At 65.4% G+C, this 115,002-nt stretch carries 98 protein-coding genes, 1 tRNA gene, 1 other RNA gene and 1 pseudogene (1 of these 101 only partly in view); 58 read left to right on the plus strand and 43 right to left on the minus strand.

Going from position 1 to position 115,002, the window contains the following annotated elements:
- The first annotated feature begins 75 nt into the window (after positions 1-75).
- The 6 genes and pseudogenes from B597_RS31715 to B597_RS31740 all read left to right on the plus strand — a co-directional run bounded on the left by B597_RS31715 (position 76) and on the right by B597_RS31740 (position 7,783).
- The gene (locus B597_RS31715; RefSeq protein ID WP_003297147.1) at positions 76-1,272 is read left to right on the plus strand and encodes a class I SAM-dependent rRNA methyltransferase; all 1,197 of its coding nucleotides are present in this window, start codon (positions 76-78) and stop codon (positions 1,270-1,272) included.
- Positions 1,273-1,365: 93 nt separating this feature from the next.
- Positions 1,366-1,799, plus strand: a pseudogene (locus tag B597_RS31720) (chemotaxis protein CheB); the annotation flags it as partial.
- Between the two features lie 100 nt (positions 1,800-1,899).
- Complete coding sequence (locus B597_RS31725) at positions 1,900-3,240, plus strand: methyl-accepting chemotaxis protein (protein WP_003297143.1); 1,341 nt, start codon at positions 1,900-1,902, stop codon at positions 3,238-3,240.
- Positions 3,241-3,499: 259 nt separating this feature from the next.
- Entirely contained in the window at positions 3,500-5,338 is a 1,839-nt protein-coding gene (ilvD, locus tag B597_RS31730; protein WP_003297141.1) for a dihydroxy-acid dehydratase, read from the plus strand.
- A 288-nt stretch (positions 5,339-5,626) separates the two neighbouring features.
- Positions 5,627-7,171 carry a nucleobase:cation symporter-2 family protein gene (locus B597_RS31735; protein WP_003297140.1) on the plus strand — a complete coding sequence of 515 codons (1,545 nt, stop codon included), beginning with the start codon at positions 5,627-5,629 and terminating at the stop codon, positions 7,169-7,171.
- 156 nt (positions 7,172-7,327) lie between these two features.
- The gene (locus tag B597_RS31740; protein ID WP_024161860.1) at positions 7,328-7,783 is read left to right on the plus strand and encodes a metallophosphoesterase family protein; all 456 of its coding nucleotides are present in this window, start codon (positions 7,328-7,330) and stop codon (positions 7,781-7,783) included.
- On the opposite strand, the gene B597_RS31745 is transcribed toward B597_RS31740, so the two are convergent.
- Together B597_RS31745 and B597_RS31750 are read right to left on the minus strand one after the other, a co-directional pair.
- Positions 7,776-8,423, minus strand: coding sequence for a YitT family protein (locus B597_RS31745; RefSeq protein WP_003297137.1), 648 nt, complete (start codon positions 8,421-8,423; stop codon positions 7,776-7,778). The genes B597_RS31740 and B597_RS31745 overlap by 8 nt on opposite strands.
- An 84-nt stretch (positions 8,424-8,507) precedes the next feature.
- Positions 8,508-9,026, minus strand: a complete 519-nt coding sequence (locus B597_RS31750; RefSeq protein ID WP_024161861.1) for a dihydrofolate reductase — start codon at positions 9,024-9,026, stop codon at positions 8,508-8,510.
- Positions 9,027-9,174: 148 nt separating this feature from the next.
- On the opposite strand from B597_RS31750, the gene B597_RS31755 reads away from it, so the two are divergent.
- The 3 genes from B597_RS31755 (at position 9,175) to B597_RS31765 (ending at position 13,144) form a co-directional block, all read left to right on the plus strand.
- Entirely contained in the window at positions 9,175-10,290 is a 1,116-nt protein-coding gene (locus B597_RS31755) for a glycerophosphodiester phosphodiesterase (RefSeq protein ID WP_003297135.1), read from the plus strand.
- 93 nt (positions 10,291-10,383) lie between these two features.
- On the plus strand, positions 10,384-11,778 hold the full coding sequence (locus tag B597_RS31760) for a DUF2868 domain-containing protein (protein WP_024161862.1): 1,395 nt from the start codon (positions 10,384-10,386) through the stop codon (positions 11,776-11,778).
- Complete coding sequence (locus B597_RS31765) at positions 11,771-13,144, plus strand: DUF3482 domain-containing protein (protein WP_024161863.1); 1,374 nt, start codon at positions 11,771-11,773, stop codon at positions 13,142-13,144. Before B597_RS31760 ends, B597_RS31765 begins: the two co-directional genes overlap by 8 nt.
- A gap of 135 nt (positions 13,145-13,279) precedes the next feature.
- On the opposite strand, the gene B597_RS31770 is transcribed toward B597_RS31765, so the two are convergent.
- Positions 13,280-14,203, minus strand: coding sequence for a DMT family transporter (locus B597_RS31770; protein WP_024161864.1), 924 nt, complete (start codon positions 14,201-14,203; stop codon positions 13,280-13,282).
- A gap of 88 nt (positions 14,204-14,291) precedes the next feature.
- Between B597_RS31770 and B597_RS31775 the strand changes: the two genes are divergently transcribed.
- Positions 14,292-15,206 carry a LysR family transcriptional regulator gene (locus B597_RS31775; protein ID WP_003295276.1) on the plus strand — a complete coding sequence of 305 codons (915 nt, stop codon included), beginning with the start codon at positions 14,292-14,294 and terminating at the stop codon, positions 15,204-15,206.
- Positions 15,207-15,448: 242 nt separating this feature from the next.
- On the opposite strand, the gene phoU is transcribed toward B597_RS31775, so the two are convergent.
- From phoU to B597_RS31800, 5 genes are all read right to left on the minus strand, one after another.
- On the minus strand, positions 15,449-16,177 hold the full coding sequence (gene phoU / locus B597_RS31780; protein ID WP_003295275.1) for a phosphate signaling complex protein PhoU: 729 nt from the start codon (positions 16,175-16,177) through the stop codon (positions 15,449-15,451).
- Between the two features lie 240 nt (positions 16,178-16,417).
- On the minus strand, positions 16,418-17,248 hold the full coding sequence (pstB, locus tag B597_RS31785; protein ID WP_003295273.1) for a phosphate ABC transporter ATP-binding protein PstB: 831 nt from the start codon (positions 17,246-17,248) through the stop codon (positions 16,418-16,420).
- Between the two features lie 97 nt (positions 17,249-17,345).
- Positions 17,346-19,016, minus strand: coding sequence for a phosphate ABC transporter permease PstA (pstA, locus tag B597_RS31790; protein ID WP_003295272.1), 1,671 nt, complete (start codon positions 19,014-19,016; stop codon positions 17,346-17,348).
- Positions 19,017-19,043: 27 nt separating this feature from the next.
- Positions 19,044-21,320 carry an ABC transporter permease subunit gene (locus B597_RS31795; RefSeq protein ID WP_003295268.1) on the minus strand — a complete coding sequence of 759 codons (2,277 nt, stop codon included), beginning with the start codon at positions 21,318-21,320 and terminating at the stop codon, positions 19,044-19,046.
- Positions 21,321-21,484: 164 nt separating this feature from the next.
- Positions 21,485-22,450, minus strand: a complete 966-nt coding sequence (locus B597_RS31800; protein WP_003295267.1) for a PstS family phosphate ABC transporter substrate-binding protein — start codon at positions 22,448-22,450, stop codon at positions 21,485-21,487.
- Positions 22,451-22,675: 225 nt separating this feature from the next.
- Between B597_RS31800 and B597_RS31805 the strand changes: the two genes are divergently transcribed.
- Together B597_RS31805 and B597_RS31810 are read left to right on the plus strand one after the other, a co-directional pair.
- Entirely contained in the window at positions 22,676-23,077 is a 402-nt protein-coding gene (locus B597_RS31805; RefSeq protein ID WP_003295266.1) for an acyl-CoA thioesterase, read from the plus strand.
- Between the two features lie 240 nt (positions 23,078-23,317).
- Entirely contained in the window at positions 23,318-24,226 is a 909-nt protein-coding gene (locus tag B597_RS31810) for an AEC family transporter (protein ID WP_003295264.1), read from the plus strand.
- Between the two features lie 113 nt (positions 24,227-24,339).
- Here B597_RS31810 and recD read toward each other — a convergent pair whose 3' ends face one another.
- From recD to recC, 3 genes are all read right to left on the minus strand, one after another.
- Positions 24,340-26,190, minus strand: a complete 1,851-nt coding sequence (recD, locus tag B597_RS31815; RefSeq protein ID WP_003295262.1) for an exodeoxyribonuclease V subunit alpha — start codon at positions 26,188-26,190, stop codon at positions 24,340-24,342.
- A gap of 130 nt (positions 26,191-26,320) precedes the next feature.
- Positions 26,321-29,869: an exodeoxyribonuclease V subunit beta gene (gene recB, locus B597_RS31820; protein WP_003295261.1), complete on the minus strand. Its 3,549-nt coding sequence runs from the start codon at positions 29,867-29,869 to the stop codon at positions 26,321-26,323.
- Positions 29,866-33,159 carry an exodeoxyribonuclease V subunit gamma gene (gene recC, locus B597_RS31825; RefSeq protein WP_003295259.1) on the minus strand — a complete coding sequence of 1,098 codons (3,294 nt, stop codon included), beginning with the start codon at positions 33,157-33,159 and terminating at the stop codon, positions 29,866-29,868. Before recC ends, recB begins: the two co-directional genes overlap by 4 nt.
- Positions 33,160-33,394: 235 nt before the next feature.
- Here recC and B597_RS31830 point away from each other — a divergent pair, with 235 nt between their 5' ends.
- Together B597_RS31830 and B597_RS31835 are read left to right on the plus strand one after the other, a co-directional pair.
- Positions 33,395-34,291, plus strand: a complete 897-nt coding sequence (locus B597_RS31830; RefSeq protein ID WP_003295258.1) for a cache domain-containing protein — start codon at positions 33,395-33,397, stop codon at positions 34,289-34,291.
- 140 nt (positions 34,292-34,431) lie between these two features.
- Positions 34,432-36,117, plus strand: a complete 1,686-nt coding sequence (locus B597_RS31835; protein WP_003295256.1) for a Na/Pi cotransporter family protein — start codon at positions 34,432-34,434, stop codon at positions 36,115-36,117.
- Positions 36,118-36,244: 127 nt separating this feature from the next.
- Here the strand turns inward: B597_RS31835 and B597_RS31840 are convergent, their stop codons facing one another.
- Positions 36,245-38,797: a TRAP transporter permease gene (locus B597_RS31840; RefSeq protein WP_003295255.1), complete on the minus strand. Its 2,553-nt coding sequence runs from the start codon at positions 38,795-38,797 to the stop codon at positions 36,245-36,247.
- 118 nt (positions 38,798-38,915) lie between these two features.
- Entirely contained in the window at positions 38,916-39,881 is a 966-nt protein-coding gene (locus tag B597_RS31845; RefSeq protein ID WP_003295254.1) for a TAXI family TRAP transporter solute-binding subunit, read from the minus strand.
- A gap of 638 nt (positions 39,882-40,519) precedes the next feature.
- On the opposite strand from B597_RS31845, the gene B597_RS31850 reads away from it, so the two are divergent.
- Positions 40,520-42,106, plus strand: coding sequence for a methyl-accepting chemotaxis protein (locus tag B597_RS31850; protein WP_024161866.1), 1,587 nt, complete (start codon positions 40,520-40,522; stop codon positions 42,104-42,106).
- A gap of 137 nt (positions 42,107-42,243) precedes the next feature.
- Positions 42,244-44,169 carry a sensor domain-containing diguanylate cyclase gene (locus B597_RS31855; protein ID WP_003293748.1) on the plus strand — a complete coding sequence of 642 codons (1,926 nt, stop codon included), beginning with the start codon at positions 42,244-42,246 and terminating at the stop codon, positions 44,167-44,169.
- On the opposite strand, the gene B597_RS31860 is transcribed toward B597_RS31855, so the two are convergent.
- A complete protein-coding gene (locus tag B597_RS31860) occupies positions 44,150-45,550 on the minus strand; it encodes a sensor histidine kinase (RefSeq protein ID WP_003293749.1) in 1,401 nt (466 codons plus the stop codon). The genes B597_RS31855 and B597_RS31860 overlap by 20 nt on opposite strands.
- Positions 45,543-46,214: a response regulator gene (locus B597_RS31865; RefSeq protein ID WP_003293751.1), complete on the minus strand. Its 672-nt coding sequence runs from the start codon at positions 46,212-46,214 to the stop codon at positions 45,543-45,545. Before B597_RS31865 ends, B597_RS31860 begins: the two co-directional genes overlap by 8 nt.
- Positions 46,215-46,396: 182 nt before the next feature.
- On the opposite strand from B597_RS31865, the gene B597_RS31870 reads away from it, so the two are divergent.
- From B597_RS31870 to B597_RS31890, 5 genes are all read left to right on the plus strand, one after another.
- The gene (locus B597_RS31870) at positions 46,397-47,659 is read left to right on the plus strand and encodes an OprD family porin (RefSeq protein WP_003293753.1); all 1,263 of its coding nucleotides are present in this window, start codon (positions 46,397-46,399) and stop codon (positions 47,657-47,659) included.
- Between the two features lie 28 nt (positions 47,660-47,687).
- Positions 47,688-48,662, plus strand: coding sequence for a tripartite tricarboxylate transporter substrate binding protein (locus B597_RS31875; RefSeq protein ID WP_003293755.1), 975 nt, complete (start codon positions 47,688-47,690; stop codon positions 48,660-48,662).
- A gap of 97 nt (positions 48,663-48,759) precedes the next feature.
- The gene (locus B597_RS31880) at positions 48,760-49,203 is read left to right on the plus strand and encodes a tripartite tricarboxylate transporter TctB family protein (RefSeq protein WP_003293757.1); all 444 of its coding nucleotides are present in this window, start codon (positions 48,760-48,762) and stop codon (positions 49,201-49,203) included.
- 1 nt (position 49,204) lies between these two features.
- Positions 49,205-50,719, plus strand: coding sequence for a tripartite tricarboxylate transporter permease (locus B597_RS31885; protein ID WP_003293759.1), 1,515 nt, complete (start codon positions 49,205-49,207; stop codon positions 50,717-50,719).
- A 1-nt stretch (position 50,720) separates the two neighbouring features.
- Entirely contained in the window at positions 50,721-51,743 is a 1,023-nt protein-coding gene (locus B597_RS31890; RefSeq protein ID WP_024161867.1) for an AbrB family transcriptional regulator, read from the plus strand.
- Between the two features lie 77 nt (positions 51,744-51,820).
- On the opposite strand, the gene B597_RS31895 is transcribed toward B597_RS31890, so the two are convergent.
- From B597_RS31895 to B597_RS31910, 4 genes are all read right to left on the minus strand, one after another.
- Positions 51,821-53,050, minus strand: coding sequence for a nucleoside recognition domain-containing protein (locus B597_RS31895; RefSeq protein ID WP_003293762.1), 1,230 nt, complete (start codon positions 53,048-53,050; stop codon positions 51,821-51,823).
- A 398-nt stretch (positions 53,051-53,448) separates the two neighbouring features.
- The gene (locus B597_RS46315) at positions 53,449-53,619 is read right to left on the minus strand and encodes a DUF1328 domain-containing protein (RefSeq protein WP_003282841.1); all 171 of its coding nucleotides are present in this window, start codon (positions 53,617-53,619) and stop codon (positions 53,449-53,451) included.
- A 109-nt stretch (positions 53,620-53,728) separates the two neighbouring features.
- Positions 53,729-53,965 carry a hypothetical protein gene (locus tag B597_RS31905; RefSeq protein ID WP_003293763.1) on the minus strand — a complete coding sequence of 79 codons (237 nt, stop codon included), beginning with the start codon at positions 53,963-53,965 and terminating at the stop codon, positions 53,729-53,731.
- A 182-nt stretch (positions 53,966-54,147) separates the two neighbouring features.
- A complete protein-coding gene (locus B597_RS31910; RefSeq protein ID WP_003293764.1) occupies positions 54,148-54,579 on the minus strand; it encodes a ferritin-like domain-containing protein in 432 nt (143 codons plus the stop codon).
- A gap of 305 nt (positions 54,580-54,884) precedes the next feature.
- Between B597_RS31910 and algB the strand changes: the two genes are divergently transcribed.
- Genes algB through B597_RS31925 form a run of 3 tightly spaced genes read left to right on the plus strand, consistent with a single transcriptional unit; the run spans position 54,885 to position 58,443 of the window.
- Positions 54,885-56,231, plus strand: a complete 1,347-nt coding sequence (algB, locus tag B597_RS31915; protein WP_003293765.1) for a sigma-54-dependent response regulator transcription factor AlgB — start codon at positions 54,885-54,887, stop codon at positions 56,229-56,231.
- Positions 56,228-58,015 (plus strand): KinB sensor domain-containing domain, encoded by a 1,788-nt coding sequence (locus tag B597_RS31920; RefSeq protein WP_003293766.1) that lies wholly within the window; start codon positions 56,228-56,230, stop codon positions 58,013-58,015. Before algB ends, B597_RS31920 begins: the two co-directional genes overlap by 4 nt.
- Before the next feature lie 23 nt (positions 58,016-58,038).
- A complete protein-coding gene (locus B597_RS31925) occupies positions 58,039-58,443 on the plus strand; it encodes a DUF1330 domain-containing protein (protein WP_003293767.1) in 405 nt (134 codons plus the stop codon).
- 2 nt (positions 58,444-58,445) lie between these two features.
- Here the strand turns inward: B597_RS31925 and B597_RS31930 are convergent, their stop codons facing one another.
- The 5 genes from B597_RS31930 to B597_RS31950 form a co-directional block, all read right to left on the minus strand.
- Positions 58,446-59,234, minus strand: a complete 789-nt coding sequence (locus B597_RS31930) for an N-acetylmuramoyl-L-alanine amidase (protein ID WP_024161868.1) — start codon at positions 59,232-59,234, stop codon at positions 58,446-58,448.
- A 136-nt stretch (positions 59,235-59,370) separates the two neighbouring features.
- Positions 59,371-61,182, minus strand: coding sequence for a GGDEF domain-containing protein (locus tag B597_RS31935; RefSeq protein ID WP_003293769.1), 1,812 nt, complete (start codon positions 61,180-61,182; stop codon positions 59,371-59,373).
- Between the two features lie 7 nt (positions 61,183-61,189).
- Positions 61,190-62,047 (minus strand): endonuclease/exonuclease/phosphatase family protein, encoded by an 858-nt coding sequence (locus B597_RS31940; protein WP_003293770.1) that lies wholly within the window; start codon positions 62,045-62,047, stop codon positions 61,190-61,192.
- Between the two features lie 6 nt (positions 62,048-62,053).
- Positions 62,054-62,683 carry a thiol:disulfide interchange protein DsbA/DsbL gene (locus B597_RS31945; protein ID WP_003293772.1) on the minus strand — a complete coding sequence of 210 codons (630 nt, stop codon included), beginning with the start codon at positions 62,681-62,683 and terminating at the stop codon, positions 62,054-62,056.
- Between the two features lie 183 nt (positions 62,684-62,866).
- A complete protein-coding gene (locus tag B597_RS31950; protein ID WP_003293773.1) occupies positions 62,867-63,499 on the minus strand; it encodes a c-type cytochrome in 633 nt (210 codons plus the stop codon).
- A 267-nt stretch (positions 63,500-63,766) separates the two neighbouring features.
- Between B597_RS31950 and yihA the strand changes: the two genes are divergently transcribed.
- Entirely contained in the window at positions 63,767-64,420 is a 654-nt protein-coding gene (yihA, locus tag B597_RS31955; RefSeq protein WP_003293776.1) for a ribosome biogenesis GTP-binding protein YihA/YsxC, read from the plus strand.
- A gap of 255 nt (positions 64,421-64,675) precedes the next feature.
- Here yihA and gcvP read toward each other — a convergent pair whose 3' ends face one another.
- From gcvP to B597_RS32000, 9 genes are all read right to left on the minus strand, one after another.
- Positions 64,676-67,552: an aminomethyl-transferring glycine dehydrogenase gene (gene gcvP / locus B597_RS31960; RefSeq protein ID WP_024161870.1), complete on the minus strand. Its 2,877-nt coding sequence runs from the start codon at positions 67,550-67,552 to the stop codon at positions 64,676-64,678.
- Between the two features lie 58 nt (positions 67,553-67,610).
- A complete protein-coding gene (gene gcvH / locus B597_RS31965) occupies positions 67,611-68,000 on the minus strand; it encodes a glycine cleavage system protein GcvH (protein ID WP_024161871.1) in 390 nt (129 codons plus the stop codon).
- Positions 68,001-68,052: 52 nt separating this feature from the next.
- Positions 68,053-69,135: a glycine cleavage system aminomethyltransferase GcvT gene (gene gcvT, locus B597_RS31970; protein WP_003293779.1), complete on the minus strand. Its 1,083-nt coding sequence runs from the start codon at positions 69,133-69,135 to the stop codon at positions 68,053-68,055.
- 204 nt (positions 69,136-69,339) lie between these two features.
- Positions 69,340-70,956, minus strand: a complete 1,617-nt coding sequence (locus B597_RS31975) for an ABC transporter permease (RefSeq protein WP_024161872.1) — start codon at positions 70,954-70,956, stop codon at positions 69,340-69,342.
- A 116-nt stretch (positions 70,957-71,072) separates the two neighbouring features.
- Complete coding sequence (locus B597_RS31980) at positions 71,073-72,074, minus strand: extracellular solute-binding protein (RefSeq protein WP_003296220.1); 1,002 nt, start codon at positions 72,072-72,074, stop codon at positions 71,073-71,075.
- Positions 72,075-72,172: 98 nt separating this feature from the next.
- A complete protein-coding gene (locus B597_RS31985; protein WP_003296221.1) occupies positions 72,173-73,405 on the minus strand; it encodes a 2-octaprenyl-3-methyl-6-methoxy-1,4-benzoquinol hydroxylase in 1,233 nt (410 codons plus the stop codon).
- 226 nt (positions 73,406-73,631) lie between these two features.
- The gene (ubiH, locus tag B597_RS31990; protein WP_003296223.1) at positions 73,632-74,810 is read right to left on the minus strand and encodes a 2-octaprenyl-6-methoxyphenyl hydroxylase; all 1,179 of its coding nucleotides are present in this window, start codon (positions 74,808-74,810) and stop codon (positions 73,632-73,634) included.
- A 1-nt stretch (position 74,811) separates the two neighbouring features.
- The gene (gene pepP / locus B597_RS31995; RefSeq protein ID WP_003296224.1) at positions 74,812-76,146 is read right to left on the minus strand and encodes a Xaa-Pro aminopeptidase; all 1,335 of its coding nucleotides are present in this window, start codon (positions 76,144-76,146) and stop codon (positions 74,812-74,814) included.
- A 16-nt stretch (positions 76,147-76,162) separates the two neighbouring features.
- The gene (locus B597_RS32000; RefSeq protein WP_003296226.1) at positions 76,163-76,717 is read right to left on the minus strand and encodes a YecA/YgfB family protein; all 555 of its coding nucleotides are present in this window, start codon (positions 76,715-76,717) and stop codon (positions 76,163-76,165) included.
- A 130-nt stretch (positions 76,718-76,847) separates the two neighbouring features.
- Here B597_RS32000 and B597_RS32005 point away from each other — a divergent pair, with 130 nt between their 5' ends.
- The 4 genes from B597_RS32005 to B597_RS32015 all read left to right on the plus strand — a co-directional run bounded on the left by B597_RS32005 (position 76,848) and on the right by B597_RS32015 (position 78,297).
- Positions 76,848-77,057: a TIGR02449 family protein gene (locus tag B597_RS32005; protein ID WP_003296227.1), complete on the plus strand. Its 210-nt coding sequence runs from the start codon at positions 76,848-76,850 to the stop codon at positions 77,055-77,057.
- Positions 77,054-77,368, plus strand: a complete 315-nt coding sequence (locus B597_RS32010; RefSeq protein WP_003296229.1) for a cell division protein ZapA — start codon at positions 77,054-77,056, stop codon at positions 77,366-77,368. The genes B597_RS32005 and B597_RS32010 overlap by 4 nt, the downstream gene beginning before the upstream one ends.
- A 141-nt stretch (positions 77,369-77,509) precedes the next feature.
- Positions 77,510-77,688: non-coding RNA, 6S RNA (gene ssrS, locus B597_RS46320), on the plus strand.
- 6 nt (positions 77,689-77,694) lie between these two features.
- Complete coding sequence (locus B597_RS32015; protein ID WP_024161873.1) at positions 77,695-78,297, plus strand: 5-formyltetrahydrofolate cyclo-ligase; 603 nt, start codon at positions 77,695-77,697, stop codon at positions 78,295-78,297.
- A 34-nt stretch (positions 78,298-78,331) separates the two neighbouring features.
- On the opposite strand, the gene B597_RS47305 is transcribed toward B597_RS32015, so the two are convergent.
- The gene (locus tag B597_RS47305; protein WP_003296232.1) at positions 78,332-78,481 is read right to left on the minus strand and encodes a hypothetical protein; all 150 of its coding nucleotides are present in this window, start codon (positions 78,479-78,481) and stop codon (positions 78,332-78,334) included.
- 196 nt (positions 78,482-78,677) lie between these two features.
- Between B597_RS47305 and B597_RS32020 the strand changes: the two genes are divergently transcribed.
- Positions 78,678-79,127, plus strand: coding sequence for an EVE domain-containing protein (locus tag B597_RS32020; RefSeq protein ID WP_003296233.1), 450 nt, complete (start codon positions 78,678-78,680; stop codon positions 79,125-79,127).
- A 1-nt stretch (position 79,128) separates the two neighbouring features.
- Here B597_RS32020 and B597_RS32025 read toward each other — a convergent pair whose 3' ends face one another.
- On the minus strand, positions 79,129-79,515 hold the full coding sequence (locus tag B597_RS32025) for a flagellar basal body-associated FliL family protein (RefSeq protein ID WP_031323328.1): 387 nt from the start codon (positions 79,513-79,515) through the stop codon (positions 79,129-79,131).
- A 231-nt stretch (positions 79,516-79,746) separates the two neighbouring features.
- Here B597_RS32025 and B597_RS32030 point away from each other — a divergent pair, with 231 nt between their 5' ends.
- Positions 79,747-80,727 carry an NADPH:quinone oxidoreductase family protein gene (locus tag B597_RS32030; protein WP_003296236.1) on the plus strand — a complete coding sequence of 327 codons (981 nt, stop codon included), beginning with the start codon at positions 79,747-79,749 and terminating at the stop codon, positions 80,725-80,727.
- A gap of 176 nt (positions 80,728-80,903) precedes the next feature.
- Here B597_RS32030 and secB read toward each other — a convergent pair whose 3' ends face one another.
- The 3 genes from secB to B597_RS32045 form a co-directional block, all read right to left on the minus strand.
- A complete protein-coding gene (gene secB, locus B597_RS32035; RefSeq protein ID WP_003296238.1) occupies positions 80,904-81,401 on the minus strand; it encodes a protein-export chaperone SecB in 498 nt (165 codons plus the stop codon).
- A gap of 64 nt (positions 81,402-81,465) precedes the next feature.
- Positions 81,466-81,720 carry a glutaredoxin 3 gene (gene grxC, locus B597_RS32040; RefSeq protein WP_003296241.1) on the minus strand — a complete coding sequence of 85 codons (255 nt, stop codon included), beginning with the start codon at positions 81,718-81,720 and terminating at the stop codon, positions 81,466-81,468.
- A gap of 2 nt (positions 81,721-81,722) precedes the next feature.
- On the minus strand, positions 81,723-82,136 hold the full coding sequence (locus B597_RS32045) for a rhodanese-like domain-containing protein (protein WP_003296243.1): 414 nt from the start codon (positions 82,134-82,136) through the stop codon (positions 81,723-81,725).
- 139 nt (positions 82,137-82,275) lie between these two features.
- Between B597_RS32045 and gpmI the strand changes: the two genes are divergently transcribed.
- From gpmI to B597_RS32065, 4 genes are all read left to right on the plus strand, one after another.
- Positions 82,276-83,823 carry a 2,3-bisphosphoglycerate-independent phosphoglycerate mutase gene (gpmI, locus tag B597_RS32050; RefSeq protein WP_003296245.1) on the plus strand — a complete coding sequence of 516 codons (1,548 nt, stop codon included), beginning with the start codon at positions 82,276-82,278 and terminating at the stop codon, positions 83,821-83,823.
- Positions 83,824-83,939: 116 nt separating this feature from the next.
- Positions 83,940-85,187: a murein hydrolase activator EnvC family protein gene (locus B597_RS32055; RefSeq protein WP_003296247.1), complete on the plus strand. Its 1,248-nt coding sequence runs from the start codon at positions 83,940-83,942 to the stop codon at positions 85,185-85,187.
- A gap of 71 nt (positions 85,188-85,258) precedes the next feature.
- Positions 85,259-86,578: a S41 family peptidase gene (locus B597_RS32060; protein ID WP_003296249.1), complete on the plus strand. Its 1,320-nt coding sequence runs from the start codon at positions 85,259-85,261 to the stop codon at positions 86,576-86,578.
- Positions 86,575-87,366 carry a divergent polysaccharide deacetylase family protein gene (locus tag B597_RS32065; protein WP_024161875.1) on the plus strand — a complete coding sequence of 264 codons (792 nt, stop codon included), beginning with the start codon at positions 86,575-86,577 and terminating at the stop codon, positions 87,364-87,366. The genes B597_RS32060 and B597_RS32065 overlap by 4 nt, the downstream gene beginning before the upstream one ends.
- 38 nt (positions 87,367-87,404) lie before the next feature.
- On the opposite strand, the gene hisF is transcribed toward B597_RS32065, so the two are convergent.
- The 5 genes from hisF to hisB form a co-directional block, all read right to left on the minus strand.
- Complete coding sequence (gene hisF, locus B597_RS32070) at positions 87,405-88,175, minus strand: imidazole glycerol phosphate synthase subunit HisF (RefSeq protein ID WP_003296251.1); 771 nt, start codon at positions 88,173-88,175, stop codon at positions 87,405-87,407.
- Between the two features lie 162 nt (positions 88,176-88,337).
- Complete coding sequence (hisA, locus tag B597_RS32075) at positions 88,338-89,081, minus strand: 1-(5-phosphoribosyl)-5-[(5-phosphoribosylamino)methylideneamino]imidazole-4-carboxamide isomerase (protein ID WP_003296252.1); 744 nt, start codon at positions 89,079-89,081, stop codon at positions 88,338-88,340.
- Between the two features lie 36 nt (positions 89,082-89,117).
- Complete coding sequence (locus B597_RS32080) at positions 89,118-89,378, minus strand: DUF2164 domain-containing protein (protein ID WP_003296254.1); 261 nt, start codon at positions 89,376-89,378, stop codon at positions 89,118-89,120.
- The gene (gene hisH, locus B597_RS32085) at positions 89,379-90,017 is read right to left on the minus strand and encodes an imidazole glycerol phosphate synthase subunit HisH (protein WP_003296255.1); all 639 of its coding nucleotides are present in this window, start codon (positions 90,015-90,017) and stop codon (positions 89,379-89,381) included.
- Positions 90,017-90,610, minus strand: a complete 594-nt coding sequence (gene hisB, locus B597_RS32090; RefSeq protein ID WP_003296257.1) for an imidazoleglycerol-phosphate dehydratase HisB — start codon at positions 90,608-90,610, stop codon at positions 90,017-90,019. The genes hisH and hisB overlap by 1 nt, the downstream gene beginning before the upstream one ends.
- Positions 90,611-90,739: 129 nt before the next feature.
- Here hisB and B597_RS32095 point away from each other — a divergent pair, with 129 nt between their 5' ends.
- From B597_RS32095 to tssH, 23 genes are all read left to right on the plus strand, one after another.
- Entirely contained in the window at positions 90,740-92,053 is a 1,314-nt protein-coding gene (locus B597_RS32095; RefSeq protein ID WP_024161876.1) for a nitrate regulatory protein, read from the plus strand.
- Between the two features lie 354 nt (positions 92,054-92,407).
- On the plus strand, positions 92,408-93,739 hold the full coding sequence (locus tag B597_RS32100) for a CmpA/NrtA family ABC transporter substrate-binding protein (protein WP_003296260.1): 1,332 nt from the start codon (positions 92,408-92,410) through the stop codon (positions 93,737-93,739).
- A gap of 26 nt (positions 93,740-93,765) precedes the next feature.
- Positions 93,766-94,635: a nitrate ABC transporter permease gene (gene ntrB / locus B597_RS32105; RefSeq protein WP_003296261.1), complete on the plus strand. Its 870-nt coding sequence runs from the start codon at positions 93,766-93,768 to the stop codon at positions 94,633-94,635.
- Between the two features lie 11 nt (positions 94,636-94,646).
- Entirely contained in the window at positions 94,647-95,429 is a 783-nt protein-coding gene (locus B597_RS32110; RefSeq protein WP_003296263.1) for an ABC transporter ATP-binding protein, read from the plus strand.
- Between the two features lie 88 nt (positions 95,430-95,517).
- Complete coding sequence (gene panM, locus B597_RS32115; RefSeq protein ID WP_003296265.1) at positions 95,518-95,916, plus strand: aspartate 1-decarboxylase autocleavage activator PanM; 399 nt, start codon at positions 95,518-95,520, stop codon at positions 95,914-95,916.
- A 223-nt stretch (positions 95,917-96,139) separates the two neighbouring features.
- Entirely contained in the window at positions 96,140-98,362 is a 2,223-nt protein-coding gene (locus tag B597_RS32120) for an AsmA family protein (RefSeq protein WP_003296267.1), read from the plus strand.
- Positions 98,359-99,426: an A/G-specific adenine glycosylase gene (gene mutY, locus B597_RS32125; RefSeq protein ID WP_003296268.1), complete on the plus strand. Its 1,068-nt coding sequence runs from the start codon at positions 98,359-98,361 to the stop codon at positions 99,424-99,426. Before B597_RS32120 ends, mutY begins: the two co-directional genes overlap by 4 nt.
- Complete coding sequence (locus B597_RS32130; protein ID WP_003296270.1) at positions 99,423-99,695, plus strand: oxidative damage protection protein; 273 nt, start codon at positions 99,423-99,425, stop codon at positions 99,693-99,695. Before mutY ends, B597_RS32130 begins: the two co-directional genes overlap by 4 nt.
- Positions 99,696-99,785: 90 nt before the next feature.
- Positions 99,786-99,861: transfer RNA gene (locus B597_RS32135), tRNA-Phe, on the plus strand.
- 426 nt (positions 99,862-100,287) lie between these two features.
- Positions 100,288-102,345: a BCCT family transporter gene (locus tag B597_RS32140; protein ID WP_003296272.1), complete on the plus strand. Its 2,058-nt coding sequence runs from the start codon at positions 100,288-100,290 to the stop codon at positions 102,343-102,345.
- A gap of 241 nt (positions 102,346-102,586) precedes the next feature.
- On the plus strand, positions 102,587-103,360 hold the full coding sequence (locus B597_RS32145) for an ABC transporter ATP-binding protein (protein WP_003296275.1): 774 nt from the start codon (positions 102,587-102,589) through the stop codon (positions 103,358-103,360).
- Between the two features lie 14 nt (positions 103,361-103,374).
- Positions 103,375-104,130 (plus strand): ABC transporter substrate-binding protein, encoded by a 756-nt coding sequence (locus tag B597_RS32150; RefSeq protein ID WP_003296277.1) that lies wholly within the window; start codon positions 103,375-103,377, stop codon positions 104,128-104,130.
- Positions 104,131-104,194: 64 nt separating this feature from the next.
- Positions 104,195-104,890 carry an ABC transporter permease gene (locus tag B597_RS32155; protein WP_003296279.1) on the plus strand — a complete coding sequence of 232 codons (696 nt, stop codon included), beginning with the start codon at positions 104,195-104,197 and terminating at the stop codon, positions 104,888-104,890.
- Positions 104,887-105,576 carry an ABC transporter permease gene (locus B597_RS32160; RefSeq protein ID WP_003296281.1) on the plus strand — a complete coding sequence of 230 codons (690 nt, stop codon included), beginning with the start codon at positions 104,887-104,889 and terminating at the stop codon, positions 105,574-105,576. Before B597_RS32155 ends, B597_RS32160 begins: the two co-directional genes overlap by 4 nt.
- Before the next feature lie 170 nt (positions 105,577-105,746).
- A complete protein-coding gene (locus B597_RS32165; protein ID WP_003296282.1) occupies positions 105,747-106,649 on the plus strand; it encodes a D-hexose-6-phosphate mutarotase in 903 nt (300 codons plus the stop codon).
- 359 nt (positions 106,650-107,008) lie between these two features.
- Positions 107,009-108,571, plus strand: coding sequence for a type VI secretion system protein TssA (gene tssA / locus B597_RS32170; RefSeq protein WP_003296284.1), 1,563 nt, complete (start codon positions 107,009-107,011; stop codon positions 108,569-108,571).
- A 17-nt stretch (positions 108,572-108,588) separates the two neighbouring features.
- Positions 108,589-109,095 carry a type VI secretion system contractile sheath small subunit gene (tssB, locus tag B597_RS32175; RefSeq protein ID WP_003296285.1) on the plus strand — a complete coding sequence of 169 codons (507 nt, stop codon included), beginning with the start codon at positions 108,589-108,591 and terminating at the stop codon, positions 109,093-109,095.
- Positions 109,096-109,121: 26 nt separating this feature from the next.
- A complete protein-coding gene (gene tssC / locus B597_RS32180) occupies positions 109,122-110,600 on the plus strand; it encodes a type VI secretion system contractile sheath large subunit (RefSeq protein ID WP_003296287.1) in 1,479 nt (492 codons plus the stop codon).
- Between the two features lie 4 nt (positions 110,601-110,604).
- Positions 110,605-111,012 carry a type VI secretion system baseplate subunit TssE gene (gene tssE / locus B597_RS32185; RefSeq protein WP_003296289.1) on the plus strand — a complete coding sequence of 136 codons (408 nt, stop codon included), beginning with the start codon at positions 110,605-110,607 and terminating at the stop codon, positions 111,010-111,012.
- A gap of 11 nt (positions 111,013-111,023) precedes the next feature.
- Positions 111,024-111,314, plus strand: coding sequence for a hypothetical protein (locus B597_RS0223245; protein WP_003296291.1), 291 nt, complete (start codon positions 111,024-111,026; stop codon positions 111,312-111,314).
- Positions 111,314-113,104, plus strand: a complete 1,791-nt coding sequence (tssF, locus tag B597_RS32190; protein ID WP_003296292.1) for a type VI secretion system baseplate subunit TssF — start codon at positions 111,314-111,316, stop codon at positions 113,102-113,104. The genes B597_RS0223245 and tssF overlap by 1 nt, the downstream gene beginning before the upstream one ends.
- Complete coding sequence (tssG, locus tag B597_RS32195; RefSeq protein ID WP_003296293.1) at positions 113,068-114,087, plus strand: type VI secretion system baseplate subunit TssG; 1,020 nt, start codon at positions 113,068-113,070, stop codon at positions 114,085-114,087. Before tssF ends, tssG begins: the two co-directional genes overlap by 37 nt.
- Before the next feature lie 11 nt (positions 114,088-114,098).
- A protein-coding gene (gene tssH / locus B597_RS32200; protein ID WP_024161877.1) for a type VI secretion system ATPase TssH crosses the window boundary here: on the plus strand, positions 114,099-115,002 show its 5' portion. Its footprint extends 1,688 nt past the window's final position; the window shows 904 of its 2,592 coding nt (coding positions 1-904); it begins with the start codon at positions 114,099-114,101; its stop codon lies beyond the right edge, outside the window.

Raw genomic sequence — 115,002 nt, forward strand, 5'->3', positions numbered from 1 at the left:
TTTTTTCTTGCCGCTTGCAGCTTGCAGCGAGCCGCTCTCGTTTAGAATGCCCGTCTTTTTCCGGGAGCCCTGCCGATGACCCTGCCCAGCCTGCGCCTAAAAGCCAATGCCGATCGCCGCCTGCGCGCCGGACATCTGTGGGTCTACAGCAACGAGGTGGATACCGCGGCCACACCGCTGTCAGGCTTCGCCGCCGGCGACCAGGCAATCCTCGAAGCCGCCGGCGGCAAGCCGCTGGGCATCGTCGGCGTGTCGCCGAACAACCTGATCTGCGCGCGCCTGCTGTCACGCGATCTCAAGCACAGCCTGGACAAGTCGCTGCTGGTGCACCGCATCAAGGTCGCCCTGAGCCTGCGCGAACGGCTGTTCGAGCAGCCCTGTTACCGCCTGGTCTACGGCGATTCCGATCTGTTGCCCGGACTGGTGGTGGACCGTTTCTTCGACATCCTCGTCGTGCAGCTCGCCTCGGCGACCATGGAGCGCAACAGGGATGCCGTGCTCGAGGCTTTGGTACAGGTGCTCAAGCCCCGCGGCGTGCTGTGGAAGAACGATTCCAGCGCCCGCGATGCCGAGGGCCTGGAGCGCTACGTCGATACCGCCTTCGGTGTGGTCCCCGAATGGGTGGCGCTGGAGGAGAACGGCGTGAAGTTCGAAGCCCCGGTCATGCAGGGCCAGAAAACCGGCTGGTTCTACGATCACCGCATGAACCGCGCGCGCCTGGCACCCTACGTCAACAGCAAGCGCGTGCTCGACCTGTTCAGCTACATCGGCGGCTGGGGCGTGCAGGCCGCCGCCTTCGGTGCCAGCGAAGTGTTCTGCGTCGATGCTTCCGCGTTCGCCCTGGACGGCGTCGAGCGCAACGCCGCGCTCAATGGCGTCGCAGAGAAGATGACCTGTGTCGAGGGCGATGCCTTCGAAGCGATGAAGGAACTGAAGAACGCCGAAGAGCGCTTCGACGTGGTCATCACCGACCCGCCTGCCTTCATCAAGCGCAAGAAGGACCTGAAGAACGGCGAGGCCGCCTACCGCCGCCTCAACGAAGCCGCCATGCGTCTGCTCAACAAGGATGGCATCCTGGTCAGCGCATCCTGCTCGATGCATCTGCCCGAAGACGATCTGCAGAACATTCTGCTCGGCAGCGCCCGGCATCTGGACCGCAACATCCAGCTGCTCGAACGCGGCGCGCAAGGGCCGGATCATCCGGTGCATCCGGCGATTCCCGAGACGCGCTATATCAAGAGCATCACCTGCCGCATCCTGCCCAACAGCTAAGCGATACAGCGCCGACGGGTCAGGCCGCATCCGGACCGGAGAAGCAGTTTTTCGTCCCCATGAGGTCGGCCAAGCCGCCAGCGCCCGTAGCTCGCCACCCGTCTCAACGGCCTGTGCCAGATCGAAGTGCGGGAGGCTCGTCACGATGACCGCGTGATACCGGGCCGAGCTTTGATTGCTCCCGGCGGGAGGCATATGCTACTCAAGCGCAGCGGGGCTCAATACCTTGTCGATATCATCGACGGCCCGCCGGTGTGCCGGCACAAGCCCTCCGTGGACGTACTGTTTCGCTCAACTGCTCGTGCCGCAGGCGCAAATGCCACCGGCATTATCATGACCGGCATGGGCGACGACGGAGCACGCGGGTTGCGTGAGATGTGCGATGCGGGCGCCACCACCTATGGCCAGGATGAAGCCAGTTGCGTGGTTTACGGTATGCCAAAGGAAGCCAAGAAACTCGGTGCATCGGTCGTGAAATCGCTCTTGAGCACATTCCGGCTTACATACTCAGGAGCGAGCGTCCCTGAACGCCTGAACCACCGGGCCCCATGCACCGGCGCGTAGTCGTGAATACAACTGCACTACCCAGTGCGAACAAGTAACCAGCGCCCCCCTGGAGCTCTCGACATGATTCTGTTCAGCGCGGCATTAAAAAATGAGCTGGCTCGTTGCAAGAAAGAGCTGACTGATGCGCTTGCACTACGCGAGACGCTCGATCGCTCGCAAGCCATCATCGAATTTCTTCCCAACGGCACCATTCTGCACGCCAACGCTAACTTCTTGCAGACCATGGGCTACCGCTTGGAAGAAATAGTCGGGCAGCACCACCGCCTCTTCTGCGAAGCAGCGCTGACCAACAGCAGTGAATACCAACAATTCTGGGCGCGCCTGGCCAAAGGCGAATTTATTCGCGAACGCTTTCTAAGGCTGGATAGCCAGCGGCGAGATGTCTGGCTCGAAGCGACCTATAACCCCATCCACGATGCCAACGGCCAGGTTGCCAAGGTCATCAAGCTCGCCACGAACATCACTACCAGCCTCGTTAAACAGCATGAACAGGATGCGATGATTGCGGCACTCAGCCGCTCAATGGCCGTGATCGAGTTCAATCCGGCTGGTGAGGTGCTCGCCGCCAATGAGAACTTTCTAAGCGTGATGGGTTACAGCAAGCAGGAAATCATGGGGCAACACCACCGCAAGTTCTGTGCGAAGGGGGAAGCAGACAGCCATCGATATCAACAGTTCTGGCAACAACTCAACAGTGGCCAATATGTCAGCGGCCGCTTTGAACGACGCAACCGCCATGGCCAAGTAGTCTGGCTTGAAGCGAGCTACAACCCCGTATTCGACACACGGGGGAAACTCTACAAGATCGTCAAATTCGCCGCCGACATTACCGCCAATGTGCTGGCACAAAAGGCAGAGTCCGAGTCAGCCTACCTCGCTTATGAAACCGCGCAAAAGACGGATGCCGAAGCCCGCGCCGGTGCCGGAATTGTCAATAGCACCGTCGATGTGGTCCAAGGCATAGCCATTGAGCTGAATCAGGCAGCAGAACGTATTGCGGCGGTGAGCCAGCAGTCCGATGCCATTAAGACCATTGTCCAGTCCATTCGCGGCATCGCCGACCAGACCAACCTGCTCGCCCTCAACGCCGCCATCGAAGCCGCTCGCGCCGGCGAACAGGGGCGAGGGTTCGCCGTAGTCGCTGACGAAGTTCGCAATCTCGCCGTTCGCACGACACTCGCCACCGAGGAAATAGTCAAGGTCGTCACACACAACCACGAGCTAGCCCAGGATGCTGTCGCCAGCATGCGTGACAGCTGCGCGAAAGTGGATCAGGGCGTGCTCTTGGCTCACGAGGCGGGGCAGGCCATCGAGGGTATCCGCGCCGGCGCCCAGCGTGTCGTCACCGCCATCCAGAACCTCGCGCACAAAGACAGAAGCGACCTGACGCACAGCAGCTGAAACCAGCTTGACTCGCGTCACATGGTCCATCTGCCTCCTGCAGGTATCCGCCATAACCGCACACATGCCAGGCAGCCTTTCGCCTCCCCCCTACCGGGCGTAGAATCGGCCATCTCCTCGCCAGGCATCCCCGGCGTAACCTTGAGCCCATGCTGCACCGACGGCGATCCCGTCAGGCATGCAGTCAATACCGAGCGGCGATCCGCCCTCTGAAGACGCTCGCCGTACCCCATAACCGAATTTAGCCGCAGGAACCGTCATGCCCGATTACCGTTCGAAAACCTCCACGCATGGCCGCAACATGGCCGGTGCCCGCGCGCTGTGGCGTGCCACCGGGATGAAGGACGAAGACTTCAAGAAGCCGATCATCGCCATCGCCAACTCCTTCACCCAGTTCGTGCCCGGCCACGTGCACCTGAAGGATCTGGGCCAGCTGGTCGCCCGCGAGATCGAAAAGCACGGCGGCGTGGCCAAGGAATTCAACACCATCGCGGTCGACGATGGCATCGCCATGGGCCACGACGGCATGCTCTATTCGCTGCCGAGCCGCGAGATCATCGCCGACTCGGTCGAATACATGGTCAACGCCCACTGCGCCGACGCCATCGTCTGCATCTCCAACTGCGACAAGATCACCCCCGGCATGCTGATGGCCGCGTTGCGCCTGAACATTCCGGTGGTGTTCGTCTCCGGCGGTCCGATGGAAGCCGGCAAAACCAAGCTGGCCAGCCACGGCCTGGACCTGGTCGACGCCATGGTCATCGCCGCCGATGAAAGCGCCTCGGACGAGAAGGTCGCCGAATACGAGCGCAGCGCCTGCCCGACCTGCGGTAGCTGCTCCGGCATGTTCACCGCAAACTCCATGAACTGCCTGGCCGAAGCACTGGGCCTGGCGCTGCCCGGCAACGGTTCGACCCTGGCCACCCACAGCGACCGTGAGCAGCTGTTCCTGCGCGCCGGCCGCACCATCGTCGAGCTGTGCCAGCGTTATTACGGCGAAGGCGACGAGTCGGTGCTGCCGCGCAACATCGCCAGCCGTCGTGCGTTCGAGAACGCCATGACGCTCGATATCGCCATGGGCGGTTCCACCAACACCATCCTGCACCTGCTGGCCGCTGCCCAGGAAGCCGAGGTGGACTTCGATCTGCGCGCCATCGACGCCCTGTCGCGCAAGGTGCCGCAGCTGTGCAAGGTCGCGCCGAACATCCAGAAGTACCACATGGAAGACGTGCACCGTGCCGGCGGCATTTTCTCCATCCTCGGAGAACTGGCCCGTGGCGGCCTGCTGCACACCGACGTACCGACCGTGCACAGCCGGACCATGGCAGAGGGCATTGCCCAGTGGGACATCACCCAGACCCAGGATGAAGCGGTGCACACCTTCTTCAAGGCCGGCCCGGCCGGTATCCCGACGCAGACGGCATTCAGCCAGTCGACCCGCTGGGACACCCTGGACCTGGACCGTGCCGAAGGCTGCATCCGCAGCGTTGAGCACGCCTACTCGCAGGAAGGTGGTCTGGCGGTGCTCTACGGCAACATCGCCCTCGACGGCTGCGTGGTGAAAACCGCGGGCGTGGATGAGTCCATCCATGTGTTCGAAGGCACGGCGAAGATCTTCGAAAGCCAGGACAGCGCCGTTAAGGGCATCCTCAACGACGAAGTGAAGGCTGGCGACATCGTCATCATTCGCTACGAAGGCCCGAAGGGCGGCCCGGGCATGCAGGAAATGCTCTACCCGACCTCGTATCTCAAGTCCAAGGGCCTGGGCAAGGATTGCGCCCTGCTCACCGACGGCCGCTTCTCCGGCGGCACCTCGGGCCTGTCCATCGGCCATGCCTCGCCGGAAGCGGCCGCAGGCGGCGCGATTGGTCTGGTCCAGGACGGCGACAAGGTGCTGATCGACATCCCCAACCGCAGCATCCAACTGCAGGTCAGTGATGAAGAGCTGTCCCATCGCCGCATCGAGCAGGACAAGAAGGGCTGGAAGCCCGCTGCACCACGTGCGCGCAAGGTGACCACGGCACTGAAGGCCTACGCCCTGCTTGCCACCAGCGCCGACAAGGGCGCGGTGCGCAACAAGGCGTTGCTGGACGGCTGAAGGCAGGCCTGCCTCTCCCGATACGAGCCCGGCAAAAGCCGGGCTCGTCGTTTCAAAGCAAAGGCGGATATAAGCGTTTCGGTGGCCCGTCCGGCCTACCATTCGTCGAGCGAATCTAATCCAGAAACAGGATTTTCGCCTCCAAAGCTGCGCGATCGCGCACTATCCCTCCAATATTCGACCCATTCCCCGCACACTTCTTTCGGTTAAATTTGTATACAAATTGCTGGTAAATCTACCAACTCTTTGTCTACATTGTTCGTACAAGAACAATGCGAGAACTCCAGCATGACAGTCCCATCCGCAAGCACCCCTTCGGAGAAGCGTCCGGAAGACGAGAACCTCGGTACCGTCGCCAACCTGGCCTACGGCCTGCAACACGTCCTGACCATGTATGGAGGCATCGTCGCGGTGCCGCTGATCGTCGGTCAGGCGGCTGGCCTGTCGTCCGCCGACATCGGCCTGCTGATCGCCGCCTCGCTGTTCGCCGGCGGTCTGGCCACATTGCTGCAAACCATCGGCCTGCCCTTCTTCGGTTGCCAGCTGCCGCTGGTACAGGGCGTGTCCTTCGCCGGCGTGGCGACCATGATCGCGATCATCGGCAGCGACGGTGCCGGGGGCATCCCCGCGGTACTCGGTGCGGTGATCGGCGCCTCGCTGATCGGCCTGCTGATCACCCCGGTGTTCTCACGGATCACCAAGTTCTTCCCACCGCTGGTCACCGGCATCGTCATCACCACCATCGGCCTGACGCTGATGCCAGTCGCAGCGCGCTGGGCGATGGGCGGCAACAGCCAGGCGCCGGACTTCGGCAGCATGGCCAACATCGGCCTGGCCGCCTTCACCCTGGCCACCGTGTTACTGCTGAGCAAGCTCGGCAGCGCCAGCATCTCGCGGCTGTCGATCCTGCTGGCGATGGTGATCGGCACCCTGGTCGCAGTGTTCTGCGGCATGGCCGACTTCTCCGGCGTGCTCGATGGCCCGCTGATGGCGATGCCGTCGCCGCTGCATTTCGGCATGCCGGAATTCCACGTGGCGGCGATCCTGTCGATGCTGATCGTGATCATCGTCACCCTGGTGGAAACCTCGGCGGACATTCTCGCGGTCGGTGAGATCATCGGCACCAAGGTCGACTCCAAGCGCCTGGGCAACGGCCTGCGCGCGGACATGATCTCCAGCAGCCTGGCACCGATCTTCGGCTCCTTCACCCAGAGCGCCTTCGCCCAGAACGTCGGCCTGGTGGCAGTGACCGGGGTGAGGAGCCGCTACGTGGTGGCCACCGCCGGGTTGATCCTGGTCACCCTAGGCCTGCTGCCGGTAATGGGCCGGCTGATCGCCGCGGTGCCGACCGCGGTGCTCGGCGGCGCCGGCATCGTGTTGTTCGGTACCGTGGCAGCCGCGGGCATCCGCACCCTGGCGCAGGTCGACTATCGCAACAACATGAACCTGATCATCGTCGCCACCTCGATCGGCTTCGGCATGATCCCGATCGCCGCGCCGAGCTTCTATCACCACTTCCCGGCCTGGTTCGAGACCATCTTCCACTCCGGCATCAGCTCGGCGGCGATCATGGCGATCCTGCTGAACCTGATCTTCAATCACCTGAAGGCCGGCAACTCGGACCAGCAGTCGGTATTCGCCGCCGCCAGCGAACGCACCCTGCGCTATCAGGACATCGCCGCGCTGCACGATGGCGACCACTTCCACGACGGCAAGCTGTTCGATGCCCAGGGCCAGGAGGTGCCAGTGCTCGGTGCCGACGACCATGGCGCGCCGCCTGCGCCGCGCAGCAACGCCAGCAAGATGGCGGCGGCCAGCACCACCAGCGGTTGATCGCGCCGCACCTTCGGAACCGAACACGGCCCGCCGCTTGCGCTGCGGGCCGTGTCGTCCCGGTGGCCATCACGCGCAGCATTGCGGCTACCGCGGCGCGCGGCCGCAGGTCGAATGGCCTATGCTGGCTGGCTCGACCAAGAGGAATACACCCGCATGCGCATCGGCCTGATCTCCGACACCCATGGCCTGCTCCGCCCCGAGGCGCTGGCGGCGCTGCGCGGTTGCCAGCGGATCATTCACGCCGGTGACATCGGCAAGCCGGCGGTACTCGACGGACTGCGCGCCATCGCGCCGCTGGAAGCCATCCGCGGCAATATCGACGGCGATGACTGGGCCCTGCCTCTGCCGGAACGGCTGGACCTGCACATCGGCGGCCTCACCCTGCACGTGCTGCACAACCTCAAGCAACTGGATATCGATCCGCGTGTGGCCGGCATCGACGTCGTGATCGCCGGCCACTCGCACAAGCCGAAGGTAGAGCGGCGCGACGGCGTGCTCTACATCAACCCGGGCAGCGCCGGTCCGCGGCGTTTCAGCCTGCCGATCAGCCTCGCGCTGCTGGAGTTGAACGACGGCGACGCACAGGTCGAACTGATCAGCCTCAGCTGACGCCCATGTAGCGATCGGCGCGGTGGTTGATCGCCAGCACCAGGTTCAGCGCCACCGCGCCAACCACCGAAAGCAGCACCTTGTCGGCCGGCACGACGAACACCGCCGCCAGCACGATCAGCGCGTCGATGCCCATCTGGACGGTACCGGCACGCAGACCGAAGCGTTCCTGCAAAAACAGCGCGAGAATGTTCACCCCACCGAGGCTGGCACGGTGACGGAACAGAATCAGCAGGCCGATGCCGATGGCGAAGCCGCCGAACACCGCTGCGTAGACCACGTTCAGCTCGGCGAAGCGCACCCATTGCGGGGTCAGCTCGGCGAACAGCGACACCAGCCCAACCGCGCAGACCGTGCGCAGGGTGAACCTCCAGCCCATGCGCCAGATCGCCAGCGCATAGAACGGCAGGTTGAGCAGGAAGAACGCCGGGCCGAACGACCAGCCGGCCAGGTACTTGAGCAGGAAGGCCAACCCCACGGTGCCACCGGTGAGCAGTCCGGCATGGCTGTAGAAGGCGATGCCGAGGGCGACCAGCGCCGTGCCTATGAGCAGCGCCAGAGCGTCCTCCCACAGCGGATGACGGACGAAGATCGCGGCCACGCGCTCGGCGCCCGCAGTGTCGGATGTATCAGGTTGCATGGAATTTCTCGTTACGACAGCGACGGGTCAGCATAGAAGCTGCGGCCCGCGAAGGATTTGGCGCCGATCAAGCGAAGAGGATGGTCAGCTATGTTTTTGCCAGGTCTCGAAACGATACGCCGGGGCATCGCCCTCGGCCGGATGGGGCTGGCTGTCGATACAGCGCCATTCGTTCTCATCGAAGGCAGGGAAGAACGCATCGCCTTCTGGAGCCGCATCGATTCGCGTGAGGTAGAGCCGCTGCGCCTGGCTCAACGCCTGAGCGTACAGCTGCGCGCCGCCGATCAGCATCAGCTCGGCGACGCCCTGCTCGTGCGCCCATTGCTCGGCTCGCACCAGCGCAGCGTCCATATCGCTGAAGGTTTCCGCGCCTTCGAGCTGCAGATCAGGCTGGCGGCTGACCACCAGATTGAGTCGGCCCGGCAAAGGGCGGCCGAGCGAATCCCAGGTCTTGCGACCCATGATGATGGGCTTGCCGAGGGTCATGGCCTTGAAGTGCTTGAGATCTGCCGGCAGGTGCCAGGGCATGCGGTTGTCGAGGCCGATCACGCGATTCTGCGCGAGGGCGGCGATCATGGCGAGGGGAAGACGGGGCTGGTTCATGGCGGCGAGAATAACAGAGCGTCGCACCTTCCCGAAGCGCCGGCCGTTCGTCGGCTTCATCGCACTGCAACGCAGGTGGCAGCGCAGCGTCAACGTCCGGTCATGCAACGGGCCCAGGCTGTGGATTCCAACCCGAGGAGATGCCGACATGGCCCGCAAGAGCACCGCTTCCCTTCGCCGCTGGCTGGCCGCCTGCAGCCTGCTGCTTCCACTGGCCGGCTTCGCTACGGTGGATGAACACGCCGCGAAAGACCAGGCTGCGCGCGGCGAGCCGACCCCCTTGGTGATCGCTCACCGTGGCGCCAGTGGCTACCTGCCGGAACACACCCTGGCCGCCTATGCACTGGCCGTGCTCCAGGGTGCCGACTATATCGAGCCGGACCTGGTGATGACCCGCGACGGGCAGCTCGTCGCCCGTCACGACAACGAGCTGGGCCTGACCACCGACGTCTCGCAGCGCCCCGAGTTCGCCGAGCGCCAGCGCACCCAGCAGGTCGATGGCGTCACCCTCAGCGGTTGGTTCAGCGAGGATTTCACCCTCGCCGAACTGAAGACCCTGCGCGCCATCGAGCGCATCCCGGATATCCGCCCGGGCAATGCCCGCCTCGACGGCAGCCTGGAGATTCCGACCCTGCAGCAGATCATCGACCTGGTGAAAACCCTGCAGCTCAGCCAGGGCCGGCGCATCGGCCTGTATCTGGAAACCAAGCATCCGACGCATTTCCAGCAGCTCGGCCTGGCCATGGAGAAGCCGCTGCTGCGCATCCTCACCCGCAACGGCTATGCCGGCCGACAGGCACCGGTGTACATCCAGTCGTTCGAGGTGGACAACCTCAAGACACTCAGCCGCCTGACCCTGCTGCGCCTGGTCCAGCTGTTCGGCTCCGGCCAGCCCTACGACCAGCAGGTCCGCGGCAGCCAGTTGAGCTACGCGCAGATGGCCACGCCAGCCGGGCTCGAGGCGATTTCCAGCTACGCTGCGGGGGTCGGTCCGGAGAAGAGCTACATCATCCCGCGCGATGCCAACGGCAACCTCGGCACGCCGACCGGTTTCGTCGCCGCCGCCCACGCCGTCGGGCTCGCGGTCCACCCTTACACTTTCCGTGCGGAGAACGCCTTCCTCCCGGCCGACCTGCGCAGCAGCGACCAGCCGGCCGAGCGTGGCAGGATCGAAACGGAAATCCGCGCCTTCCTCGACGCCGGCGTCGACGGGCTGTTCATCGATCAGCCGGACATCGCCGTGCGCCTTCGCAACGCCGACTGACGAGCACTGCGGGGAAGCCACAACGGCTCCCCGTTTTCCCGTTCGCCGCGACAGCGGTTATTCTCAGGGCTCGACCCGCCTGCGAGAAGCCGTGTGATAGCCCGCCCCAGCCCCGATCTCAGTATGCTCGACCGCCTCTGGCTGACCGAAGCCGTGCGCCTGCGCGAAGAACATGCCGGGCCGCTGGAGGACGAAGAAGCCAATCGCCAGGCCCGCGCCCAGGGCGGTGGCCTGGCGGCGCTGATCGAACAGCGCGCACTCTGGCTGGCACGCCGTGACGGGCTGATCGAAGCGCTACAGCACTGGCGTCAGGGCGCACGCCTGGGTGGGTTCGTACTGGCATTGCTCGCGGTCTTCACTGGCGCCGGCCTGGCCTTCGCTGCACTGGGCGACGGGCAGCGACCGGTCAATGTGTTCTGGGCGCTCGGCAGCCTGCTCGGGCTGAACCTGCTGACCCTGCTCGGCTGGCTGCTCGGCCTGCTCTTCGCTGGCGACAGCGGCGGTGCGCTGGGACGGCTGTGGCTCTGGCTCAGCGAAAAACTCGCCCGCGACGCCCGCGCCGCGCAGCTGGCGCCAGCGCTGCTGTGCGTATTGCACCAGCGCCGACTCGGTCGCTGGCTGCTGGGGACAGGCGTGCACTCCCTATGGCTGCTGGCAATGGTCAGCGCCCTGCTCAGCCTCCTCGCGCTGCTGGCGACCCGTCGCTACGGCTTCGTCTGGGAAACCACCATCCTCGGCGAAAGCGCCTTCGTCGGCCTGACCCAGGCCCTCGGCGCGCTGCCGGCCCTGCTCGGCTTCAGCGTGCCGGATATCGAGCAGATCCGCGCCAGCGGCGCGCTCGCTGGCGACCTGGAGGGTGCCCGGCAGCGCTGGGCTGGCTGGTTGGTCGGCGTACTGCTGGTCTACGGCCTGCTGCCACGACTGCTGCTGGCCGGATTCAGCCTGTGGCGCTGGCGCCACGGCCGTGCTGCGTTGCAGCTCGACCTGAACCTGCCGGCTTACCGCCTGCTGCGCGAACGCCTGCAACCGCCCAGCGAGCGCCTCGGCATCCGTGATGCGGCGCCCGCCCAACTGCACGCGCCCAGCGCTGGCGCTCAGCTCGACGGCAGCGAGGGCGCCGTGCTGGTGGCCATCGAACTGGATGGCAACCGCCCATGGCCGCCGGCCCTGCCCAAAAGCATCGCCGATGCCGGCATCCTCGACGATCGCGAAGGGCGCCGACGCCTGCTCGATCAGCTCACCCGCTTTCCCCCGGCACGCCTGGCCATTGCCTGTGATCCGCGGCGCTCGCCGGACCGCGGCACGCTGGCGCTGCTCGGCGAACTGTCACGCTGCGCCGCCGCCACACGGGTCTGGCTGCTGCAGGCGCCGCCGGGCGAAGCGCTGGACAGCGCGCGCCTGGATGACTGGCACCAGGCGCTGGACACCCTGGGCCTGCGCCATTCCAACACGACGCCACTGGGCTGGCTGGAGAGCGGACATGACTGAAGCCCTGAAGCTCGCCGTGGTCGGCCACACCAACGTTGGCAAGACCTCGCTGCTGCGCACCCTGACCCGTGATGCGGGCTTCGGCGAGGTTTCGCACCGCCCCAGCACCACCCGCCATGTCGAAGGCGCACGGCTGTCGGTGGACGGCGAAGCGCTGCTGGAGCTGTACGACACACCCGGCCTGGAAGATGCCATCGCCCTGCTCGACTGCCTCGAGCGCGTCGAACGCCCCGGCGAACGCCTCGACGGCCCGGCGCGCACCGCGCGCTTCCTCGACGGCAGCGAGGCGCGCCAGCGCTTCGAGCAGGAAGCCAAGGTGCTGCGCCAGCTGCTCGCCAGCGATGCCGGGCTCTACGTGATCGATGCCCGCGAGCCGGTGCTGGCCAAGTACAAGGACGAACTGACGGTACTGGCTGGCTGCGGCAAGCCGTTGTTGCCGGTGCTCAACTTCGTCGCCCAGCCGGGACATCGCGAGGAAGAGTGGCGCCAGGCGCTGGCCCGCCTCGGCCTGCATGCGCTGGTGCGCTTCGACAGCGTGGCGCCACCCGTGGATGGTGAGCGCCGGCTGTACGAAAGCCTGGCGCTGCTGCTGGAACAGGCACGGCCCAAGCTGCAGCGGCTGATCGAGGACCATGAAGCCCAGGCCGCGGCGCGCCTGGTCAGCGGCCAGCGGCTGATCGCCGAGCTGCTGGTGGACGTCGCCGCCTGCCGGCGCAGCGTGGCCGCACAGCCCGAGCTGGAGCGCGGCGCCATACGTGAACTGCATGACGCCGTGCGTGGCCGCGAACAGCGCTGCGTCGAGGCCCTGCTGCGCCTGTACGCCTTCCGCAAGGAGCAGGCGGCAGCCAGCGATCTGCCGCTGCTCGACGGCCGCTGGGGCGACGACCTGTTCAATCCGGAAACCCTCAAGCAGCTGGGCGTGAAGATCGGCAGCGGCATGGCCGCAGGCGCCGCCGCCGGTGCCGGGGTCGACCTGATGGTCGGCGGCATCACCCTCGGCGCCGCGGCGCTGCTCGGCGCCATCGCCGGCGGCGGCGCGCAGACCGCGCGACACTATGGCAACCGCCTGCTCGGCAAGCTCAAGGGCCAGCGCGAGCTGAGCGTCGATGACGCCGTGCTGCGCCTGCTCGCCCTGCGCCAGCGCCAGTTGCTGGCCGCACTCGCCAGCCGAGGACACGCCGCCACCGAGGCCATTCGCCTGGCCACGCCGCAGGATCAGGGCTGGCGCGAAGGCAAGCTGCCCGAAGCCCTGCATCGCTGCCGCGCCCATCCGGATTGGTCCTCGCTAAACCCCGGCGCCCGCCTGCAGGATGGCGAGCGTCAGGCGGCGCTGGACGAGCTGGAAACTCAACTGCAGGAAAACTGAGCCGATCAGGTGGAGCGTAGGGTGGGCTTCAGCCCACCAGCGGGTGGCGTGCGCGGGGTTGTCGGTGGGCTGAAGCCCACCCTACCCCGGTGGTGTCTGCCGCATGATCGGTGGCGAGATCGGCAAAGGCAGGGACTAACCGAGCATTTCCCCGTGCATCCGCGTGCATCGCGCTTTGGCGGCCGGCATCGGCGCACGTGCGGCCCGCAAGGTGCACAGCATTGCCAGCATGATCAGCAAACCACCCGCCCAACCCATCGGCCCCAACCGTTCACCCAGCCAGAGACCGGCGATGATCGCGCCGAACAGCGGTTCGGAGCCCATCAGCAACGACACCCGCGTCGCGCTGCTGCGCCCCAACGCGAGGTTCTGCGCGTACATGGCGAACAGCGTGGCGAACAGCACCAGATACAGCGCCGCGAACCAGAACGCCGGCTCCCCTGGCAGCGCCGGCAGTCCGCCCGGCAAAGACAAGCCGAGCAGGATACAGCCGCTCGCAACGACCCCGCTCTGCACCGCAGTCAGCGCCAGCGCGGGAATCGCCTGACCGGCGGTCAGGCGCCGGGTCAGGCAGACCAGCACCGCGCGCAGCAACGCGGCAGCGAGCATCAGCGCATCGCCGAGATTGAGCGACAGCTGCGGGCCGCCGGTCAGCAGCCAGACGCCCACCAGCGACATCGCGCAGGCTAGGAACAGCGTGTTGTGCGGCCGCTGGCGCAGCAGCAGCCACTCCATGAACGGCGTGATCACCACGCACAGGCTGATCAGGAAGGCGGCATTGCTAGCGCTGGTCAGCATCACGCCCCAGGTCTCGCAGAGAAAGATCGCCAGCATCACCAGCCCCAGCGGCAGACCGGGGCGCAGCGCCTGGCGACCGGCGCCGCGCAGTTGCGGCAGCAACAGGACGAAGGTCAGGCCGAAGCGAATCGCCAGGAAACCCAGCACCGGATAGAACAGCAGCGCCTGCTTGGCCACCGCATAGCTGCTGCCCCAGATCAGCGCCACCATCAGCAGCATGCCATCGGCCAGCCACAGCCCCTGTCTCAACGTACCTTTCATGTTCGAATCCCCGCACCAATCAGGCGCTGATTGTCGGGCCTGCCGCCACGGTCGATAATCCAGCGAAACAGCACAGGACCTGTTCCACATGGGAACGAATGACAGCGCAGCCCTGCTGCCCTACATGGCCGTGTTCGTGCGGGTGGTCGAGGCCGGCAGCTTCTCCGGCGCCGCGCGGCGGCTGGGCAGCACACCGTCGGCGGTAAGCCGCCAGGTGGCCCGGCTGGAGCAGGCCCTGGCACTGCGCCTGCTGGAACGCACGACGCGCCAGCTGCGGCTGAACGAGGCCGGGGCGGAGTTCTACCAGCATTGCAGGGATATGCTCGATGCGGCCGACGCAGCCGTCGCCATCGGCGAACGGCTGATGCGCAGCCCACGCGGGCTGGTGCGCCTGAGCGTGCCGAAGGCGTATGGCAAGTTCGTCGTAGGACCGTTGATGCCGGCCTTTCTGCAGCGCTACCCCGAGGTCGATGTGCAGCTGCGGATCAGCGACCAGAGCCCGGACCTGATCGAGGACGGCTTCGACCTGCTGGTGCAGGTCACCGACAACCCACCCGAAGGCCTGGCCGGCAAGCCGCTCGGGCCGGTGCGCCAGCTGCTCTGCGCCAGCCCCGACTACCTGCAACGCCACGGCGAGCCGCAGCATCCGCAGGACCTGCTGCGCCATAGCTGCCTGTATCTGGGGGAAACGGCCGGAGACAATCGCTGGCACCTGCGCCGCGGCGAGCAGCAGGAAACGGTGACGGTGCGCGGTCGCTACATCAGCAACCACAGCGAGGCGCGGCTGCTGGGGGCGCAGGAACACCTGGGAATCACCTGCCTGCCGTATTTCACCGCCGCCGCCGCGCTGGCCGACGGCCGTCTGCGCGAGGTGTTGCCCGAATGGCGCTACACCGGCTCGTACCAGGGCGCGGCCTGGCTGCTGTGGCGACAGAATCACCACCTGCCGCCGAAACTGCGCGTGCTGATCGACTACCTGAGCGAGGCGCTGGCGCCAGCTTGAGCGGCAATCGAAACGGTTCGGAAGGCTCGGCCTATGCGGGCGTGCCTATTGCTGCTCCGGTGGGCACCCGCTGCCTTTGTGGAAGACCCGGCCCGGGGCGATGCTCTTTAAGCGGTAGGGTGGGCTTCAGCCCACCGCGCGGGGTGGCATGCTCCAAAAGGGCGGCTGGTGGGCTGAAGCCCACCCTACATGCTGATAGCCGCCTGAGCGCAACGCACTTCCGCAGACAGTGGGCTCGCCTATCAGCGCTCCTTCGAGCCTTCCACTTCCTCGGCCATGCGTGCCAGGCCGAGATGGCGCACGTCGGTGCCGCGTACCAGGTAGATCACCAGTTCGGCGATGTTGCGTGCGTGGTCGCCGATGCGTTCCAGCGAGCGCAGCGCCCAGATGACGCTGAGCACGCGGGAGATCGAACGCGGGTCTTCCATCATGTAGGTAACCAGTTCACGCAGCGCGGTCTTGTATTCGCGGTCGACGGTCTTGTCGTACTGTGCCACCGACAGCGCGAGGTCCGCATCGAAGCGGGCGAAGGCGTCCAGCGCCTCCTGCACCATCCGGCGCACCTGGTCGCCGATGTGGCGTACCTCGACGTAGCCCTTGGGCGACTCGCCTTCCTCGCACAACTGGATGGCGCGGCGGGCGATCTTGGTCGCCTCGTCACCGATGCGCTCGAGGTCGATCACCGACTTGGAAATGCTGATGATCAGGCGCAGGTCGGAGGCCGCCGGCTGGCGACGGGCGAGGATGCGCACGCACTCCTCGTCGATGTTGCGCTCCATCTGGTTGATCTGGTCGTCTACCTCGCGCACCTGCTGGGCGAGCCCCGAATCGGCCTCGATCAGCGCGGTCACCGCGTCGTTGACCTGCTTTTCCACCAGCCCGCCCATGGCCAGCAGGTGGCTGCGGACCTCCTCGAGCTCGGCGTTGAACTGCTGGGAGATGTGTTGGGTGTGGCTGTCTTTGCTGATCATGTGCGAACCCTTGCGAAACTGTTGTTCTCTCGCCGGACGGTCCGGCCTTTGGCAAATCGTGGGCGGGCCTTGCCTCGGACGCGATCCTGGTGGGCTGAAGCCCATCCTACGTCGTTGCCTCGTACCCGACCGAACTGCATGGCCCTTGGCAGAGTGTGCCGGACAAGTCGGCGAGGCGCAGGCAGTACGAGTAGTACGGCAAGCTTCGCCAACGCCGCCCGGCGCGCTATGGCATGGCCATCAACCGTAGCGGCCGGTTATGTAGTCTTCGGTCTGCTTCTTGGCCGGATTGGTGAACAGCGTATCGGTGTCGCCGTATTCGATCAGTTTTCCCATGTACATGAACGCCGTGTAGTCGGAAACACGCGCGGCCTGCTGCATGTTGTGGGTCACGATGACGATGGTGTACTTGGCCTTCAGCTCGTAGATCAGTTCTTCGACCTTGAGCGAGGAGATCGGATCGAGCGCCGAACTCGGTTCGTCGAGCAGCAACACTTCCGGCTGCACGGCGATGGTCCGGGCGATCACCAGACGCTGCTGCTGACCACCGGACAGGCCGAGTGCCGACTCATGCAGACGGTCCTTGACCTCGTCCCACAGTGCCGCGCCCTTGAGCGCCCACTCGACGGTCTCGTCGAGCACGCGCTTCTGCTTGATGCCCTGGATACGCAGGCCGTAGACCACGTTCTCGTAGATGCTCTTGGGGAACGGGTTGGGCTTCTGGAACACCATGCCGACGCGGCGACGCAGGTCGGCCACGTCTTCGCCCTTGCGGTAGATGTTAGTGCCGTCGAGGTTGATGGCGCCTTCGATGCGGCAGCCATCGACCAGGTCGTTCATGCGGTTGAAGCAGCGCAGCAGGGTCGACTTGCCGCAGCCGGACGGGCCGATGAAGGCGGTCACGCGCTGGCGTGGGATGTTCATGCTGACATTGAACAGCGCCTGCTTCTGGCCATAGAACAGGCTCAGATCGGGCACTTCGATGGCAATCGGCTCGTTGGCCAGGTCCAGGCTGCGCTTGTCGCGCCCCAGGGCCGAGATATCGATGGAATGGGTCTGCGTCGCTGACATGGATGTCTCCGTGATCGCTGGTGGCCGAGGCCGGGGCTGGACGCGGTCGGTGCCGCTTGTTCGTCCAGCCTCGGGCCTGCAGCGCTTTTATCGGTTGTTAGTGGTCAAGCGCCTTGTACTTCTCGCGCAGGTGGTTGCGAATGTAGATCGCGCTGAAGTTGAGCGTGGCGATCACCAGCACCAGCAGCAGTGCCGTAGCGTATACCAGCGGGCGCGCCGCCTCGACGTTGGGGCTCTGGAAGCCGACGTCGTAGATATGGAAGCCCAGGTGCATGATCTTCTGGTCCAGATGCAGGTAAGGATAGTTGCCGTTGAGCGGCAGGTTCGGCGCCAGCTTGACCACGCCGACCAGCATCAGCGGCGCCACTTCGCCGGCCGCACGGGCCACGGCGAGGATCAGGCCGGTCATCATCGCCGGACTGGCCATTGGCAGTACCACCTTCCACAGCGTCTCGGACTTGGTCGCGCCGAGCGCCAGCGAACCTTCGCGGATCATTCGCGGGATCCGCGCCAGGCCTTCCTCGGTAGCGACGATCACCACCGGCAGGGTGAGGATCGCCAGGGTCAGCGAGGCCCACATCAGGCCCGGCGTGCCGAACACCGGCGCAGGCGCGGCCTCTGGATAGAACAGCCGATCCAGCGAGCCGCCCAGCACGTAGACGAAGAAGCCCAGGCCGAACACGCCATAGACGATCGAAGGCACACCGGCCAGGTTGTTCACCGCGATGCGGATGATGCGGGTGAGCACGCCCTGCTTGGCGTACTCGCGCAGGTAGACCGCAGCGATCACACCGAACGGGGTGACGATCACCGCCATGATCAGGGTCATCAGCACGGTACCGAAGATCGCCGGGAACACGCCGCCTTCGGTGTTGGCCTCGCGCGGCTCGTCGCTGACGAATTCCCACAGCTTGGCGAAATAGAACAGCAGCTTGTCCGGAGTCGACATGGCGTTGGGCCGGAACGCCCGCACCACCTTGCCCAGAGTGATTTCCTGCTCGCGGCCATCAGCGGTACGCACGGTGATGCTGTCGCGGTTGAACTGCTGCTGCAGGGCGACCAGCTTTTCTTCCAGCACGCGGTACTCGGCGTCCCACTGCGCGCGCTCGGCATCCAGATCGGCCTGTGCCGCCGTGTCCAGAAGATCGTCCAGCTCCAACTGACGGGTCTTCAGACGCAGACGCTCGAGGCCGTGGTTGATGCGACCGATCTCGACCTTTTCGATGTGCGAGATCTGCGTGTGCAACTCATCGACGCGGTCGATGCGTGCCTGCAGCTCGTTCCAGGCGCCCTCACCCTCTGCGACCAGCTGGCCGGCTTCCTTGACGTTGAGCAGGTAGCCATAGAAATTGCCCCACTCACGGCGCTCCAGCACCATCAGCTCGGCCGGTGTGCGCTGGTTGCTCAGCCACTCACCGACCACCCAGGAGAAGTCCGCGCCATAGACTTCGCGGTTGCCCACCTTGAGCAGCTCGCGGGTCATGAACTCACCGCCTTCGGCGTTCACCGGCAGCCCGCTGGCTGCCAGGCGCGCACGCGGCACTTGTTCGGCCTGCACCACCTCGCCGGCCAGCACGCGCATCTCGGCAGCCGGCACGCTGTAGTCGGCAACGATGACATCGGCCGGCCAGAAATGGGCCAGACCGCGCACGGCGATGATCGCCAGCAGGCCCAGGGTCATGATCACCGCGATGGACACCGCGCCGGCGTTCATCCAGATCCAGGGTGTGCCGCTCTTGACCCAGGTGTTCAGCGAATCCTTTTTCACGGATCGATACCTTTTGCGAAGTCTGGTTTACAGGCTGGCGTACTTGCCGCGCAGCCGCTGGCGAATCAGTTCGGCCAGGGTATTCATCACGAAGGTGAACATCAGCAGCACCAGCGCGGCGAGGAACAGCACGCGGTAATGGGTGCCGCCCACCTCGGATTCCGGCATCTCCACCGCGACGTTGGCGGCCAGGGTGCGCATGCCTTCGAAGATGTTGGCCTCCATGATCGGCGTGTTGCCGGTGGCCATCAGCACGATCATGGTCTCGCCCACGGCGCGGCCCATGCCGATCATCAGCGCCGAGAAGATGCCCGGGCTGGCGGTCAGAAGGACCACGCGGGTGAGCGTCTGCCAGGGCGTCGCGCCGAGTGCCAGCGAGCCCAGGGTGAGGCTCTTGGGCACGCTGAACACGGCGTCCTCGGCAATCGAGTAGATCGTCGGGATAACCGCGAAGCCCATCGCCAGGCCGATCACCAGCGCGTTGCGCTGATCGAACGGAATGCCCATGTCGTTGGACAGCCACAGGCGCATGTCACCGCCGAAGAACCAGTTCTCCAGGTGGCCGCTGATCTCCAGCGAGCCGAAACCGATCAGCAGGATCACCGGAATCAGCAGCACCGCTTCCCAGCCATCCGGAACGGCCAGGCGCACGCGCTGTGGCAGGCGGCTCCAGGTCCAGGCAGCGAAGAGAATGCCCACCGGCATCAGCAGCAGCAGGCTGAATATGCCTGGCAGGTGGTTCTCCAGGAACGGCGCGAGAAACAGACCGGCGAAGAAACCAAGGATCACCGTCGGCAGCGCTTCCATCAGCTCGATGATCGGCTTGACCTGGCTGCGCAGCGAAGGCGCCATGAAGTAGGCGGTGTAGAACGCCGCACAGATGGCCAGCGGCGCAGCCAGCAGCATCGCGTAGAACGCCGCCTTGAGCGTGCCGAAGGCGAGCGGCGCGAGGCTAAGCTTGGGTTCGAAGTCGGTATTGGCCGAAGTGGACTGCCAGATATAGTCCGGTTCCGGGTAGCTCTCGTACCAGACCTTGCCCCACAGCGCGCTCCAGGAGATTTCCGGGTGCGGGTTGTCGATCACGAAGCGCTGCAGGCCCTGGTCGGACTCCACCAGCAGGCGGGTCGCACGCGGCGACATGGCGGCCAGTGCCGCGCCGTCGGCGACCTGCTCCTTGAGCAGGGTGCGATGCGCGGTGCTATGGAAAACGCCGAGGCTGCCACTGTCATCCAGCACGAGGAAACCCTTGCGGCGCTCTTCCGGAAGGATCTGGCGAATCGGGCTGCTGCCCAGCTGGAAGTTGCGCACGTTCTTCAGCTCGGCCTGGCCATCGGCGGCACGCACCATGAACCACTGGCCGACGGTACCCTTGGAGTCGCCGACCATCAGTGAAATACCGCCCAGCAACGGACTGATCGTGGTGATCTCGCTAGCGTCGCCCACCAGCTTGTAGCGCCCGTTGAGCTGCTTGCGGCGCAGATCGAAGACGTCCGCACTGGCTTTGCCGCTGACCGCATAGAGCCACATGTGGCGCGGGTCGAGCAGCAACTGACGGATCGGCTCGGCCAGCTGCGGCAGGTCCAGGCGCTCCTGCTCGAGCGTGACCTCGCCGGTCATCAGGTTTTCGCTGCTGGCGATGCGCTGGGCGTGCAACGCGGCGCCGGTGGCACCGGCGACCAGCAATGTGTTGCCGTTCAGGCTGATCGCCGCATGATCGATCGGACGACCTTCGGGATCGAGCTGCAGCGGCTCCTCGCCGAACGGATAGGCCAGGTCGGGAGTGATGGTCTTCTGGTTGTTCGGGTAGGTGATCTTGTAGTTGTGCTCGACCACCAGCGCCTGGCCGTTATCCAGACCCAACACCAGTCGACGGGTACCCGGCGTGTCCTGCCCCACCGAGACGATGCGGCTGCCCGCCGGCAACGGCAAGGCCTTGCTGGACAGCAGCGCGCCGTCGCGCAGGGCGAAGAAGCGCGCCTGACCATCGGAGCCCAGGCGCATCGCGACCTGGTTCTGCTCCTCGACGGCCAGCAGCAGCGGCTCGCCGGCTTCGGCCAGCCAGGCGGGCTGTTGCACCGCGCGGCTTTCCATTTCGGCGCCCTGGAACATGGGCAGCACGACCTGCGCAAGGTAGAAGAAGATCAGGGTGATAGCACCCAATACCGCCAGACCGCCGATGGAGACGTACCAGCGCGCCAGGTGGTCTTTCAGCGCACGTATGCGGCGCTTGCGCTGCAGCGCCGGCGTATTGAAGTCCAGTCGCTGCACGTCGGAATTCGCGGTCATGTTTTCCATGTCGTTCATGCCAAGGCTCCTGGGCCTGAGCGGCCCTTCGGGGCGCCTAATCTAATGAAGCTGTGTGACAGAAAAATTACAGCCAGGTGACGCGACGAAGCCCGCCAGCGCGTATCGCGTAGCGGGCATCTGCGCAGAGCCGGCGTACAGGCCGCCGGCTCCCCGCCCAGGTCTTACAGACCCAGATCCTGAATGGTCTTGTCGACCACTTTCTTCGGCAGCGGGATGTAGCCATCCTTGACCACGACTTCCTGGCCCTGCTTGGAAAGCACCAGCTTCAGGAATTCGGCGTCGATCGGGCTCAGCGGCTTGTTCGGCGCCTTGTTGACGTAGACGTAGAAGAAGCGTGCCAGCGGGAACTTGCCGGCCAGGGCGTTCTCTTCGTTGGCCTCGAAGGCCTCGCCACCCTTAGACAGGGGAACGGCGCGAACGCTGGAGGTCTTGTAGCCGATGCCCGAGTAGCCGATGGCATTCAGGGTGCTGGAGATCGACTGCACCACCGAGGCCGAACCCGGCTGCTCGTTGACGTTCGACTTGAAGTCACCCTTGCACAGGGCTTCTTCCTTGAAGTAGCCGTAGGTGCCGGATACCGAGTTGCGACCGAACAGCTGGATCGGCTTGGCAGCCCATTCGCCGGTCATGCCCAGGTCACCCCAGGTGGTGATGTCCTTCTCGCCACCGCACAGGCGGGTGCTGGAGAAGATGGCATCGACCTGCTCGATGTCCAGCGACTTGATCGGGTTGTCCTTGTGCACGAACACCGCCAGGGCGTCGATGGCCACCGGTACGGCAGTCGGCTTGTAGCCGTACTTCTCTTCGAAGGCCTGGATCTCGTTGTCCTTCATGGGGCGGCTCATCGGGCCCATGTTGGAAGTGCCTTCGGTCAGCGCGGGCGGTGCAGTGGAGGAACCGGCGGCCTGGATCTGGATGTTGACGTTCGGATAGCTGCGCTTGAACTCTTCGGCCCACAGGGTCATCAGGTTGGCCAGGGAGTCGGAACCGACGCTGGACAGGTTGCCGGAAACGCCGGAGGTCTTCTGGTAGCTCGGCAGAGCCGGGTCTACAGCAGCGACTGCGCTCGCGGCGCCAACGCCAGCGGCAACGAAAGTCAGGGCCGCCATCAAACGATTCAGTTTCATACCTTGCTCCTAGCAGGTGTGTGCTCGAGTGTGTTGGAACGGGGGCCAGTATCTGCAGGCCGTGTGAACACTCTATGAACCAAGTGTGACAATCTCGTTACCGAGCGGACCATTGGAGCGGTTCGGTCGCTGTCGCCGATCACAGCCGTTATACTCGGCGCCGTCGCCTGCGCGCTAGCGCGGGCATTTCGCGCCAGAACAGCAAACGCGCCGCGAGTCCGACCGATGAAAGAATACGAACAGGAAGATCCGATACCGCAGGGCGACCTGGCTTTACAACTCACCGCATTGCCGCGGGAAACCAACGGTTTCGGCGATATCTATGGCGGCTGGCTGGTGTCGCAGATGGACCTGGCCGGCACCGCGATGGCCAGCCGCGTAGCCGCCGGGCGGGTCGCGACGGTGTCCATCGACCGCATGGCGTTCATGGTGCCGGTGGCGGTCGGCGCGCAGCTTTCGTTCTATACCCAGGCGCTCGAGGTCGGACGCAGCTCGATCCGCATGCTGGTGGAAGTCTGGAGCGACGATCCGCTGTCCAGCGAATGGCGCAAGGTCACCGAGGCGGTCTTCGTCTTCGTCGCCATCGACGGCAGCGGCCGCACGCGACCGGTATCGCCGCGCCGCTGAGACGCGGCTGGTGGACATGGTCGGCCCTGGCGCTTTCCAAGCGCTACAGCGGCTGCGAGCTGAAACAGGGCACTGCCTGAGCGGCGTATCGAGCGGCGCGCAATATCCCACGCCGAGCCGCCATCGAAGCACGAGCGTCCGGCCGGCATCGCGCCATGTGGCTGCCCGTTGGACGGAATGCTTGCACGGGACGTTTCAAGCATCGAAGATCGTGCCACATGCATTGCTGGATGTATCCGCGTGACCACCCTTCTACTTGCCCTCTGGCCGCTGTTCGCGCTGATCGTAGCCGGCTATTTCCTGCGCCTGCGCGCCTTCCCCAGCGCAGAGTTCTGGCCTGGCGCCGAGCGCATCAACTACTTCCTCCTCTTTCCGGCACTGCTGTTCAGCAGCCTGGCGACCGCGCCACTGGACAACCCCGCCCTGCCCCAACTGGCGGCAGCGGTCATGCTCGGCCTTGGCCTTGCCTGGATCGCCTTGCTGATAGCCAAGCGGCTGCGCGGCTGGTCCGCCGGGCGCTTCGGCGCCATCACCCAGGGTGTGCTTAGGTTCAATACCTATCTGGGACTGGCGGCGGTGGGCAGCCTGTTCGGCCAGGAAGGCCTGGCGCTGGCGGCGCTGATGCTGGCCCTGATGGTGCCGACGGTCAACGTCATGTCGGTCTGGGCGCTGACCGCAGAACGCGGCGTCAGCGTGCGCGGCCTGCTGTTGCCCATCGCGAAGAATCCGCTGATTCTCGCCTGCGTAGCCGGCGCGCTGGTGAATCTGTCGGGCCTGGGTCTGCCCGGCGGCACCGATCGCCTGTTGAGCCTGCTGGCCGCCGCCAGCCTGCCGCTGGGCCTGCTCTGCGTCGGCGCGGCACTCAAGCCGCAGGAGCTCGGCGGGGAAATCCCGGCGCTGGGCTGGAACTGCGTGGTACGCCTGCTGGGCGTTCCGCTGCTGGCCTATGGCGTGGCCGTGCTCCTCGGGTTGCCGGACATGGAGACCGCGATCCTGGTGCTGTTCTTCGCCCTGCCCACCGCACCCACCGCCTATGTGTTGACCCGCCAGCTGGGTGGTGACAGCCACCTGATGGCCGGCATCATCACCCTGCAGACCCTGCTGGCCGCCGCCAGCCTGCCCCTGGTGCTGACCCTGCTCGATGGCTGACCAGCACACGGCCTGCAGTATCGACCCCGGCAGGACCCGGCATCGGAGCGGCAGGCTTCGGCAAAGGCGTGCCATTTGCGGCAATCAGGCCGGCTTCCTCGAACCGATAGGTGTCAGAACAAACTGAGCTGATCGCCGGTTGGCTCGCCCGGTGACTGTCGCGGCGGCGGTTCTGCCGCCACACCCGGCGCCTGCTCCACCGCCAGCCGCTCGGCAAGTCCGGCGGCACGCTCGGCGCGCGTGGCAACCGCCTCGCTCAGGCGCGCCGGCAATGCCCAGATTTCCACTTTGCGCTTGGCGCGGGTGATGCCGGTGTAGAACAACGCACGCGTCAGCAGCGGGCTGGGCTGGTCCGGCAGCGCCAGCAACACTTCGGCGAACTCCGAGCCCTGGCTCTTGTGCACGGTCATGGCGAAGGCGCTGTCGTGGCTCGGCAACCGCGCCGGGGCGAAGCCACGGTAGCCTTCGTCCCCCTCGAAGAACACCCGCAGGCCCTGTTCGGTTTTCAGGCACAACCCGATATCGCCATTGAACAGGCCCAGCGCGTAGTCGTTCTGCCGGACCATCACCGCGCGTCCGGGATACCAGCGCTCGCGCGTCGGCACGCCGAGACGGCGCTTGAAGCGCGCCTCCAGCGCCTCGTTGATGCCGGTCACGCCAAAGGGCCCCTCGCGCTGGGCGGTCAGGGCACGAAAGCCGTTGAAAGCATCGAACGCAGCAGCCGGGTCCGCTAGGCGGGCAGCCTGCAGGTACGGCGCATAGCCCTGCTCCAGACGTTCGATCAGTGCCGCCGGGCCGGGTGTGGCGTTCCAGGCAAGATCGGCGCGGCGCTCCTGCAACAGCGCCACGGTGCCCTTGGCATCGCCTGAATTGATGCGCCGCGCCAACTCGCCGATGCCGCTGTCGCCGGCAAAACGATGGCTGTGGGTCAGCAGGACCACCGCATCCCCCAGGCGCGAACGGGGCGTTTCGCTGGTTACGGGCTGGCCGGTGATGCGTTCAAGCTCGCTCGCGGCCCGGGCATCGAAGCCGCGGCCTTCGCAGAGTTCGGCGAACACCGCGCCGGCTTCCACCGCGGCCAGCTGATCCTTGTCGCCGAGCAGGATCAGGCGCGCCTTGGGCGGCAGCGCGGCGACCAGCTTGGCCATCAGCGCCAGGTCGACCATCGACGCCTCGTCCACCACCAGCACGTCCAGCGCCAGCGGGTTGGCCGCGTCGTGGCGTACCCGAGGGCTGTCGCCGCGGCTGCCGAGCAGGCGATGCAGGGTACGCGCCTCGTCCGGCAGCGCGGCCTTGATCGTGTCGCTGACCGGCAGGTTGGCCTTGGCATTGCGGATCGCTTCGGCCATGCGCGCCGCCGCCTTGCCGGTGGGCGCCGCCAGACCGATCGCCAGGCGCTCGCCGCCGGGCTGTTCCAGCAGCGCCGCCAGCAGCCGCACCACCGTGGTGGTCTTGCCGGTGCCGGGTCCGCCGGAGATCACCGCCAGTCGGCGCCGCACCGCCTGCGCCGCGGCCAGGCGCTGCCAGTCCGGCGTCTGCCGGTTGAAGGTGAACAGTCGCGCCAGGCTGTCGCCGAGCCGTGCCTCATCCACCCCGGGCACATCCGCCGCACGCGCCAGCAGTTGCCAGGCCAGTTGCTGCTCATAGGCCTGGTAGCGGGACAGGTAGAGCCGATTGCCGACCAGCGTCAGCGGCGCGTAGTCGTCTGGCGTCCCGATCAGCGTGGAAGCCTCGAGCTGAGCGCGCCAAACGGGTAGTGACGGCATGCTGAGATCGACATCGGGCCAGGGCCGCCTGCCAGCCAGGCGTTCCAGCGGCAGACAGACATCGCCGGCCGACAGCGCCTCACAGCACAGCGCGGCGGCGAGCAGCACCGGCTCGGACGCGTCCGGCTCAAGGCGTTGCAGGCTGGCAACGAAGGCGCGCTCCAACGGGCCGAGGGGTAGCTCTGCAGGCAGGGTCATCGGGTAAGCCTCGATACAGGAGGTATAGGGTGGCGGTCGCAACGGTGGGCTGAAGCCCACCCTACAGGCATCGACGAAGGCCGTAGGGTGGGCTTCAGCCCGCCAGCGATGGCACCGGAACGGGCCTGCATCACCGTCCCTCCTCGAACAGTCGATCCAACGCATCGAGCAGCGCATCGTCCGGACGGGCGAAATAAACGCCGGCCCCGGGCATGCCACGCAGGAACAGGTAGAACGCGCCGCCCAACTGCTCGTCGCGGAAATCCGCCAGCCGCTGGCGCAGGAAGCGGCGCAACGCCACCAGGTAGATCAGGTACTGCAGGTAGTAGTGTTCGGCAGCCAGCGCCTGCAGCAGCCGTTCGCCACCGTAATAGCCGGCATCCGGGCCGAGCCAGTTGGACTTGTAGTCGGCGATGTACCAGCGGCCATCGTGTTCGAAGGTCAGGTCGATGAAGCCCTTGAGAAAGCCGCGCAGCGTATCGAACTCGAGCCGCGCCGCCGCCTCGCGCAACGGCACGGCCAGGCCGCTGGCCGGATCGCTCAGCAGGGTGCGCAGGCGCGCCACGTCGAGCTGGCGTACCGGGAAGGTGAAGCCCAGCTCCGGCAGGCGCCGTGCGGCTTTCAGCTTGGCCAGGCTCAGGCCGGCGCCATCCAGATCGGTCGCCAGTACCTGTTGCAGCTGCGCCGTGGCGATCTCCGTCCACTCCAGCGGCAGCCCGTGCGCTTGCAAGGCCGGCTCGACCAGTTCGTCCAGCGCGGCCTTGCCGCGCGCCCAGTCTTCGAGGATCGCGTGCAGGCAGGTACCGGCCCGCGCACCACGCGGGAAAGCAAAGAAACCACTACCCGGCTCGCCGGCATCCGGCATGGCCAGGGCGTCGCGGTCCGGCGCCTCCATGTGCATGCCGGCCGCAAGCCCGGAGAAGCTGCCGATGCGCCAGGCACTGTGCAGGCTGCGCTCGAGTTGCGCGAGCTGCTGCGGCGCGCTGGCGCGGGCGCTGCCACCAGTGCTCGCCTCGCGGGTTTCCAGTGGCAGGCAGGCCGTGGTCCCGCCACTGGCGGTTGCCAGCCGCTCGACGGCTGCGCGCAGGCCCGCGCCATCCAGTTCGGCCAGATGACGCCCGAGCTCGCCCAATGCGTCCTCTCCGGGCAGTTCGCGACCGTGCAGCAGCCAGGCCAGGGCGCTGCTGTGCAGCCCTTCATCCGCCAGGCTGCCGTCCTTCTTCGGCTTGCACAGGCTGACCGGCCCCCAGTGCAGCCAGAGCCGGTCGCGGGCGCGGGTCAGCGCGACATAGGCCAGGCGCAGCTGCTCGGCGAAGATTTCCCGCCGCGAGCACTCCAGGTTGTCGTCGAGATCGGCACTGCCCAGATCCAGCAGCGGCTGGCCGTTGGCGTCATGACAGCGAGCGCTGTCGCGATTCTTGCCCAAGAGCTTGCCGTCCCAGAGGAACGGGCAGTACACCAGCGGGTATTCCAGGCCCTTGCTGGTATGGATGGTGACGATCTGCACCCGCTCGGCATCGCTTTCCAGCCGCAGCAACGCCTCCTCGCCGGCGCCTTCGCTGCCACGCTGGGCATTGAACCAGGCCAGCAGCGGTTCCAACCCCGGACGCAGCAGGCTTTCGGCCTGCAGCAGTTCGCCCAGGTGCAGCAGATTGGTCAGCCGGCGCTCGCCGTCGATCCGCGCCAGCAGCCGTTCGGCCACCGCCTGCTCGTCGAGCCACGCTCGAAACACACGCATGAAGCCCTGTTGCTGCCAGAGCTGATGGTAGCGCTCGGCGGCTTCACGTTCGGCGTCCCACTGCTGCTGGTTGTCCTGGCAACGCGCCAGCTCGGCGGCGCTGCGACCCAGCAGGCGCGTGGCCAGGGCGTAGCGCAACAGCCCCTCGCGCCCCGGCTCGGCATAGGCGGCAAGCACCGCCGCCAGTTCTCCGGCTTCCTCGCTGCGCCAGACGCTGTCGCGCCCGCGGCGCACGCTGGGCACGCCACGGGCGGCCAGTTGCTCGGCGACCATCGCTGCCTGGCGGTGGTTGGCCACCAGCACGGCGATATCGCCGCCCTTGAGCGGGATGAAGGTGCCGTCCTGCTCGAAGCCGGCGCGCCCTTCGGCGGCGGCCGCCAGCTGCAGCGCGATACGCCGGGCGCTATCGCTGGCCGCCAGCTCGGCAGCCTCGGCCTTGCCCAGCGGATCGTCGCCGAGCCAGACCAGCGACAGCGGCGCCGGCTCGTCCGCCTCGGCGAGTTGCAGCCGCGCACGCGGGCGGTCGGCGGCCTCGACCCGCGGGTAGTCCAGACCGGCTTCGGAGAAGGGCCGCGGGCGGTCGAACAGGCGGTTGAGCGCGTCGATCAGGCCTGGCGTCGAACGGTGGTTGACCGGCAGGTTGTAGGGCGGACGATCAACCTGCTGCTTGGCCTTCATGTAGGTCGCCAGATCGGCGCCGCGGAAGGCATAGATCGCCTGCTTGGGATCGCCGACGAAGCACAGCGAAGCCCCGCTGCCGCTGGCGTAGATTCGCTCGAAGATGGCGTACTGGATCGGGTCGGTGTCCTGGAACTCGTCGATCAGCGCCAGCGGATAGGTAGCGCGCAGCGAGGCGGCCAAGCCCTCGCCCACCGGCCCGCGCAAGGCCTGATCGAGGCGGTTGAGCAGATCGTCGAAGGCCAGCAACCGCTGTGCCGCCTTACGCTCGGGCAGCTCGCGGTTGAGCCGCTCCAGCAATGCCACCTGCAGCGCGATCAGGCGCTGCCGGCCGGCTGGTAGTGCCATGGCGAGGGCGTCGGCCAGCTCATCGAGCGCATGCGCCAGCTCGCAGGATGGCGCATCGAAACCTTTCTTGCAGGCCTTGCCCAAGGCCCGCGCACCGAACTTGAGCAGGCCATCTGGAGCGTCGTAGATCGCCGCAGGATCGGCGAAATAGGCTTCCAGCTCGCTTTGCCAGAGGGCAAATTTCACCGCCTTGTGGGTGCTCTGGCTAAGCCCGCGATGAACACCGAGCTCCTCGACCCAGGCACTGCCGGACTGCCGCCAGAGCGCGGCGGCGCGCTGCCAGGCGGGCTCGACGGCGGACAGATCGACCGGTGCCGACAGCCCGCTCGGCTCGACCCGCAGATAGGGCTTGCCCAGATGGCTGCGCAGGCGCTGGCGCAGCCACACCGGCGTAATCTTCTGCTTGGCGAGGAAACGCGCCCAGGCCGGGTCGGCGACGGCCAGTTCACTGCGCCAGGCATCGGCCAGCAGTGCATCGATGATCTCCCGGTCATCGGCGGTCAGTTCGCTGTCGAAATCGCCGCCGGCCTCGAACGCGGCGTCCTGCAGGGCGCGCTGGCAGAAGCCGTGGATGGTGAACACCGCGGCCTCGTCGAAGCCGTGCACGGCCAGCAGCAGGCGCCGCCGCGAGGCGTCGTCCGGGTAGCGCGCATGCAGCCGATTGAGGAAATCGTCCGCGCTGGGAGTGCCTTCGTACACCGCCAGCAGTTCGGCCAGGCGCGCGCGGATACGCTCGCGCAGCTCGGCGGTGGCCGCGGTGGTGTAGGTGACCACCAGGATCTGCCCCACCGACAGTTGCCGCTCCAGCAGCAGGCGGGCGTACAGCGCAGTCAGCGTCCAGGTCTTGCCGGTGCCGGCGCTGGCCTCGATCAGCGAGCGGCCGTCGAAGGCCGAATCGAGCAGGTCCAGGCTCATGCGTCTTGCTCCTCGTCCGGGGCCAGGGCATCCAGGGCCGGGCCGATCAGCTGTTCGGCGAGCGCCTCGAAACGCTCATCCAGTGGGTCGCGGTCGCGGAAGGCCAGGGCATTCCAGGGGTCTTCGCACTCCGCGGCGATGGGGCTGAATTCCGCGCCCAGCCAGGCCTCGCGGGCACGCTTGCGCGCGCTGGCGAGCGGCTCGCTGCCGCGGCTGGGGTTGCGGTAACCCCTGGCGAAGGCATGGCTGCTGCGCGGCAACAGCGGCAGCGGCTCGCGGATGGCACTGCGATAGGCAGCAAGCCAGGGTTCCAGCAGTTGCGCCGCGTTCGCCAGCGGTCCCAACTGCCAGTCACCGGCAGGCGAGAGCATCAGGCTGTTGCGCTCGATGCCCGCCGTGGCCGACAGGTTCAGCAGCAGGTGGCGCAGCCAGAACGGCGCCAGGTCCCATTCGCCGAGACGGCCAAGCTTCCAGCCGAACAGCCCGCTCGGTGTGACGCCATCCAGCCAGCCGTGAATGCGTACCCCCGCCAGGCTGATGTCGATCGGCAGCGGCTCCGGGACCGCCTCGGGGCGCAGCTCGAACAGCCGCGGGGCGAAGGCGCGCACCGGTCCGCGCAGCTTGCCCCACAGCGCCTGGCCCAGCTCGCCGGGCGGCAGCCAACCGGCCGCGCAGGCCATGCGCCGCTCGTCCTCATCGCTCCAGCCATGCTCCAGCGCCTGCAGCGACAAACGCCGCAGGCCGTTCCAGGCCGGCATTTCCAGTTCGAACGGCTCGTCGCTGGCCAGCGCCTGCTCGGCTTCGGCCAGGCGCAGACCCAGACGCTGCTCGAGGAGGAAGCGCGGCGGATGGCGGAAGCATTGCAACAGCTGCGATGGTTCGAGGGTCAGCCAGGCCTCGTCGGGCTCGGCCAGCAGGCTGGCGAACGGCGCCGGTGCCTGTTCCGGCGCGGCGGCCAGACGCCGCGCCGCGCGGAACCAGGGCGCGGAAAAGCCCGCGCAGGGCGGCCCGGCGAAGTTGCCGGCGGCGAAGGGCTGCAATGGATGGGCGACGACGATCAGCTGGCTGGCCTTGCCGCCCTCGGTCGACGGCACGGCCGTCAGGTCCACGGCTTCCAGCACTTCGCTGAGCAGCACCGAGGGCGGCAGTTCGGCGTTGTCGCGCGGGTCGCGGCCGACGTAGGACAGGTACAGCGCCTCGCGCGCCGAGAGCAGCGTCTCCAGCAGCAGGTAGCGGTCGTCCAGTCGCCGTGCGCGGTCGCCGCGACGCGGATGACGGGCGATCAGATCGAAGCCGGCCGGCGGGTTGCGCCGCGGGAAGGCGCCATCGTCGAGGCCGAGCAGGCAGACCAGGCGAAACGGCAGGCTGCGCATCGGCACCATGGTGCAGAAGGTCACCGCGCCGGTGAGAAAACCCGAGGCGCCGCCGCCCTGCTGCAACGAGGCACTGAACTGCTGGTGCACCAGTTCCAGCTCGATGGGGCGCGCGAGGTCAGCCGCCTGCGCCTGCTCGCGCAGCGATGCGCAGGCCTGGGACAACAGCAGCAGGGTGTCGCCGGCTTCGCGCTCGTCGAACAGGCTGTCGATCAGGCCCTGCAGGTCATCGGCCCATTGCGCCAGCGGCCGCGGCCGGGCGAGCTGGTCGGCGAGCGAACCCAACTGCTCGACGAAGGCCACCAGCCGTCCGAGCAACTGCGCACGGGCGCCTTCCAGGGCATCCAGCGGCCAGTGTTCGCCGAGCAGCGGTGCCGCCGCTCCAGCCAGCTGTGGCGGTGCGGCAAAGCCCAGCAGCAGGCGATCCAGCCCCTGGCGCCAGGTGAAGGCGGACTCGTCGGGCAGGCCGAGGGCGGCGCGCTGAGTGCCGTCACGGCCCCAGCGCACCCCGGCATCGCGCAGCCAGTCGCGCAGCAACGGCAGGTCCTCGGCTTCGATACCGGCACGCCGGGCGATGGCCGGCTGCTCCAGCCAGGCGAGGACTTCCTCGGCGGCGAAGCGGCTCTGCGCCAGCAACAGCAATTGCAGGAAGGCCTCGATCAGCGGCACTTCGGCGCGCAGACTGCGGTCGGCCAGGCTGTAGGGAATCCGCGGGACCCCTTCACGAACGGCGAACACCGCCTCGATGAAGGGTGCATAGCGCTCGATGTCGGGCGTGAGCACCACCACCTGATCGGGGCTCAGCGCCGGGTCGGCGGCAAAGCGCGCCAGCAGTTGGTCGTGAAGGATCTCCACCTCGCGCAGCGGCGAATGGGCGATGTGCACTTCCAGCGAGCGGTCATCCTCGGCCAATGCCATGCGCTCGTCCGGCAGTCGCGTGCGCAGACGCAGGATGTCATGCTGCAGGGCATGCAGCAGGCTGTCGTCGCGCAGGTCCTGGTCCTCGGAATACAAGCCGATCTCCTGGCCGCCGAGGCCGAACAGCGCATCGAAGAAATCGCGGCCCTGCTTGCCGAGGCTGGCCAGCAGCGGATGGCCGACGTCGAGATACCACTCATCCGGCCCGGACGCCTCAGGCGCTGCGTTCGCGGTGGCGACGCTGGCGGACTGTCGCGCCAGTTCGCGAATATCGCGAATCTCGCCCCATGCCTCGCGGCTCGGGTTGAGCGCGCAGACCACCACGTCGATGTGCCGCGCCAGACCGTCGAGCACCCGCAGGTGATGCGGCGGCAGGCTGCTGATGCCGAACACCAGCAGCCGCTCGGGCAGCCCGCTGAGCGGCTCGTCGCGATACAGCCGCTGCAGCAGGTCGCCGAGCAGCCGGGCGCGGTGCGGGTGGCCGTCCTTGGTCAGTTCACCCCAGAGCAGCATCTGCCAGGGCTCGTCCGGACCGAGGTCGAGCGCCTCGCCGCGCTCCCAGGCCGCCAGCCAGTCGTCGCGGTAAAGCAGGTATTGGTCGAAGGTATCGGCGATCTTCGCCGCCAGGGACAGGCGCCGGCGCTCATCGCCGCCGTCCAGGTACTGCGCCAGGCGCGGCGCCAGTTCGAGGTTGCTCGGTTCGCACAGCCAGCCGTACAGCCGCCAGGTCAGGGTATCGGGGGAGAACGCCGACTGCTCCGGCAGGCTGCCGAGCACCGTGCGACTCAGGTCCCAGACGAACCTGGCCGGCAGCTGGATCTCCAGCTGCATGGCGATACCCTGCTTGCGCGCCAGCTCCAGCGTCAGCCAACGACCCATGCCCTGGCTCGGCACCACCACCAGCGCCGGCGCGAAGGGATCGGCAAGCGGCTGGGCAAGCAGCGTGGTGGCCAGTTCGCCGAGGGTTTCGAGGTCTGGGGCGTGATAGAGGCTGAGCATGGGCGCACCGCTTGAGCAGAAGTAGCTAGGTTACAGGCCGCCCGTTGCAGGAGCGAGCCACGCTGGCAGTCTGGACCCGGCGTGCGACAGGCTGTGTCGCGCTGGCGCGGCCATTTCTCCTCCTTTCGCCCTGCCCTTTTGCTCCTCTCGACCAATATCAATTCCATCGCTGCTGCCTAGCATGGGATCGAGGGGCGACCGCCCCGCCGCCCGCTATCAGGTCAAGGAGTCGTTCATGAACCGGAATCGCAAGAAGCTGCTCGTCGTATCCCTGTGCGCCACCCTGGGCGCCGCACCGCTGGCGCTGCACGCCGAGGAGCCGAGCCGCGAACGGACGCTCGGCTCGGTGGAGCGCAGCCATGCCAGCCAGGCCCGCACGCTGCTGGACCAGGCCGTGCTGACCTTCCAGGCCAAGGGGCCGGAGCAGGCATTGGCCGCCTTCAATGACCGCAACGGCGAGTTCGTTCGCGGCCAGTACTACATTTTCGTGCTCGGAGAGGACGGCAGCATGCAGGCCAGCAGCGGCCCGTCGGCCAGCCTGGTGGGGCTGAACGTAGGCGACCTGAAGGACGCCGCCGGCAAACCGTTCATGCGCGAGATCCTCGACAAGTCGGCCAGCCAGGCCAACGGCGAGGTCGAGTACCGCTGGCTGAACCCGGCCGACAACAAGGTGGAAGACAAGGTCAGCCTGTTCCGCAAGGTCGGCGACCACGTGCTCTGCGTCGGCTACTACATCCCGCGCGCCACGGCCGAAAGCGCCCGGGCGCTGCTCGATCGCGCGGTACGGCAGGTCAAGGACAAGGGCGCGGCGGCGGCCTTCCGCAGCTTCAACGATCCACGTGGCGATTTCGTTTTCAACGACGAATACGTCTTCGCCATCGGCCTCGACGACGGGCGCTACCGCGCCAGCGGCAGTTCGCCGAACCTGGTGGGCGTCGACGTGCGCAACGTGACCGACGCCGCGGGCAATCCACTGTTCCAGGAGATGATCGAGCTGGCGCGCAAACAGGGCTCCGGCACCGTCGACTACGTCTGGCGCAATCCGGCGACCAATGCCGTCGAGCAGAAGCATTCGCTGATCCAGCGGGTCGATGACGTGCTGCTGGGCGTGGGCTACTACACGCGCCCCTGAGCGGCAGGCGGCAGGGCTTTGTGACGTTTTGGTGAACGTGGCCGGCGGGCCAGGGTCAATCGGATATCCCCGGTTCAGCTTTGCGTCCTTGTGACGCAGGCTTTCGTCGTTGCCGCTCGCCGGGGCAAGGAGCCCGAACGATGCTGACCCTGCTTCACCTGTTGTCGTCCATCGCTCTGCTGGTCTGGGGTACGCATATCGTGCGTACCGGGATCATGCGGGTGTATGGCTCGCATCTGCGGCGGCTGCTGGGCCAGAGCATGGGCAATGCACCACTGGCCTTCGGTGCCGGGATTGGCGTCACTGCCTTGGTGCAGAGCAGTAACGCCACCGCACTGCTGGCCACCTCCTTCGTCGCCCAGGGCCTGATGGCCCTGCCCACCGCCCTGGCGATCATGCTCGGCGCGGATGTCGGCACCGCGTTGATGGCCCGCGTGCTGACTCTCGATCTGTCCTGGCTGTCGCCATTGCTGACGCTGGGCGGCGTGTGCCTGTTCCTGTCGCGCAAGCAGACTCGCGTCGGACAGCTGGGCCGGGTGCTGATCGGCCTGGGACTGATCATTCTCGCCCTGCAGTTGATCGTCCATGCGGGCGAGCCGATCACCGAGGCGCGCGGCATGCAGGTGCTGTTCTCCTCGCTGGCCGGCGACACGCTGCTGGCCGTCCTGGTGGGCGCACTGTTCGCGGTGCTGTCGTACTCCAGCCTGGCCGCCGTGCTGCTGACCTCGACGCTGGCCGGTGCCGGCCTGATCAGCCTGCCGGTGGCGCTCGGCCTGGTAATCGGCGCCAACATCGGCAGCGGTCTGCTCGCCTGGCTGAATGCCGGCACGCAGCCCGCCTCGGCGCGGCGAGTGGCGCTGGGCAACCTGCTCTACAAGCTCGCCGGCCTGGTCGTGCTGCCCTTCTTCGGCCTGCTGGTGAGCTGGATGGACAGCCTGGGCTACAGTGCACAGACCCAGGTGATCGGCTTTCATCTGGCCTACAACTGCCTGCGCTGCCTGATCCTGCTACCCACCGTGAGGCCCATGGCGCGGCTGTGCGAACGCCTGCTGCCGGAACGCGCGCTGGACAATGGCGTCGCACAGCCACGCCATCTCGACCCTGCTGCGCTGGACATGCCCAGCCTGGCGCTGGCCAACGCGGTTCGCGAAACCCTGCGCATCGGCGACATGGTGGAGCTGATGCTGGCACGGCTGCTGGAGGTGCTGCGCGAAGAACGACCCGAGTCCGGCGACGAGATCCACCGCCTGGACGATGACGTCGATGCCCTCTACAGCGGCGTCAAGCTCTACCTGGCGCGCATGCCGCGCGAGGACCTGGCCGAACAGGAAGGCCGCCGCTGGGCGGAGATCATCGAGCTGGCGATCAACCTCGAACAGGCCGGTGACATCATCGAACACATGGTCAGCAAGGTGCAGAACCTCAAGACATCCAAGCGCCGGTCGTTCTCCGACAGCGGCCTGGAAGAACTCGGCCAGTTGCATGCTCAGCTCAGCGCCAACCTGCGGCTGGGGCTGTCGGTATTCATTTCCGGCGATTCCCACAGTGCCCGACAGCTGCTGCAGCACAAGCGCCAGTTCCGCAAACTGGAGCGCGAGCTGGCCCATTCGCACGTGCATCGCCTGCATCGGCAGGTGGTCGAGAGCATCGAGACCAGCGCCGCGCATCTGGAGCTGATCGCCGACATGAAACGCCTCAATTCGCTGTTCTGCAGCGCCGCCTACCCGGCGCTGGAGGGCTCTCTGCCACAGCGCACGCGCGCATCCGCCGAGTCGACACGCAACCTGATCGCCGCGGACCATCCGCTGCCAGGCAGGCCGGCGTAGATAGATTGCGCCATGGCGGCGCTCAAGGTCGCTCCGCCGCCCGCCCGATCCTGTTCGCTTCAAATGAAAAAGCCCCGGCCGCGCTCGCGCGTGACCGGGGCTTGCAGGCACCGATGCCTGACGCGGCTTACGACGTTCTACGCCGCCGCTGCAGCCAGACGATCAGGCCGAACAGCAGGAATCCCGGAACCCACATGAGCTCCTTCGGCCAGCGATCGGTCGGCGCGCGCACGCGCAGTATCTGCTGGTCGAATTCCAGACCCGCTTCGGCGGCAGGGCTGCCGAAGGTCACGCTGTCGACCAGAACCTTGCCGTCCTGTTCGTAGGTCAGCAGGCCGATCTTCTCGAGCTTCTCCGCGCCGCTTTCGCCGTCGGGGATGGCCAGCAGCACGACGAACTCGCGCGGATCGCCGACATCGTCCTCGCCGAGCACGCGCAAGCGCAGCTGACTGTCCTCCTCCACCCGCTCCAGCGCCTGCACCAGTTCGGTCGGCGCGATGTCCCGATAGGGATCGTGGAGGATGTCCATCCAGAAGCCCGGACGGAACAGCGTGAAGGCCACCAGCAACAGCAGCAGGTTCTCGTACCAGCGGCTGCGGACCAGGAAATAGCCCTGGGTCCCGGCGGCGAAAATCAGCATGGCGATGGTCGCCACGAAGAAGATCAGCACGCCGTGCCAGAAGTCGACGTCGATCAGCAGCAGGTCGGTGTTGAAGATGAACAGGAACGGCAGGGCCGCCGTGCGCAGGCTGTAGTAGAAGGCCGTGATGCCGGTCTTGATCGGATCGCCCTTGGACACCGCCGCGGCAGCGAACGAGGCCAGGCCCACCGGCGGCGTCACATCGGCCATGATGCCGAAGTAGAAGACGAACAGGTGCACCGCGATCAGCGGCACGATCAGGCCGTTCTGCTGGCCCAGCGCGACGATCACCGGTGCCAGCAGGCTGGACACGACGATGTAGTTGGCAGTGGTCGGCAGGCCCATGCCGAGGATCAGACTGAGGAAGGCGGTGAGCAGCAGCATGAGCAGCAGGTTGCCCATCGACAGCAGCTCGACCAGATCGGCCAGCACCAGGCCGACCCCGGTCTGCGAAACGGCGCCGACGATGATGCCGGCTGCGGCAGTCGCGATGCCGATGCCGATCATGTTGCGCGCACCGGCGATCATGCCTTCGCGCAGGTCGACGACGCCATCCATGAAGGTGCCGTGCTCGTGCGCACCGTCCTTGCGCAGCATCGACAGCAGCGGGCGCTGGGTGAGCAGGATGATCACCAGCATCACCGAACCCCAGAATGCCGAAAGGCCGGGCGACAGGCGCTCGACCATCAGGCACCAGACCAGCACCACCACCGGCAGCAGGAAATGCAGGCCGGAGAGCAGCACCGGCCGCGTCTCGGGCAACTGCTCGAGCGGGGCGTCGGGGTCTTCATGGGGCAGCGGCGGATTGCTTGCGGCGATCTTCAACAGGCCCAGATAGACCACGGTCAGCAGCGCGCCGATGACCCACAGGGCAGAATCGCCCAGGGCCGGCTTGAGCCAGCCGAGGCCGTAGTAGACGCCCAGTGACAGGCCGGAGATCAGCGCAGCACCGAAGGCGAAGCCGATCAGGCGCTGCATCCACGGCTTGGCCACGTTGGCCCGCGGCAAAGCGGTCAGACCCAGCTTGAGCGATTCCAGATGGACGATGTAGACCAGCGCGATGTAGGAAATCAGCGCCGGCAGAAACGCATGCTTGATGACTTCCACGTAGGGTATGCCGACGTACTCGACCATCAGGAACGCGGCGGCGCCCATCACCGGCGGCATGATCTGCCCGTTCACCGAAGACGCCACCTCCACCGCACCGGCCTTTTCCGCCGAGAACCCGGTGCGCTTCATCATCGGGATGGTGAAGGTTCCGGTGGTCACTACGTTGGCGATGGACGAGCCGGAAATCAGCCCGGTCATGCCGGAGGCGACCACTGCGGCCTTGGCCGGGCCGCCACGGAAATGACCGAGCATGCTGAAGGCCAGCTGGATGAAGTAATGCCCGGCCCCGGCTCTTTCGAGCAAGGCGCCGAACAACACGAAAAGGAAGACGAAGCTGGTGGAAACACCCAGCGCGATACCGAACACGCCTTCGGTGGTGATCCACTGGTGGTTGGCCAGGGCGGTGAAACTCACACCACGGTGAGCCAACAGTCCCGGCATCCAGGGGCCGGCGACGCTGTAGGCGAGAAATACCAGGGCGATGATCGCCAACGGAGGGCCAAGGGCGCGGCGGGTGGCCTCCAGCAGCAGCGGAATGCCGATGCAGGCGGTGATCAGGTCCAGGGTGGTCAGATTGCCCGGACGCTGCGCCAGTTGTTCATAAGCGATGAACAGATAGGCCGCGGCAGAGGCAGCGACGAGCCCCAGGGCGATATCGAACAGTGGCACGCGGTCTCTGGGCGACGTCTTGAAGGCCGGGTAGGCCAGGAACGCCAGCAGCAGTGCGAAGGCCAGGTGGATCGAACGGGTCTCGGTGTCGTTCAGTACGCCGAAGCCGAGCACGAAGGGCAGCGGCGAAGCGATCCACAGCTGGAACAGCGACCAGAGCAGCGCGAGCCCGGCGATCACCGCAGCCATCGGCCCCGCGGGAAGGCGCGCACCGACATCCTGGGCGATCAGTTCCTCGGTGGACAGTTGTTTGTCTTGCATGAAGTGAGGCCTGTTTTTCAGGTAACGGAACCGCGAAAACCCGTGGCCACAGGGCGCACGGGTTTTCGACCAAGGCATCGACGATCAGGGCCGCATCGCGACGCAGCCCTGGCGAGCCTTACAGCCAGCCGCGTTCCTTGTAGTAGCGCTCGGCACCTTCATGCAGCGGCGCGCTCAGGCCGACCTTGATCATCTCTTCCGGCTTGAGATCCTTGAATGCCGGGTGCAGACGCTGGAAGCGCTCGATGTTCTCGAACACCGACTTGACCAGCTGGTAGACCACTTCGGCATCGACCTTGGCGGTGGTGGACAGCACGGCCTTGCCGCCGATGGACTGCGTCGGCTGGTCGTTGCCCTTGTACAGGCCGCCGGGGATCTCGGCCTTGGTGTAGTAGCTCTTGGCAGCCAGCAGCTTGTCGATCTCCGGGCCGGTGATCGGCACCAGAACCGCATCGACGGTGGTGGTGGCTTCCTGGATGGCGCCATTCGGATGACCGACGAAGTAGGTCATGGCATCGATGTTGTTGTCGCCCAGCGCACTGGCCTGTTCGGCCGGCTTCAGTTCGGCGGCGAGGGAAAAGGCCGACTTGTCCCAGCCCTTTTCCTTCATGATTTCTTCGAGGGTGTCGCGCTGGCCGGAACCGGGGTTACCGATGTTGACGCGCTTGCCCTTCAGATCGTCGAGGCTCTTGATGTTGGCGTCACGACGCGCCAGCACGGTGAAGACCTCGCTCTGCAGCGAGAAGACGGCACGGATGTCGTCCATCTTGCCTTCCTTCTCGAACGGCGCCACGCCTTCCATCGCCTTGTACTGATGGTCCGACTGCATGATGCCGAAGTTGAATTCGCCGCTGCGCAATCCGTTGACGTTGGCCACGCCGCCGCCGCTGGCCGGGGCGTTGCACTTGAGGTTTTCCGCATTGCGATTGACGAAACGGCAGATCGATTGTCCTGCGACGTAGTAGACGCCGGTCTGGCCGCCAGTACCGATGGTGACGAACTTCTCTTGCGCCTGCGCAACACCGCTCAGGCCGGTTCCCGCCAGTGCAGCGGTAAAGATCCATGCCAAGGATTTGCCTTTCATGGATGCTCTCCTTTTTGGTTGTTTTCGGATTCCCGGCATCCCTTGTAAGTCTGCGCGGAACTTGAGTCTAGCAGGCACAGGCGCGGGCAACAGCCCGGAATATCCCGAGCGGCCATGACGGGCAGATGACACTACCGTGACCTGAACGACAGAAAAGGGTCGCGCCCAGTCATGTACGCTATCTGTACATACGTCGCTATCTGTACAATAGGCGACATTCGTCGCTTATCGGATCACCCGCCAACGTGGGCGCTGAAGACACGTATCGAACGCAACACGATCGCAAGATTTGTTACGTTGCCAACCTGAAGTCAAAATGCCATCATCCGCGCATGTTGCGAAGCATCTTGACCGCTCAGGACAACCGGGCCTGATAGCTGGGCGCCCGCCGTCACTATCCGCAGGGATGGCGCCTTTTTTGCTTTGCTTCAGCCGAGACGGGCCTGGACCCGGAGAATCGGCACACGGGCATGTGGTTGCAGAAATCGACGATGACCGGAGAGCGAGGATCGATCGCTGATTCGTAACCCGTCCCCCGTACAAAGGATGCCCGGCCGCATCCGATCAGAGCGTCGCCAGCAGAAGCAGCGCCATACAGCCTTGCGTATTCAGACCCATTTCCCTAGGAAGATCTGTTTATGCGCGTCAACCTGCCCGTCAGCGGCCGTGAAGTCATCGTCGGCGACACGTCAAACATCCTGTCGACTACCGACCTGAACGGCACCATCACCTATGCCAATCCGGACTTCGTGGCGATCTCCGGCTTCAGCGAGCAAGAGTTGCTCGGCGAGCCACACAATATGGTGCGCCATCCGGACATGCCCGAAGCCGCCTTCGCCGATCTCTGGCAGACACTGAAGGCCAACCGTTCCTGGATGGGCCTGGTGAAGAACCGCTGCAAGAACGGCGACCACTACTGGGTCAGCGCCTTCGTCACGCCGGTCAGCCGTGACGGCAAAGTGGTGGAATACCAGTCCGTTAGAACCCGGCCGCAGCCCGAGCAGATCCGGATGGCCGAGACGCTCTACGCCCGCATGCGCGAGGGCCGAGCGGCGACTGCGCTACGCCCGCCGCTGCTCGGCATGAGCGCTCGAGTGGCATTGCTCGCCGGCCTCGGCAGTGCGGCAGGCAGCGCGCTCGGCGCTCTGCTGGGCGGGGCCCCGCTGGCGGCAGCCGCGACTGCCGTCGTACTGGGTGGCGCGGCTGCCGCCGGCCTGGCCGCACTGGCGCTCGCGCCGCTGCGGCAGCTGGCGCGGCAGGCACGGCGGGTCGGGCATAACCCCGCCAGCCAACTGGTCTATACGGGGCGCCGGGACGAGATCGGCGAAATCGCCTTCGCCATGAAGATGCTGGAAACCGAAGCCGGTGCCATGGTCGGGCGCATCGCCGACTGCAGCCGTCAGCTGAGCAGCCATGCCCGCGACCTGCTCGGCGCGGTGCACGGCAGCACCCAGAGCGCGTCGCGCCAGCAACGGGAGACCGATCTGATCGCCACGGCGATACAGCAGATGGCAGCCAGCGTGCAGGAGGTGGCCCTCAACGCCCAGCGCACCGCCGAAGTGGCCGCGCGCGCCGACAGCGAAGCAGCCAGCGGGCGGGAAATCGTCGGCCTCACGGGCAACAGCATCACCCGCCTGGCCAACGACATCCAGCAGGCCGCCGAGGTCATTCAGCAGCTCGACAACCACAGCCAGGAAATCAGCCGGGTGCTAGAAGTCATCCACGGCATCGCCGAACAGACCAACCTGCTGGCCCTCAACGCCGCCATCGAAGCGGCGCGTGCCGGCGACCAGGGTCGCGGCTTCGCAGTGGTGGCCGACGAAGTACGCCAGTTGGCGTCGCGTACCTCCATGGCGACGGCCGACATCCAGGCCATGATCGGCGCACTGCAGGACGGCACGCGGCAGGCCGTCGACGTCATGCAGCGCAGCCGCGACCAGGCGCAGCACAGCGTCAGCCATGCCGGCCAGGCCGAGCACTCGCTGTGCGGCATCAACAGCCGGGTCAACGAGATCAGCGAGATGAGCAACCAGATTGCCGCTGCCGTCGATCAGCAGAGTTCGGTCGGCGAGGAGATCAGCCAGACCATCGTCAGCATCCGCGGCAGCTCGGACGAGCATGTCACGACCGGTCTGCACAGCCAGCGTAGCGCCTCTGGCGTCGCCCATCTGGCCGACGGCATGCTCGAACTGGTGCAGCAGTTCTGGTCACGTCGCCGCGCTTGACTGCGACATTCCGTCAGCTGCGCAGGACAGTCTGATAGCAGGATGGCATCATGTATGGCAATCGGCGCGGGTTGAGTGGCGCCGGTTGACTGGCAGCTCGACTGTCGGTTGTCGCGGCATCTCAGAGGCAAGCCACCATGATCCGCCCCCTGCTGCTGTTGGTCTGCCTGGCGCTAACGTCTTGGGCGGCCGGTGCGATGGCGGCCGATCCGTCATCGGCGCTGCAGATGCGCGGCACGCCGACGCTGCAGCTCGGCCCAGTGCAATATGTGTTCGGCATGCCTACGGCGAGCTTCGGTGAAGCCGCCACTGCGGCCTGGACCTGGCGACCACTGAGCAAGCCCAATCTGGGCAAGCAGCGCGACGGCGCCTGGCTGCGCTTCACCCTGCGCAACAGTGGCGCCGAGGCCAAGCGCTGGTATCTGCTGTTGAAATGGCCGGTGCTCGACCGCGTGGCGGTCCGCCTGCATTATCCGGATACCGATCGCTGGGGCGCGCCCATGCTCGCCGGTGATGCGCTGGCCGTGAGCAGCCGGCCGCTGGCGGACCATCACTTCGTCTATCCGCTGGAGCTCCCGCCCTTCGAGCGCGCCGTGGTCTACCTGCACGTGCAAGCCAGAGAAACCCTCGCCTTGCCGCTGGAGCTGATCGATGAGAAGCAGTTCATCGAGATCAAGATTCGCGATGTCACGCTGGTCAGCCTGTTCTTCGGCGGCATGCTGGTGATCGTGCTGTACAACTGCAGCCTGCTGATCTTCACCCGCGATCGTAGCTATTGCCTCTACGTGCTCTACCTACTGAGTGCGGTCTTCTACGTGCTGACCATCACCGGCTTCGGCCAGCTGTACCTCTGGCCGGAAATCCCCGAGCTGTCGGCGCGCTTCTACGGACTCTCCGCCGCACTGTGCTTCTTCACGCCCATGCTTTTCGCGCTGCGCTTCCTCGGCCTGCGTCACGACGACGGCTGGGCCTGGACGGTTTCCATCATGCTGACGCTCTATTGGGGCGCCGCCGTGCTCACCATCCTGCTGGCACCAGCGCTGTCCGGCTACCTGTTCATGGACACCGTCGCACTGCTGCACTGCGTACTGACCCTGGCGATCACGCTCAGCCTCTGGGCACGCGGCAACAGCTCCGCCCGGCTGTTCAGCATCGCCTGGACCGCCCTGCTGGTCTTCACGGTGGTGAACCTGCTGGCCCTGGACGGCAGGTTGCCGATGAACGCCTGGACACTGAACGGTCAACTGATCGGCATGTTCGCCGAGTTCGTGCTGCTGTCCATGGCCCTGGCCGAGCGCATCAATCTCGAGCGCAACCAGCGCATTGCCGCGCAAAATCTGGCGTTGCAGACCTCGGAGTCGCTCGCCGAAGAACGCGCGCTGTATCTGCAGGCCAAGCAGGAGGCGCTGGATCTGCAATTGCGCGCCAACGAAGCACTGGAGACCCGGGTCTACGAGCGTACCCGGGCGCTGGAGGAGGTCCGTCAGGGCCTCGAGGCGGCCAATGTCGAATTGACTCGCCTGAGTACCACCGATGGCCTGACCCAATTGGCTAACCGCCGGCACCTCGACCGCCTGCTCGACGAGGAGATCCGCCGCGCCATGCGCAGCGGCAGCCCGCTGTCGGTCGTGCTGTCCGATATCGACCACTTCAAGCGGGTCAACGACACCTATGGCCACCCTTTCGGCGACGAATGCCTGCGCCAGGTGGCGACAGTACTCGCAGCACACTGTCAGCGCGCCGGCGATGTCGCGGCGCGCTATGGCGGCGAGGAGTTCCTCATGCTGCTGCCGGGCAGCGGCCCCGAGCAGGCCGCCGAGCTGGCCGAGCGGGTCCGCTGCGATATCCAGCGACTGCAGATCAAGTCGGGCGAGCACCCGGTGCCCCTGACCATCAGCCTCGGTGTGGCGACACTGAAACCGCCCTTCGTCTCGGCCGACGAGTTGCTGGCCGCCGCGGATGCAGCGCTTTATCAAGCCAAGCATCAGGGCCGCAATCGGGTGGTGCTCGCGCCTGACCGACCTGCTACCCGCCCGGACAGTTTCAGTCCTCGGCCGGCATGAAGCGCACCCGCACCAGCAGGCCACCGAGCCGGCCCTGATCCAGGCTGATCTCGGCGCGATGGGCGCGGACGATCTCGCCGACGATGGCCAACCCGAGGCCGGCACCATGGCCGCCCGTATCACGCCGGTAGAAACGCGCGAAGACCCGTTCATGCTCGGCGGCGGGGATGCCGGGGCCGTCGTCCTCCACTTCCAGCACGGCACCATCGAGCACCCGCAGCACCACGTTGCCACCGCTCAGGGTGTGCGCCAGCGCATTGTCCAGCAGGTTGTTCAGCAGCTCGCTGATCAGCGTGGGCTCGCCGTCGATCCACACCGGCGCCTCGGCCTCCAGCGCCAGGGCGACGCCGCGCTTGTGCGCCAGCGCCGCCATCGCCAGGCCCAGCTCACGAGCGAGCTGCGACAGGTCCAGGCGCTGCGCACCACCTTCGGCGATGGACTGGGCACCACTTTCGATGCGCGCCAGAGAGAGCAGCTGGTTGGCCAGATGGATCACCTTGTCGGTGCTTTGCGCGGCGTCCTCCAGGGTGCTGCGCCAGGCCGCCGGCTCCGCCTCGCGCAGGCCCAGTTCGATCCGTGCCTTGAGCGCCGCCAGCGGCGTGCGCAGCTCGTGAGAGGCATCGGCGATGAAGCGCGCCTGGCGCTCGAACTGCCCACGCAGGCGTTCGGTGAACTGGTTGAGCGCAGCCACCAGCGGTTTCAGCTCGCGCTGCACGCTGACCAGCGGCAGCGGCCGCAGATCGTCCGGAGCACGTTCCTGCACGGCCTCGCTGAGCCGGCCCAGCGGGCGTAGCGCGGCGCTGACCGCCAGCCACACCAGCGCCAGCGCGGCCATTGCCAGCAGGCCGACCCGCCACAGGGTGTCGGTCAGCAGGCTGCGCGCCATGCGTTCGCGGGCACCGAGGGTCTCGGCCACGCGAATCTCGGCGATGCCATTGAGCTCAGGCTCGCTGACCGGCTGCAGCAGGCTGACCAGGCGTACGCCCTGGCCCTGGAACTCGCCGTCGTAGAAGCGCGCCAGTGCCGGATAGTCATCGGTACGCGGAATCCTGGCACCGGGTGCCGGCAGATGCTCGTAGCCGCTGACCAGGCGCCCCTCGGTATCCAGCACCTGGTAGTAGATGCGCCCGGCACTGTCGTAGGCGAAGGTGTCCAGCGCCACGTAGGGCACGTTCGCGCGCAGCACACCCTCGCGGGTCACCAGGCCGTCGGCGATCGCCCGGGCCGAGGCGAGCAGCGTGCGATCGTAGGCGATGTCGGCGGCGGCGCGACCGTTCCAGTAGGCACTCCAGCCGCTGAACAGCAACAGCAGCGCCAACAGGATCGCCAGCCGGCACAACAGCCGGGCACGCAGGCTGCCGGCCACCTCCGGTTCAGCCATCGAGGGCCTCGAGCAGGTAGCCCAGGCCGCGGAAGGTGACGATGCGCACCGGCTGGCCTTCCAGCTTCTTGCGCAGGCGGTGGATGTAGATCTCGATGGCATCGGCGCTGGCGTCCTCGTCCAGGCCGAATACCTGGGCGGCCAGCTGGTCCTTGCTCATCACCCGACCGGGGCGGGCGATCAGCGCTTCCAGCACGCTCTGCTCGCGGGAGGTCAGTGTCAGCGGCTCGTCGGCCAGGGAAAAGCGCCGCGCATCCAGGTCGTAGACCAGTGCGCCGCAGCGCTGCTGGCGTTCACCGCCACCGACACTGCGCCGCAGCAGCGCCTTGACCCGCGCTTCCAGCTCGGACAGTTCGAACGGCTTGGCCAGGTAGTCGTCGGCACCCAGATTGAGCCCGTGCACGCGATCGCTGACCTCGCCGCGAGCGGTGAGCATCAGCACCGGCAGCGTCTTGCCGCGCTGGCGCAGGCGCGCCAGTACCTGGAAACCGTCCAGCCGTGGCAGGCCGACGTCGAGGATCGCCAGCGCATAGTCCTCGCTGGCCAGCGCCAGGTCGGCGGCGACGCCATCGTGCAGCAGGTCCACGGTCCAGCCGGCGGCGCGCATTGCCTGCGCCACGCTTTCGGCCAGCTGGGGGTGGTCCTCGACCAGAAGAATTCGCATTGCCTGTCCTCTGCCACTGCGACGGAGCGCCAGTGTAGCGGCAGAACACCTACGCCGCTGCTGGCTTTCAGCGTTGAAAGGCTGGCGAAAGCTTGACCGCCTAGGATCGCTGTCAGGTGGCTCGATCCACCCCGCACGGCGCATGCGCCGGCACAACAAAAACAATAGTGGAGATACGCTCGATGCTGACTGCCGTCAGACGTTCACCCGCACCTGCCCGTCTCGCCCTGGCCGTAGCCGCCGCCAGCCTGGCGCCCCTTGCCCAGGCCGCGTTCATCGAAGACAGCAGCGCGACACTGCAAACCCACAACATCTACCTCAACCGCGACTTTCGCGAAGGCACCAACCAGTCCAAGCGCGAGGAGTGGAGCCAGGGCTTCATTCTCGATATCCAGTCCGGCTTCACCGAAGGCACCGTCGGCCTCGGCCTCGATGCGCTGGGCATGCTCGGCGTCAAGCTGGACTCCGGCGGCGGCCGCGCCGGTACCGACCTGCTGCCGGTACAGGACGATGGCGGCACCCCGGACGAGTTCAGCCGCCTGGGCCTGACCGCCAAGGCGAAGATCGGCGACAGCGAACTGCGCTACGGCTCGCACATCCCGGAGATGCCGGTGGTCAAGGCCAGCGACAGCCGCACGCTGCCGCAGGTGTTCGAAGGTGCCAGCGTGACCTCGACCGATATCGACGGTCTGACCCTGACCGGCGGGCGCCTGGACAAGGTGATCGACCGCGCCTCGACCAATTCCCAGGACCTGCAGCTGAACAACAAGAACAGCCGCTTCGCCAGCGCCGCCCAGGCCGATCACCTGACCTTCGCCGGCGCCGAATACGCCTTCGATGAGAACCTCACCGGACGCTACTACTACGGTGAACTGGACGATGTGTATCGCCAGCACTTCTTCGGCCTGCTGGCGGTCCAGCCGCTGAGCGAGGACTCCTCGCTGAGTGCCGACCTGCGCGTGATGCTCAGCGACGACAGCGGTGCGGCCAACGCCGGCAAGATCGACAACCAGGCCTGGAACGGCATGCTCGGCTACAGCCTGGGCGGCCACAAGGTCAGCGTCGGCTACCAGCAGATGCGCGGCGACACCGGCTACGCCTACATCGACGGCGGCGACCCGTTCCTGGTCAACTTCGTGCAGATCAACGACTTCGCCAACGCCGACGAGCGCTCCTGGCAGGCCCGCTACGACTACAACTTCGCCGCCATGGGCATCCCCGGGCTGACCTTCCTGACCCGCTACATCACCGGCGACAACGCCGAGTACAGCGGCGGCAGCAATGGCAGCGAGTGGGAGCGCGACTTCGAGTTCAAGTACGTGGTGCAGAACGGTCCGCTGAAGAACGTCGCGCTGCGCTGGCGCAACGCGATGTTCCGTTCCGATTTCTCCCGTGACGCCGATGAAAACCGCCTGATCGTCAGCTACAGCCTGCCAATCTGGTAAACAGAACAAGAACGCGAGGAATAACCCGATGAAAAACCGACTCAGCCGTTTCGCCCTGCTGTCGTCCTGCCTGCTGCTGTCGAGCCAGTTGCTGGCCGAACCCAAGCGCCCCGAGTGCATCGCGCCGGCCAAACCCGGCGGCGGCTTCGACCTGACCTGCAAGCTGGCCCAGAGCGGCCTGAAGAACGCTGGCCTGCTCGAGGCACCGATGCGTGTCACCTACATGCCCGGCGGCGTCGGCGCAGTGGCCTACAACGCGGTGGTGGCCCAGCGCGCGGCCGAAGCCGGCACCATCACGGCATTTTCCAGCGGCTCGCTGCTCAATCTGGCCCAGGGCAAGTTCGGCCGCTACGACGAAAACGCAGTGCGCTGGCTGGCCGCGGTCGGCACCGACTATGGCGCCATCTCGGTACGCGCCGATGCGCCCTACCAGAACCTCGACGAGCTGATCGCCGCGGTGAAGAAGGACCCGGGCAGCGTGGTGTTCGGTGCCGGTGCCACCATCGGCGGCCAGGACTGGATGCAGACCGCGCTGATCGCCCGCGCCGCCGGGGTCGATCCGAAGAAGCTGCGCTACGTCGCCTTCGAAGGCGGCGGCGAAACGCTCACCGCCATGCTCGGCGGCCACGTGCAGGTCACCTCCAGCGGCCTCGGTGAAGTCACCCCGCAGCTCGATGCCGGCAAGATCCGCATCCTCGCGGTGCTGTCGGACGAGCGCCTGCCGGGCAAGCTGGCCGACATTCCCACCGCCAAGGAGCAGGGCTACGACATCAGCTGGCCGGTGATCCGCGGCTTCTACATGGGACCGGAAGTGTCCGATGAGGAATTCAACTGGTGGAAGACGCAGTTCGACACCCTGCTCGGCAAGGAGGAATTCGCCAAGCTGCGCGAGCAGCGTGACCTGTTCCCGCTGTCGATGACCGGCGATGAGCTCAAGGCCTTCGTCGACAAGCAGGTGCAGGACTACAAGGCACTGGCCGGCGAGTTCGGTCTGGTCAAGTAACCGAAAAGCCCGGCCCGTCTCCTGCGGCGCCGGGCAGCAGACACCCGGTATGCCGGCATCACCGCTGCCGGGTCGTCGAATCCTGAGGTATCCCGTCATGTACGTACGTGTCTTCGCCGCGGTGTGGCTGCTCGCCTGCGCCGGCCTCGCCCTGCTCGCCTGGGGTTTCGAGGCACCCTTCGCCTACGACCCGGTCGGGCCACGCGCCTACCCGCTGCTGCTGCTGTTGCTGATGGCCTGTGGAGCGGCATGGCTGCTGTTCAAGCGCAACGGCGAGCCGACGCCCGCCTTCGATCAGCCCAAGGCCCAGCGTGCAGTGCTGTGCGTGCTGGCACTGCTGGCTTACGCACTGCTGTTCGAAACGCTCGGCTTCGTCATCAGCACCGCCCTGGCCGGTTTCGTCCTCGGCCTGCTGTTCAACGGTCGCCTGTGGCCCAGCTTGATCAGCGGTGTGCTGCTCGGCGTGCTGCTCTACGGGCTGTTCGATTACCTGCTGGACGTGCCGCTGCCGCTCGGCCTGCTGCGTCTGCTGGAGAGCTGAAATGGAAACACTGAATTTCTTGATGCAGGGCTTCGATGTCGCCACGCGACCGACCAACCTGCTGGTGGCGCTGTTCGGCGCCTTTGTCGGCACCGTCGTCGGCCTGCTGCCGGGCCTCGGCCCGATCAACGGCGTGGCGCTGCTGCTGCCGCTGGCCTTCGCCCTCGGCCTGCCGCCGGAAACCGCGCTGATCCTGCTCGCCGCGGTGTACCTGGGCTGCGAGTATGGCGGGCGCATCTCGGCGATCCTGCTCAACGTACCGGGCGACGCCGCCGCGGTGATGACCACCCTCGACGGCTACCCGCTGGCGCGCCAGGGCAAGGCCGGCATCGCCCTGTCGCTGTCCGCGGTCAGTTCCTTCATTGGCAGCACCATCGCCACCTGCGGCGTGGTGCTGTTCGCCCCGCTGCTGGCCAAGTGGGCGGTGGCCTTCGGCCCGGCGGAATATTTCGTACTGATGATCTTCGCCATCGCCTGCCTCGGCGGCATGGTCGGCGACAAGCCGGTGAAGACGCTGCTGGCCGCGCTGATGGGCCTGGCCCTGGCCACCGTCGGTGTCGACTCGACCACCGGCGTCTACCGTTTCACCTTCGGCAGCGTCAGCCTGTCCGACGGCATCCAGTTCGTCATCGTGGTGATCGGCTTCTTCAGCGTCAGCGAAATCCTGCTGATGCTCGAGAAGACCCACAGCGGGCAGAAGGCGGTGAAGGCCAGCGGCCGGTTGCTGTTCAACTTCAAGGAGTTCTGCCTGACCTTCTGGACCATGGTGCGCAGCGCCATAGCCGGCTTCGTCATCGGCACCCTGCCGGGCGCCGGGGCGACCATCGCCAGCGCCATGACCTACATGAGCGAGAAGCGCATGGCCGGCGACAAGGGCCGCTTCGGTGATGGCGACCTGCGCGGTCTGGCGGCGCCGGAGGCGGCCAACAATGCCTCGGCCTGCGGCTCGCTGATCCCCATGCTGACCCTCGGCGTCCCGGGCTCGGGCACCACAGCGGTGATGATCGGCGCACTGACGCTGTACAACATCACTCCCGGCCCGCTGCTTTTCGAACAGCAGCCGGACGTGGTCTGGGGCCTGATCGCCTCGCTGTTCATCGGCAACGTGATCCTGCTGGTGATGAATATCCCGCTGGTCGGCCTGTTCTCGCGCATGCTCGCCGTGCCGAACTGGGTGCTGGTGCCGACGATCACGGTGATCAGCATGGTCGGCGTCTACTCGGTGCACAGCACCACCTTCGACCTGGTGCTGATGGTCGGCCTCGGCGTGTTCGGCTATCTCTTGCGCAAGCTGGACTTCCCACTCTCGGCGCTGATCCTCGGCTTCGTCCTCGGCGAGATGATGGAAGACAACCTGCGCCGCGCGCTGTCGATCTCCAATGGCGAGCTGGGCATTCTCTGGGGCAGCCCGATCACCCTGGCACTGTGGGCGCTGACCGTGGCCATGCTGGGCATGCCGGCGCTGCGCTGGTATCTCAAGCGCCGCCGCGGCAAGGTGGCCGAGGCGCATGCCTGACATGCGCCAACGGCTGCCGGCCTGGTGGGCGACGCCGCTGGTCGGCGCGCTCGGCGGCTGGCTGGCGAGCCTGGCGAACTGGCCTCTGCCGTGGATGGTCGGTTCGCTGCTGGCGGTGATCGCGGTGCGGTGCAGCGGCTGGCTGGTGTCGGAGTTGCCTCACGGTCGCCAGACCGGACAGTGGATCATCGCCAGTGCCATCGGCCTGCACTTCACCGGCGAGGTGATGCAAGAGGTGCTGGCGCACTTTGGCGTGATTCTCGCCGGTGCCATCGGCACCCTGCTGCTCGGTCTGATCGGCATCTTCATCCTGCTGCGTAGCGGCGCGGACCGCGCCACCGCGTTCTTCGCCAGCATGCCGGGTGGCGCCAGCGAAATGGTCAACCTGGCCAACCGGCATCAGGCCGAGGCGGCCAGTGTCGCCGCGGCGCACAGCCTGCGTCTGTTGCTGGTGGTGCTGATCGTGCCGGCGCTGTTCACCTGGGGCCTGCCCCCGATGGATGCACCGCCAGCAGCGCCGGTGAGCTGGCCGTGGCTCGCCGTGCTGCTGCCGGCCGGTGGCCTGCTGGCGCTGCTCTGGCGTCGGCTCGGTCAGCCCAATCCATGGATGCTCGGCCCACTGACCGCCTGTGCGCTGGCCAGCGTGGCGTTCGACCTGCACATCGGGCTGCCGGGCTGGGCCGGAGCGCTGGGTCAGTGGCTGATCGGCTGTTCGCTGGCCTGCCATTTCGACCGACCGTTCTTCCGCCGGGCGCCGGCCTTCCTGCTGAATGTCCTGACGTTCACGCTGCTGGCGATGCTCGCCGCCGCCGGGCTGGCGAGCGGATTGGGTTGGCTGACGGCGCTGGACGGGATTTCGCTGATGCTCGGCATGATGCCTGGCGGCATCACCGAACTGTGCCTGACCGCCGAGGCACTGCAGCTGTCGGTGGCGCTGGTGACCGCCCTGCAGGTGCTGCGCCTGTTCCTCGTCATGTTTCTCGCCGAGCCGCTGTTCCGGCTCTGGCAACGCTCCACGCCTTAGCCCACCGCCCGGCGGGCTTTTTTTTCAGAACGCGCTGCCAGCGCGGATGCGCGACAGGCTCGAGGGCGAAGCGCTGTTCAGCCGAAGAACCAGTAGCAAACCGCAATTGCCGCCACGATTCCGGCGAAATCCGCCACCAGCGCGCAACCCACCGCATGCCGCGCGCGCTGGATACCCACCGCGCCGAAATATACCGCCAGCACGTAGAAGGTCGTCTCGGTACTGCCCTGCACGGTTGCCGCCACCAGCGCCGGAAAGGAGTCGACCCCCTGGTTCTGCATGGTTTCGATCAGCATCGCTCGCGCGGCGCTGCCGGAGAACGGCTTGACCAGGGCGGTCGGCAGCGCATCGACGAAGCGGGTGTCCCAGCCCAGGACCTCCACCAGCCAGCGAATCCCTTCCAGACCGAAGTCCAACGCGCCGGATGCGCGCAAGGCACCGACGGCGCAGAGCATCGCGACCAGATAGGGCAACAGGCTCCTGGCCACGTCGAAGCCTTCCTTCGCCCCCTCGACGAAGGCTTCATACACCGGCACCTTGCGCAAGGCACCGACGATCAGAAAGGCAATGATCAGGCCGAACAGCGTGAGATTTCCCAGCAGCGACGAAAGCGAAGCCAGGGCAGTGGCCGACAGCCCCGCCAGCAGCGCCATGAAAGCACCCAGCAGCAGCGCCCCGGGGATGAAATACGCCAGGACCACCGGGTCCCACAGGCGCAGCCGCTGCACCAGCGCAACCGCCAGCAGGCCGGCCAGTGACGAGGCACTGGTGGCCAGCAGGATCGGCAGGAACACCAGCGTCGGGTCTTCGGCGCCCTGCTGCACGCGGTACATGAAGATTGATACCGGCAGCAGCGTCAGCGACGAGGTGTTGAGCACCAGAAACAGGATCTGCGCATTGCTGGCCACATTCGGCAGCGGATTGAGCTCCTGCAGCGCGCGCATGGCCTTCAGGCCTATCGGAGTGGCTGCGTTGTCCAGCCCCAGACCATTGGCGGCGAAGTTCAGGGTGATCAGGCCCAGGGCCGGATGGCCGGCCGGTACTTCAGGCATCAGTCGGCGGAACAGCGGGCCGAGCAGACGCGCCAGATGCTCGATCAGCCCGGCCTTTTCCGCGATGCGCAGAAAGCCCAGCCACAGCGTCAGGGTGCCGAACAGCACGATCATCACTTCCACGGCCAGTTTGGCCATGGCGAACAGGCTTTCCACCAGAGCGGCGAACACCGCGGGGTCGCCACCGATCAACCAGCGCCCCAGCGCCGCCACGGCGGCGATCAGAAAAAAGCCCAGCCAGAGGCCGTTGAGCATGTCGTTCTCCCGTCAAAGCAGGTCGCGATGATAGCGGTGCCGGTGCCCGGGGGTCACCCGAGGCATGACGCCCGACAGGCAGGAGTGCGTGCGAAACGGTATTCGAAAGAGGATTTGAGGCGAGGATTGATATTGCTGCATGGCCGGGATGGCGTTCTAGCCAGCACCGGCCGCAGCGTCACAGAACCCGGTCCGACGACGGAGGCACTCCCTGTACCCCTAGGTCACTCCGCCAGGCAGAACGACCCGACCCCATGGTTCTCCCCTTTGCGGGGGATGAATGCGCATCGCCGTATTGGCCTATGCACGCTCTGGATCACTCCCGACAGGCGAATGCGATCCAATAAACTCGAAACTCGGCGCTTCGTGCAGCCGCCCTTGCGGGCGGCAGGCATCGGTCAAACGCGCGGCCCACGTCCACGGCCGAAGATCAGCGATGCCACGAACAGTACCAGGAAGACCACGAACAGGATCTTGGCGATACCGGTGGCGGTGCCTGCGATACCACCGAAGCCCAGGACCGCGGCGATGATGGCGATGATCAGGAAGGTAATGGCCCAACTCAGCATGGTGTAACTCCTCTCGTTTCAGGAACGGTTCTCAGCGGATCAGAGCAGTCCGACCGGCATCGATGTGGTTGCGCATCCGTGCTGGCTCGCTTGCACGTCCCCTTCTTGCTCAGAACACCCAGCGCTGTTCGGTTTGCGCCTGGCGATAATCGATGGTTTGCGGCGCCTGCCCGGTGCGCGTCAGCTCAATAGGTTGAGCGTCATACATACGGATTCGTTCCGCGGAATTCTGTTGCGCCTGGCCGAGCGGTTGCGACATCGGCCGTTCGGCACCCATGATGAGCATGACAACCGCAGCAGAGAGAAACCCCTTGCTGGCTAATGAAAGGCTGGCCTGGCGATTCATCCTCAACTCCTTCTAAGTGTGGCGAACATGATGGTGCGTTGAGTAAGTCATTGCAGGCGTCGTGCCAGCCTGGATGAACTAAAATAATCCATATATTTCAATTAGTTAGGATTATGCACGGACAGCTTGTGCAACTTAATTTGCACGAGCCGCCCAGGCATCCCGTGCGTTTTGCACGACATTCAATGGCGCGCGGCCTTCAGCTGCCGGATGCGCTCGTGGCAGGCGCGCAGCTTCGGCAGTTCGATGGCCAGCAAGGCCCTGACATCCGGCTCGGCATCGCCCAGCGCATCCTCGAAGGCCTGCAGGATGTGCGCCTCGCTCTGTTCGAGCTGATCGACATAAGCGCTATCGTGGTCGCCGACCCTGGATCGTGCATCAGCGTAGAATTCACGCATGCGCCCCATCAACGTACCGCCCTGTGACGGCTGCTCATGGCTGGCGGCGATCTTCACGGTCAGAGCCTGGATGACTTGCGTCTTGGCCTGCGCAAGGTCGCGGAACAGATGCTGCAATTCCACGTCCTTTACTTCGTCGGCGGCATGCTGATAGAAACGCTGCCCGTCGCGGGTGATCTCGATGAGCTCGTTGAGCTGCTGCATGGACTGATTCATGACTCCTCCTGCGTGGGGTGAAGATGGAGCCGCACCCACCGAGCGGAAGCGGCGTACCCTGTCACTCTCTTCGGTCGCAAGCGCCATGCCAGCCGGCTTTATCTACCCACTCCTGTAAAATCAGCCACTTGCACAGGGCCTCCGGCATGCATGGACTGCAGCATGCAGGAAAGCGCCGTCGGCACCGTGCAACTTGCAAGGCGTTTCATAGACTAAAGCACTCGCCACAACGCAACGACGTCCTGAAGGGCGCCGACAGGCATGACGAACTAACCTTTCAGACTGGAATCACGATGGGAGCATCCATGGACCAAGCGACGGAAAACGGCGGACGCATCCTTCTGGTGGATGACGAAGCGGCGATCCTGCGTACCTTCCGCTACTGTCTGGAGGACCGCGGCTACACCGTGATGACGGCAGCCAGCGCGGCGCAGGCCGAAGCGATACTCCAGAGGCAGGTGTTCGATCTCTGCTTCCTGGATCTGCGCCTGGGCGAGGACAACGGCCTGGACGTGCTGCAACAGATGCGCGTGCTCGCACCCTGGATGCGCGTAGTGATCGTAACCGCCCATTCAGCCGTGGATACCGCGGTGGATGCCATGCAGGCGGGCGCTGCGGATTACCTGCTCAAGCCCTGCAGTCCCGAACAGCTCAGGTTGTCCGCCGCGAAACAGCTGGAAGTACGCCAGATGGCTGCTCGCCTGGAAGCACTGGAAGGCGAGATGAAGCAGCGCAGCGACGCGCTGGGCTCGCACAGCCCGGCCATGATGGCCGTGCTGGAGACCGCGCGACAGGTGGCGGACACCGATGCCAACATCCTCATTCTCGGCGAATCTGGCACCGGCAAGGGCGAACTGGCGCGGGCCATCCATACCTGGAGCCGCCGCTCGAAGAAGGCCTTCGTCACCATCAACTGCCCGTCGCTGTCCGCCGACCTGATGGAAAGCGAGCTGTTCGGGCATAACCGCGGCGCATTCACCGGGGCGACCGAGAGCACACTGGGCCGCGTCAATCAGGCCGATGGCGGCACCCTGTTCCTCGATGAGATCGGTGACTTCCCGCTGGCGCTGCAACCCAAGCTGCTGCGCTTCATCCAGGACAAGGAGTACGAGCGGGTCGGCGACCCGGTCACTCGCCGCGCCGACGTGCGCATCCTCGCGGCGACCAACCTCAACCTCGAGGAGATGGTCCGCGAAGGCAAGTTCCGCGAGGACCTGCTGTATCGCCTCAACGTCATCACCCTCAACCTGCCGCCGATGCGCGAACGGCCCGAAGACGTCCTGACCCTGGCCGAGCGCTTTCTCGCCTTCTTCGTGAAGAACTACGGGCGCCCGGCACGCGGCTTCAGCGATACGGCGGTGTCGGCACTGAAGACCTATCGCTGGCCGGGCAACGTGCGCGAGCTGCGCAACGTGGTGGAACGCGCCAGCATCATCTGTCCGCAGCAGATGATCGAAGTCAGCCACCTCGGGCTTGGTGAGCAGGTCGGCAGCAATGCACCGCGCATCGGCGAGCCGCTGAGCCTGGAGGCCCTCGAGAAAGCCCACATCGCCGGAGTGCTGAGCACCAGCGATACCCTCGAACAAGCCGCACGCATCCTCGGGATCGATGCATCGACCCTCTATAGAAAGCGCAAGCAGTACGGCCTATGAAACTGCAGATGAAGTTGCGGACCCGGCTGTTTCTCGGGTTCTCGGCACTGATGACAGTCGCCTTGCTGGGCCTGCTGCTGGCGCTGGTCAGCGTGATGCAGATGGCGAAAAGCCAGGAACAGCTCATCCGCAACAATTTCGGCATCATCGAGATCAACCAGCAACTGCGCCAGGCATTGGGCAATCATCTGGTCGTCATGCTGACCGACCAGGGCCGCAGCGAGGCGCTCGATCCGTTGCGCCAGACGTTCCAGCAGACGCTCGAACGCGGCATCGCCGAAGCCAGCGACGATGCCGACCGGCAGGCATTCCAGGCTATCGCCAACGCCTACGCCATTTTCCTGCAGCAGGTCGACGCCTCCGGGCAACAGAACCTGACGCTGCTGGGAGATAACCCGCTGAGCCAGGCCTTCCACCAGGTGCGCGGCCTGATGACCGACATGCAGCGCACGGCGTACGACAAGATCCGTGACACTGAGCTGCGCAGCCGCGACCGCGCATCACTGCTGGCCGGGCTGCTGGGCCTGACCGCGATCGCCGTGTTGCTGATCGGCTTCATCACCGCGCACAGTTTCGCGCGGCGCTTCGGCGAGCCGATCGAACGCCTGTCCGCGGCTGCCGACCAGATCGGCCGCGGCGATTTCAATATCGCGCTGCCAGCCCCGCCGATCGCCGAGCTGTCATCGCTCAGTCGCCGTTTCGGCCTCATGGCCCAGGCACTGCACCAGTTCAAACAGACCAACGTCGAGGCGCTGGTCAACGGCCAGCAACGGCTGCAGGCGCTGCTCGACAGCATCGACGATGGCTTGTTGATCATCGACCGCGACGGGCGCCTGGAACATGCCAACCCGGTGGCGCAGCGGCAACTCGCCTGGGAGAACGAGCATCTGGGCTCGACCCTCGGCGAAGCGCTCGGCTACCCGACCCTGGACAACGCAGCGCGGCAGGTGCTGGACGACAAGCCATTGTCCGACCCACCCGAGGACCTGGTGATCGAAGCCGATGGCGAGCGACGGCTGCTGGCGTGGCGAATCAGCCCGGTGAGCCACCATGACGGCAGCATCAGCGGCGCCGTCATGGTCCTGCACGACGTGACGGATCAGCGCACCTTCGAGCGGGTCCGAAACGAGTTCGTGCTGCGCGCCTCCCACGAGTTGCGCACGCCGGTCACCGGCATGCAGATGGCCTTCAGCCTGCTGCGCGAGCGCCTGCGCTACCCCGCCGACAGCCGCGAGTCGGACCTGTTCAATACCGTGCACGAGGAAATGCAGCGCCTGGTCCGGCTGATCAACGATCTGCTCAACTTCTCGCGCTACCAGAGCGGCCAGCAGAAGCTGGAGCTGGAGCAGTGCGACATTCCGCAGCTGCTCGAAGCGGCGCGCCAGCGCTTCGAAGTCGCTGCCGCCGAGCAGGACGTGCAACTCAAACTGGAGCTGCAGCAGCCGCTGCCCATCCTCATGCTGGATCGCCAGCAGATCGAACGCGTGATGGACAACCTGCTGAGCAACGCACTGCGCCACACGCCCAGAGGCGGCGAGGTGCGCCTGCTGGCCCGGCACCACGGCGAGCGGATGATTCTCAGCGTCGAGGACAATGGCGAGGGCATTCCCTACAGCCAGCAGGCCCGCATCTTCGAGCCCTTCGTGCAGATCGGCCGGCGTCGCGGCGGTGCCGGACTGGGGCTTGCCTTATGCAAGGAAATCGCTCAGCTGCATGGTGGGCGTATTGGCGTGCATTCACGGATCGGCCACGGCACCATCTTCTACGTCGCACTGCCGATCTGACGGCACCAGCACGAGGAACCGCCATGCCAAGCCTCAACCCCAGTCCGGAACAGCTCGCCGAATACGTGGCGGCGATGCCTTCGGGCGTACCGATCCTGATGCTCAATCTGCTGCGTTACAACGACCAGGCGACCTATCCGCCAGGCAGTCCGCACAGCCCCTGCAGCGGCCGCGAAGCCTATGCCCGCTACAGCCGCGTGGCGCTGGCCAAGGTGCAAGCCAGCGGCGGCGCGGTGGAGGTTCGGGCCAAGGCTCATGCCGCGCTGATCGCCCCGCCCGACGAACAGTGGGACGACCTGCTGCTGGTCAGCTACCCGTCCAAGGAAGCCTTCCTGGCGATGATCGGCGACCGCGAATACCAGGCGGCCGCCGAACACCGTACCGCGGCCCTCGCCGACTCGAGGCTGATCGGCAATACCCGCTACTGAAGTCAGCGATTCGCCTGCTCGGCGAGCACCTGCAGCAGCGCCGCGGTCTCGGCGTCCGGCTCACCGTCGAAGCGGGCCGGACGGTATTTCATCTGGAATGCGGCGATCACATTGCGCGTCTCGTCATCCAGATGGCCGTGTCGCGGTACGCGGTAGCCCTGCGCCGCCAACGCATTCTGGAACCAGGCGATCGCCGGCAGGCCGGCGGCTGCATAGCGCATTCGCTGCACCTCCACCGCGCCGGCCTCGGGCCAGGGCAGCAGCCCCTCGTCGGCCAGCCGCTTCCACGGGAACAGTGGCCCCGGATCGACCTTGCGCTGCGGAGCGATGTCGCTGTGGCCGATGATCGCCCCCGCCTCGAGACCGTGACGCCGCATGATGTCCTTGAGCAGCACGACCAGCGCGTCGATCTGTGCCTCGGAGTAGGGATACCAGAGGCGGCGCCCATCCGGGCTTTCGACATAGCCGCGATTGACCAGCTCGATGCCGATCGAACTGGAGTTCAGCCACGTGCGGCCGTTCCATTCGCTTTCGCCGGCGTGCCAGGCCCGGCGATCCTCGTCCACCAGCCGGTAGATGGTCGCCGGTGACTCGCCGATCAGGTAATGGCTGCTGACGTCTCGCCCGCTGAGCAGCTCCAGCGAGCGAGACAGGTCGGTCGAGGTGTAGTGCAGCACGATGAGCTGGGCACGGCTGTCGTGGCCGACGGAGCTGTGACTGGTGTCGATACGTGGCCCGCTGGCGCAGCCGGCCAGCAGCAGGAGCAACAAGGTAGCGGTAATGGCTTTCATCGGGACGATTCTCTGTGTCGACGGCGAAATGACGCAGATGGCAGATACCAGTGGCGAACGCAGAGCCGTCGACGCGGCAACGCTCGGCAGCTGGCGCGATTATACCGGCCGCGCCACTACGCGCGATGCCAGCCGATCAGGCCAGCTCGACGCGATTGCGTCCGGCCTCCTTGGCTCGATAGAGCGCGCCGTCAGCGCGGGCGAAGGCACGCTCGGTGGTATCGCCTGCAGCAAAGGCGGTCAGGCCGGCCGAGAGCGTGATCGCGATGCGCTCGCCCTTGAAGTGGAACGGGCAATTGCCGATGGACTCACGCAATGCATCCAACAGCTGGCGCCCTGATTCATAGGGCGTACCCGGCAGCAGCACGACGAACTCCTCGCCACCGAAACGGGAGATGAAGTCGGTCTGGCGCAGGCGTTTACGCAGCTCGGAACCGATGATCTTGAGCACCCGGTCGCCGGCCAGGTGACCATAACCGTCATTGACCCGCTTGAAGTGATCGACATCCAGCACCGCCAGCAGCAGGTCGCCGCCGTAGCGCTGCCAGCGCGCGAACTCCATATCCAGACGCTCGTTCCACGCCGCACGGTTGGGCAGCCCGGTCAGCGGGTCCTGCAAGGCTTTCTGCCGTTGCGCCTCGAGATGGCCACGCAACCCGCGCGCGGCCTGCTCGAGGCTGCCGACACGGCTGACCAGCTGCTGCAAGCGCTCACCCAGCTTGTGCTCCCGTGCGCTGCGTTGTCGCCGGTAGGCATCGACGGTGCCCAGCAGACCGTCGAGGCGCGCCTCGACTACCCGTTTCAGGCTCGCCAGGTCGGATGCCTCGCGCATGCTGTCCTGCAAGCCACCGAGCTGTTCGCGTATTTGCGCATCCAGCGCCAGGGCGGCATCCCGTCCTTCGTTATGGCCCTGGTGGGCGGCGAGCAGGTTCTCCTGCATCGCCGTGAGACGCTCGTTGAGTGTCTGCAGGTAGTTCTCGAAATCCCGCTGCCCATGGTCGCTGAAGGCGATCATCAGCATTGCCAGGTCGTCCAGCACCGGCACCAGCTCGTACCAGTTCAGACCGTGGTCGACGCGTGCACGCAGCGTCTGCAGCTGTGGCTGGTGCTGTTCGGGCAGTTGCAGGCTGTCGAGCAGGCTGCCCAGCGTCGCCTCCACACGCTCGGCGACGACGCTGTAGGCAGGCTCTGGCGAATCCGGCAGGGCAAAGTCCGCAGGGTCTTGGACCTGCTCGTCCGACGGCTCCGCCCGGGTCACAGGCGGCAACTCCGGCAGCTCGCCCTGCGCCGCCATCTCGAGCACGACGGGCTCGGGGCGGACAGCGGCCGTCTGTCCGCCCGGCTGCTGCGACGGGAGGTCGCCGGCGCTTTCGATGACATCGGGCGCCGCAACCGGTTCGTCCTCCACGACTGACTGCCGGGTCCGGTCACGGCCACCGAACAGGCGCTTGAGGAAGCCGCCGTGCGGCGGCAGAGTGCTCTCGCGCAGGTGCAACACCTGTCCCTGCAGAAGGCTCAGTTCGCTGAGCAGCGCCGGCAGCTCGCGCAGCTGTGCCGCGCGCTGGTCCAGCTGTCTGGCGAAGCGTTTGAGCGGTTTGCGCAGTTCACCCGGCACCGACAGCTCGAGCAATTGCGAAACCAGCCGATGCAACGCTTCGGTCAGCTGGATGGCGCGCTCCTGGCGATGGCGCTCGGAATCCAGTACGGCCCTTTCCAGCCGGGGCACAAGGTCGCCTAGCCCGTCGTCCAGATCGCCTTCGCGCAGTACGTCGCGCATTTCCCGCAGGCAGCGTTCCAGCGCCGGATCCGCACCTTCCGCCGCGAGACTGCTACGCACCAGACTGCGCCGCAGCAGATCGACGCGCTGCTCCCAGCGTGCCTCCTGCTGGTCCTGTCGCTCGGCCAGCTGGAGATACTTTTCCTTCCAGCGTTGGGCTTCTTCGCTCAATTGCTTCTCACACCTGTAGCGGAAGGGCATCGGCCTGCAGCGAAGCAGGCAATCTGATCTCTACGGCCACCGGCAGATGATCGGAGATCGGCAACGCCAGCACATCGACACGCTCCAGCGTCAGGCTCGGACTCAGCAGAATGTGATCCAGACAACGCTGCGGCCGCCAGCTCGGAAAGGTGGCCTGGACCTGCGGCGCCAGCAACCCGAGATCGCGCAGCGGCGAATTCTCCAGCAGGTCGTTGGCGTGGGTGTTCATGTCGCCCATCAGCACCTGATGCCGATAGCCACCGATCAGCTCGCGGATGTAGGCGAGCTGCCGCGTCCGCGCACCGCCGCCGAGAGCGAGGTGCATCATCACCACCACCAGTGCGTCCGGCCCCTCGCCGAAACGCAGCAGGATCGCACCACGCCCCGACGGCCCGGGCAACGGATGATCCTCCAGCCCCTGGGGCTCCAGCCGGCTGAGCACACCATTGCTGTGCTGAGCGAACCGCCCGAGGTTGCGGTTGAGTTGCTGATACCAGTAGGGGAAAGCCCCCAACTGGGCGAGGTGCTCGATCTGGTTGACATAGCCGGAGCGCAGGCTGCCCCCATCGGCCTCCTGCAACGCGACCAGATCATAGTTGCCGAGCAACTCGCCTATTCGCTGCAGATTCCCCGCGCGCCCGGGATGCGGCAACAGATGCTGCCAGCTGCGCGTCAGGTAATGATGATAACGCTCGGTGCTGATACCGACCTGGATGTTGAAGCTGAGCAGCCGCAGTCTTCCATCCGCCGGCAAGCCGCTGCTGGCCAGACAGTGCGGGTTGACCCGCGCCTTGCCGGGACCGGCGCGGCGCGGTGCGCTCCAACGGCGCAGCATCGTCGCTTACCGCGCTGCGCGTTCTTTTTCGATGAGGAAATCGGCCACCTGCAGGGTGCGCTCCGGGCCACCGGACGAACCCAGATCGAAGCGATACTTGCCGTTGACGACCATCACCGGAACGCCGGTGATCTGGTAGGCCATCCCCTGCTTCTTGGCCTGCTCGACGCGGCTGCGCACGCCGAAGGAGTTGTATGCCTTGAGGAAGGCCTGCCTGTCGATGCCCTTACCGGCGAGAAAATCAGCCATTTCCTCAGGCGTGGCGAGCTTCTTGCGTTCCTGATGGTAGGCGGCGAACACCGCGTCATGCACCTGCGGTTCCACACCCATGGACTCCAGCGTGATGAACAGCTGCCCGTGGGCATTCCAGAGGCCGCCGAACATGGCCGGAATACGCTTGAAGCTGACGTCATCCGGAAGCTGCTCGGTCCAGGGCTTGATGGTCGGCTCGAACTGGTAGCAATGCGGGCAGCCGTACCAGAACAGCTCCACCACTTCGATCTTGCTCGGGTCGGCGACCGGCACCGGGCTGCTCAGCTCGACATATTCCTTGCCGGCCTGGAACTCTGCTGCCTGTGCTGCCAGTCCGAACAGGCTTGCAGCGGCAAAAACGGCAGTGAGTAGGAAATTACGCATGAAGAACTCCTGTTAACGACGAACCGATGGCGCAACAGGCTGCAGCAAAACGCCGGACCTCGCCAGCGTTTTTCATCCGTCCGCGCAAGCACGTGATACAGATGATGTAGCCAGACCTAAAAATGAAGAAGGGCGTCGGGGCTGGAGGCCCGGACGCCCTTCTTCGTCAGGCTGCAGAATCGATCAGTGCAGGCCCTGGATGTAGCTGGACAGTGCTTCGATGTCCTTGTTGCTCAACTTGGCGGCAATGCCACGCATGATCATGGTATCGCCATCGTTGGTACGATTGCCTTCGCGGAAATCGGTCAACTGCTTGGCCGTGTAGGCGGCATGCTGGCCACCCAGCTTGGGGAAGCCGGCCAGTTCGTTGCCGACACCGTTGGGCGCATGGCAGCCCGTGCAGGCCGGCATGCCCTGATCGAGCTTGCCACCACGGAACAGCTTCTCGCCCTGGGCCGCCAGGGTCGGATCTGCATAACCGACGCTGCCCTTCTGGCTGGCGAAGTAGGCTGCGATGTCTTCCAGATCCTGGTCGCTCAGCGGATCGAGCAGGCCGGTCATTTCCAGTACCTTGCGACCTACGCCTTCCGCTGCGCCCGGGGTGCTGCCGGCCTTGATGTCGTGCAGCTGCTTGAGCAGATAGCGCTCGCCCTGGCCGGCCAGTTTCGGGAAGTTCGGTGCCGGGCTGTTGCCGTCGGCACCGTGGCAGGCGCCACACACTGCAACTTTGCCCTGACCAGCTTCGGCGTCTCCAGCCGCGTGGGCCATACCGGTGATGCCAAGGGTCAACAGCAGACTCACGAGTATTTTGTTCATCAGCTAATCCAACTACGGCTAAGGGTTTGAAAGGGAATCCATCGGGTCGCGTCCGGCAATCGAACCGAAGCGACGCTCGTTATAGTGGCACGCTGGGCGTCCGTCACCGGTAGCGGCCATGGCCGCGCGTTGCGCCGCAACAGGCTGAACGCCATACCAGGCCTGATATCAGACCAAAGCGCACATAAAAACTGCGGCATTATATACTTCCGTTTCCGAAACGGAAATGAACCATTGCCGCACCCGCGCGCACTCACCGGAACGACCATGCTACCGAAAAACCCGATTCTCGGCCTTTGCCAACAGGCCACCTTCATGATCAGTGCCGCCAAGGTCGATCAGTGCCCGGCCGACGAGGGTCTGGAAGTAGCCTTCGCCGGCCGTTCCAACGCTGGCAAGTCCAGTGCACTGAACACCCTCACCCATGCCAATCTGGCGCGGACCTCCAAGACACCGGGCCGCACCCAATTGCTCAACTTCTTCCGGCTCGACGACCAGCGCCGCCTGGTCGACCTGCCCGGCTACGGCTACGCCAAGGTGCCGATCCCGCTCAAGCAGCATTGGCAGCGCCACCTGGAAGCCTATCTGGGCAGTCGCGAGAGCCTGGCCGGCGTGTTCCTGATGATGGATATCCGTCATCCGCTCACCGAGTTCGACCGCATGATGCTGGACTGGGCGAGCGCCAGCCAGATGCCCCTGCATATCCTGCTGACCAAGTCCGACAAACTGGCCTTCGGCGCAGCGAAGAACGCTTTGCTGGCAATCCAGCGCGACATTCACAAGGGCTGGGGCGGCGACGTCAGCGTGCAACTGTTCTCTGCCCCCAAGCGACAGGGAGTCGAGGAAGCCCAGCTGGTGCTGGCAAGCTGGCTGGGCCTGCTGGACGACACATCGGAAGAAGAGCAAGAGCCTGACGCGTGAAGCAGCCGATTGGCGGGCCACGCTTCACCGCCCCATCCATCAGAGCCTGGTGGATGTAAAAAGCGACATCCACCCTACGCCAAAACTTGGCGCCACCCCCAGCAACGCAGGGTGGATCGCGCTTCACCGATCCACCAATCAGAGCCCGGCGGATGTAAAAGGCGAAATCCACCCTACGCCAAAACCCGGCGCCACCCGCGGCAACGTAGGGTGGATCACGCTCCATCGATCCACCGAGCGCGGCCAGTGAATTCGTCAATCGCGATAGGCATCCACCGGCACGCAGGCGCAGAACAGGTTGCGATCGCCGTAGACATTGTCCACCCGGTTCACCGCCGGCCAGTACTTGTGCGCACGGGCATGGGCGCTCGGCGTCACCGCTTCGGCGATGCTGTACGGCCGGTCCCACTCGCCGATCACGTCGGCCAGCGTATGCGGCGCGCGCACCAGCGGGTTGTTGTCCGCCGGCCACTCACCGCCCTGGACCTTGGCGATCTCCGCACGGATGCTCAGCATCGCTTCGACGAAACGATCCAGCTCGGCTTTCGACTCGCTCTCGGTGGGCTCGATCATCAGCGTGCCGGGCACCGGGAAGGACATGGTCGGCGCGTGGAAGCCGTAGTCCATCAGGCGCTTGGCGACGTCTTCCTCACTGATCCCGGTCTCAGCCTTGAGCGGGCGCAGGTCGAGGATGCATTCGTGGGCCACGCGGCCGTTACGCCCGGCGTAGAGCACCGGAAACGCACCGCCCAGGCGATTGGCCAGGTAGTTGGCGCCGAGAATCGCGACCTCGGTGGCGTCGCGCAGCTGCGGGCCCATCATGGCGATATACATCCAGCTGATCGGCAGGATGCTGGCACTGCCCCAGGGCGCCGCGCTGACCGCACCATTTCCCGGCTGCGGGCCTTCCAGCTCGACCACCGGGTGATTGGCCACGAACGGCGCCAGGTGCGCCTTGACGCCGATCGGCCCCATGCCCGGTCCGCCGCCGCCATGAGGGATGCAGAAGGTCTTGTGCAGGTTCATGTGCGAGACGTCGGCGCCGATGTCCGCCGGCCGCGCCAGACCGACCTGGGCGTTGAGGTTGGCGCCATCCATGTAGACCTGGCCACCCTGGGCGTGGATCGCCGCGCAGATCTCGCGCACGTTCTCTTCGTAGACGCCGTGGGTCGAGGGATAGGTGATCATCAGGCAGGACAGCCGGTCGCCGGCCTCGGCGGCCTTGCGCTTGAGGTCCTCCAGATCGACGTTGCCACCCTTGTCGCACTCGACGATGACCACGCGCATGCTGACCATCTGCGCCGACGCCGGGTTGGTGCCATGGGCCGAGGACGGAATCAGGCAGATGTCGCGCTGCCCTTCGCCGCGGCTCTCGTGGTACTTGCGGATCGCGACCAGGCCGGCATATTCGCCCTGCGCGCCGGAGTTGGGCTGCATGCTGATCGCGTCAAAGCCCGTGATCGCGCAGAGCCAGGCTTCCAACTCGTCGATCATCAGCTTGTAGCCCTGGGCCTGTCCGCGCGGAACGAACGGGTGCAGGTTGGCGAACTCGGCCCAGGTGATCGGGATCATCTCGCTGGTCGCGTTGAGTTTCATGGTGCAGGAGCCGAGCGGGATCATCGCCTGGTTGAGCGCCAGGTCCTTGTTCTCCAGCTGCTTGAGGTAGCGCAGCATCTCGGTTTCGCTATGGTGCGCGTTGAATACCGGATGGCTGAGGTAACCGCTCTCGCGCTGCAGCGTCTCGGGAATGCCGCCGGCCAGCTCGCTGGCATCCAGTGCGGCGATATCGAGGCCGTGGTCGGCACCGAGGAAGATCGCCAGCAACTGCTCGACGGTGCGCTCGTCACAGGTTTCATCCAGACTCACGCCGAGCCGGCCGCGACCGAGAATACGCAGGTTGATGCGCGCCGCTTCGGCGCTTTCGATGATGGCCGTCTGCGCGCCGCCAACGTCGAGCGTCAGGGTGTCGAAGAAATGCTGGTTGAGCCGCACGATACCTTTCTGCTCCAGACCGGCAGCGAGGATGGCAGTCAGCCGGTGGACGCGCTGGGCGATGCGCTTGAGGCCCTGCGGACCGTGGTACACGGCGTAGAAACCGGCGATGTTGGCGAGCAGCACCTGGGCGGTGCAGATGTTGGAGTTGGCCTTCTCGCGGCGGATGTGCTGTTCACGGGTCTGCAGCGCCATGCGCAGTGCGGTGTTACCGCGGGCGTCCCTGGACACGCCGATGATGCGCCCCGGCATGCCGCGCTTGAATTCATCGCGGCTGGCGAAATAGGCCGCGTGCGGGCCGCCGTAGCCCATCGGCACGCCGAAGCGCTGGGTCGAACCGAGCACCACATCGGCGCCGAGCTCGCCCGGCGGGGTCAGCAGCAGCAGGCTGAGCAGATCGGCCGCCACGCAGGCCAGCGCCTGCTGTGCGTGAAGCTGCTCGATGGCCGGGCGCAGGTCGCGGATTTCGCCATGGGTATCCGGGTACTGCAGCAGCGCGCCGAACACTTCTTGCCCGGCCAGCTCGTCCAGCGTGCCGACCACCAGTTCGAAGCCGAACGCCTCGGCGCGGGTCTGCACCACGGAGAGCGTCTGCGGATGGCAGTTCTCTTCGACGAAGAAGCGGTTGCTCTTGCTCTTGGCCATGCGCCGGGCCAGGGTCATGGCTTCGGCCGCCGCGGTGCCCTCGTCCAGCAGCGAGGCATTGGCCAGATCGAGCCCGGTGAGGTCGATGATCATCTGCTGATAGTTCAGCAGCGCCTCCAGGCGACCCTGGGCGATTTCCGGCTGATAGGGGGTGTAGGCGGTATACCAGCCCGGATTCTCCAACACGTTGCGCAGGATTACCGGCGGGGTGACGGTGCCGTGGTAGCCCATGCCGATCAGACTGGTCCAGAGCTGGTTCTGCTCCGCATAACCACGCAGCTTGGCCAACGCAGCCTGCTCGTCCAGAGCCGGCGGCAGGCTCAGCTCGCCCTGCAGGCGGATCGCCGGAGGTACGGTCTGCTCGACCAGTTGCTCGCGACTGCTCAGGCCCAGGGCGTCGAGCATGGCCTGCTGTTCGCCCTGGTCCGGGCCGAGGTGGCGGCGCAGGAAGGCATCGGGTTGCTGGAGTTGGGAAAGGCTCGGCATATACGGCATGGTCGCTACTCTCGGAAAAACAAAAGCCCCGGCAGAGCGGGGCTTTTGCGGATGATGCTTAGGCGTCGGCGTCGCAGGCGGCCTGGTAAGCGGCTGCGTCGAGCAGCTTGTCCAGCTCCGACGTGTCGCTCGGCTGCAGGCGGAAGAACCAGCTGCCGTAGGGATCGCTGTTGACCAGCTCCGGCGAATCGGCCAGTGCCTCGTTGATTGCGATCACCTCGCCGGAAACCGGCGCATAGATGTCGGACGCGGCTTTCACCGACTCGACCACGCCGGCTTCCTGACCGGCGTTGAGCTGGCGTCCGATCTCGGGCAGCTCGACGTAGACCACGTCCCCCAGCGCTTCCTGGGCGTGATCGGAAATGCCGACGGTGATGCTGCCGTCCGCTTCGAGACGAGCCCACTCGTGGCTGGCGGCGTAACGCAGGTCGCTGGGGATATCGCTCATTGTTGTGTCCTCAAGGCTGTTGACAGCAGTCGCGCAAAACAGTCGGTCGAATTTACACCAGTACCTTGCCGTGGCGCACGAATGTCGGCTGCACGACACGTACCGGGTACCACTTGCCACGAATTTCCACTTCCGCGCGCTCGGCGGTGCCGGCCGGAACGCGGGCCAGGGCAATGGATTTGCCAAGCGTAGGAGAAAAACTGCCGCTGGTGATCTCGCCCTCGCCGACGCCATTGACCCGTACCACCTGATGGGCACGCAGCACGCCGCGCTCCTCCAGTACCAACCCGACCAGCTTGGGCAGGTCGTCACGCGCCTGCTCCTGCTCGAGAGCGGCGCGACCGACGAAGTCGCGCTCGGCCGGTTCCCAGGCTACGGTCCAGCCCATATTGGCGGCCAGCGGCGAGACGTCTTCGGTCATGTCCTGCCCGTACAGGTTCAGACCGGCTTCCAGACGCAGGGTGTCGCGGGCGCCGAGGCCGATCGGCGGGATGCCGGCACCGACCAGCTCGCTGAGGAAGTCCGGCGCCTGCTCCGCGGGCAGGATGATTTCCAGGCCGTCTTCGCCGGTATAGCCAGTACGCCCGATGAACCAGTCGCCATCGGCCATGCCCTGGAACGGCTTGAGGTCATGAATCAGCCCGGCCCTGGCCTGGCTGACCAGTTCGGCGGTACGCGCCCGTGCATGGGGTCCCTGGATGGCCAGCATGGCCAGCTCGGGGCGCTCCCTGACATCGACGGCGAAGCCGGCCGCCTGCGCCTGCATCCAGGCCAGATCCTTGTCGCGGGTGCTGGCATTGACCACCAGGCGATAGCCCCAGTCGGTCAGGTAGACGATGAGATCGTCGATCACCCCACCGCGCTCGTTGAGCATCGCGGTGTAGAGTGCCCGACCGGTGCTTTTCAGGCGCGCCACGTCGTTGGCCAGCAGGTGCTGCAGATAGGCGCTGGCCTGGTCGCCAGCGACGTCGATCACGGTCATGTGCGATACGTCGAACACTCCGCAGTCACGACGCACCTGATGATGCTCTTCTACCTGGGAGCCGTAATGCAGTGGCATGTCCCAGCCACCGAAGTCGACCATCTTGGCGCCAAGCGCAAGGTGCTGATGGTAGAGGGGAGTACGCTGACCCATGGGTTTCTCCTTCCGGGCAGGTCGCCGAATCGGCATTGGAAAAGCCGCTAAGCCGGACCACGCGGGGGCCGGCGGCTTTCGAATGGCGCGCATTGTAGCCCCAAGGTGACGGCAGGTCACGGCGCATCCGGCAGGCGGAGGCGGGAATCTGCCGCGGCTTTTCGTCCACCCTTCAGCCTCCAGCGCTCTGCTCGGCCTCCAGCCTTATCCCAGCCGCCTGCCCGAGCGCCGGATCAGTAGCACCACCGGCAGCAATCCCACCAGTACCAGGGTCAGCGCCGGCAGCGAGGCACGGGCCCACTCCCCTTCGCTGGTCATCTCGAAAATCCGTACCGCCAGCGTGTCCCAGCCAAAAGGACGCATCAGCAGGGTTGCCGGCATTTCCTTGAGCACGTCGACGAACACCAGCAGCGCGGCACTCAGGGTGCCGGGCAGCAGCAACGGCAAATAGATGCGCACGAACAGCGCCGGACCACCGACACCGAGACTGCGCGAGGCCTGCGGCAGTGACGGACGAATCCGCGCCAGGGCACTCTCCAGCGGGCCGAAGGCAACTGCCATGAAGCGAATCAGATAGGCCAGCAGCAGGGCGCCGAGACTGCCGAGCAGGAGCGGCTTGCCGCCGGCGCCCAGCCAGTCGGATAGCGGGATCACGATGTGCCGATCCAGATAGCTGAACGCCAGCATGATCGAGACTGCCAGGACCGAACCCGGCAAGGCGTAGCCAAGGTTGGCCAGGCTGACCGCGCTGCGGATCGAGCGCACCGGCGCCTGGCGTCTGGCGAAGGCCAGTAGCAACGCCACCGTGACGGTAAGCAGCGCAGCAATGCCGCCCAGATAGAGCGTATGCAGGATCATCCCCGCGTAACGCTCGTCGAGGTCGAAGCGCCCGCGCTGCCAGAGCCAGACGAGCAGTTGCAGCACGGGTATGACGAACGCACACAAGAACACCAGCCCACACCAGGCACTGGCGGCAAAGGCCTTCATGCCGGTCAGGCGATAGAGCGCCGCCGTGCGCGCCCGCTCGTTGGCCGGCCGCGCCGCGCCGCGGGCACGCCGCTCGCCATACAGCACCAGCGCCACCGCCAGCAGCAGCAGGCTGGCCAGCTGGGTGGCGCTGGTCAGGCTGAAGAAGCCGTACCAGGTCTTGTAGATGGCCGTGGTGAAGGTGTCGAAGTTGAACACCGACACCGCGCCGAAATCGGCCAGCGTCTCCATCATCGCCAGCGCCAAACCGGCACCGATGGCCGGTCGCGCCATCGGCAGCGCGACGCGCCAGAAGGCCTGCCAGGGCGATTGGCCGAGGACCCGTGCCGCCTCCATCAGCCCCCTGCCCTGGGCCAGAAATGCCGAGCGAGCCAGCAGATAGACGTAGGGATAGAAGACCAGCACCAGCACCGCGATGACACCCCCGGTCGAGCGCACCCGCGGAAAGCGGATGCCGCTGCCGAACCATTCGCGCGCCAGGCTCTGCACCGGCCCGGCGAAATCCAGCAGGCCGATGAAGACGAATGCCAGGACATAGGCAGGAATCGCGAAGGGCAGCATCAACGCCCAGTCCAGCCAGCGGCGACCGGGAAATTCGCAGAGCGCGGTGAGCCAGGCGAGGCTGACGCCGAGCACCACCACGCCGACGCTCACCCCGAGCAACAACATCAGGGTATTGCCCAGCAGACGCGGCATCTGCGTCTCCCACAGGTGCGCCCAGATCTCCGTGTCGACGCTGCTCCAGCTGAACAGCAGGATGCTCAGCGGCAGCAGCACCAGCGCCGCGACGGAGAAAGCAATGGGATACCAGCGGCGCTCGACGGGATGGGACACTCAGGCCTCGACAGCAGAAAACAAACGCCCCGGAGCGGGCCGGGGCGTCGAGTATAACCGCAGCGGCGAGCGTGGCGGCCGGGGCCGCACGTCATCGCCGCCTGCGCACCTGCCGATCAGTTCCAGCCGGCGCGGTCCATCAGCTTGATGGCTTCGGCCTGGCGCTTGCCGGCCACTTCCACCGGAATGGTGTCGGCCTTGAACTCGCCCCATGCCGCCACTTCGGCAGACGGCTTCACGCTCGGGTTGGCCGGGTATTCCATGTTGATGTCGGCGAAGATGCTCTGCGCCTCTTCGCTGGTCATCCACTCCACCAGCTTGCGCGCGGCATCCGGGTTCGGTGCGTGCTTGATCAGGCCGATGCCCGACAGGTTGACGTGCACGCCGCGGTCTTCCTGGTTCGGCCAGAACAGCTTGGCCTTGAGCTGCGGGTTCTGCGCGTGCAGGCGACCGAAGTAGTAGGTATTGACGATGCCGACATCGCATTGCCCCGCATCGACGGCCTGGACCAGCGCGGTATCGTCGGCGAAGACATCGGTGGCGAGGTTGCCGACCCAGCCCTTGATGATCTCTTCGGTCTTCTCGGCACCGTGGGTCTCGATCATGGTGGCGGTCAGCGACTGGTTGTAGACCTTCTTGCTGGTACGCAGGCACAGACGGCCGTCCCAGCGCTCGTCGGCCAATGCCTCGTAGGTGCTCAGCTCGCCGTCCTTGACCCGCTCCGGCGAGTAGACGATGGTCCGTGCACGCAGCGACAGGCCGGTCCAGGCGTCGTTGGAGGAACGGTACTGGGCCGGGATGTTGTCCTTGACCACCTGCGAGTTCAGCGGCTGCAGGATGCCCATCTCCTCGGCTTGCCAGAGGTTGCCGCCATCGACGGTCAGCAGCAGGTCCGCCGGGGTGTTCGCGCCTTCGGCCTTGATCCGGGCCATCAGCGGAGCTTCCTTGTCGGTGATGAACTTGATCTCGACGCCGGTCTTCTGGGTGTAGGCGTCGAATACCGGCTTGATCAGCTCGTCGATGCGCGAGGAGTAGACCACTACCTCGTCGGCAGCCTGGACAGCACCCGACAGCGCCGAAAGCGCCAGGGCGACGAGTAAACCTTTGCTTGCCTGCATGGAACAGCCTCTTGGTAAGTTGGAACAGAGGCTAAATAGTAGTGAATGTTATTTACCTTCTCAATGCGACATATCGTGCAGGCAACGTTTTGCAAATATCAATCCGCCATCAGCGGCCGGGCCAGTTCGGGCAGATCGCCGCCCAGCCCCAGCGCCTGGCGAACGAACATGGCTTTAGCCCCGGGCAGCGCCTGCACCGCTTTCAAGCCGGTGTTGCGCAACCAGCGCAGCGGCAGCGGATCGGCCTGGAACAGCCGCTCGAACCCCTCCATGGCAGCCATCATCGCCAGGTTGTACGGCATGCGCCGGCGCTCGAAACGACTCAGCACCTGTACATCGGCCAGCTGCTCGCCACGAGCCACCGCCGCCCTGATCACCTCGGCCAGCACGGCGGCATCCAGCAGACCAAGATTCACGCCCTGCCCCGCCAACGGATGAATGGTATGCGCGGCATCGCCGATCAGCGCCAGTCCGGGCTGCACGTAGCGCTTGGCGTGACGCTGGCGCAGCGGTATGCACAGCCGCGGATCGGCTTCGAGTACTTCGCCAAGGCGCTGCTCGAACGCACGGCCCAGCGCCGCACGAAACGCCGTGTCATCCAGGGCCATGAGGCGCTTGGCTTCGGTCTCGGTCACCGACCAGACGATCGAGCACCAGTTTCGATCGCCATCGCGCTCCAGCGGCAGAAACGCCAAGGGGCCGTCATCGGTGAAACGCTGCCAGGCCGTGCGCTGGTGCGGCTCGGCACAACGCACACTGGTGACGATGGCCTGGTGCAGGTAGTCCCATTCGCGGGTTTCGCAGCCAGCCAGGCGACGTACGGCTGAGTTGCCGCCATCGGCGGCCACCAGCAATGGCGCATCCAGTTCGCGCCCATCGGCCAGCTTCAGCTGCCAGCCGCCGGGAGTGCGCAGCAGCTGCTCGACGCGGGCATCGCCGAGCAGCCTCAGGCCGCCACGGCGCTGCATCACTTCCAGCAGGGCATCCTGCACCACACGGTTTTCGACGATATGCCCGAGCACCTCGGCATGCACGCTGTCGGCAGAGAAGTGAATCTGCCCGGTACCCGACCCATCCCACACATGCATATCCGTGTAGGGGCTGACACGCCGCTCGGCCATGCCCGGCCAGGCGCCGACCCGCTGCAGGATGCGCTGGCTGGCAGCGGACAATGCGCTGACCCGCGGCTCGAAGCCCGCGCGCGGCTCGAAGCCGGCGACCTCGAGCGGGCCGGCATCGAGCACGACGATGTCCAGCCCGCATCCCTCGAGCGCGAGGGCCAGCGTACTGCCGACCATTCCAGCACCGACGATGATCAGATCCGCTTGCATCAATTGTCTCCTGGCTGCCGCGCACGCGGCTCGAGTCGTATGTGAAAGGCCTTTTGCATCCGCATGTCCCGCTGTCGCACAACCGGACCTGCAGTTGCGACCGGCATCCACCGCCATCGGCGGCCGACGGCTGATGGCAGGTCAGGCATGGCGGCGCAGTCCGGGCCGCCCGCCTTGCCCTGGCGATGCCGCCGCGCCCGGTTCCCACGAATCGCCGGCGACGTGGTCAGCCGGCGCGGGTCCCCAGCCCCATGGCCTGACGCGCAAACCAGCGCTTGGCGGCTGGCATCAGATCGAGGCCGAGCAGCCCGAGATTGCGTCCGGCGGTGACCAGCCGAGCGGAGTCACCGAACAGCCGGGTGACCTGATCGGAAAAGCCGACAGTCAGCTGCTGGTCCAGGCGCTGCCGTCGGGCGTAATCCTGCAACACGGCCAGGTCGCCCAGCGCCGCTTCGCTGCGCAGCAAGGCGACACTCAGCGCGTCCACGTCGCGCAGCGACAGGTTGTAGCCCTGGCCGGCGATCGGGTGCAGGCTGTGCGCCGCGTTGCCCAGCACAACAAGCCCGGAGCGCACCTGCTCGTCGGCCTCGATCAGCGTCAAGGGATACAGATGGCGGGCGCCGACTTGCTGCAGGCCGCCCAGGCGATAGCCGAAGGCCTCCTGCAGTTCGGCGAGAAAGACCGCTTCATGCGCCTGCGCCAGCCGTGCGGCATCGGCCTGCGAGCGCGTCCACACCAGCGCACAGCGGTTATCCTGCAGCGGCAGCAAGGCCATCGGGCCGTCTGCGGTGAAGCGCTCGAAGGCCAGGCCGCCGTGCGGCTTGCCCGGCGTGATGTTGGCGATCAGTGCGGTCTGGCCATAGGGCCGGCGCGAAACCTCGATGCCGAGCTGCTCGCGCAAGCCGGAGCGGCCGCCATCGGCGAGGACGGCCAGGTCGCAGTGCAGCGACCGGCCGTCGGAGAAGCCCAGCCGATAGCCCGCGGCACAGGGCTCCAGCCGCTCGACTTCGGCGGGACAATGGCGGATCACGACCTGGTCATCCAGTGCCTGCCACAGGCAATGGCCGATCCAGGCGTTCTCCACGACATAGCCCAGCGCTTCGACACCCTCGTCGCGGGCGTGCAACCGAGCCGCGCCGAAGCGGCCGCGTTCGGACACATGAATGCGCCGGATCGGCTCGGCACGCTCGGCGATCCGCTGCCACAGGCCCAGGCGCTGGTAGATCAGCCGGGTGCCGTAGGACAGCGCCGTGGAGCGCGCGTCATAGCTTGGCTGGTACTCGTGGCCCGGCTCGAACGGCTCGATCAGGTGGATCTGCCAGCCGCGCTCGCGCGCGCCCTGCTGCAATGCCAGCGCCAGGCTCGCGCCGACCAGCCCGCCGCCGATGATCGCCAGGCTCTGCATGTCAGGCGGCCTGTTCGCGCGCAGCGGCCATCAGCGCCTCGATCTCGGCGACGCTTTTCGGCACACCACCGGTGAGGATCTCGCAGCCGCTCCGGGTAACCACCACGTCGTCCTCGATGCGCACGCCGATGCCGCGCCATTTCCTGGCCACGTCCTGGTTGTCCGCGGCGATATAGATGCCCGGCTCGACCGTCATCGCCATCCCCGGCTCGAGCACGCGCCACTCGCCGCCGACCTTGTAATCGCCGACATCGTGCACGTCCATGCCCAGCCAGTGGCCGGCGCGGTGCATGTAGAAGGGCTTATAGGCCTCGCAGGCGATCAGCTCGTCGACCTCGCCCTGCAGCAGGCCCAACTCGACCAGGCCGGCGGTGATCACCCGAACGGTGGCTTCGTGCGCCTCGTTCCAGTGCCTGCCCGGGGCGATGTGCTTGAAGGCCTCTTCATTGGCGGCCAGCACCAGTTCGTAGATGGCCTTCTGCTCCGGCGAGAAGCGGCCGCTGACGGGGAAGGTGCGGGTAATGTCGCTGGCGTAGCAGTCGATCTCGCAGCCTGCATCGATCAGCACCAGGTCACCATCCCTGAGCGGCGCGTCGTTTTCCCGGTAATGCAGGATGCAGGCGTTGCGTCCCGCGGCGACGATCGAGCCGTAGGCCGGCATCTTCGCCCCGCCCTTGCGGAACTCATAGTCCAGTTCGGCTTCCAGGTGGTACTCGAACAGGCCGGCGCGGCTGGCCTGCATGGCACAAATATGTGCCCGCGCGGAAATCTCCGCTGCGTGCTTCATCACCTTCACCTCGTTGCTCGACTTGTACAGGCGCATGTCATGCAGCAGGTGATCGAGCGCGACGAACTCGCTGGGTGGCTGCGCGCCCTGGCGCGCCTTGGCGCGAATCGTCTTGATCCATTCCATCAGCCGATGATCGAAGGCCTCGTTGGTGCCGATGGCGTAGTACACCCGGTCCCGACCCTCGATCAGGCCGGGAAGAATGTCGTCGATGTCGCCGATAGGGAAGGCATCGTCGGCACCGTAGTCGTTGACCGCACCGTCCTGCCCGGCGCGCAGGCCGTCCCACAGCTCACGCTCCGGATCACGCTCGCGGCAGAACAGCACGTACTCGCCATGCTCGCGACCGGGTATCAGGGCGATCACCGCCTCCGGCTCGGGAAAGCCGGAGAGGTACTGGAAATCGCTGTCCTGACGGTAGACATGCTCGACATCGCGGTTGCGGATATACATCGGCGCGGCCGGCAGAATGGCGATGCTGTTGGGTTCCATCTGCTCCATCAGCGCCTTGCGCCGACGGGCGTATTCCGATTTCGGGATGCGGGTCATGGGCAGAACGGTTTCCTCAGTGCAGGGAAGGTTTCGGTGCGGCTGGTACCGGTTTGGCGCACTCAGTGAACAGTAGCAGCGGCGCCACGCGCAGATATTCCATCACTTCCATGTAATCGGTCTCGCCATCCTCGGACTCCTCCAGCGAGTCCTGGATCTGCGCGATCGCGGACAGGTCCTGCAGCACCTCCATGGCTTCGCTGCTCAACGCGCGGTCACCGGCGGTCAGGCCGAAGCCGGCAAGAAAGCCCTGGCACCACTGGCCCAGCGCCACGGCGCGTTCGCTCAACGGAGCTTCGTCGCTGGGCAGCAGCAGGACAATGGCGATGTCGTCGCCGGCGAGTTCGCCCTTGACCATTTCCTGCAGGCCGATCAAGGCCTGACGGATGCCGTCCTGCGGGGCCTCTCCGAGCAGGTCGGAGGCATCGGTCAGCCAGGGCTCGACATCGAAGCCGGCGCCGGCGCAACTTCGGCCTAGCAACAGGCCGTGCAACTCGGCAGGGGAAACGCTTTGCGGGCTGCCTGCCAGAAGTGTGGCGAAAGCGGCATAAGGGGAATTCTGAATGGACATTGGCGGCTAGGCGCACGATGGCGCAATGACTAGAATGAAGGCTTCGTATCCTAGCACCGGCGGCGGCGGCAAGACCATCGAAGCCCCCCGGCATCGCCTCCGTCGTCACCAGTGCCTCAACGGGAATCCCATGGAAGACGCCGATCTGAAAGCGCTGACCATCAAGCTGGAACAGCTGATTCAGCGCATCGAACAGCTCAAGGCGCAAAACAATCTGCTGCTGGCCAGCGAGCGTGCCTGGCGTGAAGAGCGCGCTCATCTGATCGAAAAGAACGAAATGGCCCGGTTGAAGGTCGAAGCAATGATTTCGCGCCTGAAAGCCCTGGAGCAGGACTCATGACCCAGACCAATACCGTCACCGTGCACATCATGGACAAGGAATATTGCATTGCCTGTCCGCCAGAGGAACGCAGCAATCTGGAAGGCGCGGCCCGCTACCTGGATCGCAAGATGCGAGAGATCCGCAGCAGCGGCAAAGTCATCGGCGCGGATCGCGTGGCGGTGATGGCGGCGTTGAACATTACCCATGAGCTGCTGCACAAGCATGATCGCCTGGACGCCGAGGCCAACAGCGCTCGTGAGCACGTGCGCATGCTGCTGGAGCGCGTCGACAGCGCGCTGGCCACCGATCCAAACCCGTCCGGCAACTGATCGGCGGTGCTGCGTGTCGGATGCCGCACTGCGGCACTGCAGAACCCGCGAAGCACTGTCCGGCCCGGGGTCGTCTGGCGCAGCGACGCGGTTCCCGATGAAACGGGGACCACGCCTGACGTATTGAGGTATACTGCGCGCAACTCCCTGGCATGTTCGCCAGTCGGCGATGACCCTCTCCCGATAAGCAATACCATGGAGGCTACACGTGGTGCCGGTGTGCATGTCCGCCTGACGGAAAGCCTTAAGGTACTCTGTAGTCGCCACCTTGAACTCTCGGGTTCAAGGGCCTACGCTGGCAGCGGCATGCTGGGGAGCCACTTCCGATGATCGTAGCCGAAGGCCTTTCGCGCCAGGCGCTGCGCCGCAAGCTGCGCCAGACCCGGCGCCAATTGACACCCGCCCAGCAACGTCTCGCGGCTCTGCGCCTCTACCGGCAGCTGGCCCAGCACCCCCTGTTTCGACGTGCGCGACATATCGCCCTCTACCTGCCGAACGATGGCGAAATCGACCCACGCCCGCTGTTGCGCGCCGCTCAACGTCGCGGCAAGGGTACCTACCTTCCGGTACTCAATCCCTGGCCACGCACGCGTATGGTGTTCCAGCGCGTCGAGCCTGGCGAACGAATGCGGCGCAACCGTTTCGGCATTTTCGAACCGCTCATCCGAGCCACGCGACAACGTCGCGTCTGGGCGCTGGACCTGCTGCTCATGCCGCTGGTGGGTTTCGATGAGGACGGTGGACGCCTGGGCATGGGCGGCGGCTTCTATGATCGCAGCCTGGCGTATCGCGCCATGCGCAAAAAAAGTCACAAACCGACACTATTGGGCCTGGCGCACGAATGCCAGAGAGTGGACCGACTGCCACTGGAGAGCTGGGATGTGCCCCTTCAGGGCACGGTGACGGACCGCGGCTGGTACGGCGGCTGAGATGATCGAAAGGCCGCGTCCCTGCGGCGCTGGGTCATCGTTGCTGGGCCTGCTGCACCTGGATGACCGGAGCCATGGCGGCGGCGTCGTGCTGCTCCCACAGACTCTGCGTGTAGCCGGTGGTGACTACGCCCAGGCCGAAGATGAAGACCAAGATCCAGAGAATATCGGGCTTACGTTTCATGTTGTTCGCCTCCCCCTACCAGGCGAATGCTCGCGTCGAGTCAGTGTGCTTTATCGTTCTAGAGACTCGATAGGCCACGTTACAGCCGCGGCATTTTCCGTGAAGCTTCGGCACTGCGCAAATCCGTATTGCAGCCGATTGTCGGAGATTTTGCCATCATGGTCTGATCGAACCGACAAACACGGGAGCAAAATTCATGCCTCATTGGCTGATGAAGTCCGAACCGGATGAATTTTCCATCCAGGACCTGCGGAAACTTGGCCGCGCACGCTGGGACGGCGTGCGCAACTATCAGGCGCGAAACTTCCTGCGCCAGATGCAGGAAGGCGACCAGTTCTTCTTTTACCACTCCAGCTGCGCCGAGCCGGGTATCGCCGGCATCGGCCGGATCGTTCGCAGTGCATATGCCGACCCTGGCGCACTGGACCCGAACGGTCCGTATCGTGATGCGAAAGCCACTGCCGAAGCGAACCCCTGGAGCGCAGTCGACGTCGAGTTCGTGGAAGCCTTCGCAAGCTCACTGAGGCTGGCCCGACTGAAGGCGGAGCCAGCACTTGAGGATCTCGCACTGGTGAAGAAAGGCAGCCGCCTGTCGGTGATGCCGGTCAGCGACAGCGAGTGGGCGGCGATCCTCGCGATGCGCTGAGCTACTGGATGATCAGGTTGTTGAACAGCAGGTCGTCCACCAGCGGCTTGCCCTCTTCCTGCTCGAGTACGTCGCGCACCTGCTGCAACGCCTCCTGACGCAGCTGCTCCTTGGCTTCGGGACCACTCAGGGTCTCCTCGGTCTGCTGAGAGAACAACATCACCAATTGGTTACGGATCAGCGGTTCATGGTGCTTGACCCGATCTTCCACCTCCTTGCTGGAGATGCGCAGGGCGACATCGGCCTTGTAGTACTTGAGCCGCTCGCCGGATCCGTAGTTGCCGACCATGGACGGCACCAGTGCGTAGTAGAGCGTCTGGATGGCAGCGGCATCCTCGGCCGCCTCCTCGGCCAGCACGGGCCCGGCAAGGGCGAGGCAGAAAAACATCGAAATGAGGTATCTCACGCGGTACTGCTCCAAGGAAAATCCTGCGCCAGCATAACCAGTCGCCGCGACCCACCCAAGCCCATTGCGCAACCGCCTGCCACTTATACGCCGCCATTACAGTGGACGATGCTCATTGCCTCGCCACGCAGCGCTCCTAGACTGGCAAGTCCTGAGCAGTCGAGTCCTCCATGTCGGGCGGCAAGCGTCCGACCAGTCGAACAAGGAAAAGCGATGAAAGCCGTCCTGTGCAAAAGCTTCGGTCCTCCCGAAAACCTGATTGTCGAAGACGTCCCTTCCCCCCAGATCAAGCCGAGCGAGATTCTGCTCGACGTGCATGCCGCCGGGGTGAATTTTCCCGATACGCTGATGATCGAGGGCAAGTATCAGTTCAAGCCGCCGTTCCCGTTCTCGCCCGGCGGCGAGGCAGCCGGCGTGGTCGCTGCGGTCGGCGAGAAGGTTGCCCACCTCAAGGTCGGCGATCGGGTCATGGCGCTGACCGGCTGGGGCAGCTTCGCCGAGCAGGTCGCCGTCGCCGGCAGCAATGCCCTGCCGATCCCGCCAAGCATGGACTTCGATACCGCCGCAGCCTTCAGCATGACCTACGGCACCTCCATGCACGCGCTCAAGCAGCGCGCCGATCTGCAACCGGGGGAAACCCTGCTGGTGCTCGGCGCATCCGGCGGCGTCGGCCTGGCGGCAGTGGAGATCGGCAAGGCCATGGGCGCACGGGTGATCGCTGCCGCCTCCAGCGCCGAGAAGCTGGAAGTGGCCAGGCAGGCCGGTGCCGACGAACTGATCAACTACAGCGAAGGCAGCCTGAGGGACCGCCTGAAGGAACTCACCGGCGGCCAGGGCGTGGATGTGATCTACGACCCGGTGGGCGGCAAGCTGTTCGAAGAGGCATTCCGCAGCATCGCCTGGAACGGCCGCATGCTGGTAGTGGGCTTCGCTGCCGGCGGGGAGATTCCAGCGTTGCCGGCGAATCTGCCGCTGCTCAAGGGCGCGGCACTGATCGGCGTGTTCTGGGGTGCCTTCGCCCAGCGTCAGCCGCAGGACAACGCGGCCAACTTCCGTCAGCTGTTCGCCTGGCATGCCGAGGGCAAGCTCAAGCCACTGGTGTCGCAACGTTATGCCCTGCAAGACACCGGCAAGGCCATCGCCACGCTGGGCCAGCGCAAGGCGGTCGGCAAGCTGGTGGTGCAGGTTCGCTAGCGCAAGCTGCAAGCCAGCGTAGGGTGGATGTCGCTTTTTACATCCACCCTGACTCAGCTCGCCGGATCGATGAAGCGTGACCCGACCTGCAGCGAATCAGGGTGGCGGCTGCTATCCAGCCGTCACGCTTCTCGCGCTTTACCTGCAGCTCACTGCTTGCAACCAGCCGCCGCCTTTCAGTGCTGGACGCTGCCGGGCGCTTCGCCTGCACCCTGCATGCGCGTCATTTCCTGGGCGTAGAGGGCGTCGAAGTTCACCGGAGCCAGCATCAACGCCGGGAAGGAACCGCGGGTCACCAGGCTGTCCAGCGCCTCGCGGGCGTACGGGAAGAGAATGTTCGGGCAGAACGCGCCGAGCGTATGGCTCATGGCGGCGGCTTCAAGACCCTTGATCAGGAATATCCCGGCCTGCTGCACTTCGGCGATGAAGGCGACTTCCTCGCCGGTTTTAACGGTGACCGAAAGGGTCAGGACTACTTCGTGGAAGTCACCTTCCAGCGCCTTCTGGCGGGTGTTCAGGTCCAGCGCGACACTCGGATTCCATTCCTGACGGAAAATTTCCGGGCTCTTCGGCGCCTCGAAGGACAGGTCGCGGACGTAGATGCGCTGCAGGGAGAACTGCGCGCCCTGTTCGTTCTGCGACGCTGCGCCGCCGTTGTTAGCTTGTTCGGTCATTTCTGCAACCTTCTATCGAGTTGTGCGTGTCGTTTGAATTGTTCGCAGCCCGAGCTATCCGCGCTCAGGCCTGCAGCAGCGAATCGAGGCGCCCTGCACGCTCCAGGGCATGCAGTTCGTCACAGCCGCCGACGTGCTGTTCGCCGATCCATATCTGCGGTACCGAAGTGCGCCCGGCCTTGCTGGCCATCTCGGCACGCAGCGATGGCTTGCCATCCACGGGAATTTCCTCGTAGGCGACGCCCTTGCGATCGAGCAGCGCCTTGGCACGGATGCAGAACGGGCACCAGGCGGTGGTATAGATGACGACGTTGGGCATGATTACTTGACCACTGGCAGATTGTCGCCGCGCCAGCTGGAAATCCCTCCCGACAGCTTGGCGGCGGTGAAGCCTGCCTTCTGCAGCTCACGGCAGGCCGTTCCGGCGTGCTGCCCCATGGCATCGACCACGATGATGGTCTTGGCCTTGTGCTTTTCCAGCTCGCCTGTGCGGCTGACCAGCTTCTCGTAGGGAATGTTCAATGCATCGACGATATGACCGGCGTCGAACTCCTTCTTGCCGCGCACGTCCAACACCACACCCTCGCCACTGTTGACCAGTGCCGTCAGTTCGCGGTTGCTCAGGCTCTTGCCACCCTTGCGCGTCTCGGTGATGAACAGAAGGATCAACAGCGCCACGAACAGGCTGCTGAGTACATAGTGGTTAGAGACAAATTCAATCAGGTTAGCGAGCATCAACGGGTACCCGGACGATAAAATGCGGGCCAGTATACACAGCCCCTCCTACCGGCTGAACCCTGATGATTCGTGACCCCGCCCCGGCCAGCCAGTAGACTGGCCGACCTTTTCCGCCCTGTGCAAGGAGCCCGAAAGCATGCCCGTCGCACCTACTGCCGTGCCCAAACCCCTGGTTCTGATCATTCTCGATGGTTTCGGGCACAGCGATAGCCCCGAGTTCAATGCCATCCATGCTGCCCGCAAGCCGGTCTATGACCGCCTGCTGGCCAGCCAGCCGCACGGTCTGATTTCCGGCAGCGGCATGGATGTGGGCCTGCCGGACGGGCAGATGGGCAACTCCGAGGTCGGCCACATGAACCTGGGTGCCGGGCGTGTGGTGTATCAGGACTTCACCCGGGTGACCAAGGCGATTCGCGATGGCGAGTTCTTCGCCAACCCGACTATCTGCACCGCGGTCGACAAGGCTGTCGCGGACGGCAAGGCGGTGCACATCCTCGGCCTGCTTTCCGACGGTGGCGTGCACAGCCACCAGGATCATCTGGTCGCCATGGCCGAACTGGCTGCCCAGCGCGGCGCCGAGAAGATCTACCTGCATGCCTTCCTCGACGGCCGTGATACGCCGCCCAAGAGCGCACAGCATTCCATCGAACTGCTCCAGGCCACCTTCACCCGCCTGGGCAAGGGTCGCATCGCCAGCCTGATCGGCCGCTACTTCGCGATGGACCGCGACAACCGCTGGGATCGCGTGCAACAGGCCTACGAGCTGATCGTCGAGGGCAAGGCCGAATACCGCTCCGATTATGCCGTGGACGGCCTGATCGCCGCCTACGAACGCGGCGAGAGCGACGAGTTCGTCAAAGCGACTTCCATCGGCGAGCCGGTGCGCGTCGAGGATGGCGACGCCGTGGTGTTCATGAACTTCCGCGCCGACCGTGCGCGCGAGCTGACCCGCTGCTTCGTCGAGCCCGGCTTCAAGGAGTTCGAACGCGCACGGGTCCCGCAACTGGCCGAGTTCGTCATGCTCACCCAGTACGCAGCGAGCATCCCGGCATCGGCGGCGTTCGCACCGGAAGCGCTGACCAACGTGCTCGGCGAGTACCTGGCCAACAACGGCAAGACCCAGCTGCGCATCGCCGAGACCGAGAAATACGCCCACGTCACCTTCTTCTTCTCCGGCGGCCGCGAAGAGCCGTTCCCCGGCGAGGAACGTATCCTCATCCCGTCGCCACAGGTCGCCACCTACGATCTCAAGCCGGAGATGAGCGCGCCCGAGGTCACCGATCGCATCGTCGATGCCATCGAGAACCAGCGCTACGACGTCATCGTCGTCAACTACGCCAACGGTGACATGGTCGGTCATACCGGCGTGTTCGAAGCAGCGGTCAAGGCGGTGGAATGCCTGGACAGCTGCGTCGGGCGCATCGTCGAGGCACTGGACAAGGTCGGTGGCGAAGCGCTGCTCACCGCCGACCACGGCAATGTCGAGCAGATGGAAGACGCCATGACCGGCCAGGCACATACCGCACACACCTGCGAGCCGGTGCCCTTCATCTATATCGGCAAGCGCAACGTCTCGATCCGCCAGGGTGGCGTACTGGCCGATGTCGCGCCGACCATGCTGACCCTGCTCGGCATGCCGGTGCCACAGGAAATGACCGGTCGCTCGCTCATCGAACTGAACTGATCGCGCCAGCCGGGAAGCGGATGGTGCCAGCCGCCGTTTCCCGCTACAGGCTTCAAGCTTCCAGCTTGCTTTTTAGGCATACTACGCCGGTCATAACGTTCGGTTGACAGCCTTCCATGCCTCGTACCTTCCTTGCCCTCGCCTTTCTCTGCCTGCTCGGCCCAGCCGTGGCGGACGAACGTGCCGCGGCGCGGCAGCAGATCGAAGCCGCTCGCCAGGACATCGCCGAACTGCAAAAGCTGCTCAAGCAGATCGAGCAGGAGAAATCTGGCGTCCAGAAGCAGTTGCAGACCACCGAAAGCGAGATGGGGCAGCTGGAGAAGCAGGTCGACACCCTGCAGCAGGAGATCGACCGCAGCGAAGCGGAACTGGAACGCCTGAACGAAGAAAAGACCACTCTCGAAGGTGCCCGCCTGGAACAGCAGCGGCTGATCGGCCTGCAGGCCCGCGCCGCCTACCAGAACGGCCGGCAGGAATACCTCAAGCTGTTGCTCAACCAGCAGAACCCCGAAAAATTCAGTCGCACCATTACCTACTACGACTACCTGAACAAGGCTCGCCTCGAGCAGCTCGACAGCTTCAATGAAACGCTGCTGCAACTGGCCAGCGTCGAAGCGGACATCGAAACCCAGCAGAACCTGCTGGCGGAAAGGAAGGACGGCCTGCTCGAGCGCCGCAATCAGCTCGCCGAGATTCGCAAGGAGCGCCAGCAGACCCTCGCCAGGCTCGACACAGACCTCTCCAGCCGCGAACAGAAGCTGCAGGCCCGCCGGCAGGAGCAGGCGCAGTTAGAGCGCGTGCTCAAGACCATCGAAGAAACGCTGGCGCGCCAGGCCCGTGAAGCCGAAGCGGCTCGTCAGCGCGCCCTGCTTGCCGAGCGCGAGCAACAGCAGCAGATCAAAGAATCTACAGCACCGAGTGGCCCGATGGTTTCCAGCGCTGGCGGCAATTTCGGCGGACCGTTCGCCCAGGCCAAGGGCAAGCTGCCCTGGCCGGTGAATGGACGTCTCGTCGCCCGCTACGGCACTCCGCGCGGCGGTGATGCTCGAACCAAGTGGGACGGCGTGCTGATCGGCGCCAGCGCCGGTACGCAGGTGCGTGCCGTGCATGGCGGCCGGGTGGTGTTCGCCGACTGGTTGCGCGGTGCCGGGTTGCTGGTGATTCTCGACCACGGCAACGGCTACCTGAGCCTGTATGGACACAACCAGAGCCTGCTGCGTGACCCCGGCGACGTCGTCAAGGCCGGCGATCCGATTGCCACGGTTGGCACCAGCGGTGGCCAGGAAACCGCCGCACTGTATTTCGCCATTCGCCAGCAGGGCCGCCCAAGCGATCCTGCCCAATGGTGCCGCGCGCAAGGCTAGCGAGCAGCGGCGTTCGGTCATGCCGAGCCGCCCGCATCGCCAAGCGCGCCCTCTCATTACTGGAGTTCGACATGTTGCACCTGCGCCGTTTCGCCCGTCCATCCACGCTCGCCCTGGCCATCCTGCTGGGAATGCAGGGTGGCGCCTGGGCCCAGCAGCCGACGACAGACGCAACGGCACCGAGCGCCAAGGCCCCGCTGCCGCTGGAGGAGCTGCGTACCTTTGCCGAAGTGCTGGATCGCATCAAGGCCGCCTATGTCGAGCCGGTGGACGACAAGACCCTGCTGGAAAACGCCATCAAGGGCATGCTCAGCAACCTCGACCCGCATTCCGCCTATCTGGAGCCCGAGGCATTCGCCGAGCTGCAGGAGAGCACCAGCGGCGAGTTCGGTGGTCTCGGTATCGAGGTCGGCATGGAGGACGGTTTCATCAAGGTCGTCTCGCCGATCGACGACACCCCGGCCTCGAAGGCCGGCATCGAGGCCGGCGACCTGATCGTCAAGATCGACGGCCAGCCGACCAAAGGCATGTCGATGATGGACGCCGTGGCCAAGATGCGCGGCAAACCGGGTAGCAGCATCAGCCTGACCCTGGTGCGTGAAGGTGGCCAGCCATTCGAGGTCAAGCTGACCCGCGCGGTGATCAAGGTGCGCAGCGTCAAGAGCCAGATGCTCGAGCCCGGCTATGGCTACCTGCGCGTCACCCAGTTCCAGGTCAATTCCGGCGAGGAAGTGGGCAAGGCCCTTGCCAGGCTGAAGAAGGACAACGGAGGCAAGAAGCTGAATGGCCTCGTGCTGGACCTGCGCAACAACCCGGGCGGCGTCCTGCAGGCGGCCGTGGAGATTTCCGATCACTTCCTCACTGACGGGCTGATCGTCTACACCAAGGGCCGCATCGCCAATTCCGAACTGCGCTTCAACGCCGACCCGACTGACGCCAGCGAAGGCGTGCCGCTGGTGGTGCTGATCAACGGCGGTAGCGCCTCGGCCTCCGAAATCGTTGCCGGCGCCCTGCAGGATCATAAACGCGGCGTGCTGATGGGTACCGACAGTTTCGGCAAGGGCTCGGTACAGACCGTGCTGCCGCTGAACAATGATCGGGCCCTGAAGCTCACCACCGCGCTCTACTACACCCCCAACGGCCGCTCGATCCAGGCCCAGGGCATCGAACCCGACATCAAGGTCGAGCGCGCCAAACTGACCCGCGAACAGGCTGCCGAAGGGCTCCGCGAAGCGGATCTGGCGGGTCACCTGGGCAACGGCAATGGCGGGCCGGACCGCCCTACCAGCACCCAGATCGCCAGCGACTCGCCGCGCCCGCAGGACGATGACTACCAGCTCGGCCAGGCACTGAATCTGCTCAAGGGACTGAACCTAACCCGCGGCCAATGAGCATCCCAGGCTGGGCTGCAGGCCTGGCGTTGTTCATGATGCTGAGCAGCCAGGCAACGCCCGCGCGCGAAGCCACCGCGGAGCAGGCGCCACGGCCACGCCTGACGCTGGTCATTGACGACCTCGGGCAGAACCCGGCGCGCGACCGCCGCGTGCTGCAACTGCCGGGCCCGGTGGCACTGGCGATCCTGCCCGACACCCGCCACGCCGCCGATCTGGCCGAACAGGCCCACCGCACCGGCAAGACGGTCATGCTGCACATGCCGATGGCACCCGCGCAGGGACGCTTCGCCTGGCACCCGGCGCTTCCTCCTGACGAGCTGGCGCGGCGACTGGACGCCGCCCTGGCGGCCGTGCCGCATGCCAGCGGGCTGAACAATCACATGGGCAGCGCCATGACCGACCAGCCGCAGGCCATGGCCTGGCTGATGGACGAGCTGCAACGGCGCCACCTGTTTTTCCTCGACAGCCGCACCAGCGCGCGTACCGTGGCCGCCGCCAGCGCCCAGCGTGCGGCGCTGGCCAGCCTGTCGCGGGATATCTTCCTGGATGATGACCCCTCGCCCGAGGCCGTGGCCGAGCGCTGGCGCGCCGCCATCGCGCTGGCCCGTCAGCAGGGTTCGGTGGTCCTGATCGGCCATCCCCATGCAAGCACCCTGGCCGTGCTGGAGCGTGAACTGCCACGGCTGGCAGCACTGGGCATCGAGTGGGTCGACATCGAGCAGATGATCGCCGCCCGCAGCAACCGGGCCATGGCCGCCCACGGTCGCGGCGGCATCTATCGCTGAGCGCCGCCAATGAAGCGCACCTGTAGGCTGCGCCGCGTTCAGCGCATCACGATGCCACGTGCGGCCAGGTAGGCCTTGGCTTCCGGCACGGTGTATTCACCGAAATGAAAGATGCTGGCGGCGAGCACCGCATCGGCCTTGCCTTCGAGAATGCCATCGGCCAGATGCTGCAGGTTGCCCACGCCACCGGAAGCGATCACCGGGATGCACAGCGCTTCGCTGATGGCACGGGTGACGCCCAGGTCGTAGCCACTCTTCACGCCGTCCTGGTCCATGCTGGTCAGCAGGATCTCGCCAGCGCCGAGGTCTTCCATCTTCTTCGCCCAGGCCACCGCATCCAGGCCGGTGGGCTTGCGCCCGCCATGGGTGAAGATTTCCCAGCGACCCGGCTCGCCCGGTGCGGAGACCTTCTTCGCGTCGATGGCGACGACGATGCACTGCGAGCCGAAGCGGTCCGCGGCCTCGCCGACGAACTCCGGGTTGAACACCGCGGCGGTGTTGATCGAGACCTTGTCGGCACCGGCATTGAGCAGGTTGCGGATGTCCTGCACGCTGCGCACGCCGCCGCCCACGGTCAGCGGGATGAACACCTGGCTGGCCATGCGCTCGACGGTGTGCAGGGTAGTGTCGCGGTTGTCGACGCTGGCGGTGATGTCGAGGAAGGTGATCTCGTCGGCGCCCTGCTCGTCGTAGCGGCGGGCGATTTCCACCGGGTCACCGGCGTCACGGATGTTCTCGAACTGGACGCCCTTGACCACGCGGCCGTTGTCCACGTCGAGGCAGGGAATGATGCGTTTGGCCAGGGCCATGGTCGATCTCTCTCGTAGGGTGGACAACCGCGCAGCGTTGTCCACCGGGTCACCGAATGCACGGTGGACAAGCGAAGCGTTGTCCACCCTACGGCTTATTCATCCTTGTACTTCAGTGTGTAGGGTGGATCACGCTTCACCGATCCACCGCGGATCAGCGAATCACTCGTCCTTGTACTTCAGGTCGCAGAGCGCCTGCGCCTCAGCGACGTCGAGCGTGCCTTCGTAGATCGCCCGGCCGGTGATGGCGCCGATGATGCCCGGGGTGTTGGTGTCGAGCAGCTTCTGGATGTCGCCGATGTTGTGGATGCCGCCGGAAGCGATCACCGGGATGCGGCTGGCGTTGGCCAGCGCCACGGTCGCCTCGACGTTGCAGCCCTGCATCATGCCGTCCTTGGCGATGTCGGTGTAGACGATCGCCGAGACGCCATCGGCCTCGAAGCGGCGGGCCAGATCGACGGCCTGCACGCTGGAGACTTCCGCCCAGCCATCAGTGGCGACAAAGCCGTCCTTCGCATCAAGGCCAACGATGACCTTGCCCGGAAATGCGCGACAGGCCTCGGTGACGAACTCCGGCTCTTTGACCGCCTTGGTACCGATGATCACGTAGCTGACGCCGGCGCGCACGTAGTGCTCGATGGTTTCCAGGGTACGGATACCGCCACCGATCTGGATCGGCAGATCCGGGTAACGCCTGGCGATGGCGGTGACCACCTCGCCGTTGACCGGCTGGCCTTCGAAGGCGCCGTTGAGGTCGACCAGATGCAGACGACGGCAACCGGCCTCGACCCACTTGGCGGCCATGGCCACCGGGTCGTCGGAAAACACCGTGGCATCGTCCATCAGGCCCTGGCGCAGACGCACGCAGGCGCCGTCCTTGAGATCGATAGCGGGGATAATCAGCATGGCTTGAACCTGTTCAAATCAAGTGTCGGTTAAGGGTCAGCTCTTCTCGAGCGCCCACAAGTCGCTTTCGATGCTTTCGAACCGTTCCTTCAGGTGGCTCTGCACGTCGAAGATCGCCTTGTTGTAATACAGCGGTGCGATTTCACGGGCGAACAGATCGAGCACTTCCTGCGCTTCGAACGAGCCCAGCTCGACCTCGAAACGCTCTTCCAGAAAGCGCTTGATGACCTGCTGCGCCGCCTGTTCCTGAGCGGCATCCAGCGTCAGGACCGGCGGCTTGAGCTTGGCCCGGCTCATTTACCAGCGGCCATCCCAGGCGGCGAAATTCTGCAGCAGCTGCAGGCCGTGGGTGTGGCTCTTCTCCGGGTGGAACTGCACGGCGAAGCGCGAGCCGTCAGCCAGCGCCGCAGCGAAGTCCTTGCCGTAGTGACCGCGGCCGACCACCTGGCGCGGGTTGCCGGCGTCGATGTAGTAGCTGTGTACGAAGTAGAAGCGGCCGTTATCCGGGATCGCATGCCAGAGCGGGTGGTCCACCGCCTGCTTGACCTCGTTCCAGCCCATGTGCGGCACCTTCAGGTGCTCGCCGTCCTCGTGCAGGTCCTTGCCGAAGAAACGCACCTGGCCGGGAAACAGGCCGATGCAGTCGACACCGTCGTTCTCCTCGCTGCGCTCCATCAGCGCCTGCATGCCGACGCAGATGCCGAGGAACGGACGGTCCTGGCTGACTTCGCGGACCAGTTCGTCGAAGCCCAGCCGGCGAATCTCGGCCATGCAATCGCGAATCGCGCCGACGCCGGGAAACACCACGCGGTCGGCTTCACGGATGACCTGCGCATCGCTGGTGATCAGCACGCGGCCAGCGCCGACGTGTTCCAGCGCCTTGGCCACCGAATGCAGGTTGCCCATGCCGTAGTCGATGACGGCAACGGTCTGCATCACAGGCACCCCTTGGTCGACGGCATCTGCCCGGCCATGCGTGGATCGAGCTCGACGGCCATGCGCAGCGCGCGGCCGAAGGCCTTGAACACCGTCTCGATCTGGTGGTGGGTATTGATGCCACGCAAGTTGTCGATGTGCAGGGTGACCAGGGCGTGGTTGACGAAGCCCTGGAAGAATTCCTGGAACAGGTCGACGTCGAACTTGCCAACCACCGCGCGGGTGTAAGGCACATTCATGGTCAGCCCCGGACGCCCGGAAAAGTCGATCACCACGCGCGACAAGGCCTCGTCCAGCGGCACGTAGGAATGCCCGTAGCGGGTCATGCCCTTCTTGTCGCCGACGGCCTTGGCAAAGGCCTGGCCGAGGGTGATGCCGACGTCCTCGACGGTGTGGTGGTCGTCGATGTGCAGGTCGCCGTTGCACTCGATATCCAGGTCGATCAGCCCGTGACGGGCGATCTGGTCGAGCATGTGCTCGAGGAAGGGCACGCCGATGGCGAAGCGCGCCTTGCCGGTGCCATCCAGATTGATGGTGACCTTGACCTGGGTTTCCAGGGTGTTGCGCTCTACGTAAGCCGTACGTTCGGACATCAACAGCTCCGCTGATCGTGGGCGAAAAGGGGCACATTATAGGCGCAAACGCCGCAGCACGGATACGCGCCGGGCTTACTGGACTGCATCTTGCAGGAACCTGCGCGTCAACCCGCGGAGGTGCCGCCCATGCACGGACGGAAAATGCCTGCGACCCTGCGCTTCATGCTGGCGTCCCGGCGCAGCGAACTGCTCGGCCTGGAGGATCTGGCGCGCACCTGCGAGCTGGTCACCCGCATCAGCCAACTGGTGCACGCGCTGCAGAAGGAGCGCGGCTACTCGAACATCTACCTCAGCGGCAACGCCGCCCATCAGCGTCAGCAGCTGGACGTGCTAAGCCTGGAAGCCGAGGCGCTGGAGCGCGACGCGCGCCTGGATCTGGATCGTATCGATCTGGATGCCGTCAGCAGCGCCGACAAGACCCGCCTGTTCACCCGCATCGCCTATGCACTGCACAGCCTCGACGAGCTGCCCGGGCTGCGCCGGCGCATCCGCGAGCACGCGATCAGCATGCAGGACGCCACGGCGACACTGGTACGACTGATCGGCGGGCTGCTGGCGGTGGTGTTCGAGGCCGCCGACACCGCCGCCGATCCGGACATCACCCGTTGCCTGGTGGCGCTGTTCAATTTCATGCAGGGCAAGGAACTGGCCGGCCAGGAGCGTGCACTGGGTGTGGTCGGCTTCGCCAGCGGCTATTTCCCCGCGGACAAGCTGGAGCGCCTGGAACACCTGCTCGAAGGCCAGGAGCGCTGCTTTGCCACCTTCAGCCGTTTCGCCAGCTCGTCGGCGCAGGGGCTGTGGCTGTCGCTGTGCGCGAGCGAGAGCAACGTCCAGGCCTGCCGCCTGCGCGACATCGCCCGCCGAACCAGCCCGGGGGCGGCGGTCGATCCGCAGCTGTGCGAGCTTTGGTTCGAATTGCACACGCGCCGCATCGATGCGATGAAGAGTGTCGAAACCTGCCTGGAGCAAGACCTGCTGCAACAGTGCCGGCACAGCATCGAGCGCATCCGCAAGGACCTGCTGAGCCATCGCAAGCTGCTCGACGGCATCGCCGACATGCACGCCGCAGCCGAGCAGGCCAAGCTGTTCAGCGTACAGGCCAGCGATCTCGATACGCCGCCGCCGGACGGCATGACCGCTATGGTGGCCCGCTCGACCCTGGAGCTGCTGCTGACCCAGAGCGTGCGCCTGCAGGGCCTCAATGAAGAGCTGCGCGAGGCGCGCCAGGCGCTGGACGAGCGCAAACAGGTGGAGCGGGCCAAGCAGCAGCTCATGCGCCAGCAGGGCTTCTCCGAAGGCGAGGCCTACAGCTGGCTGCGCCAGGCCGCGATGAACCAGGGCCTGCGCCTGGAGGAGGTCGCCCAGCGCCTGCTGTCGCTGGAACTACCGGCATCCGCAAGCGCGTCCGGGCGCACGCAGGGCCAGCGTTCCAGGCACTGAAAACAGGCACGCCGCCCTCGAACACCGCCCCTCCTGCCCCGCGGGTGTGCATCTACCCGCAGACCACCCCGCATCCCGCAGCCGTCGATGTCGACCAGCCTCATCGGCGCGCCGGGACGCCAATCCTTCCGAACTGGCCAAGTGCCTGATTTGCCGACGCTGACCGGCTCAATCGATGCCGTGCCAGCGCCTGTCGCCGGGTGTCCGTGCATTCCTGGCACAGCTTTCGCAATGACTCGAACAAGGCCGGATCATGCCGGCTTCCACAACTCCTCATAGGACAACGGTGTCCACGCTCTCCGGCTCAGCCGGTTGGTGTGGCGCCGTTTTTTTTCGCCCAAAGGAAATTCGACCATGACCGACAAGCCGCACAACGACCAGCCCAGCGACCTGACCCTGGCCTCGCGCCGCAGCTTTCTCAAGCACTCGATCATCGCCGCCAGCGGCGTCGCCCTGTTCGGCGGCATGTCGCTGGACATGCGCTCGGCGGCCTGGGCCGCGGGTGGTGATGTGGAAACGCCCAAAGCGAAGCTCGGCTTCATCGCCCTGACCGACGCCGCGCCGCTGTTCGTCGCCGCCGAGAAGGGCTTTTTCGCCAAATACGGAATGACCGAGGTCGAGGTACTCAAGCAGTCGTCCTGGGGCACCACCCGCGACAACCTGGTGCTCGGCGCGGCGAAGAACGGCATCGATGGCGCGCACATCCTGACGCCCATGCCGTACCTGATCAGCGCCGGTATCGTCACGCCGAACAACCAGCCGGTGGCCATGTCGATCCTCGCGCGGCTGAACCTGTCCGGCCAGTGCATCTCGGTCGGCGAGGAATATCGCGACCTGAAGATCGGCCTCGACAGCACGCCGTTCAAGGCCGCGCTGGAAGCGAAGAAGGCCAGCGGCAAGAAAGTCAGCGCGGCGATGACCTTCCCCGGCGGCACCCATGACCTGTGGATGCGCTACTGGCTGGCGGCCGGCGGCATCGACCCGAACGCCGACATCAACACCATCGTCGTGCCGCCGGCACAGATGGTCGCCAACATGAAGGTCGGCAGCATGGACACCTTCTGCGTCTGTGAGCCGTGGAACGCCCAGCTGATCAACCAGAAGATCGGCTACACCGCCAACACAACCGGCGAGCTGTGGCACAACCACCCGGAAAAAGCCTTCGCCCTGCGCAGCGACTACGTGGCGGCCAACCCCAACGCGGCCAAGGCGCTGACCATGGCGATCATGGAAGCCCAGCAGTTCTGCGAAAAGGCCGAGAACAAGGAGGAAGTGGCGAAGATCTGCTCGCAGCGCAAGTGGATCGGCGCCCCCTACAAGGACATCGTCGACCGCATGAAGGGCAACTTCGCCTACGGCACCGGCAAGGTCATCGAGAACCATCCCGAGCAGATGCGCTACTGGGACGACCACGCCTCCTACCCGTTCCAGAGCCACGACCTCTGGTTCCTCACCGAGAACAAGCGCTGGGGCTACCTGCCGGCCGACTTCGACAGCCAGGCGTTGATTGCCAAGGTCAACCGCGAAGACATCTGGCGCGCCGCCGCCGGCGAGCTGAACCTGCCCGCCGAGCTGATCCCGACCTCCACCTCCCGCGGCGTGGAGAGGTTCTTCGACGGCAAGCTGTTCGACCCTGAGAACCCGCAAGCCTATCTGGACAGCCTGACCATCAAGGCCATGGCCTGATAACCGCAACCCGCGAGGAAAAGCCCATGAATGCCAATGTCAAACTGCAGCCCGCCAGCGCCGAGCCGGTGTCCATCGTCCGCCCATCGCGGCTCGCCACGCTGGCTCGGCGCAGCGGCCGCCACGCGCTGCAGCAGCTGGTACCGCCGCTGGTGATCCTGCTGCTGCTCGGCGTGATCTGGGAGATGCTCTGCTCCGGCGCCGATGCCGCGCTGCCGCCGCCGTCGCAGGTGATTGCGGAAACCTGGGAGCTGATCATCGATCCGTTCTATGCCAACGGCGGCAATGACGTGGGCCTGGCCTGGCAACTGCTGGCCAGCCTCGAGCGGGTCGCGGTCGGCTACCTGCTGGCGGTGGTCGCCGGCGTCGGCCTGGGCGTTCTGATCGGCCAGTCGGACTGGGCCATGCGCGGCCTCGATCCGATCTTCCAGGTGCTGCGCACCGTGCCGCCACTGGCCTGGCTGCCGCTGTCGCTGGCGGGCTTCCAGGACAGCCATCCTTCGGCACTGTTCGTCATCTTCATCACAGCGATCTGGCCGATCATCATCAATACCGCGGTGGGCATCCGCAACATCCCGCAGGACTACCGCAACGTCGCCCAGGTCCTGCAGCTGAACGGTTTCGAATACTTCAAGACCATCATGCTGCCGGCCGCCGCACCGTACATCTTCACCGGGCTGCGCATCGGCGTCGGCCTGTCCTGGCTGGCGATCATCGCCGCGGAGATGCTCATCGGCGGCGTCGGCATCGGCTTCTTCATCTGGGATGCGTGGAACGCCTCGCGCATCAGCGACATCATCCTCGCGCTCGTCTACATCGGCGTGGTCGGCTTCGTGCTCGATCGCCTGGTGGCCTTCGTCGGCCAGCGCATCACCCGCGGCATTCCGGCCAATTGAGGAGCAACGCCATGAGCTATCTCTCCATCGAACACCTGGACAAGAGTTTCGTGCGCGGCAACCTCGCCTCGCAGGTGCTCAAGGACATCAACCTGAACATCGCCAAGGGCGAGTTCATCTCCATCATCGGCCACTCCGGCTGCGGCAAGTCGACGGTGCTGAACATCGTCGCCGGGCTGCTCGACCCCAGTCTCGGCGGCGTGATCCTCGACGGCAAGGAAGTCCGCGGCCCCGGACCGGACCGCAGCATGGTGTTCCAGAACCACTCGCTGCTGCCCTGGCTGACCGTCTACGAGAACGTCGAAGTGGCGGTGAACAAGCTGTTCAAGCGCAGCATGAACAAGCGCGAGCGGCGCGACTGGATCGAGCACAACCTGGCGCTGGTGAACATGGGCCACGCGCTGAACAAGTATCCGCAGGAAATCTCCGGCGGCATGAAGCAGCGCGTCGGCATCGCCCGCGCGCTGGCGATGAAGCCCAAGGTGCTGCTGCTCGACGAGCCCTTTGGCGCCCTCGATGCGCTGACCCGCGCGCACCTGCAGGACGAGGTGATGAAGATCCAGAAGGACCTGGGCAACACCATGATGATGATCACCCACGATGTCGACGAAGCCGTGCTGCTCTCCGACCGCATCGTGATGATGACCAACGGCCCCTCGGCGACCATCGGCGAGATCCTCGAGGTGAAGCTGCCGCGCCCGCGCGACCGCATCGCCCTGGCCGACGACCCCGAGTACAACCACTACCGCCGCGCGGTGCTGAGCTTTCTCCACGAGCGCCATCGCCTGCATTGACGGGTGCGCCCACCGCCGGCGTCTCGTGCGCTGGCGGCGGTTCGGCGTATCCTTGCCGGCACTTCTGCTCAGCCGTCGCAAGGTCGCCATGCCCGTCTACGTCGAATCCGTCACCCAGCCAAGCCCGCAGGATTTAACCGATCTGGCGAAAATCTATGCCGATGCGCCCGAATGGCTGCTGACGCCCTATGCCAGCGCCGACGCGCTGATCGCGGCGGCGCTGGCCGATGGCAGCCTGATCGCCGGGCGCTTCAACGACCGCCTGCTCGGTGCCGCCCTGCTGCAGCGCGGCGACGAAGCCTGGCGTCTGTCGCACCTGTGCGTGCGCAAAGTCACCCGCAAACGCGGTGTCGGCCGCCGGCTGCTGGAAGAAACCCAGCGCCAGGCCGCCGAGGCCGGCAAGCCGCTGCGCCTGGCCGCGCCCGCAGGGCATCCGGAAGCCGCCACCCTGGCGGCACGAACCCATCTGCCGCTGGACCCGCTGTAGATACGACGGCGGGCTGAATGGTGGGCTGAAGCCCGCCCTGCTCAGTGCCGGGACCAACGCCAAGACCTTGCACCGGCTGAATCGCCTGCATGCCCGGCGCTTCGACCCGTCGTGCGGAACCAGCACCCCGGACGCCACTCCAACGCCGACCGCATTCCCGACATGGGAAGGCACGGGGCTATACTCGGCACTTTTCTGATCGCTCATCTACAAGGATTCGTCCATGAAATCGCTCGGCAAAATCCTGGGTCTGGTCTTTCTCGGGCTGTTGCTGATCGTCGTGGCGGCGGGCTTCGCCCTGACCCACCTATTCGATCCCAACGACTACAAGGACGAGATCCGCGACCTGGCGCGCAGCAAGGCCGGTCTCGAACTGGACATCAAAGGCGACATCGGCTGGAGCCTGTTCCCCTGGCTTGGCCTGGAGCTGCACGAAACCACCCTGGCCAGCACGCAGACACCCGAGCAGCCGTTCGCCGACCTGCGCATGCTCGGCCTGTCGGTGCGGGTGATGCCACTGCTGAGCCGCGAAGTGCAGATGAGCGATATCACGGTCAACGGCCTCAACCTCACCCTGAGCCGTGACGAGCAGGGCCGCGGCAACTGGGAAGGCGTCGGCCAGCCGGCCAGGCAGCCCGAGCAAACTGCGCAAGGCCCGGACGCGAGCGAACCGCAGCTGGAGGCCGAGGCAGCCCCCGCATCACGCAGCAGGCCACTGAGCCTGGACATCGACAGCCTGACCGCCAGCGATGCCCGCGTCACCTACCACGACGCCAGGACCGGCCAGCAATACAGCGCCGAAGGCATCGAGCTGAGCACCGGCGCGATCCGCGAAGGCAGCCCGATTCCGCTCAAGCTCAATGCCTTCTTCGGCAGCAACCAGCCGGTGATGCGTGCACGCACCGAACTGCAAGGCGCGCTGCGCTTCGACAACCAGCTCAAGCGCTACCAGTTCGAGGACATGCGCCTGTCCGGCGAGGCCTCCGGCGAGCCCCTGCAGGGCAAGACGCTGAGCTTCAGCGCCCAGGGCCAGTTGCTGGTGGATCTCGCCGCGCAGATCGCCGAATGGAACAGCCTGAAGTTCACCGCCAACCAGCTGCGCGGCCTTGGCGAGCTGAAAGTGCGCGACCTGCAGAGCGAGCCGAAGATCAGCGGCGCAGTGACCGTGGCCCAGTTCAACCTGCGCGAGTTTCTCCAGGGCACCGGCCAGCAACTGCCGGCCATGGCTGACGCTGCCGCACTGAGCAGGGCCGAGCTGGTCAGTCGCCTGAGCGGAACGCCGAACAGCCTGGCGCTGGAAGAGCTGACCCTGAAGCTGGACGACAGCACCTTCACTGGCCGCATCGCCATCAGCGACTTCGCTCGCCAGGCACTGCGCGTCGATCTCAAGGGCGACCGCTTCGACCTCGACCGCTACCTGCCGCCACCGAGCAAGGACGACTCCGCCGGCGCGGCACGCGCGAGCGAGGTCCAGAGCACCCGGGCCAGCGCCGTCGGCAACGGCACCACGCCCCTGCCCGATGCGCCGACCCAGGCGGCCTGGAGCGAGGCATCGGTGCTGCCGCTGGAGCAGTTGCGCAAGCTCGACAGTGAGCTCGATCTGGCCATCGGCAGCCTGACCGCAATGAAGATCCCGCTGGACGGCTTCAACCTCAAGGCTCGTGCCCGCAACGGCCTGCTGACCCTGCAGGAACTGCGCGGCGGGCTGTATGGCGGCCGCCTGGACGGCTCGGCCAGCCTCGACGTGCGCCCCGCCCAGCCGCTGCTGACGCTGCAAAGCCGCTTCAATGGCGTGCCGGTCGAGCGCCTGCTGGAAAGCCAGGACGAGGACGTGGTGGTCAAGGGCCTGCTGAACCTGGACGCCGACCTGCGCACCCAGGGCAACAGCGAGAAGGACTGGATCGACAACCTCAACGGCAAGGTCGGTTTCATCATCGACAACGGCATGCTGGTCGACGCCAACCTCGAGCAGCAGCTGTGCCGCGCCATCGCCACCCTCAACCGCAAGCCGCTTAGCGGTGAGCCACGCAGCAAGGACACGCCGTTCCGCGAGCTCAAGGGCAACCTGACGCTGCGCAACGGCATCGCCAGCAACCCCGACCTCAAGGCCAGCATTCCGGGCCTGACCGTCAACGGCAACGGCGACGTCGATCTGCGCGTGCTGGGCATGGACTACCGCGTCGGCATCGTCATCGAGGGCGACAAGGGCGCCATGCCGGACCCGGCCTGCCAGGTAAACGAGCGCTACGTCGGCATCGAATGGCCGCTGCGCTGCCGCGGCCCGCTGGAACTGGGCGCCAAGGCCTGCCGCTTCGACAATGACGCACTGGGCAAGGTCGCCGCGCGCCTGGCCGGCGAGAAGCTCAGCGAGAAGATCGAGGAGAAGCTCGGCGACAAGGTCAGTCCGGAGCTCAAGGACGCCCTCAAGGGTCTGTTCAAGCGATGACTCCTGAACAGTTCGGCATGGCGGTCCTCGACTGGTTCGACCGCCATGGCCGCAAGGACCTGCCCTGGCAGCAGAACATCACGCCGTACCGGGTGTGGGTGTCGGAGATCATGCTGCAGCAGACTCAGGTCAGCACCGTGCTCGGCTACTTCGACCGCTTCATGGAAGCGCTGCCGACGGTCGAAGCGCTCGCCGCCGCGGCCGAAGACGAAGTGCTGCACCTGTGGACCGGCCTCGGCTACTACAGCCGCGCACGCAATCTGCACAAGACCGCCAAGCTCATTACTGCTGAACATGGCGGTGTTTTCCCGGCGGATGTCGACCGCCTTGCCGAATTTCCTGGCATCGGCCGTTCCACGGCCGGAGCCATCGCCAGCATCAGCCTGGGCCTGCGCGCGCCGATCCTCGACGGCAACGTCAAGCGTGTGCTGGCCCGCTATGTCGCCCAGGACGGCTATCCCGGCGAGCCGAAGGTGGCTCGCCAGCTGTGGGCGGTAGCCGACCGCTTCACCCCGCAGCAGCGGGTCAACCATTACACCCAGGCGATGATGGATCTCGGCGCCACGCTGTGTACCCGCAGCCGGCCGAGTTGCCTGCTCTGCCCGCTCAAGGACGGCTGCCGCGCCCATCTGCTCGGGCGCGAAACCGAATTCCCGGTGCCCAAGCCGCGCAAGGCACTGCCGCAGAGGCGCACGCTGATGCCGCTGCTGGCCAACCGCGACGGCGCCATCCTGCTGTACCGGCGCCCTTCCACCGGCCTCTGGGGCGGGCTCTGGAGCCTGCCGGAGCTGGAAGACCTCGCGGCCCTCGATCCACTGGCAGAACGCCATGCCCTGCAGCTGGAAGATCGTCGCGAGCTGCCGGGGCTGACCCATACCTTCAGCCATTTCCAGCTGACCATCGAGCCCTGGCTGATCAGGGTCAAGTCCGCGGCCGACGCCGTGGCCGAGGCCGACTGGCTCTGGTATAACCTCGCCACCCCGCCGCGCCTCGGCCTTGCCGCGCCGGTTAAGACACTGCTCAAGCGCGCCGCCGCTGAATTGAATGCAGGAGAAGCCTCATGACCCGCACCGTGAATTGCCGCAAGTACAACGAAGAACTCCCCGGCCTCGACCGCCCGCCGTTTCCAGGCCAGAAAGGCGAGGACATCTACAACAACATCTCCAGGCAGGCCTGGGACGACTGGCAGAAGCATCAGACTATGCTGATCAACGAGCGCCGGCTGAACATGATGAACGCCGAGGACCGCAAGTTCCTTCAGGGCGAGATGGACAAGTTCTTCTCCGGCGAGGATTACGCCAAGGCCGAAGGCTACGTGCCACCGAGCGAATGACCGTCGGCTACGCTAAGCGCCCGTCCGGATTAAATATTTCCGGACCACGCTTGACAGGCAAAAGCCAAATCCGTCTAATAGCGCCCCGTTGCCCAGGTAGCTCAGTCGGTAGAGCAGGGGATTGAAAATCCCCGTGTCGGCGGTTCGATTCCGTCCCTGGGCACCACCTTTCGTTTTCAGGTGGTGTCAGCATCACCCGAAAGCCCACAAGAAGCCCGCCCAGTGCGGGCTTTTTTTGTTTTCTGCACTTCCCTGGCCTTCCCTTGTACGTCCTGACTTTTAGGGCCAAGCTTTGGGCACGCCGGTTCGGTTGGCTCATGCGTTGCGAGGTTTCATATGCCACGCGGAGCCAAATCGTGACCGAGCGTGCACAAAAGTAGCCAACCCGGAGGACAGCGCTGACTAGCTGACGGCTCACCAAGGGCGCCAGTGCATGCCGGGTGTCTCCCCCTGGGATGTCTCGAGTCCGATCTTCAGCACCACCCAGGGCGCCCGGTATCGGCGCTGCCGCTGCCGCTCTTGCGGTGACACCAACTTGCGGGAGCCACAGTGCGCATCTCGCCCAACCTCCAACCAGAGGCCAGACCGACCTATGGAAGCCGACAAGAAGCTCCCCAAAGCCATCATCCTCTTCCCCGTCTTCATTCCCGCAGTAGTCGTGACCCTGCTGCTGGTGATCGGCACGATCAGCAACCCAACGCTGGCCGGTGAAGTCTTCAGCTCGACGCTGTCCTTCATCACGACCAACTTCGGCTGGTTCTACATGCTCTCGGTGGCGTTCTTCCTGGTGTTCATCGTCGGCATCGCAATGACGCCATGGGGCAACATCAAGCTGGGGCCGGATCATGCCGAGCCGCAATACAGCTTCCCGGCCTGGTTCGCCATGCTGTTTTCCGCTGGCTACGGCATTGCGCTGCTGTTCTTCGGCGTCGCTGAACCTGTGTTGCACTACGCATCGCCGCCAGCCGGCGCTGCCGAGACCGTCGACGCGGCGAAGCAGGCCATGCAGATCGCCTTCTTTCACTGGGGCTTCCATATCTGGGCGATCTATGGGCTGACCGGCCTGGTACTGGCGTATTTCTCGTTCCGCCACGGCCTGCCGCTGTCCATGCGCTCGGCGCTCTATCCGATCATTGGTGAGCGCATCTATGGGCCGATCGGCCATGTCGTGGACGTCTTCGCGATTCTCGGCACGCTGTTCGGCATCGCCACCACGCTCGGTTTGTCGGTCACCCAGATCAACGCGGGGATCAATTATCTCTGGCCATCGATCCCGATCAGCATCGACGTGCAGATCATCGCCATCGCGATCATCACCGGCCTGGCGATCTGCTCGGTGGTTGCGGGCCTGGACAAGGGCGTGAAGAACCTTTCGCTGCTGAACATGATCCTGGCGATCGGCCTGATGCTCTTCGTGTTTCTGGTCGGGCCGAGCATCTTCATTCTCGAAACCTTCCTGCAGAACACCGGTAGCTACCTGAACAACATCATCGAGCGCACCTTCAACCTGCAGGCCTACAGCCGCAGCGACTGGATCGGCAACTGGACGCTGTTCATCTTCGGCTGGACCATCGCCTGGTCGCCCTTCGTCGGGCTGTTCATCGCCAAGATCAGCCGTGGCCGAACCATCCGTCAATTCGTCTTCGGCGTGATGTTCGTGCCGACCATTTTCACCTTTCTCTGGTTCTCGGTGTTCGGCGATACCGCGCTGCACATGATCATGGTCGAAGGCTATACCTCGCTGATCGGCGACGTGCAGGCGGACAACGCCATCGCCCTGTTCAAGCTGTTCGAACTGCTGCCGATGACGTCCATCGCCTCGTTCCTGGCGGTGGTGCTGATCATCACCTTCTTCGTCACCTCGTCGGACTCCGGCTCTCTGGTCATCGACTCGCTTGCTGCTGGTGGCGCGATGCATACACCAGTGTGGCAGCGGGTGTTCTGGGCCAGCACCGAGGGCGTGGTGGCGGCAGCCCTGCTGCTGGCCGGCGGGCTCAGTGCCCTGCAGACCATGACCATCGCCAGCGCCCTGCCATTCGCGATCATCATGATGATCGCCGCGCTGGGCATGTGGCGCGCACTGGTGATCGAAGGCCACCACGAAACCAGTCTGCAAAGCCACATGCAGGGCAGCCGGCTGGCGAGCAATGCCGGCCCCGGACTGTGGAAGAAGCGCCTGGCGGGGATGGTCAGCTTCCCCAGCCGGGAAGAGGTCGACGGCTTCATGAACACCACGGTACTGAAAGCCATGCGCCGCGTGCAGCGCGAGCTCAGTGGCCAGGAATGGGCTGCCGAAGTGCATACCGATGAGGCCCACTCGCGGCTTTACCTCGAAGTCATCAAGGATGATCAGGTCGATTTCATTTACGAGATCCGGGCGGTCGGTTACGCCATGCCGGCGTTCGCCCTGGCCGAAGGGCCGGAGGCGGACGAGCAGTACTACCGTGCAGAAGTCTTCCTGCGCCGCGGCGGTCAGCATTACGACATCTACGGCTACGACCAGGCCGACATCATCAGCGACATCCTCGATCAGTTCGAGAAGTACCTGCACTTCCTGCACATCTCCCCCGGCAGCCTGCCCTGGAAGATGGAGGAGCATGACGAGATGCTCGGTAACGAACCCGAGGCGCCGAAGGACGCACCGCAATAGCGCTACGCCGCGGCTGTCGGCATGGCAGACGCGGCGAAGCCGCCAGCCAAATGTCGCCGTTGCCGACATTTGGCGGCTTTTAGGTGCGCACAGGCCGATCAGTTCGGCCTTATCCAAGCTTGGCGCTTGCTCCGGTGCATGCTAGGTTTGCGCCTCGCCAGGATGGCGAGCCGTTCGCCTGGAGTGCACCAACAGATATCTGGACCACGGCGATGTTCGCCGGTCCACAAGAGGACCCCTCATGGCCGAGGCCATCCCTGCTCTGGAAATCCGCAACCTGCACAAGCGCTACGGCGACCTGGAAGTTCTCAAAGGCATTTCGCTGACCGCTCGAGACGGCGATGTGATTTCCATCCTCGGCTCTTCAGGTTCAGGCAAATCCACGTTCCTGCGCTGCATCAACCTGCTGGAAAACCCCAACGAGGGCGAGATTCTGGTGGCTGGCGAGCAGCTCTTGCTCAAGCGCGACAAGCAGGGCGACCTGATCGCCGCCGACGGCAAGCAGCTCAACCGGATTCGCAGCGAGCTGGGCTTCGTGTTCCAGAACTTCAACCTCTGGCCGCACATGACCATCCTCGACAACATCATCGAGGCGCCGCGCCGGGTGCTAGGCCAGAGCAAGGCCGAGGCCACCGATGTCGCCGAAGCGCTGCTGGCCAAGGTGGGCATCGCCGACAAGCGCCACGTCTACCCCAATCAGCTTTCCGGTGGCCAGCAGCAGCGCGCGGCGATCGCCCGCACACTGGCGATGCAGCCCAAGGTAATCCTGTTCGACGAGCCCACCTCGGCGCTGGACCCGGAAATGGTACAAGAAGTGCTTGCAGTGATCCGGTCGCTCGCCGAGGAAGGCCGCACCATGCTGCTCGTCACCCATGAGATGAATTTCGCCAAGCAGGTATCCAGCGAAGTGGTTTTCCTCCACCAGGGCCTGGTCGAGGAACAAGGAACGCCCGAGCAGGTATTTGACAATCCTCAATCGGCGCGCTGTAAACAATTCATGTCCAGCCATCGCTAATGGAGCAACACCGCATGAAGAGCTATAAGAAGATCCTGCTGACAGCCGCTGCATCCCTGATCATCGGCACCCAGGCATTTGCCGCGGATAAACTGCGGATCGGTACCGAAGGCGCCTACCCGCCCTTCAACCTGATCGATGCCAGCGGCAAGGTGGTCGGCTTCGACCTGGATATCGCCCACGCCCTGTGCGCCAAGATGAAAGTGGAGTGTGAAGTGGTCACCTCCGACTGGGACGGCATCATTCCGGCCCTGAACGCCGGCAAGTTCGATTTCCTGGCCGCCTCCATGTCGGTCACCGAAGAGCGCAAGAACGCCGTCGACTTCACCGATCACTACTACACCAACAAGCTGCAGTTCGTAGCGCCCAAGTCCGGTGACTTCAAGACCGACAAGGACTACCTGGACGGCAAGGTGATCGGCGCCCAGCGCGCGACCATCGCCGGCACCTGGCTGGAAGACAACCTGGACGGCGTGGTCGACATCAAGCTCTACGACACTCAGGAAAATGCTTACCTGGATCTGGCTGCCGGTCGTGTCGATGGCATCCTCGCCGACACCTTCGTACAGTGGGAATGGCTCAAGAGCGACGCCGGCAAGGACTTCGAGTTCAAGGGCGAGCCGGTCTTCGATGACGACAAGATCGCCATCGCCGTACGCAAGGGCAACGATGAGCTGCGCGAGAAGCTGAACAAGGCGCTGGCCGACATCGTCGCCGACGGCACCTACAAGCAGATCAACGACAAGTATTTCCCGTTCAGCATTTACTGATCCAACCGAGCCGAAGCCCGGTCGCCTGAACACTGGCCGACCGGGCTTCGGTGCTTGAGCTCCTATGATTCCTGACCTTCACGGATTCGGTCCGGCGCTGCTCGCCGGTACCTGGATGACCATCCAACTGGCTCTCGCGTCGCTGGCGCTGGGGCTGGTACTCGGGCTGCTCGGCGCCCTTGCCAAAACCTCACCCTACAGCGCCCTGCGCTGGGTGGGCGGCACCTATTCGACCATCGTGCGCGGCGTTCCCGAACTGCTCTGGGTACTGCTGATCTACTTCGGCACCATCAGCCTGATTCGCGGCATCGGCGAACTGTTCGGCATCGAGAACCTGGCCCTGAGCCCGTTCGCCGCCGGCACCATCGCCCTCGGCCTGTGCTTCGGTGCCTATGCCACCGAAGTATTCCGCGGTGCGCTGCTGGCCATTCCCAAGGGCCACCGCGAGGCCGGCCTGGCGCTGGGGCTGGGCAAACGGCGGATCTTCACGCGCTTGATCCTGCCGCAAATGTGGCGCCTGGCCCTGCCCGGCCTGGGCAACCTGTTCATGATCCTGATGAAAGACACCGCACTGGTTTCGGTGATCGGTCTGGAGGAGATCATGCGCCGCTCGCAGATCGCGGTAACCGCCAGCAAGGAGCCCTTCACCTTCTTCCTGGTGGCGGCCTTCATCTACCTGTGCCTGACCATCGTCGCGATGATCGGCATGCACTTCCTCGAAAAACGTGCCGGACGCGGCTTCGTGCGGAGCGCAGCATGACCTGGGAAATCTTCATCAAGTGGCTGCCTAGCTTCATCGAAGGCGCCTGGCTGACCCTGCAACTGGTCGGCGTATCGGTCGTCGCCGGGCTGATCCTCGCCGTACCGCTGGGTATCGCCCGTTCCTCCCGGCTGCTGGCGGTGCGCGCACTGCCCTATGGCTACATCTTCTTCTTCCGTGGCACGCCGCTGCTGGTCCAGCTGTTCCTCGTCTACTACGGCATGGCGCAGTTCGATGTCGTGCGCCAGAGCGCGCTCTGGCCCTTTCTGCGCGATCCCTACTGGTGCGCGATCATCACCATGACACTGCATACCGCCGCCTACATCGCCGAGATCATCCGCGGCGCGATCCAGAACGTGCCTCATGGCGAGGTCGAAGCAGCCCGCGCGCTGGGCATGTCACGCGCCCAGGCGCTGCTGCACATCATCCTGCCGCGCGCCACGCGCATCGGCCTGCCGGCCTACAGCAACGAAGTGATCCTGATGCTCAAGGCCAGCGCCCTGGCCAGCACCATCACGCTGCTGGAGCTGACCGGCATGGCACGCAAGATCGCCGCGCGCACCTACCTGCACGAGGAAATGTTCCTCACCGCCGGCCTGATCTACCTGCTGATCGCCTTCATCCTGATGCAGGGCTTCAAGCTGCTGGAGCGCTGGCTGCGGGTCGACGCCTGCCAGGGCCGCTGAGCGCATGACCTGTAGGGTGGATCACGCTTCACCGATCCACCGGGTGGCGCCCCACCGAACGGAGCCACGGTGGATGTTAAGAAACGACATCCACCCTACCTGGGCGGCGGATGAAATCCCGCCTTGCGACCGTTGTCAGACGAACGCCCATTCACACTACGGGATCGCCCATGTCACTCGACATCCAACGCATCGAAATGGACCAGCTCGTGTGCTGGCAAGTCCGCCGCGGTGAGGACGAACTGCTGATCGCCGAACAGGGCGCGCAGATCCTCAGCTATCGCCAGGGCGACGCGCCGCCGATCATCTGGCTCAGCGAAGAGGCCGCCTTTCAGCAGGGCCAGTCGGTACGCGGCGGCATGCCGATCTGCTGGCCCTGGTTCGGCGACCTGGCGCGCAACCCGCAGCCGGTGCAGGCCAGCTACCAAGGCGAGCAGCCAGCGCCCTTCCATGGCCTGGTGCGTGCGCTGCCCTGGCAGTTGCGCGAACAACGCAGCGATGGCGGCGCTGCGATTCTCGAATTTCACTGCCCGCAGGCGCTCGGCGCATTGCCGGGCTGGCCGCACCGGGTCGAGCTGAGGTTGCAGATCCGCCTGGCCGACGAACTGGAGCTCAGCCTCACCAGCAGCAACGTTGGTGACCAGTCCGTCTGCATCAGCCAGGCGCTGCACAGCTACTTCGCCGTCAGCGACATCCAGCAGGTGCGCGTGGAAGGCCTGGCCGGTTGCCCCTACGTCGACACGCTGCAGAACTGGGAAGAGCACCGGCAGGACGGCGATCTGCAGTTCAGCGGCGAGACCGACCGCATCTACCAGCGGCTGCCTGCCACCCTTGCGATCGTCGATCCGGCCTGGAAACGTCGCATCCAGCTCACGACCAATGGCTCGACTTCCGCCGTGCTGTGGAACCCGTGGATCGACAAGGCGCAACGCTTGTCCAGCTTCGCCGATGATGCCTGGCAACGGATGCTGTGCATCGAAACGGCGAACGTGATGAGCGATGTGCTGGTGCTCCAGCCTGGCCAGCGCCATTCGCTCGGAGTAGCCATAAAGGCAAGTTGCACCGATCTATAACATTTTCCAAAGCTATTCTGTGACTCGATAGCTATTTGCATGTAAGTACTTTCTTACATGCAAATAGCGCAAAACCACATAGTTTCAACTGCCTGCCTACCAGGCATTGGCCATATAATTTGAATTGGTTCCGCAGTCAGTTGGTTAATATCTCTCGCTGTAACAGAGATCACACTTCTCGCCTTGAAGGGCGACCAGCCCACGTCTAGGATGCCCATCCCATAAAGGCCCTGTGCAATTTGTTGCGCAGGCGCGGTGCGCAAGAACTTGCGCACCCACTTCTCGGAAACATGCCTCTTGAAAAAAGGGAAGCATGTTTCAAAGTTCACGGATCGAACTTGAGCGTCACGGAAGACCCAATGCACGCCAGCGCACTCAGCAAGCATTATCTGGAACTTGCCAGAAAGCCGGTCAATGACAGCAATTTCGCTGGCGACGATATTCGCTACAGCAGTGAATTCGAATTACTGGAGGCCGAACTGGCCAAGGCCGGAGCGCTGCACCAGACCACCGGCATCGACTGGCAGAAGGTCCGCGAAGGCAGCGAGATGCTGCTCGCCTCGCTATCCAAGGACCTGCGCGCCGCCGCCTGGCTGACCTGGAGCCTGTTCCAGCGCGAGTCCTTCGCCGGTCTGCAAGCTGGCCTCAGCGTCCTGCAGTACCTGTGCAGCAATCACTGGGCCGAACTGCACCCACGCAAGCCACGCACCCGCGCCGCCGCGATCAACTGGCTGCTGCCGCGCCTGGAGCAGACCTTTTCCGAAGACGTGCCGGTCGGCGAGCAGCTGCCGCTGTTCCGCAGCCTGGCCGAGCAGTTGCACGCGCTGGAGCAATGCCTGTCCGCCCATCTGGGCGAAGACGCGCCTTTGCTGCTGCCGCTGTGCCGCCAGCTCGACGGCATGGTCAAACGCGCCAGCCAGGGGCAAGCGCAGCCCGGACCGGTGGGCGCGGCCATTGCCCAGGTCAGGCAGGTCGCCAGCCAGGTCTTCGCCCCCGGCTCGCCGGTCGAGAATGACAAGGAAGCGCTCAAGGCCGTGCGCAGCCTGCAGGAACAGGCGCGCCCGCTGACGGCCTGGTGGCTCAGGCAGCGCACCAGCGACCTGCGCCCTCTGCGCCTGTCGCGCACCCTGCTGTGGCTCAGCATCGACAGCCTGCCGGAGCACAACGGCGAGCAGATCACCGCCTTGCGTGGGATACCTGCCGACAAGCTGGCCAGCTACCAAGAACGCTTCGCTCAGGGGCAGTACGCCGACCTGTTGGTGGACCTGGAAAACAGCACTGTGCGCGCACCGTTCTGGCTGGACGGCCAGCGTTTGACCTGGGCGTGCCTGCAGGAACTGGACGCCGAGCAGGCCATGCGCGAGGTGGAGATCCAGCTCGCGCTGTTCCTGCAACGCGTACCGCGGCTGGAGGAGCTCTGCTTTCACGACGGCACGCCGTTCGCCGATGCCGAAACCCGCGCCTGGATCAGTGGCCAGGTCATGCCCCATGTGCAGCCGGCCACGGCCGCGAGACAGGATGAACCGCCTGCCGTCGGCAACGCGCAGCCGAGCTGGGAGCTCGCCCTGCAAGAGGCCGTGCCGCTATTGCGCAAAAATGGCCTCAAGCCTGCCGTGCAGCAGCTCAAACAGGGCCTGGCGCGCGCCCGGGGCGACCGCGAGCGCTTCTTCTGGCAGTTGAGCCTCGCCCGCCTGTGCTACCAGGCCAGGAAATACGAGTTGGCCAAGACCCAGCTCGAAGCACTCGACCAGCAGCTCGAGGCCAGTGGCCTGGGCAGTTGGGAACCCGATCTCGCCCTCGAGGTACTGCGCCTGTTGCACAGCTGTTGCGAGCTGCTGCCGCAGAACCACGCCGTGCGTGAAAGCAAGGATGAGATTTACCGAAGGCTGTGCCACCTCGATCTCGAAGTGGTGCTGGATTAATCGCAAAGGAGAACACCATGGCCAAAGAAGGCTCGGTTGCACCCAAGGAACGCATCAACGTCACGTTCAAGCCGGCCACCGGCAACGCTCAGGAAGAGGTTGAGCTGCCGCTCAAGCTGATGGTCCTGGGCGATTTCACCCAGCGCCCCGACGATCGCAAGATCGAGGACCGCAAGCCCATCGCCATCGACAAGAACAGCTTCGACGAGGTGCTGGCCAAGCAGGAGCTGAACCTGACCTTTGGCGTACCGAACCGCCTGCAGGACGAAGCCGAAAGCGACGAGCTGGGCATCCAGCTGCGCATCAATTCGATGAAGGACTTCAACCCGGCCAATCTGGTCGATCAGGTCCCGGAGCTGAAGAAACTGATGGAGCTGCGCGACGCCCTGGTCGCGCTGAAGGGACCGCTGGGCAACGCCCCGGCCTTCCGTAAGGCCATCGAAAGCGTACTCGCCGACGACGCCTCGCGTGTCCGCGTCCTCGGCGAGCTGGGGCTGGCGGCCAAAGAGAAGCTGGGCGCCTGACAACATCGACAAGGAAGCTGATTCACATGACCACTAGCGCAGCCGCCGTCGAGCACGGCAACCCACTCGCCGAGGGCGGCATCCTCGACCGCATCATCGCCGAAACCCGCCTGACCCCGGATGACGAGGCCTACGACATCGCCAAGCGTGGCGTCTCGGCCTTCATCGAAGAACTGCTCAAGCCGCAGAACGAAAACGAGCCGGTGAAGAAGGCCATGGTCGACCGCATGATCGCGGAAATCGACGCCAAGCTCAGCCGGCAGATGGACGAAATCCTTCACCATCCGCAGCTCCAGGCGCTGGAAGCTTCCTGGCGCGGCCTCAAGCTGCTGGTGGATCGCACCAACTTCCGCGAGAACATCAGGCTCGAGCTGCTCAACGCTTCCAAGCAGGACCTGCTGGACGACTTCGAGGACAGCCCGGAAATGGTCCAGTCCGGCCTCTACAAGCACATCTACACCGCTGAGTACGGCCAGTTTGGCGGCCAGCCCGTCGGTGCGCTGATCGCCAACTATTTCTTCGACCCCAGCGCACCCGACGTCAAGACCATGCAGTACGTCGCCAGCGTCGCCAGCATGTCCCATGCACCCTTCGTTGCCGCCGCCGGGCCGAAATTCTTCGGCCTGGAAAGCTTCACCGGCCTGCCGGACCTGAAGGATCTCAAGGATCATTTCGAAGGCCCGCAGTTCACCAAGTGGCAGAGCTTCCGCGAACAGGAAGATGCGCGCTACGTCGGCCTGACCGTCCCGCGCTTCCTGCTGCGCAACCCGTACGATCCGGAAGACAACCCGGTCAAGACCTTCGTCTACAAGGAAAACGTCGTTGGCAGCCACGAACACTACCTGTGGGGCAACACCGCCTACGCCTTCGCCAGCCGCCTGACCGACAGCTTCGCCAAGTTCCGCTGGTGCCCGAACATCATCGGCCCGCAGAGCGGTGGCGCAGTGGAAGACTTGCCGCTGCACCACTTCGAGAGCATGGGCGAGATCGAGACCAAGATCCCGACCGAGGTGCTGGTTTCCGACCGTCGCGAGTACGAGCTTGCCGAGGAGGGCTTTATCGCCCTGACTATGCGCAAGGGCAGCGACAACGCCGCGTTCTTCTCCGCCAACTCGGCGCAGAAGCCCAAGTTCTTCGGCAACAGCGAGGAAGGCAAGACCGCGGAGCTGAACTACAAGCTCGGCACCCAGCTGCCCTACCTGTTCATCGTCAACCGCCTGGCGCACTACCTGAAGGTGCTGCAGCGCGAGCAGATCGGCGCCTGGAAGGAGCGCACCGACCTCGAACTGGAACTCAACAAGTGGATCCGCCAGTTCGTCGCCGACCAGGAGAACCCCAGCGCCGAAGTGCGCAGCCGCCGTCCGCTACGCGCCGCCCAGGTCAACGTCAGCGACGTCGAGGGCGAGCCGGGCTGGTACCGCGTCAGCCTCAGCGTGCGTCCGCACTTCAAGTACATGGGCGCGGACTTCACCCTGTCGCTGGTTGGCAAGCTGGACAAGGAATAAGCACTTGAACGGATACGGCAGCCTCTTCGAGCGCCTCGGCGGTGACGCCGCACGGCGTTCCGGCTGGAGCCGCGAGGTTGCGGCGATGGCCTCGGTGGCTGCCCATCTGGCCAAGATGCTCAGCACCCGGGCGGGCAGCGTGCAGACGCTGCCCGCCTACGGGTTGCCCGATCTCAACGATATGCGCCTGTCGCTGCACGATTCGCTGCAGCAGGCGCGTATCGCCATCGAACGCTTCATCGAAGCGTACGAACCCAGGTTGACCCAGGTGCGCGTGCTGTCGCTGCCGCGAACCCATGACCCACTGACGCTCGCCTTCACCATCGAAGGCCTGCTGGAAATGGATGGCCTCAAGCGCCAGGTCAGATTTTCCGCCAGCCTGGATGGCAGCGGACAGGTCAAGGTCCAGTAAGGAGACAACGGATGTCCGGCAAACCCGCAGCCCACCCCGTCGCCCCCACTGCTTGCCCCGAGGCGGGCCGCGGTACCCACCCCATCGCCACCGGCTCACCCGGCGTGCTGTTCGACGGCAAACTGGCGGTGGTGGACTGTATGGGTAACCACGGTCATGTCGTGGCCGCGAGTTCGGGAACGGCGGTCATCGATACCATTGACACCCCGGCGGCGTTCATTTTGCCCAACCCACAGGACTGGCTGGACCACCTGCCGCGGCAGGACGCCCTCGGTGGCATGGACATGGGACACGGCGCCTGATGTCCTTCCACCACTACTACCAAAACGAACTCACCGCCCTGCGCCAACTGGGCAAGCGTTTCGCCGAGCGCAGTCCGGCGCTGGCGCCGTTCCTCGGACAGGCCGGGCGCGACCCGGATGTCGAGCGCCTGCTCGAAGGTTTCGCCTTTCTCACCGGACGGTTGCGACAGAAGCTCGATGACGAGCTGCCGGAGCTGACGCACTCGCTGATGCATCTGCTGTGGCCGAACTACATGCGCCCGCTGCCGGCTTTCAGCATGCTGCAGTTCGATCCTCTGAAGAGGCCCGGCCCGGCGCTGACGGTGCCGCGCAATACGCCGGTGGAATCCAATCCGATTCAGGGCGTGAGCTGCAGCTTTCGCACCGCCTACGCCACCGAGGTGCTGCCGCTGGCACTGCAGGCACTGGAGTATTCGGTCAAGGGCACCGGCGCGCTGCTCAGCCTACGCCTGCAGATGAGCGCCGATGGCCATCTCGGCGAGATCGGCCTCAGCCATCTGCGCCTGCATCTGGCCGGCGAGCCCTATATCAGCCAGTTGTTGTACCTGAGCATGCTGCGTCATCTGGACGGCATCGAGCTGGTGCCGCTGGACCATCTGGGCCATCCGCTGACCGCTCCCGATGGCCGACCGCTGACGCCCTTGCAGCTCAACGCCAAACAGGTCGAACCGGTGGGATTCGCCGAGGACGAGGCGCTGATCCCCTACCCGCTCAACACCTTCCGCGGCTATCGCTACCTGCAGGAATATTTCGCCTTCCCGGACAAGTTCCTCTTCGTCGACCTCAAGGGCCTGGAGATCATCCAGCGCATCCCCGCGGATTTGCTCAAGCAGACCCGCGGCCTGGAGCTGCGCTTCGACATTCACAAGGCCGGCGTGCAGCGCATCCGCCCGACGCAGGACAACGTGCGCCTGTACTGCACGCCGGTGGTCAACCTGTTCGCGCACGATGCCATCCCGATCCGCCTGGACGGCAAGCAGGACCAGTACCTGCTGCTGCCGGCCGAGTACGATGCGCAGCAGTGCGGCGTATTCTCGGTGGACCGCGTGACCGGCTGGAAGCCCGGCGGCATGGGCTACGAGGAGTACGTGCCGTTCGAATCCTTCGAGCACGATCCCAGCTTCGACGTGCCGCTGGCGCGCCCGCACTACAGCGTGCGCCAGCAACCGTCATTGCTGGGCGAAGGCCAGGAAACCTGGCTGAGCTTCGGTCTGCGCAACCTCGACCAGCACGAGACGCTGTCCATAGAACTGACCTGCACCAACCAGAACCTGCCGCGCCAGCTCAGGCTCGGCGACATCTGCCGGCCCAGCGAAGATACCCCGGAATTTCTCAGCTTCCGCAATATCTCGGCGGTCACCCCGAGCTACGCCCCGCCGCTGCAACGTGACTATCTGTGGAAGCTGATCAGCAACATGTCGCTGAACTACCTGTCGCTGGCCAACGTCGAGGCGCTCAAGGTGATCCTCGAGACCTACGACCTGCCACGCTATTACGACAAGCACGCCGAGAACGTCAGCCGGCGACGTCTCGGCGGCCTGACCCGCATCGCCCACCAGCACGTCGACCGCCTGCATCGCGGGCTGCCGGTGCGCGGCGTACGTACCGAACTGACCATGAACCAGGACGGCTTCATCGGTGAGGGCGATCTGTTCCTCTTCGCCTCGGTGCTCAACGAATTCTTCGCCCTCTACGCCAGCCTCAATTCATATCACGAACTGCGCGTGCAGAGCACACAGGGAGAGGTGTACCTATGGACGCCGCGCATGGGTCAGCAACCGCTGCTCTGAAACCGCTCAACCGCGGTATCCGCGAGTACAGCCTGTTCCAGGGTGTGCTGCTGGTGCTCGACCACCTGCGCCAGCTCAACCCTGGCCTCGGCGACGAGGCGCTCTACGAACGCCTGGAGTTCCAGGCCAACCCGAGCCTGGGCTTTCCCGGCAGCGATATCGAGCAGCTGCAGTTCTTCCAGGAGCATGGCGAGTGGCGGGCGCGCCTGCGCATCAACCTGGTCAGCCTGTTCGGCGCCGGCTCGCCGCTGCCGGCCTTCTACGGCGAACAGGCGCTTGGCGACAGCGAGGACGGCAACCCGACCCGCGACTTCCTCGACCTGTTCAACAACCGTCTACAGCGCCTGCTGCTGCCGATATGGCAGAAGTACCGATACCGCGCCCGCTTCACCAGCGGCGCCCATGACCCCTTCTCGGAGCAGCTGTTCGCCCTGGTCGGACTCAGCGGCGAGGCCATCCGCAGCGCGCCGGAACTGAACTGGAAGCGCCTGCTGCCCTATCTCGGCCTGCTCAGCCTGCGCGCACACTCGGCAGCATTGATCGAATCGGTGCTGCGCTATTACTTCAAGCACGCCGAGCTGAACATCGAGCAATGCCTGGAGCGCCAGGTGGAAATCCTCGGCGAGCAACGCAACCGCCTCGGCCAGGCCAACAGCCAACTGGGCGAAAGCCTGGTGCTCGGCGAGCGGGTCCGCGACCGCGGCGGCAAGTTCCGCATCCACATCCGCCAGCTGGACTGGAATCGCTTCCACGAATTCCTGCCCATCGGCAGCGGCTACCAGCCGCTCTGTGCGCTGTTGCGCTTCACCCTGCGCGATCCGCTGGATTACGACCTGCGCCTGGAGCTGCGCCCGGATGAGATCCGTGAACTGCGCATCGGCGCCGACAACGACTGCCGCCTCGGCTGGACCAGCTGGCTCGGACGCGAACGCGCCGACGGCCTGGTCACCTTGGGCAGTCAGCGGGCTAGCGCCCTCCATTAAGGAAGATGAAAATGATCAATGTCGATCTGCAGCAGCTGGTACAGGCGCTGGACGCCGAGACCAAGCGCGATCTGGAAGGCGCCGCCGAACGCTGCGTGATCCGTGGCGGCAGCAAGATTCTCGTCGAGGACCTGCTGCTCGGCCTGCTCGAGCGGGCCGATGGCTTGCTCAAGCGAGCCTTGCTGGATGCCGAGGTGGACGCCGGCACACTGGCGCAGGCGCTGCAACCACGAGGCGAGCGCAGCGAATCGCGCAACCCGGTGTTTTCCACCGAACTGGTGCAATGGCTGCAGGATGCCCTGCTGGTGGCCAGCCTTGAACTCGGCCACAGCCAGATTGACCAGGCAGCGCTGATTCTCGCGCTGCTGCGCAATCCGCTGCGCTATGCCGGCAGTCATTACCAGCCATTGCTGGCCCGGCTGGATGCCGAGCGCCTGCGCGACTTCGCTCTCAGCCAGCAGCCGCAAGGCAGCACTGGCAGACCTGCCGCCAGTGGCGAGTCAAACTTGGCGCGCTTTACCCACAGCTTCACCCAGCAGGCCCGCGACGGCACGCTCGATCCGGTGCTCTGCCGCGACTCGGCGATCCGCCAGATGATCGACATCCTTGCCCGGCGGCGGAAGAACAATCCGATCGTGGTCGGCGAGGCCGGGGTCGGCAAGACCGCCATCGTCGAAGGGCTGGCGCTGCGCATCGCCGCCGGCGAAGTGCCTGTGGCACTCAAGGGCGTGGAGCTGCTCTGCCTGGACCTCGGTCTGCTGCAGGCCGGCGCCAGCGTGAAGGGCGAGTTCGAACGGCGACTGCAGGGTGTGATCGACGAGGTGAAGGGCTCGTCGAAGCCGATCATCCTGTTCATCGATGAGGCGCATACCCTGATCGGCGCCGGCGGCCAGGCCGGTAGCGGCGATGCGGCCA

This window comes from Stutzerimonas stutzeri KOS6, from assembly GCF_000307775.2.
Lineage (GTDB): Bacteria > Pseudomonadota > Gammaproteobacteria > Pseudomonadales > Pseudomonadaceae > Stutzerimonas > Stutzerimonas stutzeri_B.

Coding starts and splice junctions, on each gene's coding strand:
- B597_RS31715 (WP_003297147.1), top strand. CDS start 76: ATGACCCTGCCCAGCCTGCGCCTAAAAGCCAATGCCGATCGCCGCCTG.
- B597_RS31725 (WP_003297143.1), top strand. CDS start 1,900: ATGATTCTGTTCAGCGCGGCATTAAAAAATGAGCTGGCTCGTTGCAAG.
- ilvD (WP_003297141.1), top strand. CDS start 3,500: ATGCCCGATTACCGTTCGAAAACCTCCACGCATGGCCGCAACATGGCC.
- B597_RS31735 (WP_003297140.1), top strand. CDS start 5,627: ATGACAGTCCCATCCGCAAGCACCCCTTCGGAGAAGCGTCCGGAAGAC.
- B597_RS31740 (WP_024161860.1), top strand. CDS start 7,328: ATGCGCATCGGCCTGATCTCCGACACCCATGGCCTGCTCCGCCCCGAG.
- B597_RS31745 (WP_003297137.1), bottom strand. CDS start 8,423: ATGCAACCTGATACATCCGACACTGCGGGCGCCGAGCGCGTGGCCGCG.
- B597_RS31750 (WP_024161861.1), bottom strand. CDS start 9,026: ATGAACCAGCCCCGTCTTCCCCTCGCCATGATCGCCGCCCTCGCGCAG.
- B597_RS31755 (WP_003297135.1), top strand. CDS start 9,175: ATGGCCCGCAAGAGCACCGCTTCCCTTCGCCGCTGGCTGGCCGCCTGC.
- B597_RS31765 (WP_024161863.1), top strand. CDS start 11,771: ATGACTGAAGCCCTGAAGCTCGCCGTGGTCGGCCACACCAACGTTGGC.
- B597_RS31770 (WP_024161864.1), bottom strand. CDS start 14,203: ATGAAAGGTACGTTGAGACAGGGGCTGTGGCTGGCCGATGGCATGCTG.
- B597_RS31775 (WP_003295276.1), top strand. CDS start 14,292: ATGGGAACGAATGACAGCGCAGCCCTGCTGCCCTACATGGCCGTGTTC.
- phoU (WP_003295275.1), bottom strand. CDS start 16,177: ATGATCAGCAAAGACAGCCACACCCAACACATCTCCCAGCAGTTCAAC.
- pstB (WP_003295273.1), bottom strand. CDS start 17,248: ATGTCAGCGACGCAGACCCATTCCATCGATATCTCGGCCCTGGGGCGC.
- B597_RS31795 (WP_003295268.1), bottom strand. CDS start 21,320: ATGAACGACATGGAAAACATGACCGCGAATTCCGACGTGCAGCGACTG.
- B597_RS31800 (WP_003295267.1), bottom strand. CDS start 22,450: ATGAAACTGAATCGTTTGATGGCGGCCCTGACTTTCGTTGCCGCTGGC.
- B597_RS31805 (WP_003295266.1), top strand. CDS start 22,676: ATGAAAGAATACGAACAGGAAGATCCGATACCGCAGGGCGACCTGGCT.
- recD (WP_003295262.1), bottom strand. CDS start 26,190: ATGACCCTGCCTGCAGAGCTACCCCTCGGCCCGTTGGAGCGCGCCTTC.
- recB (WP_003295261.1), bottom strand. CDS start 29,869: ATGAGCCTGGACCTGCTCGATTCGGCCTTCGACGGCCGCTCGCTGATC.
- recC (WP_003295259.1), bottom strand. CDS start 33,159: ATGCTCAGCCTCTATCACGCCCCAGACCTCGAAACCCTCGGCGAACTG.
- B597_RS31830 (WP_003295258.1), top strand. CDS start 33,395: ATGAACCGGAATCGCAAGAAGCTGCTCGTCGTATCCCTGTGCGCCACC.
- B597_RS31835 (WP_003295256.1), top strand. CDS start 34,432: ATGCTGACCCTGCTTCACCTGTTGTCGTCCATCGCTCTGCTGGTCTGG.
- B597_RS31840 (WP_003295255.1), bottom strand. CDS start 38,797: ATGCAAGACAAACAACTGTCCACCGAGGAACTGATCGCCCAGGATGTC.
- B597_RS31845 (WP_003295254.1), bottom strand. CDS start 39,881: ATGAAAGGCAAATCCTTGGCATGGATCTTTACCGCTGCACTGGCGGGA.
- B597_RS31850 (WP_024161866.1), top strand. CDS start 40,520: ATGCGCGTCAACCTGCCCGTCAGCGGCCGTGAAGTCATCGTCGGCGAC.
- B597_RS31855 (WP_003293748.1), top strand. CDS start 42,244: ATGATCCGCCCCCTGCTGCTGTTGGTCTGCCTGGCGCTAACGTCTTGG.
- B597_RS31860 (WP_003293749.1), bottom strand. CDS start 45,550: ATGGCTGAACCGGAGGTGGCCGGCAGCCTGCGTGCCCGGCTGTTGTGC.
- B597_RS31865 (WP_003293751.1), bottom strand. CDS start 46,214: ATGCGAATTCTTCTGGTCGAGGACCACCCCCAGCTGGCCGAAAGCGTG.
- B597_RS31870 (WP_003293753.1), top strand. CDS start 46,397: ATGCTGACTGCCGTCAGACGTTCACCCGCACCTGCCCGTCTCGCCCTG.
- B597_RS31875 (WP_003293755.1), top strand. CDS start 47,688: ATGAAAAACCGACTCAGCCGTTTCGCCCTGCTGTCGTCCTGCCTGCTG.
- B597_RS31880 (WP_003293757.1), top strand. CDS start 48,760: ATGTACGTACGTGTCTTCGCCGCGGTGTGGCTGCTCGCCTGCGCCGGC.
- B597_RS31885 (WP_003293759.1), top strand. CDS start 49,205: ATGGAAACACTGAATTTCTTGATGCAGGGCTTCGATGTCGCCACGCGA.
- B597_RS31890 (WP_024161867.1), top strand. CDS start 50,721: ATGCGCCAACGGCTGCCGGCCTGGTGGGCGACGCCGCTGGTCGGCGCG.
- B597_RS31895 (WP_003293762.1), bottom strand. CDS start 53,050: ATGCTCAACGGCCTCTGGCTGGGCTTTTTTCTGATCGCCGCCGTGGCG.
- B597_RS46315 (WP_003282841.1), bottom strand. CDS start 53,619: ATGCTGAGTTGGGCCATTACCTTCCTGATCATCGCCATCATCGCCGCG.
- B597_RS31905 (WP_003293763.1), bottom strand. CDS start 53,965: ATGAATCGCCAGGCCAGCCTTTCATTAGCCAGCAAGGGGTTTCTCTCT.
- B597_RS31910 (WP_003293764.1), bottom strand. CDS start 54,579: ATGAATCAGTCCATGCAGCAGCTCAACGAGCTCATCGAGATCACCCGC.
- algB (WP_003293765.1), top strand. CDS start 54,885: ATGGACCAAGCGACGGAAAACGGCGGACGCATCCTTCTGGTGGATGAC.
- B597_RS31920 (WP_003293766.1), top strand. CDS start 56,228: ATGAAACTGCAGATGAAGTTGCGGACCCGGCTGTTTCTCGGGTTCTCG.
- B597_RS31925 (WP_003293767.1), top strand. CDS start 58,039: ATGCCAAGCCTCAACCCCAGTCCGGAACAGCTCGCCGAATACGTGGCG.
- B597_RS31930 (WP_024161868.1), bottom strand. CDS start 59,234: ATGAAAGCCATTACCGCTACCTTGTTGCTCCTGCTGCTGGCCGGCTGC.
- B597_RS31940 (WP_003293770.1), bottom strand. CDS start 62,047: ATGCTGCGCCGTTGGAGCGCACCGCGCCGCGCCGGTCCCGGCAAGGCG.
- B597_RS31945 (WP_003293772.1), bottom strand. CDS start 62,683: ATGCGTAATTTCCTACTCACTGCCGTTTTTGCCGCTGCAAGCCTGTTC.
- B597_RS31950 (WP_003293773.1), bottom strand. CDS start 63,499: ATGAACAAAATACTCGTGAGTCTGCTGTTGACCCTTGGCATCACCGGT.
- yihA (WP_003293776.1), top strand. CDS start 63,767: ATGCTACCGAAAAACCCGATTCTCGGCCTTTGCCAACAGGCCACCTTC.
- gcvP (WP_024161870.1), bottom strand. CDS start 67,552: ATGCCGTATATGCCGAGCCTTTCCCAACTCCAGCAACCCGATGCCTTC.
- gcvH (WP_024161871.1), bottom strand. CDS start 68,000: ATGAGCGATATCCCCAGCGACCTGCGTTACGCCGCCAGCCACGAGTGG.
- gcvT (WP_003293779.1), bottom strand. CDS start 69,135: ATGGGTCAGCGTACTCCCCTCTACCATCAGCACCTTGCGCTTGGCGCC.
- B597_RS31980 (WP_003296220.1), bottom strand. CDS start 72,074: ATGCAGGCAAGCAAAGGTTTACTCGTCGCCCTGGCGCTTTCGGCGCTG.
- B597_RS31985 (WP_003296221.1), bottom strand. CDS start 73,405: ATGCAAGCGGATCTGATCATCGTCGGTGCTGGAATGGTCGGCAGTACG.
- ubiH (WP_003296223.1), bottom strand. CDS start 74,810: ATGCAGAGCCTGGCGATCATCGGCGGCGGGCTGGTCGGCGCGAGCCTG.
- pepP (WP_003296224.1), bottom strand. CDS start 76,146: ATGACCCGCATCCCGAAATCGGAATACGCCCGTCGGCGCAAGGCGCTG.
- B597_RS32000 (WP_003296226.1), bottom strand. CDS start 76,717: ATGTCCATTCAGAATTCCCCTTATGCCGCTTTCGCCACACTTCTGGCA.
- B597_RS32005 (WP_003296227.1), top strand. CDS start 76,848: ATGGAAGACGCCGATCTGAAAGCGCTGACCATCAAGCTGGAACAGCTG.
- B597_RS32010 (WP_003296229.1), top strand. CDS start 77,054: ATGACCCAGACCAATACCGTCACCGTGCACATCATGGACAAGGAATAT.
- B597_RS32015 (WP_024161873.1), top strand. CDS start 77,695: ATGATCGTAGCCGAAGGCCTTTCGCGCCAGGCGCTGCGCCGCAAGCTG.
- B597_RS47305 (WP_003296232.1), bottom strand. CDS start 78,481: ATGAAACGTAAGCCCGATATTCTCTGGATCTTGGTCTTCATCTTCGGC.
- B597_RS32020 (WP_003296233.1), top strand. CDS start 78,678: ATGCCTCATTGGCTGATGAAGTCCGAACCGGATGAATTTTCCATCCAG.
- B597_RS32025 (WP_031323328.1), bottom strand. CDS start 79,515: ATGTTTTTCTGCCTCGCCCTTGCCGGGCCCGTGCTGGCCGAGGAGGCG.
- B597_RS32030 (WP_003296236.1), top strand. CDS start 79,747: ATGAAAGCCGTCCTGTGCAAAAGCTTCGGTCCTCCCGAAAACCTGATT.
- secB (WP_003296238.1), bottom strand. CDS start 81,401: ATGACCGAACAAGCTAACAACGGCGGCGCAGCGTCGCAGAACGAACAG.
- grxC (WP_003296241.1), bottom strand. CDS start 81,720: ATGCCCAACGTCGTCATCTATACCACCGCCTGGTGCCCGTTCTGCATC.
- B597_RS32045 (WP_003296243.1), bottom strand. CDS start 82,136: ATGCTCGCTAACCTGATTGAATTTGTCTCTAACCACTATGTACTCAGC.
- gpmI (WP_003296245.1), top strand. CDS start 82,276: ATGCCCGTCGCACCTACTGCCGTGCCCAAACCCCTGGTTCTGATCATT.
- B597_RS32055 (WP_003296247.1), top strand. CDS start 83,940: ATGCCTCGTACCTTCCTTGCCCTCGCCTTTCTCTGCCTGCTCGGCCCA.
- B597_RS32060 (WP_003296249.1), top strand. CDS start 85,259: ATGTTGCACCTGCGCCGTTTCGCCCGTCCATCCACGCTCGCCCTGGCC.
- B597_RS32065 (WP_024161875.1), top strand. CDS start 86,575: ATGAGCATCCCAGGCTGGGCTGCAGGCCTGGCGTTGTTCATGATGCTG.
- hisF (WP_003296251.1), bottom strand. CDS start 88,175: ATGGCCCTGGCCAAACGCATCATTCCCTGCCTCGACGTGGACAACGGC.
- hisA (WP_003296252.1), bottom strand. CDS start 89,081: ATGCTGATTATCCCCGCTATCGATCTCAAGGACGGCGCCTGCGTGCGT.
- B597_RS32080 (WP_003296254.1), bottom strand. CDS start 89,378: ATGAGCCGGGCCAAGCTCAAGCCGCCGGTCCTGACGCTGGATGCCGCT.
- hisH (WP_003296255.1), bottom strand. CDS start 90,017: ATGCAGACCGTTGCCGTCATCGACTACGGCATGGGCAACCTGCATTCG.
- hisB (WP_003296257.1), bottom strand. CDS start 90,610: ATGTCCGAACGTACGGCTTACGTAGAGCGCAACACCCTGGAAACCCAG.
- B597_RS32095 (WP_024161876.1), top strand. CDS start 90,740: ATGCACGGACGGAAAATGCCTGCGACCCTGCGCTTCATGCTGGCGTCC.
- B597_RS32100 (WP_003296260.1), top strand. CDS start 92,408: ATGACCGACAAGCCGCACAACGACCAGCCCAGCGACCTGACCCTGGCC.
- ntrB (WP_003296261.1), top strand. CDS start 93,766: ATGAATGCCAATGTCAAACTGCAGCCCGCCAGCGCCGAGCCGGTGTCC.
- B597_RS32110 (WP_003296263.1), top strand. CDS start 94,647: ATGAGCTATCTCTCCATCGAACACCTGGACAAGAGTTTCGTGCGCGGC.
- panM (WP_003296265.1), top strand. CDS start 95,518: ATGCCCGTCTACGTCGAATCCGTCACCCAGCCAAGCCCGCAGGATTTA.
- B597_RS32120 (WP_003296267.1), top strand. CDS start 96,140: ATGAAATCGCTCGGCAAAATCCTGGGTCTGGTCTTTCTCGGGCTGTTG.
- mutY (WP_003296268.1), top strand. CDS start 98,359: ATGACTCCTGAACAGTTCGGCATGGCGGTCCTCGACTGGTTCGACCGC.
- B597_RS32130 (WP_003296270.1), top strand. CDS start 99,423: ATGACCCGCACCGTGAATTGCCGCAAGTACAACGAAGAACTCCCCGGC.
- B597_RS32140 (WP_003296272.1), top strand. CDS start 100,288: ATGGAAGCCGACAAGAAGCTCCCCAAAGCCATCATCCTCTTCCCCGTC.
- B597_RS32145 (WP_003296275.1), top strand. CDS start 102,587: ATGGCCGAGGCCATCCCTGCTCTGGAAATCCGCAACCTGCACAAGCGC.
- B597_RS32150 (WP_003296277.1), top strand. CDS start 103,375: ATGAAGAGCTATAAGAAGATCCTGCTGACAGCCGCTGCATCCCTGATC.
- B597_RS32155 (WP_003296279.1), top strand. CDS start 104,195: ATGATTCCTGACCTTCACGGATTCGGTCCGGCGCTGCTCGCCGGTACC.
- B597_RS32160 (WP_003296281.1), top strand. CDS start 104,887: ATGACCTGGGAAATCTTCATCAAGTGGCTGCCTAGCTTCATCGAAGGC.
- B597_RS32165 (WP_003296282.1), top strand. CDS start 105,747: ATGTCACTCGACATCCAACGCATCGAAATGGACCAGCTCGTGTGCTGG.
- tssA (WP_003296284.1), top strand. CDS start 107,009: ATGCACGCCAGCGCACTCAGCAAGCATTATCTGGAACTTGCCAGAAAG.
- tssB (WP_003296285.1), top strand. CDS start 108,589: ATGGCCAAAGAAGGCTCGGTTGCACCCAAGGAACGCATCAACGTCACG.
- tssC (WP_003296287.1), top strand. CDS start 109,122: ATGACCACTAGCGCAGCCGCCGTCGAGCACGGCAACCCACTCGCCGAG.
- B597_RS0223245 (WP_003296291.1), top strand. CDS start 111,024: ATGTCCGGCAAACCCGCAGCCCACCCCGTCGCCCCCACTGCTTGCCCC.
- tssF (WP_003296292.1), top strand. CDS start 111,314: ATGTCCTTCCACCACTACTACCAAAACGAACTCACCGCCCTGCGCCAA.
- tssG (WP_003296293.1), top strand. CDS start 113,068: ATGGACGCCGCGCATGGGTCAGCAACCGCTGCTCTGAAACCGCTCAAC.